General features: G+C 67.0%; 102 protein-coding genes, 2 pseudogenes and 1 riboswitch (1 of these 105 cut by a window edge). Of the genes and pseudogenes, 39 read left to right on the top strand and 65 right to left on the bottom strand.

Features of this window, described 5'->3' with window-relative positions:
* Window positions 1–457 precede the first annotated feature (457 nt).
* A complete protein-coding gene (locus HWX62_RS11260; RefSeq protein ID WP_175928524.1) occupies window positions 458–2,044 on the bottom strand; it encodes an isocitrate lyase in 1,587 nt (528 codons plus the stop codon).
* Window positions 2,045–2,445: 401 nt separating this feature from the next.
* Here HWX62_RS11260 and HWX62_RS11255 point away from each other — a divergent pair, with 401 nt between their 5' ends.
* The 5 genes from HWX62_RS11255 to HWX62_RS11235 all read left to right on the top strand — a co-directional run bounded on the left by HWX62_RS11255 (window position 2,446) and on the right by HWX62_RS11235 (window position 7,538).
* Window positions 2,446–2,967 (top strand): YbaK/prolyl-tRNA synthetase associated domain-containing protein, encoded by a 522-nt coding sequence (locus HWX62_RS11255; RefSeq protein WP_175928525.1) that lies wholly within the window; start codon window positions 2,446–2,448, stop codon window positions 2,965–2,967.
* The gene (locus HWX62_RS11250) at window positions 2,964–3,602 is read left to right on the top strand and encodes a PAS domain-containing protein (protein WP_175928526.1); all 639 of its coding nucleotides are present in this window, start codon (window positions 2,964–2,966) and stop codon (window positions 3,600–3,602) included. The genes HWX62_RS11255 and HWX62_RS11250 overlap by 4 nt, the downstream gene beginning before the upstream one ends.
* A gap of 66 nt (window positions 3,603–3,668) precedes the next feature.
* A complete protein-coding gene (locus tag HWX62_RS11245) occupies window positions 3,669–4,643 on the top strand; it encodes a threo-3-hydroxy-L-aspartate ammonia-lyase (RefSeq protein WP_175928527.1) in 975 nt (324 codons plus the stop codon).
* A gap of 110 nt (window positions 4,644–4,753) precedes the next feature.
* Window positions 4,754–5,002 carry a hypothetical protein gene (locus tag HWX62_RS11240; RefSeq protein WP_175928528.1) on the top strand — a complete coding sequence of 83 codons (249 nt, stop codon included), beginning with the start codon at window positions 4,754–4,756 and terminating at the stop codon, window positions 5,000–5,002.
* Window positions 5,003–5,201: 199 nt separating this feature from the next.
* Window positions 5,202–5,395, top strand: a riboswitch (cobalamin riboswitch).
* Window positions 5,396–5,609: 214 nt separating this feature from the next.
* Window positions 5,610–7,538, top strand: coding sequence for a TonB-dependent receptor (locus HWX62_RS11235; RefSeq protein ID WP_175928529.1), 1,929 nt, complete (start codon window positions 5,610–5,612; stop codon window positions 7,536–7,538).
* On the opposite strand, the gene HWX62_RS11230 is transcribed toward HWX62_RS11235, so the two are convergent.
* Window positions 7,522–7,791: a hypothetical protein gene (locus tag HWX62_RS11230; protein WP_175928530.1), complete on the bottom strand. Its 270-nt coding sequence runs from the start codon at window positions 7,789–7,791 to the stop codon at window positions 7,522–7,524. The genes HWX62_RS11235 and HWX62_RS11230 overlap by 17 nt on opposite strands.
* Before the next feature lie 49 nt (window positions 7,792–7,840).
* Window positions 7,841–8,473: a LysE family transporter gene (locus HWX62_RS11225; RefSeq protein WP_175928531.1), complete on the bottom strand. Its 633-nt coding sequence runs from the start codon at window positions 8,471–8,473 to the stop codon at window positions 7,841–7,843.
* A gap of 116 nt (window positions 8,474–8,589) precedes the next feature.
* On the opposite strand from HWX62_RS11225, the gene HWX62_RS11220 reads away from it, so the two are divergent.
* Entirely contained in the window at window positions 8,590–9,051 is a 462-nt protein-coding gene (locus HWX62_RS11220; protein WP_175928532.1) for an Lrp/AsnC family transcriptional regulator, read from the top strand.
* A 79-nt stretch (window positions 9,052–9,130) separates the two neighbouring features.
* On the opposite strand, the gene HWX62_RS11215 is transcribed toward HWX62_RS11220, so the two are convergent.
* The 6 genes from HWX62_RS11215 to HWX62_RS11190 all read right to left on the bottom strand — a co-directional run bounded on the left by HWX62_RS11215 (window position 9,131) and on the right by HWX62_RS11190 (window position 13,504).
* Window positions 9,131–10,474, bottom strand: a complete 1,344-nt coding sequence (locus HWX62_RS11215; RefSeq protein WP_175928533.1) for a collagen-like triple helix repeat-containing protein — start codon at window positions 10,472–10,474, stop codon at window positions 9,131–9,133.
* 262 nt (window positions 10,475–10,736) lie between these two features.
* Window positions 10,737–11,084 carry a copper-binding protein gene (locus HWX62_RS11210; RefSeq protein WP_175928534.1) on the bottom strand — a complete coding sequence of 116 codons (348 nt, stop codon included), beginning with the start codon at window positions 11,082–11,084 and terminating at the stop codon, window positions 10,737–10,739.
* Window positions 11,085–11,137: 53 nt separating this feature from the next.
* A complete protein-coding gene (locus tag HWX62_RS11205) occupies window positions 11,138–11,929 on the bottom strand; it encodes a DUF2182 domain-containing protein (RefSeq protein ID WP_175928535.1) in 792 nt (263 codons plus the stop codon).
* On the bottom strand, window positions 11,926–12,570 hold the full coding sequence (locus HWX62_RS11200) for a DUF1326 domain-containing protein (RefSeq protein WP_175928536.1): 645 nt from the start codon (window positions 12,568–12,570) through the stop codon (window positions 11,926–11,928). Before HWX62_RS11200 ends, HWX62_RS11205 begins: the two co-directional genes overlap by 4 nt.
* A gap of 165 nt (window positions 12,571–12,735) precedes the next feature.
* Window positions 12,736–13,035, bottom strand: coding sequence for a hypothetical protein (locus tag HWX62_RS11195; protein ID WP_175928537.1), 300 nt, complete (start codon window positions 13,033–13,035; stop codon window positions 12,736–12,738).
* A 220-nt stretch (window positions 13,036–13,255) separates the two neighbouring features.
* The gene (locus HWX62_RS11190; protein WP_175928538.1) at window positions 13,256–13,504 is read right to left on the bottom strand and encodes a hypothetical protein; all 249 of its coding nucleotides are present in this window, start codon (window positions 13,502–13,504) and stop codon (window positions 13,256–13,258) included.
* 323 nt (window positions 13,505–13,827) lie between these two features.
* Here HWX62_RS11190 and HWX62_RS11185 point away from each other — a divergent pair, with 323 nt between their 5' ends.
* A complete protein-coding gene (locus HWX62_RS11185) occupies window positions 13,828–15,198 on the top strand; it encodes an MFS transporter (protein ID WP_175928539.1) in 1,371 nt (456 codons plus the stop codon).
* Window positions 15,199–15,238: 40 nt separating this feature from the next.
* Here the strand turns inward: HWX62_RS11185 and HWX62_RS11180 are convergent, their stop codons facing one another.
* The 6 genes from HWX62_RS11180 to HWX62_RS11155 form a co-directional block, all read right to left on the bottom strand.
* Window positions 15,239–15,490 (bottom strand): hypothetical protein, encoded by a 252-nt coding sequence (locus HWX62_RS11180; protein WP_175928540.1) that lies wholly within the window; start codon window positions 15,488–15,490, stop codon window positions 15,239–15,241.
* On the bottom strand, window positions 15,487–16,734 hold the full coding sequence (locus HWX62_RS11175) for an alkaline phosphatase family protein (RefSeq protein WP_175928541.1): 1,248 nt from the start codon (window positions 16,732–16,734) through the stop codon (window positions 15,487–15,489). The genes HWX62_RS11180 and HWX62_RS11175 overlap by 4 nt, the downstream gene beginning before the upstream one ends.
* Before the next feature lie 439 nt (window positions 16,735–17,173).
* Window positions 17,174–17,437: a translation initiation factor IF-1 gene (infA, locus tag HWX62_RS11170; RefSeq protein WP_006483034.1), complete on the bottom strand. Its 264-nt coding sequence runs from the start codon at window positions 17,435–17,437 to the stop codon at window positions 17,174–17,176.
* 465 nt (window positions 17,438–17,902) lie between these two features.
* Complete coding sequence (locus tag HWX62_RS11165) at window positions 17,903–18,106, bottom strand: cold-shock protein (RefSeq protein ID WP_006483056.1); 204 nt, start codon at window positions 18,104–18,106, stop codon at window positions 17,903–17,905.
* 448 nt (window positions 18,107–18,554) lie between these two features.
* Complete coding sequence (locus HWX62_RS11160; protein WP_175928752.1) at window positions 18,555–18,971, bottom strand: type II toxin-antitoxin system VapC family toxin; 417 nt, start codon at window positions 18,969–18,971, stop codon at window positions 18,555–18,557.
* Window positions 18,958–19,194: a DNA-binding protein gene (locus HWX62_RS11155; RefSeq protein WP_069618041.1), complete on the bottom strand. Its 237-nt coding sequence runs from the start codon at window positions 19,192–19,194 to the stop codon at window positions 18,958–18,960. Before HWX62_RS11155 ends, HWX62_RS11160 begins: the two co-directional genes overlap by 14 nt.
* Window positions 19,195–19,687: 493 nt before the next feature.
* On the opposite strand from HWX62_RS11155, the gene HWX62_RS11150 reads away from it, so the two are divergent.
* Window positions 19,688–20,914 carry an acyltransferase gene (locus HWX62_RS11150; RefSeq protein ID WP_175928542.1) on the top strand — a complete coding sequence of 409 codons (1,227 nt, stop codon included), beginning with the start codon at window positions 19,688–19,690 and terminating at the stop codon, window positions 20,912–20,914.
* Window positions 20,915–20,926: 12 nt separating this feature from the next.
* Here the strand turns inward: HWX62_RS11150 and HWX62_RS11145 are convergent, their stop codons facing one another.
* Window positions 20,927–21,604 (bottom strand): hypothetical protein, encoded by a 678-nt coding sequence (locus HWX62_RS11145; RefSeq protein ID WP_175928543.1) that lies wholly within the window; start codon window positions 21,602–21,604, stop codon window positions 20,927–20,929.
* Window positions 21,605–22,478: 874 nt separating this feature from the next.
* Here HWX62_RS11145 and HWX62_RS11140 point away from each other — a divergent pair.
* Window positions 22,479–23,867, top strand: a complete 1,389-nt coding sequence (locus tag HWX62_RS11140) for a DHA2 family efflux MFS transporter permease subunit (protein WP_244136025.1) — start codon at window positions 22,479–22,481, stop codon at window positions 23,865–23,867.
* 9 nt (window positions 23,868–23,876) lie between these two features.
* Here HWX62_RS11140 and HWX62_RS11135 read toward each other — a convergent pair whose 3' ends face one another.
* Window positions 23,877–24,257 carry a DUF4377 domain-containing protein gene (locus HWX62_RS11135; RefSeq protein ID WP_175928544.1) on the bottom strand — a complete coding sequence of 127 codons (381 nt, stop codon included), beginning with the start codon at window positions 24,255–24,257 and terminating at the stop codon, window positions 23,877–23,879.
* A 296-nt stretch (window positions 24,258–24,553) separates the two neighbouring features.
* On the opposite strand from HWX62_RS11135, the gene HWX62_RS11130 reads away from it, so the two are divergent.
* Window positions 24,554–25,747 (top strand): tyrosine-type recombinase/integrase, encoded by a 1,194-nt coding sequence (locus tag HWX62_RS11130; protein WP_175928545.1) that lies wholly within the window; start codon window positions 24,554–24,556, stop codon window positions 25,745–25,747.
* Between the two features lie 27 nt (window positions 25,748–25,774).
* Here HWX62_RS11130 and HWX62_RS11125 read toward each other — a convergent pair whose 3' ends face one another.
* The 4 genes from HWX62_RS11125 to HWX62_RS11110 all read right to left on the bottom strand — a co-directional run bounded on the left by HWX62_RS11125 (window position 25,775) and on the right by HWX62_RS11110 (window position 29,704).
* Window positions 25,775–25,993, bottom strand: a complete 219-nt coding sequence (locus HWX62_RS11125; RefSeq protein WP_027780761.1) for a YXWGXW repeat-containing protein — start codon at window positions 25,991–25,993, stop codon at window positions 25,775–25,777.
* Between the two features lie 59 nt (window positions 25,994–26,052).
* Window positions 26,053–27,216 (bottom strand): DUF1501 domain-containing protein, encoded by a 1,164-nt coding sequence (locus HWX62_RS11120; RefSeq protein WP_175928546.1) that lies wholly within the window; start codon window positions 27,214–27,216, stop codon window positions 26,053–26,055.
* Complete coding sequence (locus HWX62_RS11115) at window positions 27,213–28,607, bottom strand: DUF1800 domain-containing protein (RefSeq protein WP_175928547.1); 1,395 nt, start codon at window positions 28,605–28,607, stop codon at window positions 27,213–27,215. The genes HWX62_RS11120 and HWX62_RS11115 overlap by 4 nt, the downstream gene beginning before the upstream one ends.
* Before the next feature lie 302 nt (window positions 28,608–28,909).
* Complete coding sequence (locus HWX62_RS11110) at window positions 28,910–29,704, bottom strand: hypothetical protein (protein WP_175985134.1); 795 nt, start codon at window positions 29,702–29,704, stop codon at window positions 28,910–28,912.
* Between the two features lie 302 nt (window positions 29,705–30,006).
* Here HWX62_RS11110 and HWX62_RS11105 point away from each other — a divergent pair, with 302 nt between their 5' ends.
* A complete protein-coding gene (locus tag HWX62_RS11105; RefSeq protein ID WP_175928549.1) occupies window positions 30,007–33,012 on the top strand; it encodes a M48 family metallopeptidase in 3,006 nt (1,001 codons plus the stop codon).
* Window positions 33,013–33,015: 3 nt separating this feature from the next.
* Here HWX62_RS11105 and HWX62_RS11100 read toward each other — a convergent pair whose 3' ends face one another.
* From HWX62_RS11100 to HWX62_RS11085, 4 genes are all read right to left on the bottom strand, one after another.
* Window positions 33,016–33,510 (bottom strand): periplasmic heavy metal sensor, encoded by a 495-nt coding sequence (locus tag HWX62_RS11100; protein ID WP_175928550.1) that lies wholly within the window; start codon window positions 33,508–33,510, stop codon window positions 33,016–33,018.
* Window positions 33,507–33,926 carry a hypothetical protein gene (locus tag HWX62_RS11095; protein ID WP_175928551.1) on the bottom strand — a complete coding sequence of 140 codons (420 nt, stop codon included), beginning with the start codon at window positions 33,924–33,926 and terminating at the stop codon, window positions 33,507–33,509. Before HWX62_RS11095 ends, HWX62_RS11100 begins: the two co-directional genes overlap by 4 nt.
* Window positions 33,923–34,720 (bottom strand): RNA polymerase sigma factor, encoded by a 798-nt coding sequence (locus tag HWX62_RS11090; protein ID WP_175928552.1) that lies wholly within the window; start codon window positions 34,718–34,720, stop codon window positions 33,923–33,925. Before HWX62_RS11090 ends, HWX62_RS11095 begins: the two co-directional genes overlap by 4 nt.
* A gap of 227 nt (window positions 34,721–34,947) precedes the next feature.
* Complete coding sequence (locus tag HWX62_RS11085) at window positions 34,948–35,241, bottom strand: YXWGXW repeat-containing protein (RefSeq protein WP_175928553.1); 294 nt, start codon at window positions 35,239–35,241, stop codon at window positions 34,948–34,950.
* A gap of 318 nt (window positions 35,242–35,559) precedes the next feature.
* Here HWX62_RS11085 and HWX62_RS11080 point away from each other — a divergent pair, with 318 nt between their 5' ends.
* From HWX62_RS11080 to yddG, 3 genes are all read left to right on the top strand, one after another.
* Window positions 35,560–37,245, top strand: coding sequence for a metallophosphoesterase family protein (locus tag HWX62_RS11080; RefSeq protein WP_175928554.1), 1,686 nt, complete (start codon window positions 35,560–35,562; stop codon window positions 37,243–37,245).
* A gap of 106 nt (window positions 37,246–37,351) precedes the next feature.
* Entirely contained in the window at window positions 37,352–37,651 is a 300-nt protein-coding gene (locus HWX62_RS11075) for a hypothetical protein (RefSeq protein WP_244136024.1), read from the top strand.
* Window positions 37,652–37,824: 173 nt separating this feature from the next.
* Window positions 37,825–38,766, top strand: coding sequence for an aromatic amino acid DMT transporter YddG (yddG, locus tag HWX62_RS11070; RefSeq protein WP_175928555.1), 942 nt, complete (start codon window positions 37,825–37,827; stop codon window positions 38,764–38,766).
* Between the two features lie 18 nt (window positions 38,767–38,784).
* On the opposite strand, the gene HWX62_RS11065 is transcribed toward yddG, so the two are convergent.
* Entirely contained in the window at window positions 38,785–39,417 is a 633-nt protein-coding gene (locus HWX62_RS11065; protein ID WP_175928556.1) for a LysE family translocator, read from the bottom strand.
* A 118-nt stretch (window positions 39,418–39,535) separates the two neighbouring features.
* On the bottom strand, window positions 39,536–40,432 hold the full coding sequence (locus HWX62_RS11060) for a LysR family transcriptional regulator (RefSeq protein ID WP_175928557.1): 897 nt from the start codon (window positions 40,430–40,432) through the stop codon (window positions 39,536–39,538).
* A 318-nt stretch (window positions 40,433–40,750) separates the two neighbouring features.
* On the opposite strand from HWX62_RS11060, the gene HWX62_RS11055 reads away from it, so the two are divergent.
* Together HWX62_RS11055 and HWX62_RS11050 are read left to right on the top strand one after the other, a co-directional pair.
* Complete coding sequence (locus HWX62_RS11055; protein ID WP_006478949.1) at window positions 40,751–41,008, top strand: hypothetical protein; 258 nt, start codon at window positions 40,751–40,753, stop codon at window positions 41,006–41,008.
* Window positions 41,009–41,286: 278 nt separating this feature from the next.
* Window positions 41,287–41,586 carry a DUF4148 domain-containing protein gene (locus HWX62_RS11050; protein WP_175928558.1) on the top strand — a complete coding sequence of 100 codons (300 nt, stop codon included), beginning with the start codon at window positions 41,287–41,289 and terminating at the stop codon, window positions 41,584–41,586.
* A gap of 84 nt (window positions 41,587–41,670) precedes the next feature.
* On the opposite strand, the gene HWX62_RS11045 is transcribed toward HWX62_RS11050, so the two are convergent.
* Together HWX62_RS11045 and HWX62_RS11040 are read right to left on the bottom strand one after the other, a co-directional pair.
* Complete coding sequence (locus HWX62_RS11045) at window positions 41,671–43,443, bottom strand: diguanylate cyclase (RefSeq protein ID WP_175928559.1); 1,773 nt, start codon at window positions 43,441–43,443, stop codon at window positions 41,671–41,673.
* Entirely contained in the window at window positions 43,440–44,570 is a 1,131-nt protein-coding gene (locus HWX62_RS11040) for an extracellular solute-binding protein (protein ID WP_175928560.1), read from the bottom strand. The genes HWX62_RS11045 and HWX62_RS11040 overlap by 4 nt, the downstream gene beginning before the upstream one ends.
* 333 nt (window positions 44,571–44,903) lie before the next feature.
* On the opposite strand from HWX62_RS11040, the gene HWX62_RS11035 reads away from it, so the two are divergent.
* Window positions 44,904–45,293, top strand: coding sequence for a hypothetical protein (locus HWX62_RS11035; RefSeq protein WP_175928561.1), 390 nt, complete (start codon window positions 44,904–44,906; stop codon window positions 45,291–45,293).
* Window positions 45,294–45,428: 135 nt separating this feature from the next.
* On the opposite strand, the gene HWX62_RS11030 is transcribed toward HWX62_RS11035, so the two are convergent.
* The 3 genes from HWX62_RS11030 to HWX62_RS11020 all read right to left on the bottom strand — a co-directional run bounded on the left by HWX62_RS11030 (window position 45,429) and on the right by HWX62_RS11020 (window position 50,625).
* Complete coding sequence (locus tag HWX62_RS11030) at window positions 45,429–46,709, bottom strand: virulence factor family protein (RefSeq protein ID WP_175928562.1); 1,281 nt, start codon at window positions 46,707–46,709, stop codon at window positions 45,429–45,431.
* Entirely contained in the window at window positions 46,706–49,300 is a 2,595-nt protein-coding gene (gene mprF / locus HWX62_RS11025; protein WP_175928563.1) for a bifunctional lysylphosphatidylglycerol flippase/synthetase MprF, read from the bottom strand. The genes HWX62_RS11030 and mprF overlap by 4 nt, the downstream gene beginning before the upstream one ends.
* A 467-nt stretch (window positions 49,301–49,767) precedes the next feature.
* On the bottom strand, window positions 49,768–50,625 hold the full coding sequence (locus HWX62_RS11020) for an oxidoreductase (RefSeq protein ID WP_175928564.1): 858 nt from the start codon (window positions 50,623–50,625) through the stop codon (window positions 49,768–49,770).
* 117 nt (window positions 50,626–50,742) lie between these two features.
* On the opposite strand from HWX62_RS11020, the gene HWX62_RS11015 reads away from it, so the two are divergent.
* Window positions 50,743–51,678, top strand: coding sequence for a LysR family transcriptional regulator (locus HWX62_RS11015; protein ID WP_175928565.1), 936 nt, complete (start codon window positions 50,743–50,745; stop codon window positions 51,676–51,678).
* Window positions 51,679–51,829: 151 nt separating this feature from the next.
* On the opposite strand, the gene HWX62_RS11010 is transcribed toward HWX62_RS11015, so the two are convergent.
* The 7 genes and pseudogenes from HWX62_RS11010 to HWX62_RS10985 form a co-directional block, all read right to left on the bottom strand.
* Window positions 51,830–52,270 (bottom strand): hypothetical protein, encoded by a 441-nt coding sequence (locus HWX62_RS11010; RefSeq protein WP_175928566.1) that lies wholly within the window; start codon window positions 52,268–52,270, stop codon window positions 51,830–51,832.
* Between the two features lie 76 nt (window positions 52,271–52,346).
* A pseudogene (locus HWX62_RS33060) lies at window positions 52,347–52,493 on the bottom strand (LysR family transcriptional regulator); the annotation flags it as partial.
* Between the two features lie 3 nt (window positions 52,494–52,496).
* A pseudogene (locus HWX62_RS33200) lies at window positions 52,497–52,610 on the bottom strand (LysR family transcriptional regulator); the annotation flags it as partial.
* 24 nt (window positions 52,611–52,634) lie between these two features.
* The gene (locus HWX62_RS11000; RefSeq protein ID WP_175928567.1) at window positions 52,635–56,822 is read right to left on the bottom strand and encodes a bifunctional nitrate reductase/sulfite reductase flavoprotein subunit alpha; all 4,188 of its coding nucleotides are present in this window, start codon (window positions 56,820–56,822) and stop codon (window positions 52,635–52,637) included.
* 16 nt (window positions 56,823–56,838) lie between these two features.
* Window positions 56,839–57,183 carry a nitrite reductase small subunit NirD gene (nirD, locus tag HWX62_RS10995; RefSeq protein WP_175928568.1) on the bottom strand — a complete coding sequence of 115 codons (345 nt, stop codon included), beginning with the start codon at window positions 57,181–57,183 and terminating at the stop codon, window positions 56,839–56,841.
* Window positions 57,184–57,221: 38 nt separating this feature from the next.
* Window positions 57,222–59,789 carry a nitrite reductase large subunit NirB gene (gene nirB, locus HWX62_RS10990; protein ID WP_175928569.1) on the bottom strand — a complete coding sequence of 856 codons (2,568 nt, stop codon included), beginning with the start codon at window positions 59,787–59,789 and terminating at the stop codon, window positions 57,222–57,224.
* Window positions 59,790–59,810: 21 nt separating this feature from the next.
* Window positions 59,811–61,136, bottom strand: coding sequence for an MFS transporter (locus tag HWX62_RS10985; protein WP_175928570.1), 1,326 nt, complete (start codon window positions 61,134–61,136; stop codon window positions 59,811–59,813).
* 127 nt (window positions 61,137–61,263) lie between these two features.
* Between HWX62_RS10985 and HWX62_RS32915 the strand changes: the two genes are divergently transcribed.
* The 7 genes from HWX62_RS32915 to HWX62_RS10955 all read left to right on the top strand — a co-directional run bounded on the left by HWX62_RS32915 (window position 61,264) and on the right by HWX62_RS10955 (window position 66,884).
* A complete protein-coding gene (locus HWX62_RS32915) occupies window positions 61,264–61,593 on the top strand; it encodes a hypothetical protein (RefSeq protein WP_244136023.1) in 330 nt (109 codons plus the stop codon).
* 203 nt (window positions 61,594–61,796) lie between these two features.
* Window positions 61,797–62,558 (top strand): uroporphyrinogen-III C-methyltransferase, encoded by a 762-nt coding sequence (gene cobA / locus HWX62_RS10980; protein WP_175928571.1) that lies wholly within the window; start codon window positions 61,797–61,799, stop codon window positions 62,556–62,558.
* A 120-nt stretch (window positions 62,559–62,678) separates the two neighbouring features.
* A complete protein-coding gene (locus tag HWX62_RS10975) occupies window positions 62,679–63,275 on the top strand; it encodes an ANTAR domain-containing protein (protein WP_175928572.1) in 597 nt (198 codons plus the stop codon).
* A gap of 5 nt (window positions 63,276–63,280) precedes the next feature.
* Window positions 63,281–64,333 carry a CmpA/NrtA family ABC transporter substrate-binding protein gene (locus HWX62_RS10970; protein WP_175928573.1) on the top strand — a complete coding sequence of 351 codons (1,053 nt, stop codon included), beginning with the start codon at window positions 63,281–63,283 and terminating at the stop codon, window positions 64,331–64,333.
* Window positions 64,334–64,445: 112 nt separating this feature from the next.
* Window positions 64,446–65,045, top strand: coding sequence for a uracil-DNA glycosylase family protein (locus HWX62_RS10965; protein WP_175928574.1), 600 nt, complete (start codon window positions 64,446–64,448; stop codon window positions 65,043–65,045).
* Window positions 65,046–65,127: 82 nt separating this feature from the next.
* Window positions 65,128–66,069, top strand: a complete 942-nt coding sequence (locus tag HWX62_RS10960; protein WP_175928575.1) for a helix-turn-helix transcriptional regulator — start codon at window positions 65,128–65,130, stop codon at window positions 66,067–66,069.
* 116 nt (window positions 66,070–66,185) lie between these two features.
* Window positions 66,186–66,884 (top strand): fumarylacetoacetate hydrolase family protein, encoded by a 699-nt coding sequence (locus HWX62_RS10955; RefSeq protein WP_175928576.1) that lies wholly within the window; start codon window positions 66,186–66,188, stop codon window positions 66,882–66,884.
* A gap of 43 nt (window positions 66,885–66,927) precedes the next feature.
* Here HWX62_RS10955 and HWX62_RS10950 read toward each other — a convergent pair whose 3' ends face one another.
* The 6 genes from HWX62_RS10950 to HWX62_RS10925 all read right to left on the bottom strand — a co-directional run bounded on the left by HWX62_RS10950 (window position 66,928) and on the right by HWX62_RS10925 (window position 74,248).
* Entirely contained in the window at window positions 66,928–67,467 is a 540-nt protein-coding gene (locus HWX62_RS10950) for a DUF4303 domain-containing protein (RefSeq protein ID WP_175928577.1), read from the bottom strand.
* A 126-nt stretch (window positions 67,468–67,593) separates the two neighbouring features.
* The gene (locus tag HWX62_RS10945; protein WP_175928578.1) at window positions 67,594–68,184 is read right to left on the bottom strand and encodes a hypothetical protein; all 591 of its coding nucleotides are present in this window, start codon (window positions 68,182–68,184) and stop codon (window positions 67,594–67,596) included.
* A 231-nt stretch (window positions 68,185–68,415) separates the two neighbouring features.
* The gene (locus HWX62_RS10940) at window positions 68,416–70,014 is read right to left on the bottom strand and encodes a trypsin-like peptidase domain-containing protein (RefSeq protein WP_175928579.1); all 1,599 of its coding nucleotides are present in this window, start codon (window positions 70,012–70,014) and stop codon (window positions 68,416–68,418) included.
* A gap of 319 nt (window positions 70,015–70,333) precedes the next feature.
* The gene (locus tag HWX62_RS10935; protein ID WP_244136022.1) at window positions 70,334–71,239 is read right to left on the bottom strand and encodes a hypothetical protein; all 906 of its coding nucleotides are present in this window, start codon (window positions 71,237–71,239) and stop codon (window positions 70,334–70,336) included.
* A gap of 48 nt (window positions 71,240–71,287) precedes the next feature.
* Window positions 71,288–72,127, bottom strand: a complete 840-nt coding sequence (locus HWX62_RS10930) for a type II CAAX endopeptidase family protein (RefSeq protein ID WP_175928580.1) — start codon at window positions 72,125–72,127, stop codon at window positions 71,288–71,290.
* A 642-nt stretch (window positions 72,128–72,769) separates the two neighbouring features.
* Window positions 72,770–74,248 (bottom strand): PLP-dependent aminotransferase family protein, encoded by a 1,479-nt coding sequence (locus HWX62_RS10925; protein WP_175928581.1) that lies wholly within the window; start codon window positions 74,246–74,248, stop codon window positions 72,770–72,772.
* A 174-nt stretch (window positions 74,249–74,422) separates the two neighbouring features.
* Between HWX62_RS10925 and HWX62_RS10920 the strand changes: the two genes are divergently transcribed.
* Window positions 74,423–75,625, top strand: coding sequence for a GNAT family N-acetyltransferase (locus tag HWX62_RS10920; protein WP_175928582.1), 1,203 nt, complete (start codon window positions 74,423–74,425; stop codon window positions 75,623–75,625).
* Window positions 75,626–75,649: 24 nt separating this feature from the next.
* On the opposite strand, the gene HWX62_RS10915 is transcribed toward HWX62_RS10920, so the two are convergent.
* A complete protein-coding gene (locus tag HWX62_RS10915; RefSeq protein WP_175928583.1) occupies window positions 75,650–76,132 on the bottom strand; it encodes a DUF3331 domain-containing protein in 483 nt (160 codons plus the stop codon).
* Between the two features lie 351 nt (window positions 76,133–76,483).
* Here HWX62_RS10915 and HWX62_RS10910 point away from each other — a divergent pair, with 351 nt between their 5' ends.
* The 4 genes from HWX62_RS10910 (at window position 76,484) to HWX62_RS10895 (ending at window position 80,445) form a co-directional block, all read left to right on the top strand.
* Window positions 76,484–77,224 (top strand): GNAT family N-acetyltransferase, encoded by a 741-nt coding sequence (locus HWX62_RS10910; RefSeq protein ID WP_175928584.1) that lies wholly within the window; start codon window positions 76,484–76,486, stop codon window positions 77,222–77,224.
* A 357-nt stretch (window positions 77,225–77,581) separates the two neighbouring features.
* On the top strand, window positions 77,582–78,646 hold the full coding sequence (locus HWX62_RS10905) for a 2,3-butanediol dehydrogenase (protein ID WP_175928755.1): 1,065 nt from the start codon (window positions 77,582–77,584) through the stop codon (window positions 78,644–78,646).
* Between the two features lie 187 nt (window positions 78,647–78,833).
* Window positions 78,834–79,490 carry a VC0807 family protein gene (locus HWX62_RS10900; protein ID WP_175928585.1) on the top strand — a complete coding sequence of 219 codons (657 nt, stop codon included), beginning with the start codon at window positions 78,834–78,836 and terminating at the stop codon, window positions 79,488–79,490.
* Between the two features lie 88 nt (window positions 79,491–79,578).
* Window positions 79,579–80,445, top strand: a complete 867-nt coding sequence (locus HWX62_RS10895) for a CPBP family intramembrane glutamic endopeptidase (protein WP_175928586.1) — start codon at window positions 79,579–79,581, stop codon at window positions 80,443–80,445.
* Between the two features lie 30 nt (window positions 80,446–80,475).
* Here HWX62_RS10895 and HWX62_RS10890 read toward each other — a convergent pair whose 3' ends face one another.
* The 5 genes from HWX62_RS10890 to HWX62_RS10870 form a co-directional block, all read right to left on the bottom strand.
* Window positions 80,476–81,456: an aldo/keto reductase gene (locus HWX62_RS10890; RefSeq protein WP_175928587.1), complete on the bottom strand. Its 981-nt coding sequence runs from the start codon at window positions 81,454–81,456 to the stop codon at window positions 80,476–80,478.
* A gap of 143 nt (window positions 81,457–81,599) precedes the next feature.
* A complete protein-coding gene (locus HWX62_RS10885) occupies window positions 81,600–82,271 on the bottom strand; it encodes a MarC family protein (RefSeq protein ID WP_175928588.1) in 672 nt (223 codons plus the stop codon).
* Window positions 82,272–82,396: 125 nt separating this feature from the next.
* A complete protein-coding gene (locus HWX62_RS10880) occupies window positions 82,397–83,197 on the bottom strand; it encodes an enoyl-CoA hydratase-related protein (protein ID WP_175928589.1) in 801 nt (266 codons plus the stop codon).
* A gap of 38 nt (window positions 83,198–83,235) precedes the next feature.
* A complete protein-coding gene (paaK, locus tag HWX62_RS10875; RefSeq protein ID WP_175928590.1) occupies window positions 83,236–84,558 on the bottom strand; it encodes a phenylacetate--CoA ligase PaaK in 1,323 nt (440 codons plus the stop codon).
* A gap of 56 nt (window positions 84,559–84,614) precedes the next feature.
* A complete protein-coding gene (locus tag HWX62_RS10870) occupies window positions 84,615–86,171 on the bottom strand; it encodes a 3-hydroxyacyl-CoA dehydrogenase (RefSeq protein WP_175928591.1) in 1,557 nt (518 codons plus the stop codon).
* 540 nt (window positions 86,172–86,711) lie between these two features.
* On the opposite strand from HWX62_RS10870, the gene HWX62_RS10860 reads away from it, so the two are divergent.
* Complete coding sequence (locus tag HWX62_RS10860) at window positions 86,712–87,800, top strand: ionic transporter y4hA (protein WP_175928592.1); 1,089 nt, start codon at window positions 86,712–86,714, stop codon at window positions 87,798–87,800.
* A 170-nt stretch (window positions 87,801–87,970) separates the two neighbouring features.
* On the opposite strand, the gene HWX62_RS10855 is transcribed toward HWX62_RS10860, so the two are convergent.
* On the bottom strand, window positions 87,971–88,879 hold the full coding sequence (locus HWX62_RS10855; RefSeq protein ID WP_175928593.1) for a LysR substrate-binding domain-containing protein: 909 nt from the start codon (window positions 88,877–88,879) through the stop codon (window positions 87,971–87,973).
* Between the two features lie 140 nt (window positions 88,880–89,019).
* Window positions 89,020–89,988 carry a LysR family transcriptional regulator gene (locus HWX62_RS10850; protein ID WP_175928594.1) on the bottom strand — a complete coding sequence of 323 codons (969 nt, stop codon included), beginning with the start codon at window positions 89,986–89,988 and terminating at the stop codon, window positions 89,020–89,022.
* A 362-nt stretch (window positions 89,989–90,350) separates the two neighbouring features.
* Between HWX62_RS10850 and HWX62_RS10845 the strand changes: the two genes are divergently transcribed.
* The 4 genes from HWX62_RS10845 to HWX62_RS10830 all read left to right on the top strand — a co-directional run bounded on the left by HWX62_RS10845 (window position 90,351) and on the right by HWX62_RS10830 (window position 94,675).
* Window positions 90,351–91,526 (top strand): HPP family protein, encoded by a 1,176-nt coding sequence (locus HWX62_RS10845; protein ID WP_175928595.1) that lies wholly within the window; start codon window positions 90,351–90,353, stop codon window positions 91,524–91,526.
* Window positions 91,527–91,644: 118 nt separating this feature from the next.
* On the top strand, window positions 91,645–92,058 hold the full coding sequence (locus HWX62_RS10840) for a helix-turn-helix domain-containing protein (RefSeq protein WP_175928596.1): 414 nt from the start codon (window positions 91,645–91,647) through the stop codon (window positions 92,056–92,058).
* A gap of 14 nt (window positions 92,059–92,072) precedes the next feature.
* Window positions 92,073–93,860 (top strand): chloride channel protein, encoded by a 1,788-nt coding sequence (locus HWX62_RS10835; RefSeq protein ID WP_175928597.1) that lies wholly within the window; start codon window positions 92,073–92,075, stop codon window positions 93,858–93,860.
* Between the two features lie 482 nt (window positions 93,861–94,342).
* On the top strand, window positions 94,343–94,675 hold the full coding sequence (locus HWX62_RS10830) for a hypothetical protein (RefSeq protein WP_175928598.1): 333 nt from the start codon (window positions 94,343–94,345) through the stop codon (window positions 94,673–94,675).
* A gap of 102 nt (window positions 94,676–94,777) precedes the next feature.
* Here HWX62_RS10830 and HWX62_RS10825 read toward each other — a convergent pair whose 3' ends face one another.
* Together HWX62_RS10825 and HWX62_RS10820 are read right to left on the bottom strand one after the other, a co-directional pair.
* Window positions 94,778–95,098 (bottom strand): pyrimidine/purine nucleoside phosphorylase, encoded by a 321-nt coding sequence (locus HWX62_RS10825; RefSeq protein WP_175928599.1) that lies wholly within the window; start codon window positions 95,096–95,098, stop codon window positions 94,778–94,780.
* A gap of 172 nt (window positions 95,099–95,270) precedes the next feature.
* Entirely contained in the window at window positions 95,271–96,173 is a 903-nt protein-coding gene (locus tag HWX62_RS10820; RefSeq protein WP_175928600.1) for a LysR substrate-binding domain-containing protein, read from the bottom strand.
* A 182-nt stretch (window positions 96,174–96,355) separates the two neighbouring features.
* On the opposite strand from HWX62_RS10820, the gene HWX62_RS10815 reads away from it, so the two are divergent.
* The 3 genes from HWX62_RS10815 (at window position 96,356) to tssF (ending at window position 101,284) form a co-directional block, all read left to right on the top strand.
* A complete protein-coding gene (locus HWX62_RS10815; RefSeq protein ID WP_175928601.1) occupies window positions 96,356–97,540 on the top strand; it encodes a M20 aminoacylase family protein in 1,185 nt (394 codons plus the stop codon).
* A gap of 42 nt (window positions 97,541–97,582) precedes the next feature.
* A complete protein-coding gene (locus tag HWX62_RS10810; RefSeq protein ID WP_175928602.1) occupies window positions 97,583–98,902 on the top strand; it encodes an MFS transporter in 1,320 nt (439 codons plus the stop codon).
* 585 nt (window positions 98,903–99,487) lie between these two features.
* Window positions 99,488–101,284 carry a type VI secretion system baseplate subunit TssF gene (gene tssF / locus HWX62_RS10805; protein ID WP_175928603.1) on the top strand — a complete coding sequence of 599 codons (1,797 nt, stop codon included), beginning with the start codon at window positions 99,488–99,490 and terminating at the stop codon, window positions 101,282–101,284.
* Between the two features lie 2 nt (window positions 101,285–101,286).
* Here tssF and HWX62_RS10800 read toward each other — a convergent pair whose 3' ends face one another.
* From HWX62_RS10800 to HWX62_RS10755, 10 genes are all read right to left on the bottom strand, one after another.
* The gene (locus tag HWX62_RS10800) at window positions 101,287–101,538 is read right to left on the bottom strand and encodes a PAAR domain-containing protein (RefSeq protein ID WP_175928604.1); all 252 of its coding nucleotides are present in this window, start codon (window positions 101,536–101,538) and stop codon (window positions 101,287–101,289) included.
* 34 nt (window positions 101,539–101,572) lie between these two features.
* Window positions 101,573–102,148 (bottom strand): lysozyme inhibitor LprI family protein, encoded by a 576-nt coding sequence (locus HWX62_RS10795; RefSeq protein ID WP_175928605.1) that lies wholly within the window; start codon window positions 102,146–102,148, stop codon window positions 101,573–101,575.
* A 406-nt stretch (window positions 102,149–102,554) separates the two neighbouring features.
* Window positions 102,555–103,349 carry a hypothetical protein gene (locus HWX62_RS10790; protein WP_175928606.1) on the bottom strand — a complete coding sequence of 265 codons (795 nt, stop codon included), beginning with the start codon at window positions 103,347–103,349 and terminating at the stop codon, window positions 102,555–102,557.
* Window positions 103,334–106,246: a glycoside hydrolase family 19 protein gene (locus tag HWX62_RS10785; RefSeq protein WP_175928607.1), complete on the bottom strand. Its 2,913-nt coding sequence runs from the start codon at window positions 106,244–106,246 to the stop codon at window positions 103,334–103,336. The genes HWX62_RS10790 and HWX62_RS10785 overlap by 16 nt, the downstream gene beginning before the upstream one ends.
* Before the next feature lie 60 nt (window positions 106,247–106,306).
* Window positions 106,307–108,811 (bottom strand): type VI secretion system Vgr family protein, encoded by a 2,505-nt coding sequence (locus HWX62_RS10780; RefSeq protein WP_175928608.1) that lies wholly within the window; start codon window positions 108,809–108,811, stop codon window positions 106,307–106,309.
* Between the two features lie 603 nt (window positions 108,812–109,414).
* Window positions 109,415–110,521, bottom strand: a complete 1,107-nt coding sequence (locus HWX62_RS10775; RefSeq protein WP_175928609.1) for a porin — start codon at window positions 110,519–110,521, stop codon at window positions 109,415–109,417.
* A 63-nt stretch (window positions 110,522–110,584) separates the two neighbouring features.
* Window positions 110,585–111,004 carry a DoxX family protein gene (locus tag HWX62_RS10770; protein WP_175928610.1) on the bottom strand — a complete coding sequence of 140 codons (420 nt, stop codon included), beginning with the start codon at window positions 111,002–111,004 and terminating at the stop codon, window positions 110,585–110,587.
* A 176-nt stretch (window positions 111,005–111,180) separates the two neighbouring features.
* On the bottom strand, window positions 111,181–112,458 hold the full coding sequence (locus tag HWX62_RS10765; RefSeq protein ID WP_175928611.1) for a cytochrome c: 1,278 nt from the start codon (window positions 112,456–112,458) through the stop codon (window positions 111,181–111,183).
* A 2-nt stretch (window positions 112,459–112,460) separates the two neighbouring features.
* On the bottom strand, window positions 112,461–114,080 hold the full coding sequence (locus tag HWX62_RS10760; protein WP_175928612.1) for a GMC family oxidoreductase: 1,620 nt from the start codon (window positions 114,078–114,080) through the stop codon (window positions 112,461–112,463).
* The gene (locus HWX62_RS10755; RefSeq protein ID WP_175928613.1) at window positions 114,080–114,586 is read right to left on the bottom strand and encodes a sugar dehydrogenase complex small subunit; all 507 of its coding nucleotides are present in this window, start codon (window positions 114,584–114,586) and stop codon (window positions 114,080–114,082) included. Before HWX62_RS10755 ends, HWX62_RS10760 begins: the two co-directional genes overlap by 1 nt.
* Before the next feature lie 304 nt (window positions 114,587–114,890).
* Between HWX62_RS10755 and HWX62_RS10750 the strand changes: the two genes are divergently transcribed.
* A protein-coding gene (locus HWX62_RS10750; RefSeq protein ID WP_175928614.1) for an MG2 domain-containing protein crosses the window boundary here: on the top strand, window positions 114,891–115,343 show its 5' end (the start). The gene runs 5,598 nt beyond the window's last position; the window shows 453 of its 6,051 coding nt (coding positions 1–453); its start codon is at window positions 114,891–114,893; the stop codon falls past the right edge of the window.

Raw genomic sequence — 115,343 nt, 5'->3', positions numbered from 1 at the left:
CATACCATCGCCGTTATCGGGCGGGCGTTGCGTTGCAACAAGAAACAATTGTGACGGCGCGCCGGCATGCGGGTTGCAGCAAGGTGTTTTTTACGGCGCGCTCGCGCGCGCTTTGGGGACGAAACGGCCGTGACCGCCGCCCCGCAAGGGTTCCGCACGAACGGCAATTTCGACCTGCCGCGCATGCGTGCCGACGATGCGAACACGCGTCGTGCGAATTCGCGTTTTCGCTACTCAGGCATACCCTGAATTAGGTTGCGTACACAAACATCCTGTTCGACTGCCCGATGCACGCCCCCGCTCAAAACGAGGTATCCGGCAATCCGGAGTAATACGCGCCCGCGGCCATCCTGCCGACGACCGACATGCGGAACGTCGCCGCGCGAGCGGCACGCTGCGCGCGTCGAATAAAAAAGCCAACCCGTGACGGGTTGGCTTTCCGCTGCGGATATGACGATTACGAGAACTGGTTCATCGTGTTGTCCTTGCCCGCTGCCTTCAGCGCCGCTTCACCGCTGAAGTATTCCTTGTGGTCGTCGCCGATGTCCGAACCCGACATGTTCTGGTGCTTCACGCACGCGATGCCCTGACGGATTTCCTTGCGCTGCACGCCGGCCACGTAGCCCAGCATACCCTGCTCGCCGAAGTATTCCTTGGCCAGGTTGTCGGTCGACAGCGCGGCCGTGTGGTACGTCGGCAGCGTGATCAGGTGATGGAAGATGCCTGCTTCACGCGATGCATCGGCCTGGAACGTACGGATCTTCTCGTCGGCCAGTTTCGCCAGTTCGGTGTCGTCGTACTCCACGCTCATCAGTTGGGCGCGGTCGTAAGCCGACACGTCCTTGCCTTCGGCCTTCATCGCGTCGTAGGCCTGCTGGCGGAAGTTCAGCGTCCAGTTGAACGACGGGCTGTTGTTGTACACCAGCTTCGCGTTCGGGATCACCTTGCGGATCTCGCTGACCATGCCGCCGATCTGCGCGATGTGCGGCTTTTCGGTTTCGATCCACAGCAGGTCGGCGCCGTTCTGCAGCGACGTGATGCAGTCGAGCACGCAACGTGCTTCGCCCGTGCCGGCGCGGAACTGGAACAGGTTGCTCGGCAGGCGCTTCGGGCGCAGCAGCTTGCCGTCGCGCTTGATGACGACGTCGCCGTTGCCCAGCTGGTCGGCCGACAGTTCTTCGCAATCGAGGAACGAGTTGTATTGATCGCCCAGGTCGCCCGGCCGGTTCGTCACGGCGATCTGCTTGGTCAGGCCGGCGCCCAGCGAATCGGTACGCGCGACGATGATGCCGTCGTCCACGCCCAGTTCCAGGAACGCGTAACGGATCGCGCGGATCTTCGCGAGGAAGTCCTCGTGCGGCACCGTGACCTTGCCGTCCTGGTGGCCGCACTGCTTTTCGTCCGACACCTGGTTCTCGATCTGGATGCAGCACGCGCCCGCTTCGATGAACTGCTTGGCCAGCAGGTAGGTCGCTTCCGCGTTGCCGAAGCCGGCGTCGATGTCGGCGATGATCGGCACGACGTGCGTGACGTGGTTGTCGATCTTTTCCTGGATCGCGGCCTTGGCAGCCGCGTCCTTCGCGCCATCCAGCTCGCGGAACAGGCCGCCGAGCTCACGGGCGTCGGCCTGGCGCAGGAACGTGTACAGCTCGCGGATCAGCGCGCTGACCGAGGTCTTTTCGTGCATCGACTGGTCCGGCAGCGGGCCGAACTCCGAGCGCAGCGCGGCGACCATCCAGCCCGACAGGTACAGGTAGCGGCGCTCGGTGCTGTTGAAGTGCTTCTTGATGGAGATCATCTTCTGCTGGCCGATGAAGCCGTGCCAGCAGCCCAGCGACTGCGTGTACTTGGTCGGATCGGCATCGTACGCGGCCATGTCGGCGCGCATGATCTTCGCGGTGTACTTCGCGATGTCCAGGCCGGTCTTGAACTTGTTCTGGGCACGCATGCGCGCCGCATATTCGGGGTTGATGGCATTCCACGCGCTGCCGTGGTTTTCCTTCAGACCCGCCACTGCCTTGATGTCGTCTTGATATTGGGACATGTCTATCTCCTGGGAACGAAGCGCATTTGAGTAAAGGGTTCAGCGTGTCCGCCGCGTGCGACGAAGCGAACTGCATGGACTCAATAGTAATCGCGCTTCACGAAATTTCGGCCAAGTCTTATATAAGACATAAGATATAAATTTCTCTTATTTTTCAATGAGATAGGCCGGCGTTTTTGCGATGCAAAACACGGTTTCAAGCCGCGGTAAAACGCGGCGGCAGGAATCCTGCGCGCATCCCGCAATATGGAATGCCCTTTCGGCTGCTGAAGAATCGGCTCGCTTCGACGAGGCGACGCAACGCCGTCCGCGCCTTTGCCACCATCACGACAAAACGTCTATACTTGGACAATTCTTTGATCCGCGCGCATCGACGCGTCGGCCCGATTGCCCGGAGCGACATGAACGACTCTCCCGTTTTCGACACGCTTTGCGAACTGCTGAGTACGTCCGGCGCGCGTTTTCGCGTGCTCGAGCATCCGGCGGAAGGCAAATCCGACGCGATCGCCGCGTTGCGCGGCACACGCCCCGAACAGGGCGCGAAGGCGATGCTCTGCACGTTCAGGGACGGCGGCGATGCCGCCGCGCTCGCGGTGATTCCCGGCCACCTGAAGATCGACTTCCGCAAGGTCGCCGATGCAGTCGGCCGGCGCAAGGCGACGCTCGCATCGCCCGAGGTCGCGGCTGCCGTCACGCGCTGCGTGATGGGCGCCGTGCCGCCGTTCGTATTCGATGCGAACGTGACGCTCGTCGTCGATCCCGCGCTGGTCGAGCGCAACGCCGAGATCGCATTCAACGCGGGCCGCCTCGACCGCTCGGTCGTGCTCGACGCGGCCGACTACGTCCGGATCGCCCGCCCGCTGCTGGCCGACATCACGCGGCCCGAAACGACGGACGCCCCGGCCCTCCAGGACAACGCATGAGCACGAACCGCAAACCGCTGCTGTCGGAGCAGGCCTCGCTGATCGAGCAGGTGCGGCGCATCGCCGAAGGGCTCGGCGAGATGTTCGCGCCGTTCACCGAGGTCGTCGTACACGATCTGCGCACGCCGGAGCACGCGATCCTCGCCATCCACAACAACCTGTCCGGACGCGCGGTCGGCGATCCCGCGACCGAACTCGGCCTCGCCCGCATCGCCGACGACGATTTCCCGCAGGTGCTCGCGAACTACCCGAACCGCTTCGCCGACGGCCGCACCGCGAAAAGCACGTCGATCGGCATCAAGGATTCGACCGGGCGCTACGTGGCCGCGCTGTGCCTGAATGCCGACGTCACGCTGTTCCGCGGCTTCCAGGGCATGCTGAACCAGTTCTGCCGCACGGACGGCGAGGCCGTCGTCGAAACGCTCGACCCGGCCGGCGCGGACGCGATCCGGCAGCGCATCGACGCTTTCGCGACGCGCCTCGCGACGACGCCGCGCGAGCTGAAAACGGACCAGCGCCGCGAGCTGATGCAGACGTTGAAGGCCGACGGCTTCCTCGAGGTGCGCCGCGCGATGGAGATCGTGGCGCAGCATCTCGGCGTGTCGCGCGCCACCGTCTACAACGATGCGAAGTGACGCCGCGCGCGCCGCTTTCCCGTTGCGAGTTTCCCGTTGACTGATCATTTCGACCCTCGAGCCACCATGAACTCTCCGACTCTCCCCACGTACGACGACGTCGCCGCGGCCGCGGCCCGGCTCGAAGGCCATGCGCACCGCACGCCGGTGCTGACGTCGCGAACGGTCGACGACGCGCTCGGCGCGCAGGTGTTCTTCAAGTGCGAGAACCTGCAGCGCATGGGCGCCTTCAAGTTCCGCGGCGCATTCAACGCGCTGTCGCGCTTCGACGCGGAACAGCGCCGCCACGGCGTCGTCGCGTTCTCGTCGGGCAACCATGCGCAGGCGATCGCGCTGTCGGCGCGCATCCTCGGCATTCCCGCGACGATCGTGATGCCGCAGGACGCGCCGGCCGCGAAGATGGCCGCGACGCGCGGCTACGGCGGCAACGTCGTGACCTACGACCGCTACACCGAGGATCGCGAGCAGATCGGGCGCGCGCTCGCGGAGAAGCACGGGCTCACGCTGGTGCCGCCGTACGATCACCCGGACGTGATCGCCGGCCAGGGCACGGCGGCCAAGGAACTGTTCGACGAAGTCGGCCCGCTCGACGCGGTGTTCACGCCGCTCGGCGGCGGCGGGCTGCTGTCGGGCACCGCGCTTGCCACGCGCGCGCTGTCGCCGCATGCGAAGCTGTACGGCGTCGAGCCCGAGGCCGGCAACGACGCGCAGCAATCGTTCCGCTCCGGCACGATCGTGCACATCGACACGCCGCGCACGATCGCCGACGGCGCGCAGACGCAGCACCTCGGCAACCTCACGTTCCCGATCCTGCGCCGCGACGTCGACGACATCCTGACCGCGACGGATGCGGAACTCGTCGACTGCATGCGTTTCTTCGCCACGCGGATGAAGATCGTCGTCGAGCCGACCGGCTGCCTGTCGTTCGCCGCCGTGCGGCGGATGAAGGATGCGCTGCAGGGCAAGCGCGTCGGCGTGGTGATCAGCGGCGGCAACGTCGATCTCGAGAACTTCTGCTCGCTGGTGTCGGCACCGGTCTGATCATCGCGGCGCGCACGAAGCCCCTGCGCGCCGCCCACCCTTCACGTCGCGTTAAGTTTCGCGCCCTAGACTGATTACGTCGTCCCGCATTCAGTCGTGAAGGAGCTGCCATGAATACGCACGCGATCGTCGCCGCCGCCCTGACGGCCGTTTCCCTGTCGGCGTTCGCTCAACCGGGCGTGACGCCGACCGCCTTTCCCGCCGCCTCGACTCGCCCCGCCGTCGCGCAAGCGATGCACCGTGCGCCCGGCGCGTTGCCGTCCGCCGGCTTCGTGCTCGCGAAGATCGATCAGAACAATACGCCGCCCGACCGCGGCGGCGACCCGAGCGGCCGCTCGCACGCCGGCACGCATATGTAACGACACCGCCGGCCGGCTGCAGTCGGAACGACGGCAGCCGATTCCGGCGCGACGGCATGCGTTCGAACGCGGCCGTTTCTTCAGACCTGAAACACGTCCCGGCCCTGACGTACGAAAGGCTCCGGAAAGCTGGCGCCGCGCAGTGACGTTTTTTCGCATCCGCGCGCGCCGGACGATTGACGCGCCCGAGCGCACGCCCTTACCCTTGCGCGCTGATGGTTCCCAGGGATGGGATCAAAAGGGAACGCAGCAGAGGCCACGCCTCGAATCTGCGGCTGCCCCCGCAACTGTGAGCGGCGAATCCGTGCCACCGCATGCCACTGGGAAACCGGGAAGGCCCGCACGGACGACGACCCGCGAGCCAGGAGACCTGCCATCGACCCGAGGTCCAGCAGCCGCACCGGGCGGGGTGTCCCGATGTGCAAGCGCCGCCGTTGGCGGCCGCCCGTTGCATGGACGACCCGACCTCAGGATCCGTCAGATGTCCATCGTTCCCGAATCCGCTTCCCGGCCGGAAGCGCCGCACCGACACGCCGTCGGCATGCGCCATTTGTCCGCCCTCCGCTCACGCTCGTCGTACGCGCCACCCGTTTTGTCCCGCTGCCTCATGAACATTCGTCACCTGCTTGCCACGTCCGCCGCCACCGCGCTGCTTTCCCCGCTCGCCCATGCGGCCGGCGACACGACGCCCGCGCAGCCCGCCGGGCCCGCGGCAAGCGCGGACCTGCCGACGATCAGCGTGACCGATACGCGGCACCTGCCCGAATCGTTCGACCGCCGCTATGCGTCGACGCAGGTGCTCACGCGCGAGGATCTCGACCGGCTGTCGCCGACCGACCCGAGCATCACGCAGGCGCTCGCGACGCTGCCGGGCGTGACCGTGTCGCAGAACGGCGGGCCCGGCTCGTCCGCGTCGGTCAGCATCCGCGGCTCGTCGGCGAGCCAGGTCGCCGTGTTCATCGACGGCATCCGGATCGGCTCGCCGACCACCGGCATCGCACCGTGGGCCGACCTGCCGACCGAAGCGTTCGAGCGTGTCGAAGTGATCTCCGGCCCGGCCGCCGCGTCGTTCGGCAACAACGCGATGGGCGGCGTCGTGCAGCTCTTCACGCGTCGCGCCGCCAGCCAGCCGAACCGGACCACCGTGTCGTTCGGCGGCGGCTCGAACAAGACGTTCGACACGCAATTACGCACGTCGGGCACGGTGCCGTCGACGGGGCCGCTGGCCGCGCTCGGCGGGCTCACCTATTCGCTCGGGCTGCACGACTACAACACGGCCGGCATCGATGCGACGCGGCCGTTCTTCTATGGCCACGAAGACGGCCGCAATCCGTATCACGCGCAGGATCTCGACGCGCGGCTCGGCTATGCGCGCGACAACTGGTCGATCTCGACGTTCGCGCTGTACCACCGCTCCGATCTGTCGTTCGACAACAGCGGCTACGCGAATCGCGAACTCGATCACCAACTGACGACCGGCGTCGCGTTCCATCTCGACATCACGCCCGACACGCAGTTCGACCAGTCGTTTGGCTACGCGAACGACCGCCAATTCATCTACGCCGATAACCCGGCCCTCGCGACCGACCAGATCAATTCGCAGCGCATCAGCACGTCGACGTCGCTGACCCACCAGGCGCACGGGTTTTACCTGTTCGGCCTGCCGCTGTCGGGCGAATCGAAGCTTGCGTACGACTTCACGCGCGAACAGGCGTTCCTGCCGGTCGACATTCCCGGCGGCGTACCGACGCGCAACGATTCCGCGTTCTCGCTGCACCAGTCGGCGACGCTCGGCAGCGTGACGATGTTCGTCGCGGGCCGTCACGAGGTCATCTCGGGGCAGGCGGTGAATACCGGCAATGCCGCGCTGTCGTGGGCGATCACGCCGGTCTACACCGCGCGCATGTCGTACGGCAATGCGTTCCGCCTGCCGACGTTCAACGACCTGTACTACCCCGGCTACGGCAATCCGAACCTCAGCCCGGAACGCAGCACGTCGGTCGAGGCCGCGCTCGACGCGAACACGGCGTACGGCACGTTCACCGCGGCGATCTACGACACGCGCGTCAACAACCTGATCGCGTACAACCCGGCGACGTTCTCGCCGATGAACATCGGCCGTTCGCATATTCGCGGCATCGACCTGTCGTACAAGGGCACGATCGGCCGCTCGACGCCGGTGAGCGTCGCGGTCGGCATCCTGAATCCTCAGGACGAGACCAACCAGACCTGGCTCAGCCGCCGGCCGCGCCAGACGGTCAGCCTGAACGTCGACCACACGTGGGACGAACTGAAACTGCACGCGCTGAGCACGGGCGCGTCGCTGCTGTACGGCGGCTCGACGTTCGACGATCCGGCCAACCGGCAGTATCTGGCGTCGTACCTGACGGTGAGCCTGCGCGCGTCGTACCGCGTCAATTCGCATTTGACGGTGTCGGCGTCGCTGTCGAACCTGTTCGACCGGCAGTACATGACCGCGTACGGCTACAACACGCTCGGGCGCACCGCGTTCGGCAAGGTCAGCTATACGTTCTGACGGGGCGACGCATCGGCCGGCCACTCCCGGCCGTCATGCCGTTGACCGTTGCGCCGGAGGCCGACGCTTCGGCCCCCGGCGGGACGAAAGCGCCGTTGGGCCCGACGCGCGGGATGCCGATGCACCGGCACGGCTCGTCGACGATCTGCCGTCGGTTCAGCATGCGATCGAAGCGTTGCCGGCCGATCTCGTCGTCAGCATGCGAATCGGCCAGTCCTTTCGAATAGCGGTGATGCTCGAACTGCTCGCGCAACTCCGGGCCGGCGGTCGACGCGATCCGGTCGACCCGTGCGGCCGCGCGCCTAGGTCAGCCCGCGCACGGCCGCGATCAACTGGCTCGCGCCGAATACCGCGACGACGGCCGCCGACACGCGCGACAACCCGTGCATGAACGCGAACGACAGCTTTGTGCGCAGTGCGGCGGTCGCGCCGCTCAGGCACAGCCACCACGTGGCCGAGCCGATGAACACGCCGGCCACCATCCACGCGACGGTCACCCGCATCGCGCCTTCCCGCGCACCGGGCAGCGGGCCGAGCGCCGCGAAGATCCCGACGAACGACACGATCGTCATCGGGTTCGACAGCGTGAGGGCGAACGTCGTCAGGAAATCGCGCAGGATGGTCGTACGCGGCACCTCGCGCTGTGCCGCCGGTGCGGCCGGCGCCTGGCGCGCGAAGGTCCATGCAAGCCAGACGAGAAACGCGCCGCCGCCGATTTTCAGGCCGACGGTCAGCATCGGGAACGCGGTGACGATGCCTGCGACGCCCAGCGCCCCGAGCAGGCCGTAAATCGCATCGGCGCACGCGGCACCGATGCCCGTCGCGAATCCCGCGCGGAAGCCGCGGCTCAGGCTGCGCTGAATGCACAACATGCCGATCGGGCCGACCGGCACCGCGATCGACAGCCCCATCGCGACGGATTGGATGAACAGCATCGCCTGCTCCTTGCAACATCCGATGGATCGAACAGGCATCGTAGGGAAAGTCCGGCCCCCGCTGAATACGGTTTTTAAGGAAAAATGACGGCTCTACCTTAAAAACGCCCGTCGCGATGGACGATCTGGACTGGAAGATACTGGCGCTGTTGCAGGACAACGGGCGCATCAGCTATACGGAGCTCGCGCGCCAGGTTCATCTGTCGGTGCCTGCGGTGACGGAGCGCGTGAAGCGCCTCGAAGCAGCCGGGGTCGTCGAGGGCTACACCGCCCGGATCAATCCGTCCGCGGCCGGCTACCCGGTGAGCGCGCTGATCGGCATCACGGTGCCGCAACCGGCGAAAGCGAAGTTCCTCAAGCTGCTGGAGACGATTCCCGAAGTCGTCGAATGCCATCACGTGACGGGCGCCGATTCGTATGTGATGCGGTTCGTCGCCGTCAGCATGATCCATCTCGAACAGTTGATCGAACGCATCAACCTGTACGGCGAAACGCGCACGTCGATCGTGATGTCGACGCCGCTGCCGGCGCGCGGGATGGCGCGGCCGCCGTCGAAGCCGGGTGATACGCGCAGGTAGCGGCTCGCAGTTTCAGGGGGCGTCGGACGGTCGCGGCCGACACCGGGGCGACGATGGCCGCCGCCCCGGTCAGGCAGCGTTATTTGCCGACCGCGCCGCCCAGCAGGCCACCCACCAGCGACGTCACCGGCGCGAGCGGATTGCCAAGACCGCCCAGCGGCGAGCCGCCGCCGGTCGTACCGGTGGCCGGGCCGTAGTGCACGATCGCCGGTATGCCGCCGACCACGCTCGTCACCAGACCGGCGACCGGCCCCGCGCCGTTCGGACCACTCGGGTTCACGAGGCCGCCCGCGTTGGTCACCGTGTTGCCGACTGCCCGAACGAGGCCGCCGAGCGCGCCGACGACCGGCTGCGGCGACGTGGACGTCACCTTCCATCCGGCCGACGTGATCGCTCCGCCGACCTGGCCGAGCAGGCCCGCGACCGGCTGCCCGAGGCCGGTCGCGGTGCCGACCTGCTGCGTGAGCTGGCCCGTCGTCGTCACGAGCGGCGTGATCGCGGTGCTGATCGCCTGCGTCGCCTGCTGGACCTGACTCGACGACAGCGCCAGACTGAGCGTGGTGCCGCCCGACTTCAGGCCGCCGGCCACCGTGTCGAGCAGGCCGCCGACGGGTGTCGTGATCGGCGCGAGCGGCGACAGCGGGCCGGAGCCGAGCGCCTTCACCGTTTCGCTGAGGCCGTTGACCGGGTTGCTGGTCGAGCCGACCAGGGTGCCGAGACCCCTTACCGTCGTGCCGACCGGGTTCGGCGTGAAGCCGATCTGGCCGACACCGTTGCTCACGGCGTTCGTCGCATCGCGAATGATCGTGGCGACGCCGGTGACCGTGTCGGCCGGCCCGGTCGTCACGGCCTTGCCGACGCCGGGCAGCGTCACGTCGCCGAGCGTCGAACCCGCGGCCCGCACGACCGCGCCGACGGAACTGATGATGCCGTTCGTGCCGGGGGTGCCGCTGGTTCCGCTCGTACCGCCTATGCCGCTGGTTCCGCTTGTGCCGCTTGTGCCGCTTGTGCCGCTTGTGCCGCTTGTGCCGCTCGTTCCGCTCGTTCCGCTCGTTCCGCTCGTTCCGCTTGTGCCGCTGGTTCCGCTGGTTCCGCTGGTTCCGCTTGTGCCGCTGGTTCCGCTTGTGCCACTGGTTCCGCTCGTGCCGCTGGTTCCGCTCGTGCCGCTGGTTCCGCTGGTTCCGCTGGTTCCGCTCGTTCCGCTCGTTCCGCTCGTTCCGCTCGTTCCGCTCGTTCCGCTCGTGCCGCTCGTGCCGCTCGTGCCGCTCGTTCCGCTCGTGCCACTAGTCCCGCTCGTACTCGTCCCGATGGTATTACCTGCCTGCGTCGGCGCCGTAACGTCCCCGCCGCCGCACGCCGCAAGCGCGCACGCAGCGGCAATGGCGGCGAGCGCAACGTTCGCCTTGATGAAGTGATTGTGCATGGAAGCCCCCGTTCGCTATTCAGCGCGATCACTCCAGCAAGCATCTACCGTGCCATTTCCATCGGTCTCCTTCACAGTTTCACAATGACCTTTCGATCGCCGTCCAGGCCGCCCTGCGCGGTACGGCGCATCGGATGCGGATCACGCGTCGCGGCTCGAAGCGTGCGGGCATTCCGATAACACTGACGTAACACCCGCTCTCCGTTACGTAGCACGAACCGGGAAAAACCGGCGGCGGCTCCGCGTACATGCCGACTCGTCGTCACGGCCGCTTCATCAGCTTCACGATCGTCAGTGTGCCGTTGACGTTTTCCACCCGAACCCGGACCTTGTCACCCACGTGCAGTGACGGGATCATCACCGCGTCGCCAGCCTTGAATGCCATCGTCATCGGCGGCATCCCGATGTTGTCGAGTGCGCCGTGCTTCAGCGTCACGAGCCTGCGTCCCGCATCGATTGCCTTGACTTCGGCATCGGTCAGCTTCGCGTTCGACGCGGACAGGGTCGTGTCGCCGGCGCTCATGTGCGACATGTCGCCGCCCGCGAGCGCCGGCATGGCGGCGATCGCCATCGCGCACGATATGGCTACCGCGCCAAAACACGTCGTCATCGAGCGTCTCCCGTCGGGCCCGGCGCGTGACTGCCGCCAGCCGGCGCCACGTATCACACGATCAACGTCACACCGGCCCACGCGATCAGCACGACACCGAGCACACGGCCGATACGATCGCCACCGGGCAGCACCTTTTCCACGAACACGAACAGCGACAGCGCGACGATCCATACGACGTTCATCACGCCGCCGACGAACAAGAGCGCCATCAGCAACCAGCAGCAGCCCACGCAAACCATCCCGTGCCGCGCGCCCAGCAGGAAACTGCCGGCGGCGCCCGGGCGCCAGTGCGCGACGAGGAATGCTGCCGGCGCACGGCATTGCCGCAGGCACGCGCGTTTCAGCGGCGAGAACTGATAGAGGCCGGCCAACGCCAGCACGACGGCGGAAAGGCGCGCGCTCTTCGACCACAGCATCATCGCGGAGATCAGCCCGGCCGGCTGCAGCAGCGCCTGAAGCAACGCCGCGCCGATCGAGAACACGAGCCATGTCGTCAGATAGCCGGCCAGCAGCGCCACCGACGTGAACGCCGACCCCGCCGCCCCGTCGCCGTGCTGCCGCAGCACGCGCCGGTACAGCATCACGAGCGGCGCCGCGCCGGGCGTCATCATCGCGATCATCATCACCCACCACATCGCGATCACGGTCGGCAGAGACGGATCCATGCTGCCCATGCCGTCCGCCAGTCGATGCGGAAACAGCGCGACGGTCGTCATCTCGCGCGCCGACATGCCGGTTCCGGCGCCCGTCCACAGATAAAACCAGCACAGCCCGACGAGCGCGGCCATGCCGAGCAGCGTGACGACTCGCTCGCGGGCGAGCCAGGAGTCGAACGGCGTCATGCCGCAGCGCGATGCCGGATCAGCCCGTGATTGTTCAGATGCAGCCGCGCGAATTGCGCATAGGTTCCGTCGAGATTCAGCGCGATGTTGCCTTGCGAGCGCCCCGTGCCCGAACCGATCTCGGCCAGCTCGTATTCGAAACCGTGCGGCAGGTCGATCCGCACGCGGTGCTCGTCACCCGTCACCGGATTGCGGATGGGTTCGCCCGCGGCGTCGAACACGCCGTCCACATGAATCCGGCCGCGCCGCGCATCGACATCGACGTCGAAATCGATCTTCGTGAAGATCGGATCGAACGCGTGCTCGAGCGTCGACGCATATACGGAAAACATCGTCGAGAATGGATCGGTATCCTGACCGGTCATGATCTTCAGTACAGCCTCGCGCTGCGCCGGACTGGCGCGCTCGTCGACGATCGGCTGGCACTTGCCGTGGCCTTCGTGCACGGCGCCCGGCCACTGGAACACCACCGCGATCCTGACGCCGTCGAGCACCACGTCGCCGTAGTGGCCGCTGTCGATCGAAATCGCCCCCATCGCTTCGCAGTTGCCGTTGGTCGGCAGCGCATTGAACTGGCAAGGGCAACCGTATGAGCAATTGCAACTGATCATTTCGGTGCCCTGAATCTCCCACGGCGTCATGGCTCCACCTCGCGCTGAAACAGACGAACGCTTCGAATCTAGTGCACGCGATGAGGGAAAGCAACGCGGTAATGGCGGCGTGAAAACCGTGGGTTCCGGCCTCACGTAAGACGTTTCGGGATGCGTTCGCGCGCGTGTTCCGGAAACCGTTCCGTTGTCCTGTCTTCACACGATCAGCGACACGACGATCGCACACCACACCGCGCCGGCACCGCACATAAACACGCGTCGCGCGACGAACATGCGCGACTCGTCGTCGGGCGTTTTCATTGGCGACGTCGCGAGAAACGGCACGCTGGCGAGGCACGCGAAACCCGCCAGCGCCGGCACGATCACGACGTAGTCGCCGAAGCGCCAGGGCAGCGCTTCGTGCAATCCCCAGTAGCCGAGAAACAGCATGCCCATCGAGAACATCGTCGCCGCAGCCGAGCTGAGCGCGACCACCGAGCCTGTCGGAAATTGCACGGGAACCTCCCCTCGCGCCGTGCGCGATGTAACGCCTGTCGCCCGAGATCGCCATGATCGCGTTCGCGGGCCACGGAATCGGGCATGCGTTTCGGGCTCGAGTACATCGGGCGCGCCGTCTCCGCCCATCGGCGAATGCGCGTCGTCACGCATTGACCGATTCGATCCGCTCGGGCGGTATTTCGCGCCTGGTTAATCGAGCAGCACGTGCATGACGCCGCTAACCCGGCTTCTTCGTGGCTTGCGCAACGGAAATCCACCCGACCACCGCCGCGGCGACCCAGCAACAGGTGATCATCAGGTCCAGATCCATCCAGCCCTCGAAATTCGTACTGTTTTCGAAACTGCAGCGCTGATGGCCCCTGACCCACATGCAGCCGCTGATCAATTGCTGGATGTGCATGTAGACGCTGTACACGGCAACGGCCGAAGCGATGACGGCGACCCGCAGGCTCATGCTCTTTTTCATTGACGCGGAAGGCGTGGAATGATCTCCCGGCGATCTTAAGCCAATGGCCATGCGCGACGCAATCGATCCGGCATCGCCCCGAAGTACGTGATTCCGGCACACGACGTTCCCGGCGAACCGGGTCGTCGGCGGCGCATTGCCGGCCCGAAAGAGATGATCCCGGATACGTCGCTCAAAACGATGCCGGCACGTGAGGCGACGCCGTGGGCGGATGCGCGCGTGCGGGCATGACGCTTGCGTAGCCCGATGCCCTCGCCTGCTGACATCACGGTGGCAGCAGGCGGCGCATAAGGTTGCACGATCGCCTGTCGAGGAACGTCGCCATGGTCCATACCGGAGAAGTTGCCGAGCACGCCCTCAAACGTCGCGGCGTGACGCTGCTCGCGCTGTGCATCGCCGTACTCGTCGCCCAGGTCGACACGGCCGTCGTCAATCTCGCGACGCGCGCGATCGGCGCCTATTTCCATGCCGGTGTCGGCGCATTGCAATGGGTCGTCGACAGCTACAACCTCACGTACGCCGTGCTGCTGCTGACAGGCGGCCTGCTCGCCGACCTGTACGGCCGCCGCCGCATCTTCATGGCCGGCACGGCGGTCTTCACGATCGCGTCGCTGCTGTGCGCGCTCGCGCCGTCGGTGTCGGTGCTGATTGCCGCACGCGCACTGGCCGGCGTCGGCGCGGCATTGCTGTTGCCGGCGTCGCTCGCGATCGTGCGCGTCGTGTGGCGCGACCCGGTCGAACGCGGCCGCGCGCTCGGTATCTGGGCTGCGTGCAACGGCGTGGCGATGGCGGTCGGCCCGACGCTCGGCGGCGTGCTGATCCGGCACTTCGGCTGGCGCAGCATTTTTTTCGTCGTCGTGCCGCTGAGCGTCGCCGCGATGCTGCTCGCGATTCCGGCCGTGCCGGAGTCGTCCGATCCTCGCGGCCGTCATTTCGACGGCACCGCGCAAGTCACGGGCGCGCTCGCGCTCGGCGCAATGGCGTATGCGGCGATCGTGTTCCGCGAGGCTCCGGTCGCCTGTGCGATCGCCGGCTGCGTCGCGGTTGCGTCATTCGTCGCGTTCGTGGCGATCGAGCGGCGCCACGGCGAATCCGCGCTGGTACCGCTCGACATTTTCCGGATCAGTGCGTTTCGTGGCGCGATCGCCGCGACCACCGGCATGACGTTCGGGATGTACGGCGTGCTGTTCCTGCTGCCGCTGACGTGGCAAAGCATCGGCCGCCTCGATTCGACCGGCGCGGGCCTCGCGCTGTTGCCGATGGCGCTCGTGTTCGTCGCCGTGTCGCCGTGCTCGGGACCGTTGTCGGAGCGCATTGGCACACGCGCGACGACGGCCGGCGGTGTCGCGGTGATCGCGAGCGGGCTTGCGGCGATCGGCGCATCGGCCAGCTCGTCGAGCCTGCTCGGCGCCGAAATCGGACTGGCGTTGACGGGACTCGGGATGGGGATCGCAACGGGCCCGCTCATGACCGTCGCGGTCGGCGCGGTCGATGCGGCGCGCTCGGGCACCGCGAGCGCGCTCGTCAACGTCGCGCGGATGACCGGCGCGACGCTCGGGATCGCGGTGCTCGGCACGGCGTTCGCCGCCGCGCACGACGGCGCGGCCGGCCTGCGTGTGGCGATGTTCGCCGGCGCGGCGGTTCAACTGACGGGCGCGGTGGTATCGGCTGTCAGCGTACGGCGGGCGGCATGACGCGTGACATGCGCGCCGGGCAAGCACGGCGCCCTTTCACTCAACGATGCTTCCCGCCATGCTTGCGCGCCCGATGCTCGGCACGCTTGTGCAACAGCACCGGCATCAGCTCCTCGATGTACTGCCGCGCCTGCCCGCGCGTGACGATCTCGCTGAAGCGCTGGTGGGCCTTGTCCTGGCCGACGAGCGCCGCATGCGCTTTCCTCAGGATGTGCAGATAGGCGATCAGGCTCGTGCCGTCGCGCACGGGCAGCGCATCGCGCGGGTCCGGAGTCGGAGCGCTGGCATTCATGCTCCGATCCTTTGCGGACAGTCAGTCCGGCACGTCGCCGTGACGAGCGCGAGCAGGTCGTTGGCGAGGCGATCGCGGTCGGTCAGCGGCGCGAGGCCGAACAGCCGCTCGAGCGTCGCGGCCACCGACGCGTGGTCGTACGGCGTGTGATCGACGTGCCCGGCCGCGACCCACGGCGAAATCACGATCGCCCGCACGCGCACGCCGTAGATGTCGAAGCCGAAGCCGCTCGCGTTCAGCGTCGCGGGCGCACCATCGTTCGGCGGCGGCGCGGCACCCGGCCTGACCGAATCGTAGAAGCCGCCGTGCTCGTCGTAGACGATCACGAACAGGCTGCTGTTCCACACCGGCGAGTTGCGGATCGCGTTGTACACGCGTGCGGCGAGCCGGTCGCCGCCGGCCAGCCCGTCCATCGGGTGCTGCGAGCTGCCGTTCCGGTAGGTGCCGTGCACGATGTCGCCGTAGCCCGGCTCGATGAACGTGTAGCGCGCGGTGTAGCCGGCGGCGAGATCGGTCTCGAAATGCGCGAGATCGTCGACATCGAAGAAGCTGATGCCCTTCAGCGACGCAACCTGCGGCACATGGCCGAGCGGATCCCCCGTCTGGTCCTGGTAGATGCGCCAGTTGTCGTCGCCGAGCGCAGCGAAAATCGAGCCCTTCGGATAGTGGAAGCCGTCGAGCGTATCCCATCCGGCCATTTCTTCCTTGGTCGGCGAATGATCGAGCCCGGCCGACGACGCACCGTGCAGGAAGAACCGGTTCGGCCACGTCGGCCCCGGCATCGACGCATGCCACGCGTCGCACAGCACGAACGCATTCGCGAGCGCATACAGCGACGGCGCCTGCGTCGCGGCATCGACGCCCTGCATGATCTTGCCCGCGTCGGCCAGCTGCGGCGGCATGCCTTCGGAATGCGACGTCGCGTAGTTCGACACGAACCCCGCATTGTTGACGGGCGGATACGGCTGCCCTTTCACGAACGGCACGCCCGCACCGCAGAGCTGTTCGAGCACGTCGGTGAATTCGTGGCACGGATCGGTCGGCATCGGGTCGGACGCACCGCCGCCGAACGGATAGATCGTACCGTTGTACGCATTGCTGTTGCCCGGCGACGCGGCAACGATGTCGGCGATACCCGACAGCGCGAACAGGTGATCGAAGGAGCGGTTCTCGAGCATCAGCACGAACACGTGCCGGATGCGATCCTGGACCGGCGGAGATGCGGGGGCTGCGTCTGCACTCATGGCGCCTCCTGGCGTCGCGCGACGAATGTCCGGCTGGCACGGCCGTTGGCCCGCTGAAAGCACCGAAGGGATTGAAAACCACGCGCGGGCCGCGAATTGCCGACGAGTGTACGGCCGCGCCGGCTCCTGCGTAAAGCCGCGGACCGACGCGTCGCTGTGCATGCATTCAGTCGTCGGCGGGTACGGACGACGATGCATTTCGCCGGCTCTTGCGGCTCGTGCGGGTCGTGCGGTTCGTGACGGGGAGTTTACGCGGAACGCGACCGCCTGGACGTTGTACACGCACGGCGGTCGCTGGCAGCAAGAGAAGCCGGCGCGGCGCAACGTCGTCGCCGGCTACCGATCAACGGCGCACCGTGCACCGTTCATCCGGTTCGCCCGGCCAGACGGCCGGACAGGTATCGATCGGCGCGCGCTGCCGCGCACCGGTCGTGGCCGCTTAGCGGCGCGGCTGCCCGCTTCGCGGCGGACGCGGGGAATTCGCGTCCTTGTGCCGGAAGTTGATGCGGCCCTTGGTGAGGTCGTACACCGACAGTTCGAGCGTCACGCGATCGCCCGCGAGAATGCGAATGTGGTTCTTGCGCATGCGGCCCGACGCGTACGCGCCGACCACGACGCCGTTTTCCAGCGTGACACGGTATTTGCTGTCCGGCAGCACTTCGTCGACGATTCCGTCCAGTTCCAGCAGTTCTTCTTTTGCCAAACCAATTCCTCCAGACAAGGTGATTGACCGCGGCCGCGACGACTGTCCGGCACCGGCTCCCGCGAACGGGACGGCGGCCGGCATGCGGCCGGGATCGGTTCGTTCAGACGGGCCTCGGGCCTGTCTTGCGATCGGAGCCCGGCGCGTGGCGACGTTCGGGCGGTCGGTGGCTGCGGCGCCTGTAGCGCCGCGCAAGTCGGGACCGCGCCCGCTACGGCAAGGCGGCGGTCTGCTCGGGTTGATGCGTTGAAGCAGTGATGCGCTCGCGAACGGTGCGCGCTTCGCGAGGGCGTTGCGTCGCATGCGGTCCACGCATGCGATGAGGGAGGCGTCACGACCGATGCATCGTGAATGTCGCGATGCATCGGTCGTGCGCATCGGAACGCGCAGGCCGCCGTCGAGCGGCGCCCCGCGCGGTACGCCATCCGGCAGCGGCCGCCGATCGGCGACCGATGCCGATGCGGCTTACTGCGGCGTGATGTTCGACGCTTGCAGACCCTTCGGGCCGCGCTTCACTTCGAAGCTGACCTTCTGGCCTTCGGCCAGGGTCTTGAAGCCCGTGCCGCGAATTTCCGAGAAATGGGCGAACAGATCGTCGCCGCCGTTGTCCGGGGAAATGAAACCAAAGCCCTTGGTTTCGTTGAACCACTTGACGGTACCGGTATCCACAAATACTTCCTTAATACAAATGACAAATGAGGAACATGCGCCCGCGACGGGCACAGAAAGAATCAAAGAGGGAGAGACCAACGACTGCCGCACGGTGTGCGGCCAATGATGAGCAATCGGACTTCTTGACGACTTCGGTCTCGGACACTACGCGGTAGTGTCCGTTTCGTCAAGTTCTTTTGGTGCGACGCACAAGCGCAGCCCCTCGGCCACCGCGCAGGATACCGGCCGCCGGGCGGCGTCATGTCGCATGTCGGGACAAGAGGACGCGAGCGGTGAAACACGATGATTGCGGCGCGAAGGCGCGCCTACGGGAGATTCTGTGCAGCGGGCGGGAAATGTTGCGATTGTGTCGACGCCGGGCACGGGAACCGGCGACGTCGGCACTCGCCTGTCTGCCGATCGCCCCCGTCTCGACTTCGCGCGACGATAGGTCGCCGCCACGATGCTAGTCGAACGGATTCAGCAACCGGACGCCGGTGCGAGCGAAATCGCCGACGTTGCGCGTCACGACCGTGAGATCGTTGATCAGCGCGGTGGCCGCAATCAGCTTGTCGAGTTCGTGCGTCGGATCGGGCACACGCAAATGCCCCCACATCTGGCTGGTCTCGATATCGACCGGCAGGATGTTCTGTGCATAGCCGGACAGGATCATCGTCATCCAGGCCTCGAGCGCCGACGCCTGGCTGAGATCGCCGCGATGACGGATCAGGTCGACACCGCGCCGCAGCTCGGCCACCGTCACCACGGACAGGTAAAGCGGACTCGCATCGGCTTCGGCCTGCCTGAAGAAGGCGCGCACGCCGCGGTTGGTTCGCTTGCCTTTCCTGATTTCGCTGATGACGTTCGTATCAATCAAAAACACGCCTGACCTCGCCTGAATCCTGAACACGTTGGAAATCCGCGTCCTCGCCGACCTCCGGCATGCTCATCAGCACTTGCGCGAATGTCCGCCGCTTCGGCCGGCCGAGCGCTTCGGCCAGAATGGCTCGATGTTCGGCCTCGGCGCTCCTGCCATTGGCCGCGGCCTGCTCGCGCAGACTTTGAACGATAGTGTCATCCACGTTACGCACCAGAAGATTTGCCATGAGTCCCTCCGTCCAGATTTGCTATCAATGATAGCGCCGCGCGGGTAAATTGCAAGCATTGCTATCACCTTCGTGACTGGACGGACGCTGGAGTGTCGGCGTGAACCCGCGGCAGCGGGCGGCATGAATCCGCCTACGTTCCGCCGCGGGCCCGACGCATCGAACTGCTATCGCTCAAGGTAACCGGGAGCGGGACGGTGTGGAATTCGGCCGAATGGCCAGCCAAAGTGCGATCGATCACCGACTGTCGGGCCGGCGAGGAACGGGATTTGCGGCGCGAGCACCGTTTGCGACATGCATGACGAATCCACGCGCCGTATCGACTCGCGCTGAAACATCGTGTTGCACAACGCGCCGCGGCGGGCGCCATCGTTTGATACCATCGGATCACAAGACCGGCGAATCGAACGCCGTGCGAAGCGCGCAGAAGACCTTGCATCGACGCGGACCATCCGTGCCTGAAATCCCGATCCAAGACACGAGACGCTCTTCAGTGGACTTTGTTACGCCCTCTCTGGAAACCCTGCTCTCCCCGACACCCGACAAACTCTACTTCCCGGCATGCGTTGCGGCTGTCGCGATCATCGCGTGGCTCGTCGCCCGACACGTGCCGTTCTACCGGTCGGCCGTCGACAAGTCGCTGTCGATGCGCTACCGCAATCTCGACGGCTTCCGCGGCATCCTGGCCACGTCCGTCGTCTTTCATCACTTCGCGTGCAACCAGGCGTTGCTGTCGACCGGCACCTGGGGTGCCGGCTCCGATTTCCTGCGCAATCTCGGAACGATCCCCGTCGCGATGTTCTTCATGGTGACCGGGCTGCTGTTCTGGGAACGCGCATGCAGAGGCACCCTGGACGTGCGGAGCTTCTTCGTCGGGCGCGTGCGACGCCTCGCGCCGCTCTATCTGTTTTATGCGGCCGTCATCGTCGCGTGCACGCTTTACTGGTTTCCCGGCAACGCCGTCGGCGCACCGACGCAGTTGCTGGCGGACCTGCTCAAGACCGTTTCGCTCGGCTGGTTCGGCGCGTTCCCGATCAACGGAGCGGAGCGCACGCCCTACCTGAGCGGCGTCTGGTGGACCCTCGCGTACGAATGGCGGTTCTACGTCGCCGTGCCGTTTCTCGCATGGTTCGTCGCCACGCGTGCGTGGCGCAAGCTGCTCGCGCTCGCGATCGTCACGGCCTGCGCCGCGCTGTTCGGGCCGCCCGGCGGCATGGCGCTGCTGTTCGCGTTCGGCGCCGTGGGCTACGAGGTGTCGCGGCACCCCGCGATCCGCGCGCGGCTCGCCACGAAGCCGGCGGCGACCATCGCGCTGCTGATCCTCGCGCTGTCTCCGTCCCCGGCCGAACGCTATTCGATCGCAGGCGCGCTGCCGCTCCTTCCGGTGTTTCTCTGCATCGCAAGCGACAACACGTTCTACGGCGTGCTCAAGACCCGGCCGCTCGCGCTGCTCGGCACTGCCAGTTTCAGCATCTACATGATCCACATGGTGATCGTGTACATGATCATTCACGCATTCGACAAGTTCGTTGTCCCGATCGATTCAACCAGCGACTCGGGCGTCTGGGCGCTCGCGCTGGCCTGCGCGCTGGTGGCCGTCTTGTGTGCGCTGCTGACCTACCGCTACGTCGAGCATCCGTTCATCGCGAAGCGCAACGACGCACGCCCGGCACGCCGCGCGGCCGAGCGCGCTCCCGAGCGTCAAACGGTCACGCCGTGACCCGCCCGCGGTTCAGAAGCGGTACGAGATGCCGATCTGCAGGACCGGATACCACCGATAGCGCGACATCCGCTGTCGCAACGCGTCGAGCCCGCTCGCGACCAGCACCTGGCTCTTCGCCGGCCCGGCCGCCGCGGCCAGCTCCGGCGACAGCGTGTACGAACATTTCGGTATCCCGTACGCGACGCCGATATCGGCGACGAACCCGAGCCCTTTCGACGCCGGCCGATGCCCGTAGCCGATTCCGGCATACGGCATCACGGTCGGGTAACGCGCTTGCGCGACCGCGTACATACCCGGCAGCGCCGGATAGCGCTTGCCGCCGAATACGTAGGTTCCGTTGGTCGGTACCGACACGCCGCGAAGCTCGTCGTCGTTGAAGCGCAATCCCAGCGTCGCGCGAAAGCCGCTGCCTCGCCACGGAAAGATGTCGGCATACAGGCCGCCCTGGCGCAGCTTCAGGTCGTCCTGATAGCGGTTGCCGGCCACCGTGAAGTCATGCGTCAGATTGATCGCGTTGAAATCCGCATGCGCGCCCAGCATCGAGTTGAAGCTCACGGCCGCCCCGATGCCGATGCCCTGCGTGCCGCCTTGCAGGTAGATTTCCTGCGCGTGCGCGCTCGCGACGAACATCACCGCGACCGCTGCCCATTGATTCACCGTCGTTTTCACGGGCGCCTCCCCCGACATGTGCCGGGTGCGACGCGGCGCACACGCGGCCTTCGTCGCGATGCGCGATGCGAACCCCGGCACGACACCTTGCAAGCACGCTTGCTGTTCGACGGATCGGGAACGCGTTGCGCCGTGCGCATGACCGATACGACATGCGCGGCGCATGCGCCGTGACACATGGCGCGCGCGACCCGATCCGATTCCCCGTTTGTTTCGATGTCGTGACATGCCGCCGATACGCGGATCGTTCTGGCGAAATGCGTCTGCGCCAGCGGCATCGGGGGAACCGCAAAGCGCATGCCATGCGGCGCCGACCCAGGCGGAAAAAGCGCGGTCGGCCGAGACCGGTCGTCGCGCGAGCCGCAATCGAGGGGAAATGTTTCAGGAACGTATCCGTATTCGGCGGGCGACGCCGAAACACGCGATAGTCGGCCTCTCGCGCCGGTCGCGACACGCCGGCGGAGCGAGGCTGGACGGCCGTCGGCGCATGGCGGTCGTCATCGCGATCGATCGTGTGCGGAGGAATACGTTGAAAAAGCGTTGCAAAAGTGCGACCTCGTACCGATCGCACGTGACGCCGACGCGTAATTCCGTGTCGCGAGGCAGGGTGAATGCCGATGCGTGCGCATGCATCTTGTACGGCCATGCGCGACATGCCGCGGGCCGATCGGCTCATGTCTTGCAACGTCGTCGAACGCAGGCAGAAGTGGCAAGGCCGATCATTCGCGTGCCCCGACGCCCGCGCCCGCCGCCATGTCATCGATGCAGTCGGCGAGGCGGCTTCCCGTCGAGCAGCGGAATCGGTACCATCGACCTCTCGAAGTTCGGCACACGCCGCACGATCGCACACCGGCGCCGCCCGCTCCGGACTTCTCGCACCACCGATTTCGCCATGTCCCGGGAACCCGCTCATTCCGCGCTGCTCTGGATCGTCGCCGCTGCGTTCTTCATGCAGTCGCTCGATACGACGATCGTCAACACCGCACTGCCCTCCATCGCACAAAGCCTGCATGCGTCGCCGCTCGCGATGCAGCCCGTCGTGGTCGTCTACACGCTGACGATGGCGATGCTCACGCCAGCCTCCGGCTGGCTCGCCGACCGGTTCGGCACACGTCGCGTGTTCTCGGTCGCGATCCTCGTGTTCGTGCTCGCGTCGATCGGCTGCGCGGCGTCGCATACGCTCGGCCAGCTCGTCATCGCACGCGCCGTGCAGGGCATCGGCGGCTCGATGCTGCTGCCGATCGGGCGGCTCGCCGTGTTGCGCCGCGTGCCGGGCGAACAGTACGTCGCGGCGATCGCGTTCGTGTCGATCGCCGGCCAGCTCGGCCCGATCGTCGGGCCGACGCTCGGCGGCTGGCTCACGCAGGCGATTTCGTGGCATTGGGTGTTCATCGTCAACGTGCCGGTCGGCGTGATCGGCTTCATCGCGGTGCAGCGCTACCTGCCGCACGACCAGGCGACGCAGCCGCCGCCGTTCGACTTCGTCGGCTGCGCGCTGCTGTCGGCCGCGATGATCGCGCTGTCGCTCGCGATCGACCCGCCGATGTCCGCGCACCGCGCCGCGTGGTCGGCCGCGCTCGCCGGGCTCGGCCTCGCGAGCGCGCTCGCGTACCTGCCGCACGCGCGGCGACGTGCGCAGCCGCTGTTCCGGCTCGGATTGTTCCGCGAGCCGAACTTCGGGTCCGGGCTGCTCGGCAACCTGCTGTGCCGGATCGGCACGAGCTCCGTCCCGTTCATGCTGCCGCTGCTGATGCAGGTGCAGCTCGGCTATACGCCGCTGCAATCCGGGTTGATGATGCTGCCGGCCGCGATCGCGGGCGTCATCGCGAAACGCTGGATCGCGCCGCTCGTGAAGCGCTTCGGCTATGCGGCGTTTCTGGTCGTGAACACGGGTGTCGTCGGCTGCGCGATCGCGGGGTTCGCGCTGGTGTCGGCGCGGCCCGCGCCGGTGCTGGAAGGCGTGCTGCTGATCGTGTTCGGCGCGGCGAATTCGATGCAGTTCGCCGCGATGAACGGCGTGACGCTCAAGGGGCTGTCGCATGCCGACGCCGGCAGCGGCAACAGCCTGTTCACGATGATGCAGATGCTCGCGATGGGGCTGGGCGTGTCGATCGGCGGCGGGCTCGTCAACCTGTTCGCCGCGTACCTGGGCTCGACGGCGCACGGGTTCATGCTGTCGTTCGCGTGCATGGGCGCGGTGACGCTGCTGTCGTCCGTCGTGTTCCGGCGGATCGATACGGCCGCGCCGCCGGCCGGTGCGGCGGCACGTCCTTCCGCGTGATCGCGGGCGTCAGTTCACCTGGCGGCGTTCGACGATGCGCTTGAGCACCCAGCGGATCGACGAACCGTCGGCCGGCGGCTGCGCGACACGATACTCGTCGACTTCGAGCGTGTACAGGTAGCCGGGCTGGTACGCGAACCCCGCGATTCCCGCGTACCACAGGCTCCACGGCTCACTCGGGCTGCTGCGCACCTGCAGGCACTCCATCGGCGCGACACCCGTGCAGCGCGCGGACTGTGGCGCGACGTAGACGGTCTTGGTCACGGGCTTGCCGTCGGTCGGGCGGGCCGCCTGCGGCCCAGTGGCCGCCGTGTCGGTCTGGCATCCGGCGACGAGCATGCTGCCGGCGATGACGGCCACGCCAAGCAGCGTTCGGGACGTGCGAATCATGCGATGTTCCTCTAGGGCGTTGGAGGGCCGATTAGACGAACCGCCTCGCGAGAAAGTTCACGAATACCTTACAGAACGCGATCGACCACGCTCACTCATCGGATGTCGCACGCGAGCCGCTACGTTAGCGTGCTCCGATTTCACCGCGCGCTTCGTCAGCGGACAGGCTATCGCCGCCGACGGCCGCTTCACCGTGTGGTCATCGTGTACCATCGATGCTTCCCGATACGCTTTGGCGCGCTGCCTTCATCCGCCCGGCCACGCGCCGTGCGGCCTACGCGGCGCGTTTCCTCCGCATGACCTCATCCGCTTCGTCCGACACCGCGCTGCGCCCGCTGCCGATCGATACGCTCGTCGTGCCGGCCGCGCTCGATGGACGCACGGGCACCAACCGCTCGGGCAGCGCGCATCCGCAGATCGCCGCGACCAACGACCTCGACGCCGTGCGCGCGTGGCTCGCCCGCTTCGTCGATACGCCGACCACGTTCCAGAACTACCGCAAGGAAGCCGAGCGCCTGCTGCTGTGGGCCGTGATCGCGTGCGGCAAGCCGCTGTCGTCGCTCACGCACGAGGATCTCGTCGTGTACCGGCAATTCCTGCTCGCGCCGACGCCGGCCGAGCTGTGGTGCGCGAACGGCGGCCGCAAGCATCCGCGCGACGATCCGCGCTGGCGGCCGTTTTACGGGCCGCTGTCGGCAGCCAGCCAGCGGCAGGCGCTGGTGATCCTGAACGTGATGTTCTCGTGGCTCGTGCAGGCCGGCTATCTGGCCGGCAACCCGCTCGCGCTGTCGCGACAGCGGCAGCGACGGCCCGCGCCGCGTGTCACGCGCCATCTCGGGCAGCCGCTGTGGCAATCGGTGAAGGACGCAATCGCCGCGATGCCGCGCGACGATGCCCGCGCGTGCTTCCATGCGGATCGCGCGCGCTGGCTGTTCACGCTGCTGTATCTCGGCGGGCTGCGCATCACCGAAGCAGCCGATACGACGATGGGACAATTCTTCTGCCGGCGCGATGCGAACGGGCACGAGCGCTGGTGGCTCGACGTGACGGGCAAAGGCGGCCGGCAGCGGCTCGTGCCGGCCACCGACGAGATGATGGCCGAGCTGTCGCGCTACCGGCGCGCGCACGGCCTGCCCGCGCTACCGTTCGACGGCGAGCCGACGCCGCTCGTGCTGCCGGTCGGCCAGACGCGCAAGCCGCTCACGCGCGCCGCGCTGCACCGCATCGTGAAGCAGGTGTTCCGGCACGCGGCCGACCGGCTGCGCGCGAACGGCGAAGCCGGCGAGCAGGCGGCGCGCGTGCTCGAACAGGCGTCCGCGCACTGGCTGCGCCACAGTGCGGGCTCGCACATGGCCGACGGCCGCGTCGACCTGCGGCTCGTGCGCGACAACCTCGGCCATGTATCGCTCACGACGACGAGCCAGTATCTTCATGCGGACGACGACTGGCGGCATCGCGAGACGGAGGAGAAACACCGGATCGGGTGGTAGGCGCGCCGCGCGGCGCATCGTGCACGGTCAGTACACCGCCACCCAATGCCCCGGCACCCACGCCCAGTGATTGCCGGCCCACCGGTAATGCCCCTTCGCCCAGCGATAGCCGGGAGCTGGCGGTGGCGGCGCGACCTCGACGACCGGCGCGGGTTGCGGCGGCCGCACGGGCTCGACCACGCAGGCGGACATCAGCACCGCACTCGCGCTCACCAGTACGGCGAGCGAAACGGACCGGATTTTCATCGTCGATTCTCCCTGTCGTGTAATCGGTTGACGGCCCCCGTCGCGGCTCTGGCACCGCGTCACGCGACCCCGTGAATCAGGCCGCTCATCGGCTGCGTCGGCCCGCTTTCCGCGAACAACACGGACGCGGTGCGGCGCGGATCGAGCCGCAGGCTGTCGGCGGCCGCGCCCGCGATCAGCGCGTCGAGCGACGCGGTCGGCTTCAGGTCGCGCCCTTCATACAGGTCGCCGGGCCGCAGCCCCGGCCAATCGGCAATCACGCGCCCGCCTGCAACCGCGCCGCCCGCGAGCATCGCGACCGACGCCTGCCCGTGATCGGTGCCGCCGGTGCCGTTCACCGCGGCCGTACGGCCAAACTCGGTCGCGACCAGCACCGTGGTCTGCTGCCATGCGGGCCCGAGACCGTCGCGCAGCGCGGCGAGCATCGTGTCGAGCGCCTTCAGCTGATTCGCGAGCCGCGCGTTCTGCGCACTGTGGGTATCCCAGCCGCCCGTCTCGATCATCGCGATCCGTGGGCCGTCGTCGCGCGCGAGAAACGTCGCGGCGAGCTTGCCGACGCCGGCCGGATCCTGCCGCGCGTGCGCATCGCCGGCGAGACCGCGTGCTTCCATCGCGGATTGCCACAGCGGGCCGAGCTGCGCGTCGGCTTCGTAGAGCGCCGACACGCGGGTGAGCAGATCGTCCGGCGCGGCCGGCAAACCGGACGGCGCATACGACGCGGCCTGCACGGTGCCGCGCAGCGCGAGCGGCACGGTCGGCGCGAACGCGATTGCGCTGTCGCGCGTCGCCGGCAGCAGCGCGGCGAGCCGGTTCAGCCAGCCGTCCTTGACCTGGTACGGCGCACGACCGCCCGTTTCGAGCACGTTCTGGCCGTCGAAATGCGAGCGGTCGCGATACGGCGACGCGATCGCATGGACGAACAGCGCCTGACCGTCGCGGTACATCTGCGCGGTTTGCGCGAGCGACGGATGCAGCGCGAACGTGCCGTCGAGGCGCGTCGCGGCCGCCGCGTCGATCGCGAGCGGCCCGCGCAGCGACGCGTACGCGGGCTCCGCATACGGGACGACGATGTTCAGGCCGTCGGCCGCGCCGCGCTGGATCACGAACACGAAGCGCCGGTCGGTCTCGACATTCGCGAACGCGATACGCGGGGCGACGAGGATCGCGCCCGCGCCGGCGGCGGCAACGCTGAGGAATTGTCGACGGGACAGTGCCATGGTCATCTCCGTTGGAAATCGGGCGATACGAGCAGCAGCGCGAGCGACGTCGTCGCGCTTTCGGCGCGCGCGAGCGCGAGCGCGGTCGGCACGCTCATCGAACCGGCGAGCAGCGTGTCGCCGAGCGTGCGCGGATCGAGCCGGTCGCCGGTGCGCGCGGCCAGACGCTGCGCAATCTCGACGCGGCGCACGAGCGCGTCGGGCGCGGCCCAGCTCGCGGCGACGTCGTCGTAGCCGGCCGGCGAGCCCGGCCGCCACACCGGCTGGCCGAGCTGCGCGAGCAGCGGCGCGGCCTTGAGATCGCCGGTGTCGCGCCAGCCGAGCCCGCGCAGCGACGATACGGCCCACTCCCACGGCGTCTTGAACTTGCGGTTGACGGCGGACCATGCTTCCGGCGCATCGACGAGCGCGCGATAGACGGTCGGCAGGTCGCCGCCGCTCGCATCGAAGGCGCGCGCGAGCCGGTCGGTCAGCGCGGGCGGCGGGTTGTCGGCAACGAAATGGCGGGCGAGCTGGAACGCGATGTGCCGGCCCGTCGCCTCCGATCGCGCGAGGTCGTGCAAAATCGCGCGCGCCTGCACTTCGCCCGGCTGATCGTAGGTGCGCCCCATCACCGTGCGCGTGCCCGGCTCGTGCAGATTCGGCCGAAACACGAAGGCGCCGGGCGCCGCATCGCCCGGCTGCGGGCCGCGCCCGCCGGCGATGCTCCAGCCGGTCAGCGCGCGCGCGAATTCCGTCACGTCGGCTTGCGTGTAACCGGTGCGCACGCCGAGCGTATGCAGTTCCATGATCTCGCGAGCGAGGTTCTCGTTGAGCCCGCGCTTCGCCGACGGATTGCGTGCCTGCGCACGCAGCGCGGCCGGGCTGTCGGGGCCAACCGAGCGCGCCTGGTCGAGGAACACCTGCATCGCGGGATGCTGCTCGACGGCGACGAGCATGTCCTCGAACCGGCCGAGCACGTGCGGGCGGATCGCGTCGCGTTCGAATGCGCCCGCGTACGCGGCCACCTGGCCCTTGTCGACCGATACCGCGAAATGATTCGCCCAGAAATGCACGAGACGCTCGATGAACGGCGCGGGCGTCGTCAGCGCGCTGTTCATGCGCGCGGTGACGGCGCTGCGATACGCGTCGTAGCCGTCGCGCCGGATCGATTGCCCGGTCGCGCGCTTCGCGGCCGCGTCGTCGCTCGTCATCGCGTTGCGGGTATTCGCGAAGCGCGTGGCGAGCGTGACCGCGTCCGGCTCGCCGGCCCATGCGGCAGGCCGTGCGTCGTAGCGGTCGAACTGCGCGAGCAACGCGGCCTTCGGATCGGCGGGCGGGGCTTCGTCGGCGCGCGCACCGAGACCGAAGCGGTTCAGCGCGATCGCGGCCGGTGAGATGTCGTTCGGGTGGTCCATGACGAGAGTTCTCGCGGTGCGTACCCGTGTTTAACGAGCGGCGCCGGAAAATCCGTCGCGGGACTGCGAAATATTTATGTTTCTCGGCCGGGGAACCGCATCGCTTGCTTTTTGCTTTCAATCGCTCGCGGCCATTCGCCCGACGACGCAGCGCGCCTGTTCCCGACGATCGCGAAGCACGATGTCGCGATCCTCCGTCGCGATGCCGATGTCGTTCCGTCTGCCGTTTCAGGTTCGACGTCCATCACGCCCACCGTTGCACGGCTGATCGGCCGGGCCGCCGTCCGGCGCGTACGGTTACCTCAGCGTGCGGCACCCGCATCGCCAAGGCCCGCAACATCCTTGCCGGACAGCTTCGACAGCAACGCTTCCATCGGCAGCTTGCCGGCTATCCGCGGCTGCGAAAGACGCAGTTCGCGAAACGCGGAATCGATTTCCTCCCGGGTCGGCTGCAATGGCGCAAGCGCGGACGCGAGGGGCGGGACAATCTGCTTGACCATGTAGCGACGCCCCGTCGCCTTGATTTGCCTGACGACGATCAACACGCCGAGCGCGATGAAGAAATAGATGCCGTAGGTCGTCGCGCCCGGTGCGATCATGCCCACCGTCACCGACCCGATGATCGCGACGGCGAAGGCGACGAAGATCGCGAGTATGTCCCGCCAGTTGATGCGGCTCGACGCGAAATAACGCTCGACCTTCGTCGACAGCACCACGAACGGATCGCGAATCAGCGCCTGTCGCTCGTCGGGCTGCAGCGACGGGAGCGCGGTGCGAACCCGCTCCTCGAGCACGAGCCGGTCTCGCCATGCCGATTCCAGATTGGGAAAGGTCTGCGCGGTCAGTTCCGGCAGCGGCGCGGGCTTCGGCGACACGCTCGCATAGGTGGACAGCTCGCTCTTGACCGGCGTTCGGCAAGTCTGGCAAGTTCGCTGATATCCGACCAGCCGCCCTTCCCCGACCGAGATGTTGTAGACATGGCCGGCGGAACCGACCCGCTGCAATTCGAACGTACGCGGCGTTCGGCAGATCGGACAGAAGTCCGCTACGTAGCCCTGCTTGCGATAGACTAACTTCCGCCCCCAGAAGACGAACATGGTATTCCCCCGGATTCCGGGGATACGCCCCGGCATGCACGTTTCATTGATATTTGTTTGCCAGTCCGAAACGACACGGCGGCTTATTCTGCCTGATCTTTTTTCCGATGGGTGGCGATTTTGTCGGTCGGGGAATGTCGAATACGCAACACGATGCGAATGCTTTCATCCGGTTTTCATCCCGCCTTCGATGGCAACGCGGTTCCAGGAAGCGATACGCCGGCACGATCGATCGGCTGTCACATTCCGATGTCCTGATCGCGCGACAGACGCGCGGCTTACGCTCATGGGTCGATAACACGATGGTCACCATTTACCCCGCCGGGCCGCGCGACGTGCCGGCCGGACTCACGCGCGCGAGCCGCGCGTATCGCCGCAACGTGTGGCTGGCGGTTACGGGCCTCGTGCTGTTCATCCTGCTGTATCTCGCGCTGACCGGCTGGTTCGCGTTCTCGGCAATCACCGGTGCATTGCGGCTCGCGCTGGATGGCGGGTCGGCCGGGTTGCCCGAATGGCTCGCGTGCGGCGGTAGCCTGTTCCTGGCGGCATTCCTGGCCAAGGCGCTCTTCTTCGTCCGGAAAGACGAGCGTGCGGACCGCGTTGAATTGACGCGCGCGCAGCAGCCGCGACTGTTCGCGTTCCTCGAACGTATCGCCGACGACGCCGGCGCGCCGCGCCCGAACAAGGTGTTCGTCAGTGCGCGAGTCAATGCGGCCGTCTTCTACGACCTGTCGCTGCTGAATCTGGTTCGGCCCTCGCACAAGCATCTGGAGATCGGGCTCGCGCTCGTCAACATGCTCAACCTCACCGAATTCAAGGCGGTGTGCGCGCATGAGTTCGGTCATTTCGCGCAGCGGTCGATGGCGCTGGGCCGATGGGTCTACACGGCGCAGCAGATCGCCGTTCATATCGTCGCGCAGCGCGACCTGCTCGACCGCCTTCTGCACCGCCTGTCGAACCTGGACGTGCGCATCTCGTGGATCGGCTGGCTGCTCGGCCTCGCCGTCTGGGCATTGCGATCGATCATCGACATAGCATTCCGCCTCGTCGTCCTCGCACAACGTGCGCTGTCGCGCGAAATGGAAATGCAAGCCGACTTGGTCGCCGTGTCGCTGACCGGCAGCGATGCCATCGTGCATGCGTTGCACCGGTTGCAGATTGCAGACGACGCATGGGACCGCACGTTGGGCCTGCTGCGCAGCGAAGTCGCCAACGGCCGGCCGCCGCGCGATGCATTCGTCGTGCATCAGGCTTTTGCCGATCGCCTCGGTCGCATCTACAACGATCCGGCCTACGGCCAACGCCCGCAGGTGCCGGCGGACGCAGCCGGCGCGTTCCGCGTGTTCGACCGGGAAATCGCGCAGCCGCCGCGCATGTGGGCCACGCATCCGCAAAATCACGAACGCGAGGAAAACGCGAAGCGCACGTATCTCGCCGCGACCGCCGACGAGCGCAGCGCGTGGCTGCTGTTCGACGACGCGCCCAGCCTGCGCGAACACCTGACGGCCACGCTGATCGGCGACACCGGATACACGCCGGTGGACCCCGACGTTTCGCTGCGGCAACTCGACGAACATTTCGTGCAGGAACATCTCGGGCCGCAATATCGCGGCATCTACATGGGTTTGCCGGCCACCCGGCACGCGCGGTCCGCGCAGTCGTTGACCGAGCCGGTCGCGCACGGCGGTTCGCTCGATATCGACACGCTGTACCCGGCGGCCATCGGCCACGATCTCGAGCGGCTGCGCAAGCTCGATCGCGAGCATGCGCTGCTGTGCTCGCTGCGCGACGGGCGCTATCAAGCGATCGACGGGGTCATCCGCCACCGCGGCCGGATACTCCGGCGCGCCGAGTTGCCCGGCGCGATCGACGCCGTCGATGCCGAGCGATCCGCCGCTCGCGGCCGCCTGCAGGCGGTGCTGAAGGCGGTACGCAGCGCCCATCTGGCCGCCGCCGACACGCTGTCGCCAGCATGGCGGGCCTATCTCGAAGGCTTGCTGCGCTTGCTTCACTATGCGGAGCACACCGAAGCGAATGTGCGCGACGCTCACGCGCATCTGTCGCTGTGGCGGCAGCGGGCCACGGCAGGCGGGACGATCACCGAGCACGGCATCGGCCATATCGTCCGCGCGGCCGAGCAGTTGCAGCGGGCATTGGCACAAGTCTTCCAGCATGCGGAGGACGTGCGCCCTGGCGCGCCCGTGCTGGCCGCGCTCGACATCGACAATTGGCCCGGCGCGCTGGCGCAGTTCGCGCTCGCCGAGCCGGTTCGAAACAACATAGACGGCTGGCTGCGTGCCGTCGGCGGTTGGGTCCAGCATGTGACCGGTCACCTTTCCGCGTTGCGCCGCGCGACGCTCGACGAACTGCTGCGCGCGGAAGCGATCGTCGCCGCCCATGCGAGTTCCGGCGCACCGGCGACGGATGCGCCGCCGGCGCCAACCGTTCCGGCCGCGTACGACACGCTGGTCGTCGGCACGGAGCGCGTGCTGCACGTCGACAAGCCGACCTTCCGCGAGCGCTTCAGCACGGCCAGCGGCGTGCTTCCCGGGATGGCGCGCGCGGCCGTGGCGCTCGGAATCGTGGGATCCGTGCTCGTGTTCGGCTGGATGCAAGGCCGCGTCACCGTTTCCGTGTACAACGGTCTCGCGCGCCCCGTGTCCGCGACGATCGACGGACGGCGCGTCCAGCTGCAACCGGGTGCGTCGGCCGATGTGATCGTTCACGGCGGCCGCGATATCCGTATCGTCAGCACGACTGCCGATGGCGAGCCGATCGAATCGTTCGATGCGCCAGTCGGTTTTCGGCATGCGCGGTTCGTCTACACCGTCGCCGCCGCCGCGCCGCTGCGTCTCTGGACGGCCGCCTACGGCAGCGCATCCGCGCCGCCGCCGCACTGGCTCGCGCCGCTCCGATGGCAGCCGGCTTCGGCCGACTACGTCTTTACCCGCCCGCCGGCCAGCATTCGCACGAAGGACGGCGGCGCGACGCGCACCGTGCTCGATGCAGCCCATGTCGTCGCACCGGAGACCCTGGTGCGCGCGGTCGGCGACAACGCAGCGGCGGCGATGGTGTTGTCGCACGTGCGATACGATCCGCCGGACTCGCCCTACCTGCGGAACTGGCTGGATCTCGCCCGGACGACACCCGGCTTCGATCGGGCGCTGGCAGCACGACGCGCGCATTTTCCGGCCGACGCGTCCGCGCCTGGAATCGGCAAGACGGCAACCGCGAGTCGCGTCGACAACAGCGTCGGCAACGAAGGCCTCGCATGCGGCGACGCCTGTCGCAACGCCGATTCGCGATGACGATTACGGGCTCTCCGGTGCGCCCCGCTTCTTCGCCGGTAACCGCCAGTTCCCGCTGCGCCGCAATCCGTCGACGAACTTCGCGCGCTCGTCCGCGGTCAGCGTCGCCGCGAAATCGACGACACTGCGCTCGACCTGCGCACGCAACGCGCTATCGGCGGCCCGCGTACGATCGAGCGCTGCGTCGATCGCCGCACGATCGAGTTGCGGCGCGGCCAGCAGATCCAGCACCGTGATCCGTCCGTCACGCCCTTCCCGCGCGAAATCCCGGCCGTCCTTGCGCGCCGCCTTCAGCGCCGCCACGAACGCCCGCTGACGCGCATCGGGTAATTCGTCCGCGGCGAAACGCAGGGCCGTGCGCTGAGCGGAGCCGCCGGCCGCATGCTCGTCGCGATGCGTGGCGAACCACTGATACGCGCCGCCGCCGATCGCGCCGAGCATGAACACGTTCAGCACGACCGAGCCGACGAGAATGAATTTCCAGCTGCGTTCGCTCATTCATCGGCTCCGTCGATGCTCGGGCCACCGAACGTCGTCGTCAGGTAGCCCAGTTCGTGTTGCGCGATCGGTGCGCTACCGAGCATCAGCATCGACACGGCCACCGCGCCCGCGAGCGCGCCGGCCAGCCCGACGCCCGCGAACGCGGCGCCCGACCACCACACGCTGCCGCGGCGTCGCGCGCGTTGCGGCGCCGGCGCCGTCGCGACGATGCGCTCGACCAGCGCCGGCGCGGGCGGCGCGACCGTGTCCTGCATCAGCCACGCATCGAGCTCGGCGGCGGCGTCGAGCGCTTCCAGCGCGTCGCGCGGATGCGCTTGGGCCCACGCTTCGGCCGCCGCGCGTTCGGCTTGCGGCCAGCGCCGCGCGTCCGAGCCGTACGCGGCGACGATGGTGCGGAATCGTTCGGGTGTCATCGCTTGTCCTCGCTAGGTGGGTCGCCGGCCAGTTGCGCGCGCAGGTTGCGCCGCGCACGGGCGAGCAGGCTTTCCAGCGCATCGACGGTGATGCCCATCAGGTTGGCCGCTTCCACGTTCGACATTTCCTGATAGTACTGGAGCACCAGCGCTTCCCGCTGCCTCGGCGGCAACGCGGCCAGCGCCTGCTGCACGCGCGCGTCGCGCGAACGCAGTTCCGCATGCGCGGCCGGCTCCGGCTGCGTGTCGGGCACGTCGGGCAGCGTATCGACGGGCTCTTCGCGCCGGCCCCGCAAGCGGTCGTAGCACAGGTTCAGCACGACGCGATGCAGCCACGTGTCGAAGCGCGCTTCGCCTTCGCGCCAGCGCGGCGCGTGGTTCCAGATTCGCAAGAACGTCTCCTGCGCGACGTCCTCGGCTTCGTTCCGGTCGCCGAGCATGCGCGTCGCCAATGCGAGCAGCCGCGGCAGCTTGCGTGCGACGAGCACGCGCACCGCCGACGCATCGCGCGCGCCGACGCGCGCGACGAGTTCCGCGTCCGGATCGCGGTCGCCGCGATCGTTCAACGCCGCCTGCTCCGTCGCGCGGCGCGCCGGCGCCGCCCTGTCGCGACAGGTATACCCGCCGCCCGGTTGAAGCTCATCGTCGTGCTCTCCTTGCATGCGTCGGGATATCGCCTGACGGCGCCATGGCGACGGTACGTCGGCCCCGCGCGCATCGCACACGGCGTCGCACACGGCGTCGCACACGGCGTCGGCCGCGTCGGTTTCATCGGCATCCGGTTCGCGCCGCATGTCGATCCTGTCGGCCGGCCGCGCGACCGCCGGCCGGCGCGCTCAATATACGACGACCGGCGCGGGCCGGTAATACACCGGACGGGCCGGCACCACGACGCAGCCGGCCAGCACGATCGCGGCAGCCGCCAGTATCACGACGGTTCGAAAAGGCATCGCTTCGACTCATGATGTTGCGTGAGCAATCCGCCGCGCCGGCATCGCGTGCCGCGCGTCGGCGTGCATGTTCAGGCCCAGTGCCCCGGCACCCAGCGCCAGGCCGGGCCGCGCGCATCCCAGTGTCCGGGCACCCAGTGGTAACCGACGCGCACGACCTGCCAGTGGCCCGGAATCCACTCGTAGCGGCCATGGTGCCAGTGCCCCTGATCCCATACGTAACCCGCACGGGGTGCCGGCATCACTTCGACGCGCGGCGGCGGCGGCGCGTACGGCGCGACGATGACGGCCTGCGCGAATACGGCGGACGTCGCGAGCGCGGCCACGCATGCGGCGGCCCATCGCAATGGAACAGAAAGTTTCATGAAAGACTCCGAAATAACGGCATCGACCGGAAGCGGTCGTTCATGCGTTAAACGGAGCCGGCACGGCATATCCGTCGCGGAATCGGCAAATAATTTTTCGGTGGGCCGACCCTGCGTCGGAGCGCACCGGTGGCGCGCGACGCGATCGTCCGTATCGGCCGCCGCAAGCGCGGGGTTGCGGAACTGTCACAACGCGGCAAAACTGCCCTTCGACAATGCAGGCGACCGGAATCCCGCTCGTTTCCGGCCCATGCCCCGGCCGTGCTCGCGCATGGCCGCGCGGTTCCCCTCGCGCCCCATCAACGAAAACACCGAACCATGTCGAACCAGGACACTCTCCCCGACCAGCCGAACGAGCCGGCCGCCTCCGTGTCGCGTCGCGGCTTCCTGAAACTCGCCGGCGTCTCCGGCCTCGCCACCGCCGCCGGCGGGCTCGCGGCCGCCCGCGCCGCCGCGTCGAACCCGGACGGCACACCCGAACAGGTTCACCTGACGTGGGGCAACGACCCGACGTCCGAAGTGGCGATCTCGTGGGCGTCGCTCGCCCCGGCCGTCAATCCGCGCGCGCGCATCGTCGCCGACGGCGAGCCGGCGCGCACCGTGCACGGCGTCCAGCGCCTGTACACCGACGGCCTGAACGGCGAGACCGTATTCACGTACCACGCCCGCGTGCACGGGCTCAAGCCGGATACGCGCTATCGCTACGAGATCACGGCCGACAACGACAGCAATGCCGCGCAGCCGTTCTCCGCATCCTTTTCGACGGCGCCGCGCGGCCGCGCGCCGTTCCGTTTCACGAGCTACGGCGATCTCGCGACGCCGAACGGCGCGTGGGTACTGTCGTCGCCTCAGAGCCGCTTCGCGGTGCAGGCCGTCGAACAGTTCCAGCCGCTGTTCCACCTGCTGAACGGCGACCTCTGCTACGCGAACCTGAACCCCGCGCACCAGCCCGAGGTGTGGCGCGATTTCGGCAACAACAACCAGACGTCGGCCGCGAATCGCCCGTGGATGCCGTGCCCCGGCAATCACGAGATCGAATTCAACAACGGTCCGCAGGGGCTCGATTCGTACCTCGCGCGCTATACGCTGCCGGAGAACGGCACGCACTTCCCGGGCCGCTGGTACAGCTTCCGCGTGAGCTCCGTGCTGTTCGTGTCGCTCGACGCCGACGACGTCGTCTATCAGGATGCCGCCGCGTTCGTCGGCGGCCCCGCGCCGCTCGTGCCGGCCGCGAGCACCGGCCGGTCGCCGATCGAGCCCGGCACGTCGTTCTACGTGCGCGGCTACAGCAACGGCGAGCAGACGCGCTGGCTCGAACGCACGCTGCGTCATGCCGCGCATGACGACGACATCGACTGGATCGTCGTGCAGATGCACCAGGATGCACTCAGTTCGTCGAAGACGGGCAACGGTTCCGACAAGGGCATTCGCGAAGCATGGCTGCCGCTGTTCGACCGTTACGGCGTCGATCTCGTGCTGTGCGGCCACGATCACGACTACGAGCGCAGCTACCCGGTGCGCGGCTGCAATCACCGCGCGGGCGTCGATGCGAAGACCGGCGAAGTGGTCGAGACGCTGCAGCCGCGTCCGGTCGGATCGAACGATCCGAATCGGACGACGTTCGACACGAGCCACGGCACGATCCATCTGATCCTCGGCGGCGGCGGCACCAGCGCGCCGCTCGACGTGTACGGCGAAAACCCGTCGACCGGCTTTGCGCAGGCGAAGGTCTTCACGAAGCCGAACCGGCCGGTGCCGGGCACCGCACCGAACACGTTCGTGCGCCAGCCGGCCGATGCGCTCGAGGATGCGATCTGGTCCGCGCGCCGCGATACGGGTACCGGCTACGGGATCGCGGTGTTCGACCACGACCCGGGCAAGCCGGGCGGCCACACGACGATCACGATGCGCTACTACCATGCGCCGGGCGCCGACCAGCATCCGACCGCGCAGTACGAACTGTTCGAGACGATCGAGCTGAGCAAGAAGCGGCGCGAGCGGTGATCGACCCGTCGGGCGCTCGCTGCGGCGGACGCCTGATGCGTTGCCGTCGGCGGATACGAGGCGCGGCGCGAGTTGGACTGCCCGCCTCGCACCCCAGTCCACGTAGATGTGTTTCGAAGACTGCCTTCACACGCTCCCTCCCGCCAACGCATTCGATGCCATCGCCAATGCGCCGCGACAAGCACATGGCGACATCGACGTCGATCCACATGAACGACGGCTTGAGATTCGCGACGCGGCCGGCGGCTGGCCGCTGATCGATCTGTCGATCGACGACACCCGGTTTCCCCCTTGTCACGACGCTCGGTCCGATGCGGAATGCGATGCTCGACGCGATCGAACACGCGCTGTCGGAAATCCGCGCACCGTCGCGCATCGACGGCGCATGATCGGTTCGCGCGACTGAATCGATCGTACACGCCGTTCCGGCTACATCGCCGGAACGGTTGTGCCCTCGTAAAATGCGCGTCTCCGGCGAAATCTTCGCTTTTCTCTTTGGATCGCCGCTCGCAATGACAACACGCGCGAGCCGACCGAATCGTCCGAAATCGAATTGGCATGTTGAAACAGGCAGCAAGCATGAAACGCAAGAACAACGCAACGCTCGTCGGGCTCGGCGCGGTGTTGTTATGGGCCTCGGTGGTCGCGCTCGTTCGCGGGGTCAGCGAAAGCCTCGGCGCGACCGGCGGCGCGGCGATGATCTATACGGTGGCATCCGTGCTTCTGCTGTTCTCGATCGGCTTCCCCGACCTGAGCCGATTCCCGAAGAACTATCTGTTCTGGGGCGGGTTGCTGTTCGTGTCGTACGAGGTGTGCCTGTCGTTGTCGATCGGCTATGCGACCAACGGTCGGCAAGCGATCGAAGTCGCGATGGTCAACTATCTGTGGCCGAGCCTGACGCTGGTCGCGGCCATCGTGTTCAACCAGCAGCGCGCGAACCTGCTGGTCGTGCCCGGCGTCCTGTTGTCGATGCTCGGGATCTGCCGGGTGCTCGGCGGCGACCAGGGGCTCGATCCCGCCGGCATGCTGCGCAACGTCGCCGACAATCCGCTGAGTTACGGGCTGGCATTCGTCGGCGCGCTGATCTGGGCCGGCTATTGCACGGTGACCGCGCGCATCGCCGACGGCAAGAACGGCGTCACGCCGTTCTTCATGCTGGTCGCCGCGGTGCTCTGGATCAAGTTCGCGCTCGAAGGCGGCGGCGGCATGACGTTCAGTTTTCACGCGGTCGTGTGTCTCGTGCTGGCGGCGTCGGCGCTCGGCTTCGGCTATGCGGCCTGGAACACCGGCATCATGCACGGCAACGTGACGGTCATCGTCGGCGCATCGTACTTCACGCCGGTGCTCGCCGCCGCCCTCGCCGCCACGCTGCTGCATGCGCCGCTGTCGGCCGAATTCTGGCAAGGCGCGTCGATGGTATGCGGCGGCTCGATCCTGTGCTGGCTCGCGACGCGCGGCCGCCGCGACAAGGCCAAGCCCGTGCGGATCGCCAAGGAGGCCGAGGGTGGTTGCCACGGGTGACGATGCCCGGTGCCGTCGTCAACTTCGCGATTCCAGTGCGATTCGCACGGCCAACCCGGCCAGCACCGTCCCCATCAGCCAGCGCTGAACCGCCGCCCACAGCGGCCGCCCCGCGAGGAAGCCCGCGATCGAACCGGCCGCGCACGCGATCAGCGCATTGACGCTGACGCTCACCGCGATCTGCACGCAGCCGAGCGCCAGCGATTGCGCGAGCACGCTACCGTGCCCCGGGACAATGAACTGCGGCAGCAACGACAGATACATCACCGCGATCTTCGGGTTCGCGAGATTCGTGACGAAGCCCATCGTAAACAGCCTGGCGCGGCTGTCGTGCGGCAACTGCCGGACCTGGAACGCGGAGCGCCCGCCCGGCTTCAGCGCCTGCCACGCCAGGTACGCCAGATACAGCGCACCGGCAACGCGCAGCGCATCGTATGCATACGGCACGGTCATCACCAGCGCGGTGATGCCCGCTGCCGCGCACACCATGTAGAACACGAAGCCCAGCGCGACACCGGCGAGCGACACCAGCCCGGCACGGCGTCCCTGGCAGATCGAGCGCGACACCAGATAGATCATGTTGGGGCCGGGCGTCAGCACCATGCCGAGCGACACGAGTCCGAACGCAAACAAGGTGGGCAAGGCCGGCACGGCACGCTCCTTCAGTAAAACGACGACGAGGTCCGAACAATGTATTGCATCTCGGCCGTCATCGTCATGAATAAACTGCAAGCCCATCATGAGCGCCGCTCATCGTGCCCGTCGGTCGCTACTTGCCCTTTTTCGCGCGCATCCGGGCCGTCTTTTCCGCCTTCGGACGTTGCGCGTCGACGAGCCGCACGAACGCGTCGGTGACCGCGTTGCCGGCGGTATTCCATGCCAGCCGCACGGAGCGATGCAGCCGCGGCGACAAGGCCAGCACGCGGCCGCCGAACGGCGTGTACGTGAGCGTGATGCGCGGCACGATCGATACGCCCATGCCGGCCTCCGCCATCGACAGGATCGTGCGCATCTCGACCACGTTGAATGCGGCCCGAAGCGGTACGCCGCCGCGCGCGAAGTAATCCGCGATCACCGGCCCGCACCCCGCCTTCGAGAAGATGAACGGCGCCGCGGCCAACTGTCTGGCCGATATGCTCTTGCGGCCGGCGAACATGTCGTCGGCCGCCACGGCGACGAAGTCCTCGTCGAGCAGCGGCAGGTTGTGCGCGAACGTTTTCGTACCGGCCACCACGCCGACGTCGGCCGTCCCGTCGTCGATCCACCCTTCGACTTCGCTGTCCGTGCCCTCGAGCAGCACCGCCGACACGCCCGGGTGCATCTCCTTCAACGCCTCGAGCGCGGGAACGACGAACGCGAGCGACACGCTCGGCAGCGACGCGACCACCAGCTTCCCTTCGAGCTTGCCGCGCGACAGGCTGAACTGCTGGCGCAGCATCTGTGCTTCCCGTACCACGCTCTGGACATACGGCCACAGACGTTCGCCGGCAGCCGTCAGGACGACCGGCTGCCGGTCGCGCCAGAGCAGTTTGACCTGGGTGATGTCCTCCAGCTCCGTCAGCGCGTGGCTGATCGCGGATTGACTGCGGCTGAGCCGGTCCGCCGCGGCCGTCAGCGAGCCGAGTTCGACCACGGCAGCCAGGGCCTGCAACTGGGCAAGAGTCATCGGGTTTCCTCGTTCAGGGTATGTATGTTGCGCATGATGCAACCGATCTTCTTGAATTATATTGAACCCGATGCGGCGGTCATGCACCCGGCATGCGCGCAGACAAGATTCCGGTCGCACCGACAACGCGTGCCGGCCCCGTCCCCGTGCGAGGAATCCGTAGGGACAAGGACGGGGAACGGAACTGTAGTGCGAGAGAGCGACGCCGGCTCGGTTGGTTCGCATTCCGATTCAACGACCCGAGTCTGCACCTGCAGCCGTCGCACCCTTCCGGCGCCGCGCCCTGCTCCATTCCCGAAGACGCGTTAGACTACTCGGATGGAACAATGCCGTTATTGCCAGAGAATCCGCGATGAATGGGATTGCCACGGCGACGAATGCCGTCGGGCGATCGCCAAGGCGCTGCGCCGGCAGCGCGCGGGCCTGCCGATGGTGCCCGATCGCATCCGCAACGAGCTGCCGTCCGGCGCGCCGACCCAGCAGGTGATCGCCGTCCTGTCGCGCCAGCGTCTGCGCGCGCGTCGCGGCAACGAGGAGCGCCGCGAGCGCAAGGAAATCGACGACGACGGGGTCTGATCCGCCCGTCCGCAGCCCGCCCGTCCGCCGCGCCACCTTCACCGGCCTTGTGCCGCCGGGCGCGTGGCCGCGCGTAACATCCCGCCTCCCGCCATTGCCCGCGATCCCCGCAATACCGCATGGGGACAGAAGACGTTTGTCTCGAAATTATTACCTTCAACGCAACGATCTTTCACTCAAACTCACGTTTACCCTAGGTCGAGCGACGCCTACGATGTGATCAACCGCTTACGACGTGGTGTCGAACGCGGAAAGCCAAACAAACATCGGAGGTCATCATGAAATCGCTCGTTTCCGCAGTCGCCGCCGCCGTCGCCCTGTCCGCGTCGTTCGGCGCATTCGCACAAAGCACCGTGACCCGCGCGCAGGTGCGCAATGAACTGGTCCAGCTCGAAAACGCCGGCTACAAGCCCAGCCAGTCGAGCCCGTATTACCCGGCCGACATCCAGGCCGCGCAAGCCCGCGTGCACGGCATCGACAACAGCGGTTACGGTTCGCAACCGGCCGCGACCGTCGAGAGCGGCGCGCCGGCCCTCCGGGCGCAGACCGCGCGCGACTCGGTCTACTTCGGCCACTAAGCGTGCCGCTGCGCGCCCCGCGCGCGCAGTTCGCACCTGCGACGAGCCCGTCCGGCGACGGGCTCGTCGCGTTTCCGGCGTGCGTCAGCGGCTGCCGCCGGACGCGACACGGCCGGTCTCGTCAGGCGTGCCGCCGCGAACCAGATCCTGATAGCGCACGCACACGCACTGCGCGGACGCCTTCGCCGCGTACATCGCCGCGTCGGCCTTGACGAGCAATTCCTCGGCCGACGCGCCATCCGCCGGAAACTCGCTGACGCCGATGCTCGCGCCGACGGCCATGCGCCCTTCGTCGAACTCGAGCTCCTCGGCCATCACGATCTGGATGCGCGACGCCACATCGCCGATTACCGCCGGCGAACGCACGTCCGAGATCAGCACGACGAATTCGTCGCCGCCGAGCCGTGCCACCATGTCGCCGCTGCGCAGCACGTGGCTCAACCGCTTCGCGACCGCGACGAGCGTGCGATCGCCGGCCGAATGCCCGTGCCGGTCGTTGATCTGCTTGAAGCGGTCGAGGTCGACGAACATCACGGCCAACCCTTCGCTCACGGCGGCCGCATGCCGGATCGCGGCATCGAGATGCTCCATGAACAGCAGGCGGTTCGGCAGGCCGGTCAGCGGATCGTGGCCGGCGAGGTGCGTGAGCTCCTGCTGCTTCGCGCGCAGCATCGCCACCTGCGTGCGGATCTCGACGCGCATGCTGTCGAAACAGCGCGCGAGCACGCCGATCTCGTCGGCCCGCGCGACCGGCAACCGTTCGGCGGCCGGGTCGTCGAACACGTGCGTCGCGGCGCGCGCGAGCGTCTGCAACGGCCGCGTGATCGCGCGTGCGAACAGGATCGCGAGAATCACCGCCAGCACGCTCGATACGAGCACCATCCTGACGATCCGTCCGCCCAGCGTGCCGGCCGGCGCGAGCACATCGGCCAGCGGGCGGGCCATCCCGAGCACGACGAAGCGGTTGCCCTCGTCGTGCCCGAACGGCGTGCGCACGAACGCGAACATCTGGCCCGGCGCCTCGTCGGGCTGCGCGAGACCATTGAGCGTCACGTTCGTGCGCCCGCTGTCGAACAGCGCGCGCGTGACGGCGAAGCGGTCCTGCATCAGCACGCGCCGGCCGCGATCGAACCCGAACGTCTGTTCCGGGTCGGGATGCACGAGAAAATCGCCCCACTCGTTCGCGAGATAGACCGCATAGTCGTCCGGCAGATCGCGTTCGAGCCGGTCGAACACGCGCGACAGCTCGACATCGACGACGAGCGCGCCGACCGTCCGGCCCGCCGCGTCGACCACCGGCGTCCCGACGCGCAGGATCGGCTGCCCTTCCGCCGCGTGCGATCCCGTCTCGTGATTGATCACGATCGGCGACAGATAGATGTGGCCGGGCGCCATCGCGAGCGTGTCGAATACGTAGGAAAACTGCCCTTTTTCCTGCAGCGCGCTGTCGGGCAGCACGACGATGCCGCGCGCATCGCGATCGAGGCGAATGCGTTCGAGTCCGAAATGACCGCTCGCGATCAGGCGGATCTGCAGGTATTCGGCGTGATTGCGCATGAAGCTGTAATACACCTGCTCGAGCCGCCTGCGGCGCGCGTCGTCCGGCTTGTCGCCACCCGCGACGAACGCGGACGACGGCAACTGCGCGAGCACGAGCGCATCGTCGGCAACGTCGGCCAGTGCGGTCGTGAAGCGCTGCCCGAGCAGTTGCGTCGACATCAGCAGACTGTGCTGCGCTTCCTGCACGAGCATCGCGCGGTTGGCGCGATACGCGTAGTAACCGGTCGTGCCGGACGCGATCACGCCGATGCACGCGAACAGGACCGACAGCTTCGACGTGAGCCCGAGCCGGATCATTTTCCGAACCGCTCCGGGCGATCGCCCGACACGATGCGGCTCCACAGCGACTCGCGGCGCGCGATGTCCTCCACGGGCTGAATCCATACGAGATGCTGGCGCCCGGCATCCAGGCCGCGCGGCGGCTCGAGCGTGTTCGCCAGCCCCTGACGCTCGGTCAGCAGCGTGCCGATCGCCGGTTCGAGCATGTAGTCGATCCACGCGAACGCGAGCTCGGGACGTGGCGCGCCGCGCGTGACGGCCCAGCAGTCGAGCCACGCGAGCGCGCCTTCATCCGGGATCACGTAGCCGACGTCCGCGCCGGCGCGCCGCAACTGCTCGACCTGCTGCGTGCCGTAGTTGCCGAACATCAGCGCCGCGCGATGCTGGACGAACAGCGCGGTCGCCTCTTCAGGAAGCGTGTAGTACGTCAGCAGGTTGCGGCGCAGGTCGATCAGCTTGCGCGCGACGGCAAGCGTCTGCGCGGGCGAAAGGCGGAACGGATCGGGATAGCCGAGCGCCAGCGCCGTGAACGAGAAATTGTGCTGCGCGCTGTTGAAGTCGAGCACCTTGCCGCGATAGCGCGGATTCCACAGCTCGCGCATCGAGTGCGGCGCGCCCGGCACCTGCTTGCGGTCGTAGATCAGCCCCATCGACGAATACGTGAACGGAATCGCATAGGACGCGCCGTCCTGCACGAGCCCGCCGATCGTCGCGAGCTGCTGGAAACTCGCCAATTGCCGCCGCCGGTTCGGGATGCGCGACAGGTCGATCGGCGCGAGCAGGCGTTCATGCACATAGCGCTGGATCTCGGCCGTGTTCGCGGCCAGCACGTCGTACGGCGGCGGCGATGCGCTGTGCATGCGCGTCCACAGCGCTTCGTCGGAATCGACCAGCGTCACCTCGACGCGCACATGAAACTGCGCCTCGAATGCGCTGACGATATCGCTATCCGCATAACCGGGCCAGGCCAGCACGCGCAGCACGTTGTCGTTGACGGTTTCGGGAGAGGCGGCGAAGGCCGGCGGAACGGGCGCAAGTAAGCCAAACGTCAGTATGATAAGCAGCGTGCGCACGACGCCACGGACGCGTGTGCGTATGCCGATTCCCCTGATCAATCGGACCCCGCGTGAATCGCCCGGCTGCATTCGACTGTCCTTTTTCGAGTCGATGCGATATCCCGCAACGAGACCATAAAACGCTTGGTCACGCAATCCGAACAACCCGCACACGGCACGTATTCACTCGCCCGCGCAGCTGAATGCGACGCAATTCCGTGGGCTCGCGTCGCGCACCATGATCGCCGCGAGCGCCGCGACGGCCGCGTCGACCCGCCCGCGCGCACGGCGTCTCGGTCGGTCCCGCGCCGTGCGGCACCTCGCACGCCACGTGCCGCGCGGCATCGACCGCCGCACGTCAATACCCGAGCCGAGCCGCGCGCGGGTTACATTGCAGGTCTTGCCGCCCTTTCCCGATCGCCCATGAGCCCACTGCCTTACCTCGATCACGATGCGCTGCTGAAACTGACGGCCGAAGCGGCGCATGCCACGCAGCCGTGCACGTGCACGAAGACCTCGCTCGCCGGCTGGACGACCCTGCCGCTGTCGCTGCCGGACACGCAACTGATCGAAGTGGCCACGCTCGCGCCGCCGGGCGAGGCCGAGCCGACCTACGCGGAATATCATCCGGCCGGCACGCGCTATGCGTCGGACGACGCGCCGATCGCGCTGCGTCATTTCCCGTACAACCGCTGCAACGTCAGCCGCTGCCGCACGTGCGGCCGCCTGTTCCTGCGCTACCAGGAAGGCGGCGGCTACTTCATCGACCAGCGCATCCGCGCGCTCGATCCGGTGCTCGTCGTCGACGCATGACGGCGCCCACGGTCATCTCGCCGCGGGACACGGCAGCGCGGGCAGGAAAATGAAACGGGCGGCTCGCTGGCCGCCCGCACGATGAACCGGAAGCAAACCGGCCGGCGCCCGCCGTCCCGCGGCCGCCGCCGGCGTTCAGCGCGCCGCGGCCGGCTTGCCGAACGCGCCGAGGATCTTCTTCTCGAGCGCGATGTAGTCGCGGCCGAAGTGGTGATCGCCTTGCGTCTTGATCACGTCGGCGCCCGTGTTCGCGAGCGCCGGGCACATCGTGTCCTTCTCTTCCGCGCCGTAGAAGCACTGCACGAGCGTCGGCGGCACCTTCGCGATTTCCGGCGCGACCTTCAGCGCCTTGTCGCTCGCGGGCATGCCGAGCCAGCCCGTCACGCGGATCTGGAAATCGGCCGACGGCGCGAAACCGAGCAGCGACATCACCGCCACCTTGTCGCGCAGGTCGGCCGGCAGCCGGTTGTACGCGAACGGCATCACGTCGGCGCCGAACGAATAGCCGACCAGCGCCACGCGGCTCGCATGCCAGCGCGCCATGTAGGTGCGCATCACGCGGGCGAGATCGCGGCTCACCTGGGCCGGCGGCTTCTCGCTCCAGAAATAACGCAGGCTGTCGATGCCGACCACCGACACGCCGTCGCGCTGCAGCGCCTCGGCGATCGTCTTGTCGAGATCGCGCCAGCCGCCGTCGCCCGAGATCACGATCGCGAGCCGGTCGCTGCCGCCCTTGGCCGGCAGCTCGACGAGCGGCAGATCCGACACGTCGAGCTCGTCGCTGCTGCTGGTGTCGCGCAGGTGCGACGTGACGAGCGATACGAGCTTCGCGGTGTCGCCCGCGGCAGCCGTGTCGACGAAGCCCGGCATCGCGCGGCGCACGATCGTCGGATCGGGCGGGCACGGCTTGAAGCGCGGATCGAGCTTCGCGGCCGGGCCGACCGCGACGACGCCGGCGATCGTGTTCTCCGGCGCCATCGACAGGATCTGCTTCGCGATCGCGCCGCCCTGGCCTACACCCGCGACGATCGGCGTGAAATAGCGCGACGACTGCGCGAGACGTTCGAGCTGATGGCTGACCGCCTCGGCGTCGCCGTCGAGGTGGTGGCAGGCCTCCTGCTTCGCGGCGAGCGTCGCCGCGTAACGCTCGGAATCGACGCCGACCGTCATCGCACCGGCTTTCGCGAGCGCGTCGGCCGCTTGCTGATCGGCGGCGCTCCAGCCGGCCTCGCGCGAGAACAGCACGACGAAACCGCGCAGCGGCCCGCTCGGCTTGGTCACGGTCACGGGCCCGTAGCGGCCGCCGGACACGGTTTCGGCTTTCACCGCGGCCGGCTGCGCGGCGCACGCGGCGGCGGCCAGCATCATTCCCGCGCAGGCGGCTGCCGCCCGCGCGATTCCCTTCTTCGACATCATGAACGCCGACCTCCAGCCAGCAATGACAGATCCGCAAGCGTGACGAACACGCCGACCGAGCCCGAGGCCGCGAGATAACGCGGCTCCCAGTGCGGTTCGAACTTGCTCTTGAAAGCGCGCAAGCCGCGGAAGTTGTAGAAGCGGCCGCCGAAGCGCCAGACCATCAGGCCGAGCCGGTGGAACGGCGACGGCATCTTCGCCGCCCCCATCCCCGAGAACGGCGCGATACCCAGGCTGAGCTTGCGGAACCCCGCTTCCTTCAGATGCAGCGCGAGCTGCGTAAACAGGTACTCCATCGCGTACGGCGAAGCGTCCGGCAGATGGCGCATCACGCCGACCGTCGCCTCGGTGTTGAGGTCGGTCGTCATGAACGTGACGAACGCGATCGGCTTGTCGGCCTGCCGCACCAGCATCACCGACTGCGTCGCGAGATAGCCGTCGTGAAATGCGGCCACCGAAAAGCTCTTCTCGCGCGCATCGCGGCTGTCGAGCCAGCCGTCGGAGATGTCGCGCAGCGCCGGCAGCGCGGCCGGCACGTCGGCCGGCGCGATCACCTCGACCGTCAGCGCATCCTTGTCGCCGCGGCGCAGCGCGTAGCGCAGGTGCGAACGGTTCGATCCCTTGAGGTCGAACTGGTCGAGCGCGATATGCGCTTCCTCGCCCAGCTTCATCAGCGTGAGCCCCGCGTCGAGATACAGCGGCAGCGCGTTCGCGCGCACCTGGTAGAACGCCGCGCGGCCGCTGTGCGCATGCGCGAGCGCAATGAACTTGCTGATCAGGCCCGGCCACTCTTCGCGCGGCCCGACCGGGTCGTGCAGCGCGGCCCACGTGCGGCCGTTCTTCGCGTACATCAGGAACGCGCGACGCGACTCCGAGAACAGGAACGACTTGTCGCCCATCAGCGCGAGGCCCGCGTCGCTGCATTCCTGCGCGCGGATGATCTGCTCCGCGTCGATCAGGTCCTGCTCGGCGGGCTTCACGAAACGCCCGGGCGCCGGGCGCAGCAATTGCCACAGCGCGAACAGCGCGACGAACACGCCGGCGGCGAGCGTCGCGCGCAGCGCCCGCGGCGCGCGCGCATCGAACGAGAAATGCGACCACAGTTCGCGCGTGTAAGGCACGTCGCGGAACGCGAAGAACAGCACCCACACGGCCAGCATCAGCACCATCGCGACCGACACGAACCAGCTCACCGTGAAGCGCTCGGCGAGCAGCGACGAATGACGGTTGAAGCGGCGGCGGCTGACGAGCAGCAGCACGAGCAGCGTCCCGAGCACGCCGGCCTCGACGAACGCGAGGCCCTTGGCGAGCGACAGCGCGAGGCTCGCGAGCGTCAAGGCGAAGGTCATCCACCACGCGCCGTCGAGCCGGCGCAGCAGCCCGCGCGCGACGAACAGCAGCGCGACGCCGAGCACGCTGCAGATCACCTGCGAACCTTCGAGCACCCACAGCGGCACGATGTGGCGCAGGATCGCGATCCGGTGCCAGAACGCGGGCGTCGCGCTCGAAATCACGAGCATCCCGCCGACCGCGAACGTCACGAGGCTCAGGAACACCGGCGCGAGCTGCGACACGCGCACGGCCTGCCGCGTCACGAGCCGGCGCCGCAGCGCGCGGCCCTCGAAACCGGCCAGCAGGCCGGCCGACAGCACGAGCGGCACGCCGAAATAGATCGCGCGATACGCGATCAGCGCGGCAACCATCGCGTGCGCGGGCACTTCGCGGCCGAGCGTGAAGACCATCGCCGCTTCGAACACGCCGATCCCGCCCGGCGTATGGCCGATCATCCCGAGCAGCAACGCGGCCGCGTAGACGGTGATGAAGGTCGGGAAGCCGACCGGCGCGGCCGGCAGCAACACCCACAGCGTCAGGCCCGCGGCGATGACGTCGAGCACCGCGTAGACGACCTGCGCGACGAGATCGCGCCGCGCCGGCACGTCGAACGACAGCCATTTGAAGCGCGTGACGACCGGGCGCGCGGTGCTGCCGCACAGCATGACCAGCGCGGCGAGCACGACGAGCAACGCGGCGCCCGTCCACACGAGCACGCCGGGCGCGACGTGCAGCATCGCGGCGAGCGCCTCCGGCACGCAGACCATGCCGACCGCCGTCATCAACACCATCGCCAGCGCCAGCGTGCCGCTCGTAAACACCGTCATCCGGCCGATCTGGGCGGGCGTGACGCCCGACACGCCGTACACGCGGGCGCGCACCGCGCCGCCGGTCAGCGCGCCGAAGCCGGTCGCATTGCCGAGCGCGGAACCGGCAATCGCGCCGATCCACAGCGCGACACGCGGTACTTTGGCGGCGACGTAGCGCAGGCCAACCGCATCGCGGGCGACGAGCGCGAGATAGCTGAGGGCCGTCGCGGCGAGCGACGCGCCCCACTCGGCGATGGACATGTGACGCAACTGGCGGATCACCGACCGGTAGTCGACGGATTCCGACAGATGCTGGAAAACCACGATCAGCAGCAGGCCGATGCCGAGCGCGAGCAGCGGCGACAGCACGCGCTCGTTGCGGATCAGCGCCCGGGCACGGGCGATCACCGCCTCGGCGCGGCCGGGCGAACCAGAGTGGCGGGAAGACATAACGTGTTCAGTGGTGGTGCATAGCGTGTCGCGGCGCGGGTTGGCCCGGCGGCGACCTGTCTGGTTGTTCTGCGTGGGCGGCCGGCCGAAGACGGTCTCGTGGCGCCTGGATCAGAACTTACGAGTATACGGAATTTATATTACAGAATCTTTCACGTCGGCTTTGTGCGGATTTGTGGGATCTCGCACATCAAAAACGCATAAAGAAACAAATGCGTCTACCAACGCAAGGTGCGCATGATACCGGGAACCGGTGCCATTTTTTCATCGGACGAAGGGTGAATCGCTGATTCGGGAAAAATTCTCCCGGCCGGCCGACGCGAGCGAGCGCAAAACCGCGAGCAGGCGCGGTTTGCGGGAATGGGGACGAAACGCCGGCGGTCGCACGCGCGAGGCGGCCTGGCCCGGCCCGGCCGATCGTCCGGGCCGCCCGGCACCGGGCAGGTGCCGAGCCGCCTGCTTCGTCATCAGGCCGCGAAGTCGGTCGAACTCGACAGCGCCCGCCACGTTTCCGTTTCCTGCGTCACGTACGCGTTTTTCGCCGCAATCGCCGCCAGCGTGTCGGTGCCGAGCGGAAGGCGCAACGGCGGGTCCGTCGCGTCGACCAGCGCGATCATCGCGGCCGCGAGCTTCGTCGGGTCGCCCGGCTGGTTGTGATTCAGGTCCGCGGCCCGGCGACGCACCGCGCCCGAGGTTGCGTCGTAATCGTCGATGACGTGCGGCGCGACCAGCAGCGAAGATGCATCGAGGAAGTCCGTCCGGAAGTAGCCGGGCTCGACGACCGTCGCGTGAATGCCCAGCGGCTTCAATTCCGCGTGCAGCGCCTCCGTGATCCCTTCGACCGCGAACTTCGTCGACGAGTACACGCCGAAGCCGGGCGCGGCCCGATAGCCGCCGATCGACGAAATGTTGATCACGTGCCCCGAGCGATGCGCGCGCATCGCGGGCAGGACGGCACGCGTGACGTTCAGCAAGCCGAACACGTTCGTGTCGTACATCCGGCGCACGTCCGCGTCGGCCGACTCTTCCACCGCACCCAGCAGGCCGAAGCCGGCGTTGTTGACCAGGACGTCGATGCGGCCGAACGTGTCGATCGCCGCCTGCACGGCCGCCCGCGCATGGGCCTCGTTCGTCACGTCCAGTTGAACCGGCAGCAATGCCGCCCGCTCGCCGAGCCGCTCGACGATCGCCGCTACGTTGCGCCCCGCGGCCACGACCGCGTTGCCGTCCTCGAGCGCCGCCTGCGCGATCAATGCGCCGATCCCGCGCGACGCGCCGGTGATGAACCAGACGCGCTTGAAACCGCCTTGCCGATTGCCTTCCATGATGTTTCTCCACGTGTGTGATGAGGTGAGTCCATGGTAGGCGCGACGATTGACACGAACTAGATGCCTTATCCTTGCGTGATAATCAACTTTTATTTGCGAATACGGAGCACGGCAATGAACGGAATCCGCGCGATCACGACGTTCGTCCGCGCTGCCACGCTCGGCAGCCTGCGTAGCGCGGCGGTCGACCAGCGCATCTCGCCGCAGGCCGCGAGCCATGCGGTGATGCAGCTGGAGAAGGAGCTGGGCGTTCGGCTCTTTCACCGCACGACCCGCAAGCTGAGCCTGACCGAGGAAGGCCAGCGCCTGCTCGACAACGTGAAGCCGGCGCTGGAGATGCTGTCGTCCGCGCTCGACGACGCGCGGCGCTCGACGGAGGACCTCGGCGGCGTGCTGCGCGTGAGCGCGCCGCGCGCGCTCGGCCTCCCGGTCCTGTGGCCGCATTTCGAGGCATTCCAGAAGCGCTATCCGAACGTGCAGCTCGAGGTGCAGCTCGACGATCAGTTCACCGACCTCGTCGCCGACCGGTCCGACGTCGGATTCCGCGGCGGCCATCCGCCTTCCGGCGGCTCGATCGCACGCCGGCTGCTGCCGATTCAACTGATCGTGTGCGCATCGCCGGACTATATCGAGCGCAACGGCGCGCCGCGGACTATCGACGAGCTGGCCGGGCATCGCTGCACCGGCTACCGGCGCGCGAACACCGGCAAGCTCGCGCAATGGCAGTTCCGTCTCGGCGACGAGATCGTCTATCGCGACGTCCCCGCCGCGATCTGCGTGAACGACACCGAAATGGAAACGCAGGCGGTGCTGTCGGGGCTCGGCATCGGGCAGTTGGGCAGCTTCAACGCGGCGCCGCATATCCGCAGCGGCCGGCTCGTTCCGTTGCTGACGCAACATGTGTCCGAATACGGGATGATCTACATCTACTACAGGCATCGAACGGAACAGCCGCAGCGCGTGCGGACGTTCATCGACTTCATGGTCGAGCGCATGGCGGACAACCGCGACTTTTTCCTCGATCCGGCCGAGCTGCGCGCGGCGTCGTGACTCGACCGATACCCTGGCTTCGCGGGCCGGATGCCCTGAATCGCGTAGGCCGAGTGATCATCCGGACGCCGGTCAGGATGACCGGCGCGCCGCCCCCATCGGCCGCGACCAGTGCTCGTGCAGTGCGATGCACGACGGCACGACTCGCTCGTCACTTCGCCCGCTCGTGCTCCCCCAACCCGATCGCCTTGTAGTCGTAAGTCGGATAGAACTCCGTCCGGTACGCGCCCCAGGCCGTATCCTCGAGCACGCGATTGACCTCGCGCAGCCTCGACGCCGGCAGCCGCAGCACGACGATCTGCCCGATCCCCATCGTCACGGTCCAGCTCACGACTTCGACGCCCGGCGGCGGAAACGCCTTGTAGAAACCCTGCTTCGCGAGTTGCGCATTCAATTCGGCGAGCGGGCGGGACTGGTCGTGTTTCAGGAAAACCGTCAGCAGGACCGCATTGTCGGGGGTCGCGGCGGCCGAGCCGACCGGTACGGTCGACGTCGACGTCTGGCCGATGGCAGGCACGCCAGCGAGCGCGACAGCGCCCAGCGCCGTGGCCATCAAAAGGGTTCGAATCGGGAAATACGGGAATGCCGTCATGACGCGACTCCGTGGCTTCGTGGCTGGAGCCGCCATCATGCCCCGCCGAATCGATTGCTGCAGCGAGCGCCCTCGATTACGCCACGCCCGCGCCTTTCCGCTCGCGCAGCACGTCGATGAACGCGCGCAGCTTGGCCGGCACGTGCTTGCGGTTCACGTAATACAGCCACATCGGCAGCAGCGTCCGGCACGCGCCGGGCAGCACCTCGACGAGCGTGCTGCGGTTGAAGAGCTTCACGCCGAGCTGGCCTTCCAGCTGCCCGATCGCCAGGCTGACGGCCGCCGGCGTCAGGCCCAGCGCGGCGGCGGCCCGCGTGAAGTTGCCGGCCGTCGCGACGCGGACGGCCGTCCGCCGCTCACGCGATCAATACACGTCGCGCATGTAGCGCCGTGCCTTCGCAAGCCGCGCGACGTAGTCGTTCGCGGCTTCGTCCGACATGCCGCCGTGCCTGGCGACGACCGCCTTCAGCGCGGTGTCGACGTCCTTGGCCATCCGCGCGGCGTCGCCGCACACGTAGAAGTGCGCGCCCTCCTCCAGCCATGCGAACAGCTCGGCGCCCTGCTCGCGCATCCGGTCCTGTACGTACACCTTGTCGGCCTGATCGCGCGAGAACGCGAGATCGAGCCGCGTCAGGAAGCCGCTTTCGTGCATCTCGCTCAGTTCGTCGCCGTAGTAAAAGTCGGTCTGCGCATGCTGCTCGCCGAAGAACAGCCAGTTGCGTCCGCGCGCGCCGCGCGCCCGCCGCTCGTGCAGGAAGCCGCGGAACGGCGCGACGCCGGTGCCCGGGCCGACCATCACGATCGGCACGTCGCCGTTTACCGGCGGCCGGAAATGCGCGGACTTCTGCACGAACACGGGTACGCGGCCGTCGTCCGCGCGATCGGCGAGAAACGTCGACGCGACGCCTTTGCGGGCGCGCCGGCCGTTGTGATAGCGCACGGCCGACACGGTCAGGTGAATCTCGCCCTCGTGCGCGCTCGGGCTCGACGCGATCGAATAGAGGCGCGGCTGCAGGCGCTTGAGCATGCCGACCAGCTCCGCGCCCGACAGTTCGACCGGGTATTCGTGCAGCACGTCCGCGAGTTGCTGCCCCCACAGCCATTGCTTGAGGTCGCCCTTGCGATCTTCGCCGAGCAGCGACTTCAGCGCGCCGTTCGCGCTGCGCGACGCGATGAAGGCCAGCGTATCCGGATGCGGGCGCGTGATGTCGAAGTGGCGCGCGAGCGCATCGCCGAGCCGGACCTCCCCGACGCCCGGTACCGACACGGGCGCATCGGCCTTCAGCGCGGTGACGGACAGCAGTTCGTCGACCAGCTCCGGGCAGTTGGTCGGCCACACGCCGAGCGCGTCGCCGGTTTCGTATTCGAGGTTCGCGCCCTCGGCCGACAGCGACACGTAGCGTGTGTCCTTCGCGGCGCCCGGCCGGTTCAGGCGCAGGTTCGCGACGAGCTTCGACGGCGCCGGATGCGCCTTCGTCGGCACCAGCCCCGACGGGCTCATCCCGCCGGACGGCACCGCGTGAAGCGCGGCATCGGCCTCCTTGATGCGCGCGACGACGCGTTCGAGCCACTGATCGGCATCGTGCTGGAACTCGACGTCGCAATCGACGCGTGCGCACAGCCGCGCCGCGCCGAGCTCCGCGAGCCGCGCATCGAGCCGCCGGCCGTGGCCGCAGAAACGGTCGTAGTTGCGGTCGCCGAACGCGAGCACCGCGAAGTGCACGCCGTCGAGACGTGCGGCGCTGCCGGCCTGCAGCGCGTCCCAGAACTCGCTGCCGTTGTCGGGCGCATCGCCGTCGCCGAACGTGCTCGTCATCAGCAGCACGTATTGCGCGCCGGCGAGCGACGCGACCGGATAGTCGGACATGCACGCGGTGCGGATCTCGAAGCCCGCGTTCATCAGCTTCGTCGCGTAATCCTCGGTCAGCGATTCGATGTTGCCCGTCTGCGACGCCCACAACAACGTGACCTTCGGGCGCGCGCGCACGATCCGTACGCCGCCGGACGCGGCGGCGTCGGCCGGCAGCGCGGGCGCCGCGCCATCCGCGGCGTGCGCGGGCAGCGAGCGGCTGAACAGCCCCGCGAGCATCCCGTCGAGCCAGAACCGCACGGGCGGCGTCAACGGCGCGCCGGCCGGCAGCACGGGCACGCTGCCGTCGCGACGGCCGACGCTCGCCTTCAGCCCGCTGACGAGGCCGGCCACGTACAGCCGCTCGGTGTCGGTCAGCGGCGGCGGCGCGAGATCGGCGACGCCGAGCGCGGCCGCGAATGTGTCGATGTCTGCCATGTCGGATTCCTGTGAAGCAGTGGCCTGCACCATCGCCGGCGCGGGCCGCGCGTCGCCGGCGCATGCATCGGGTTGCGCGGTGTCGTCGTCGACGGACGCGAACGCATCGGTGTCGACGCGCGTCAGCGCGACCGCGCAGTATTTCAGTTCGGGTTGCCGCGATTCCGGGTCGATCGCGTCGTTCGTCACCGCGTTGATGCACAGATCCTCGCCATACACGTCGTTCCAGTGCATCGGCGCGAAGCAGTTGCCGCGCCGCACGCGCTCGGTCACGACGGCCGGCAGCACCGCGCGGCCCCGCGCCGAACGGATCTCGACGCTGTCTTTCGTCGCGATGCCGAGCGCGCTCGCATCGTCCGGATGCAGTTCGACGAACGGGCGCGGGTTGAGCTTGTTCAGCATCGCGACCTTGCCCGTCTTGGTCATCGTGTGCCACTGATGCTGCAGCCGCCCGGTATTCAGCACGATCGGGAACGTGTCGTCGGGCAGCTCGGCCGGAGCGACATGCGGCCGCGCGAAAAAGCGCGCCTTGCCCGAAGGCGTCGGGAACGCGATGCGCGGGGCGTCGCTGCCGTCGGCGGCCGGGCGGCGCGTCTGGCTCACCCCGTCGTTCAGGTAGCGGATCGGGTGCCGCTCGCGCGCGGTGCCCGGCGCGACCGGCCACTGCACGGGCCCGTCGCGCAGCGCCGCGTGGCTCGCGCCGCGCAGGTCGTAGCCGGTCGCCGGATTCGAGAAACGGACGATCTCGTCGAACACGTCGGCCGCCGACGCATAGTCGAACGCATCGCCGAAACCCATCGCACGCGCGACTTCCGCGACGATGCGCCAGTCGGGCAGCGCATCGCCCGGCGGCGCGATTGCCGCGCGCATCAGCGTCATGTTGCGCTCGGAATTGACCATCACGCCGTCGCCCTCGGCCCACAGCGCGCCGGGCAGCAGGATGTCCGCGTAACGGTTCGTCTCGGTGTCGAGGAATGCGTCCTGCGCGATCACGAGTTCCGCGGCCTGCAGCCCCGCGATCACGTTCTGCCGGTTCGGCACGGTCGCGACCGGGTTCGTGCAGACGATCCAGCACGCCTTGATGTCGCCGGCCGCCATCCGTTCGAACAGGTCGACCGTGCCGCTGCCGGTTTCCTTGCGCAGCGTGCCGGCCGGCACGCGCCACAGGTGCTCGACGTAGCGGCGGTCATCGTCGGAGAGCACCGAACGCTGGCCCGGCAGCCCCGGCCCCATGTAGCCCATCTCGCGCCCGCCCATCGCGTTCGGCTGGCCGGTCAGCGAGAACGGCCCGCTGCCCGGGCGGCAGATCTTGCCGGTCGCGAGATGCAGGTTGCAGATCGCGTTGGTGTTCCACACGCCGTGCGTGCTCTGGTTGAGCCCCATCGTCCAGCAGCTCGTCCATTCCTGCGCGTCGCCGATCCATTGCGCGGCCGTGCGGATGTCGGCTTCCGCGAGCCCCGTGATTTCGGCGACGCGCTCGGGCGTGTAGTCGGCGAGGAACGCCGGCATCGCGTCCCAGCCTTCGGTGTACGCGTCGATGAACGCGGCATCGGTGCGGCCGTTCGCATGCAGCAGGTGCAGCAGCCCGTTGAGCAGCGCGAGATCGGTGCCCGGCCGGATCTGCAGGAACAGGTCGGCCTTGTCGGCCGTGCCGGTGCGGCGCGGATCGACGACGATCAGCTTCGCGCCGGCCTTCACGCGATCCATCATCCGCAGGAACAGGATCGGGTGACAGTCGGCCATGTTCGCGCCGATCACGAAGAACAGGTTCGCGCGATCGAAGTCCTGGTACGACCCGGGCGGACCGTCCGCGCCGAGCGACTGCTTGTAGCCGGTGCTCGCGCTCGCCATGCACAGGCGCGAGTTCGACTCGACGTTGTTGGTGCCGACGAAGCCCTTCGCAAGCTTGTTGACGAGGTATTGCGCCTCGATCGACATCTGCCCGGACACGTAGAACGACAGCGCATCGGGCCCGTGCGCATCGAGCACCGCGCGCAGCCGGCGCGCGGTCTCGGCGATCGCGTCGCGCGCCGGCAGCGGCACGAGGTCGTCCTCGCGCGCGCGGCGCACGAATGCGCGGTCGAGGCGACCCGAGCGGCGCAGCGCGACGTGCGCGGACGAGCCCTTCGTGCACAGCCGCCCGAAGTTGGTCGGATGGTCCGAGTCGCCGGACACCTTGACGACTTCGCCCTCCTCGACGTGCAGCACCATCCCGCAGCCGACGCCGCAGTACGGGCACACGCTCTTGACAGGGGTGGCGGTCATGCGTGCTCCGGGGCGCTCAGGCCGCGACCCACACGAAACCGTCCTCGACCCGCGACGGATACGCGCTCACCGACTGCTCGGGCGCTTCCAGGCATTCGCCGGTCCGCAGGTCGAAATGCTGCTTGTACAGCGGCGACGCGACCACGACGCGTTCGCCGAGGCTGCCGATCAGCCCGCGCGACATCACGGCCGCTTGCGATACCGGGTCGACGTTGTCGATCGCGAACACGCCGCCTTCGGGATGCGCGACGTGAAACACGGCCACCTGCTCGCCGTTGACGAGCGCGCACACGCCGGTGTTCGGCACGATGTCGTCGAGCGGGCACACGCGGGTCCAGGACAGCGGAAGACGATCGTTCATGATGGGCTCCTTGGAAAAGACGCTGGGGTGGGTCAGGGTCAAACGGTTGCGGGTTCGGCGACGACCGGGATCGCCACGGGCTTGCCGCGCCCGCGCTCGTCGGGCGTCGCGGGACGGATCTGCCCGCGGGTCTCGACGAATGCGATCGTCGTGTCCGGCGCGTCGCTGTTCACGAAGTGGCGGAAGCGCTTGCGCGTCTCCGGATCGGTGACGGCCCGCTTCCACTCGCATTCGTACGTGTCGATCACGTGCTGCATGTCGGCTTCGAGCTCGGCCGCGATCGCGAGCTTGTCGTGCACGACGACGTCGATCAGGTAGTCGAGTCCGCCTTCGAGGTTGTCGCGCCACACGCTGGTGCGCTGCAGCCGGTCGGCCGTGCGCACGTAGAACATCAGGAAGCGGTCGATGGTGCGGATCAGCGTGTCGCGATCGAGATCGGACGCGAGCAGTTCCGCGTGGCGCGGCTTCATCCCGCCGTTGCCGCACACGTACAGGTTCCAGCCCTTCTCGGTCGCGATGACGCCGACGTCCTTGCCCTGCGCTTCCGCGCACTCGCGCGTGCAGCCGGACACGCCGAACTTGATCTTGTGCGGCGCGCGCAGCCCCTTGTAGCGATTCTCCAGGTCGATCGCGAGGCCGACCGAATCGCCGACGCCGTAGCGGCACCACGTCGACCCGACGCACGATTTCACGGTGCGCAGCGCCTTGCCGTACGCGTGCCCCGATTCGAAGCCGGCCGCGATCAGCTCCTCCCAGATCGACGGCAGCTGCTCGACGCGCGCACCGAACAGGTCGACGCGCTGGCCGCCGGTGATCTTCGTGTACAGCCCGTATTTTTTTGCGACCTGGCCGACCGCGATCAGCCCTTCCGGCGTGACTTCGCCGCCCGGCATGCGCGGCACGACCGAGTACGTGCCGTCGCGCTGGATGTTCGCGAGGTAGTAGTCGTTCGAATCCTGCAGCCCCGCGTGCTCCTTCTTCAGCACGAACTCGTTGAAGCACGACGCGAGGATGCCCGCGACGGCCGGCTTGCACACGTCGCAGCCGAGCCCGCGGCCGTGCTTCGCGAGCAGTGCGTCGAACGTCGTGATGCGCTCGACGCGGATCAGGTGGAACAGCTCCTGGCGCGAATACGGGAAGTGCTCGCACAGATGGTTGTTGACCGCGAGGCCCTGCTTCTTCATCTCGGCCTTCATGATCTGCGTGACGAGCGGCACGCAGCCGCCGCACGACGTGCCGGCGGCCGTGCACGTCTTCAGCGCGCCGAGGCTCGTCGCGCCGTCGGCCACGGCCGCGCAGATCTGCGACTTCGACACGTTGTTGCACGAGCAGATCTGCGCGCCTTCCGGCAGCGCGTCGACGCCGATCGCCGGCTTCGCCGCGCCGTCCGACGACGGCAGGATGAGGAATTCCGGCGACTCGGGCAGCTCGATGCGGTTCAGCATCATCTGCAGCAGCGTGCCGTACTCGGCGGCATCGCCGACCATCACCGCGCCATGCAGGAACTTGCCGCAGTCGGACACCACGAGCTTCTTGTAGACCTGGCGGCGCTCGTCCGCGTACTGGTAGGTACGGCTGCCGGCCGTCGTGCCGTGCGCGTCGCCGATGCTCGCGACGTCGACGCCCATCAGCTTCAGCTTCGTGCTCATGTCGGCGCCCGCGAACACGGCGGCGGCGTTCGCGTCGCCACCGATCTGTTTCGCGACCACGCGCGCCATGTCGTAGCCGGGCGCGACGAGGCCGTACACCATGCCGTTCCACGCCGCGCATTCGCCGATCGCGTAGATGTCCGCATCGCTCGTGCGGCATGTATCGTCGATCGCGACGCCGCCGCGCGGGCCGATGTCGAGCCCGCACGCGCGGGCCAGTTCGTCGCGCGGCCGGATGCCGGCCGAGAACACGATCATGTCGGTGTCGAGATGCGTGCCGTCGGCGAACGCCATCCGGTGCATGCCCTCGTCGCCGTCGACGATCTCGAGCGTGTTCTTGCCGGTATGCACGGTCACGCCGAGCGCCTCGATCTTCGCGCGCAGCATCCGGCCGCCGCCGTCGTCCACCTGCACGGCCATCAGGCGCGGCGCGAATTCGACGACATGCGTGTCGAGCCCCATGTCACGCAGCGCCTTCGCGCATTCGAGGCCGAGCAGCCCGCCGCCGACCACCACGCCGCGCTTCGCGTGCGCGCCGGCCGCCTGCATCGCTTCCAGGTCCTCGATCGTCCTGTACACGAAACAGCCCGCGCGGTCGCGGCCCGGCACCGGCGGCACGAACGGACGCGAGCCCGTGGCGAGCACCAGCTTGTCGTATGCGAGCATGTCGCCCGATGCGAGCGTGACCGTATGCGCGGCGCGGTCGATCGACGCGACCGGCGCGTTCAGGCGCAGGTCGAACTGCGGATGGCGCGCGAAGAAGCCAGGCTCGACCAGCGACAGGTCGTCCGCCGACTTGCCCGCGAAGAATTCGGACAGATGCACGCGGTCGTAGGCGGGGCGCGGTTCCTCGCCGAGCACCGTGACCTGCAGCGCGCCGGCCGTGCCGGCTTGCGCCGCGATGCATTCGAGGAATTTGTGGCCGACCATGCCGTGGCCGATGACGATCAGTTTCATGATGACGGTTCCCTCGGTCGATCAGTTCGCGGCGTTGGCGGCGGCCAGCGCGCGATCGCGCAGCTCCGCCTCGCGCGCCTTGTGTTCTTCGCTGAAGCGCACGGCCATCGCGCACAGCGCGGTCGCGGTGACCGCGAGGCCGAGCAGGCTCAGCGCCTGCTGCACGTCGCCGACACCCTTCAGCAGGAAAGCCGCGGCCACCGCGCCGACGTTGCCGCCCGCGCCGACGATTCCCGCGACGCCGCCGAGCGCCTTGCGGTCGATGAACGGCACGAGCGCGTAGGTCGCGCCGCACGCCATGTGCGTGAAAAGGCCGAAGGTCAGCATCGCGACGAGGGCGATGCCGATGCTTTGCGCATGCGAGAACCAGATCAGCCCGAGCCCTTCGCCGATGATCAGCGCGCACAGCAGCGTCGCGCGCACGTCGAGGCTGCGGCGTGCCGCGATCTTGTCGGACAGCCAGCCGCCGAGCGCGCGGGCGAACAGCGCGAGCAGCCCGAACATCCCGACCGCGAAGCCGGCGTCCTTCAGCGACAGCTTGTAGTGATCGACGTAGTACAGCGCGGCGATGTTGTGGATGAACACCTCGACGCCGAAGCACGCGCCGTACGTGACGAACAGCATCCACACGCGATAGTTGGCGCAGGCCGCGAAGAAGCTCGCCCAGCCGCCCTTCTTGCCGCTGTCGATCGTCACACCCTGCTTGCGCAGCGCGACGAAATCGCCTTGCGGGCAGTCCTGCGTGAAGCGCCAGTACGCCCACGCCATCACGAGCATCGCCACGCCCGGCACGACCAGCGCGACGCGCCACGACGAGTCCTCGCCCAAGCCGAGCATCAGGCCGGCGGCGACGAGCAGCGGCATCAGCGCCTGCGTCGCGCCCGCGCCGGCATTGCCCCAGCCGGCCGTCGTCGCGTTCGCGGTGCCGACCACGTTCGGCGCGAACATCACCGACGTGTGGTACTGCGTGATCACGAAGCCCGCGCCGATCGCGCCGATGCCGAGCCGGCAGATCAGGAACCACAGGTAATCGTGCGTGAACGACACGGCGAACACGGGGATCGCACCGAGCAGCAGCAGCCCGGCATACACGCGGCGCGGGCCGAAGCGGTCGCACAGCGGGCCGACCAGCAGCCGCACGGCGATCGTCGCGGCCACCGCGGCGATGTTGATGTTCGCGACCTGCGCGGCCGTGAGGTGGAATTCGCGCGCGATCAGCGGCATCAGCGGCGCGCACGCGAACCACGCGAAGAAGCATACGAAGAACGCCATCCACGTCAGATGGAACGCGCGCATCGGCGCGGTGCGGAGGCTGAAGAGATCGATACGGGTAGCTTTGTCGGTCATGTCATCCGCCAAACGAAAAACGGCGTCCTGCGCACCCGGTCTCGTCGAGACCCGATGCGTAGGACGCCGTTGCCCATGAAGCCCGTTGCCGGGCGCGTCGGTATTCGGTACTGCGGACGGATCGCCATTGACCCGCCCGAACGACTTATTGCAAGCGACGTGCCATGTCAGCGTCGATCACGCCGCGAGCCCCACCGCACAAGGCGCGCCGGGCAATCGGCGCGAGCTCGCGATGCGCTGCGCGCTCTCCATCGCGATGCAGCGAGGCACAGATGTGGTGCGCTGCAGCACTGTCGCCGTGCGCTCGCGCCGTGCGCGCCGTTGGGGCACGCCGCACGCCAATGCGGGATGGCGCATGCTCGCGCATGGCGAGCGCGTGCATGCTCGCGGCCGTCGCGCGGTGCGCGGCGCGACGCGACGGCCGAGTCGTCGCACCGGTTGGCCCGGATATTGCTGAACCTCGATCACACCGGCAACGGCGCCGGTGGGCAGTCCCCGCAAACCCGGCCCGCCATTCACCGCGGGCCCGTCAGGACAACGGCGTCCCTCCGTGCACGGCACGGCCGGATGCCGGTGCATTTGTTTGGACCGCCCGCCGCCGCCGCGCAACACCGCGACATCAGACCGCCGCAGGAATGCGATGCGGCACAGGAACACGACATGACGACAGGCAAAGTCACGCTGCTGGGCGCCGGGCCCGGCGACCCCGATCTCCTCACGCTGAAAGCGGTGAAGGCGCTGGCCGCCGCCGACGTGCTGCTGCTCGACGATCTCGTCGCGCCCGGCATCGTCGCACTCGCGCCGCAGGCGCGCGTGATCCGCGTCGGCAAGCGCGGCGGCTGCCGCTCCACGCCGCAGGCGTTCATCGAGAAACTGATGCGCCGCTACGCGCTGCGCGGCGCGCACGTGGTGCGCGTGAAAGGCGGCGATGCGCTGCTGTTCGGGCGCGCCGGCGAGGAACTCGCGACGCTGCGCGCGGCCGCGATTCCGGTCGAGATCGTCAACGGCATCTCGTCGGGATTCGCCGCGGCCGCGAGCCTCGGCATCTCGCTCACGCATCGCGAGCACTGCCAGGGCGTCACGTTCGTCACCGCACACCGCCAGGACCACGGCGAGCCCGACTGGGCACGGCTCGCGGCAACCGGCACGACGCTCGCGATCTACATGGGGATGAGCCGCGTCGACAGCATCGCGGCGGGCCTGCTCGCCGCGCTTCCCGCGTCGACGCCGGCGGCGGCCGTGCAATGGGCCGGCACGCCCGACGAACGCCGCTGGACCGGCACGCTCGGCACGCTCGCGCACGGTATCCGGGCCGCGCGGCTCGGCAGTCCGGCCGTGATCCTCGTCGGCGGCGCGATCGGCGAAGCGGCCGCGCTGGGCGCGGACGCGGCAACCGGCGCGGCGCTTTCGCGGGCCGCCTGACATGCGCCGCATCGCGCGGCTTCGGCCGCTCCCCGTTTCCCTGCCCCCCGGCCGCACGCGCGGCCTGCATGCATCGTTCGTCCCGTGCCTCGACGCGTCACCGTCCCTGTTGCCCGCCCCATGAGTTCGTCCGCCCTGCCCGCCCGCCTGCGCGTGCTGCTCGTCACCGATACCGACAAGCCGATCGGCGAGCTCGGCGACGCGCTCGCGCGTCTCGGCTACGAGATGCTGAACGACGTCGCGACGCCCGCGCGCCTGCCGGCGGCCGTCGAGGAGCAACGCCCCGACGTCGTGATCATCGATACCGATTCGCCGTCGCGCGACACGCTCGAACAGCTCGCCGTCATGCATGCGACCGCACCGCGCCCCGTGCTGATGTTCAGCCACGACGCCGACCAGGAACTGATCCGCGCGGCGGTCGGCGCGGGCGTCAGCGCGTATCTGGTCGAAGGGTTGTCGGCCGAGCGCCTCGCGCCGATTCTCGAAGTCGCGCTCGCGCGCTTCTCCCACGACGACGCGCTGCGCCGCCGGCTGGCCGACGTCGAGCGCGAACTCGAGGAGCGCAAGCTGATCGACCGCGCGAAACGCGTGCTGATGGACCAGCGCAAGCTCTCCGAACACGATGCGTATGCCGCGCTGCGCAAGCGTGCGATGGATCAGGGCCTGCGCATCGTCGACGTCGCGCGACAATTGCTCGACGCGTCACCCCAGTCATGAGTGCCATGAATACTTCCCCTCCCGCCGCGCCGGAACGCGCGCATCTTCGCCTGGGGTTCGTCGCGCTCAGCGACGCGGCCCCGCTGATCGTCGCGCAGCGCCTGGACCTCGGCGCGCGTCATGGCCTCACGCTCGAATTGAGCCGCCAGCCGTCGTGGGCGGCCGTGCGCGACAAGCTGCTCAGCGGCGAGCTCGACGCCGCGCATGCGCTGTACGGGCTCGTCTGCGGGCTGCAGCTCGGCATCGGCGGCCCGCAGACCGACATGGCCGCGTTGATGGTGCTGAACCGCAACGGCCAGGCGATCACGTTGTCGCGCGGCCTCGCCGACGCGTACCGCGAAACCGCCAGCGTGCGCACCGCGTTCGCGGCACTCGGCCGCAAGCCGCTGCTCGCGCAGACCTTCCCGACCGGCACGCACGCGATGTGGCTGAACGCGTGGCTCGCGTCGCACGGCGTCGATCCGCTGCACGACGTGCGCAGCGTCGTGATCCCGCCGCCCGAGATGGTCGCCGCGCTCGCGGGCGGCGAGCTCGACGGCTTCTGCGCGGGCGAGCCGTGGCACGCGGTGGCCGAAGCGTGCGGCGCGGGCCGCACCGTCGCCGTCACGAGCGAGATCTGGCCCGATCATCCGGAGAAGGTGCTCGCGACGCGGCGCGACTTCGTCGCGCTGTATCCGGCCACCGCGCGTGCGCTGGTCCGCACGCTCGTCGATGCGTGCGCGTGGCTCGACAGCGCCGCACACCGCCGCGAGGCGGCCGACTGGCTCGCGTCGCCCGACGCGCTCGGCGTGCCGGCCCGGCTGATCGCGCCGCGCCTGCTCGGCGACTACGGCGCGGGGCCGTTCGCCACGCCGCCGTTGCCGATCCGCTTTCACGACGGCGGCGCCGTGAACCGGCCCGATCCGCGCGAGGGCCGGTGGTTCCTGTCGCAATACCGGCGCTGGGGCATGCTCGACGGTTCGCACGACGACGCAGGGATCGCCGCGGCGATTGCGCAGACCGCGTTGTATGATGCTGCGGTCGCCGAAGGCGGCGCAGCGGGCCCGTCGCGGGCGTGACGCGCACCGCGCGGTGCGGCCGGCGGATGCGACCGGGCCGCGCCGCCCGGCCGCTGCCCGCCTGCGCCGCTCGTACGACACCGCCTCGTCACTCCGTCCCCGCTCCGAATCGATGCCGAAAAGAACGCGCGCGCCGCTCGACGCGCTGCTCACCGAAATCCGCGCGTGCCGTGCATGCGAAGCCGACCTGCCGCTCGGCCCGCGTCCGGTCGTGCGCGCGCATCGCGACGCACGCATCCTGATCGTCGGGCAGGCACCGGGCGCGAAGGTCCATGCGAGCGGCATCCCGTGGGACGACGCGAGCGGCAAGCGGCTGCGCGACTGGCTCGGCGTCGATGCCGAGACCTTCTACGACGACACGCGCTTCGCGATCGTACCGATGGGTTTCTGCTACCCGGGCCGCGGCGCGAGCGGCGACAACCCGCCGCGCCCCGAGTGCGCGCGACTGTGGATCGACCGGCTCGTAGCCGAACTGCCGTCGATCCGGCTCACGCTGCTGATCGGCCAGTACGCGCAGCGGCATTTCCTGCGCGGCACGCGCAAGGCGACGCTGACCGACACCGTGCAGGCCTGGCACGACTACGGCGCGGCCATCCTGCCGCTGCCGCATCCGTCGCCGCGCAACCAGGCATGGTTCAAGCACCATCCGTGGTTCGACGCCGAGGTCGTGCCCGAGCTGCGGCGCCGCGTCGCGTCGCTCGTGACGGACTGACCGCGCGAACGCATCCGTCGCCGCCACGCCCGGTTCGCTGTACCATCGCGGCTCAACCGCGTCACGAACAGCAGAATCCTTCATGCCCTCCACCGCCCCGCCGCGCCTGTACGGGATGCCCGAACGCAGCGACCGGCTCGATTTCTACATCCGCGACCAGGCGTCGCGCCAGGCGATCACCGAGCCGCACCGGCACGCGTATTTCCAGATCCAGTTCAACCTCGGCGGCGACACCGAGCAGCGCATCGGCGGCGTCACGCGGCCGTTTCCGCGCGGCGCGCTCGCGTTCGTGCTGCCGCACCGCGAGCACCTGATTCCGCATCCGGAAGGCGCGCACTTCATCGTGATCAACTTCAGCCAGGCATTCCTGCGCGCCGATCTCGACGTCGATCCGCTCGATCTCGAGGACGTGCCCGCGCACCGCTTCCCCGAACTGACGCCGTTCCGCTTCCAGGAGCATCTCGATTTCATCCTGACCGGCGACACGTACGACGAGGCGCGCCGCCTCGCGCTATGCATGCTCGACGCCGACCGCGTGCGCACGTTCGGCTCGACCACGTTGCTGCGCGGCTATCTGCTGCAACTGATCGGGCTCGTCTGCACGCAGTACGCGGGCGCGCTCGACAAGCTCGCGCAGCGCGGCGCCCAGCGCGCGGGCCGGCGCGACGCGCTCGCCCGCGTGCTGCGCCACGTGCGGGCGAACCTGACGCGCGAGGACCTGACGCTCGCCGCGACCGCCGAAGCCGCGTTTCTTTCGCCGAACTACCTCGCGCACCTGGTCCGCAAGGAAACCGGCAGCACCTTCACCGATCTCGTGACCGAGCGCCGGATCGCGCTCGCGCAATCGCTGCTGGCCCACACCAGCCGGCGCATCGCGGACATCGCACGCTCGGTCGGCTTTCGCGACGAAGGCTATTTCGCGCGGCGCTTCCGTGCACGGGTGGGCATGTCGCCGAAGGCGTACCGCGACGCGAACGCCGCGCTGCCCGCGGCCGACGACACGCAGCCTGCCGCCGACGCGTAGTTTTGTCCCGGTAAAACGCAGTTGCGTCGCATCCGGGCGCACGCGCGTCGGGTATCGTTGCACGCATGCCGGCCGGTGCGCCGGCCATCCGTCTTCCCACCGAACGAGGCCCTCCGATGTCCGCATACGTCATCGACGCTGCCGAGCGTCCTTCCATCGAAGTCGAACAGTCGACCGCGCGCTTTCCGGTGCGCCGCGTATTCTGCGTCGGCCGCAACTACGCCGACCACGCCCGCGAAATGGGCGCCGACCCCGAGCGCGAACCGCCGTTCTTCTTCACGAAGCCGGCCGACGCGATCGTGCCGGCCAGCGGCACGGTCGCGTATCCGCCGCTGACGAACGACCTCCATCACGAAATCGAGCTGGTCGTCGCGATCGGCAAGGACGGCCGGGCGATCGATCCGGCCGACGCGCTGTCGCACGTGTGGGGCTACGGCGTCGGCGTCGACCTCACGCGCCGCGACCTGCAGGCCGAAGCGAAGAAGCTGAGCCGTCCGTGGGACTGGGCGAAGGGTTTCGACGCGTCGGGCCCCGTGACCGCGCTGCGCGCGGCGACGGCCACCGGCCACCCGGCAACCGGCCGCATCTGGCTCGCGGTCAACGGCGACACGCGCCAGCAAGGCGACCTCGCCGACATGATCTGGGCCGTGCCCGACGTGATCGCGTACGTGTCGCGCTCGGTCGAGCTGAAGGCCGGCGACCTGATCTTCACCGGCACGCCGGCCGGTGTCGGCGCGCTGCAGCCGGGCGACCGCGTGACGGGCGGCGTCGACGGCGTCGCGACGTTCGAATTCGTCGTGGGCGCGAAACCGTGACGCAGCGCGCGGGGCAGCCGCCCCGCGGGTATCCCGGTGCCGGTCAGCCGTAGCGGCGCAGGAAGGCGTCGGCGACGGCCGGCGGGTTCAGCGCTTTCGCCGATGCGTTCTCCAGCGCCTCGGCTGCGTCGTCGTCGCCGATCGACACGAACAGCGTGATGGCCGCGCGGTCGTCGCCGGTGCCGAACACGCCGTCGCGATCGAGCAGCCGCAACGCCGCGACCATGTCGGCATGCAGTTGCCGGGAAAATTCGGGGAATCGCGACCGGACGAACTGCGGGCTCAGCAGTTCGTCCGCCAGCCTGCCGCAGATCGCGTTGAACGGCGAAGCCTCGGCCGCCGCGTACGCCCACTCGGACACGCTCCACACGGCCCGCGGATCGTCGTCCGCAACCGCCAGCCGCGCGCGGGCCCGGCGCAGCCCTTCGACCGAATTGGCCGCCGGCACCACCGTCATCGCGCCGCTGTCGGTGTACAACGCGAACGCGTAGAAATGCTCGTCCGGGTGCAACGCCCGCAGCGCCCTGAAGGTCGCCCTCGCGGCATCGGCAATGTCCCGCTGGAAATCAGAAAAGTCGCTCATCGCATCCTCGTCCAGTCGGCTGTCGCGATCGTCGGGACGCACGGCGCGCGAATCGTGCGCCGTCTTCCCGCATGCGGCGGATTGTCCGTCATTCGGCCGCGCGCCGGTACCGGGGCGCACCCGCGCTCACCGCCCGGCGTCCTGCTCGTCGAACGCCCGCACGCACACGGCGGCGGCCAGCGCGATCGCCGCCGATAGCAGCATCATCGCGAGCGTCAGGTAGCCCGCGTTGCCGGCGGTCAGCCACGCGCCCGTCAGCGACGACAGCGCGGCGCCGCCGCCGATCGTCATCGCACCCGCCAGCCCGGATGCGCTGCCCGCCAGCTCCGGGCGCACCGACACCGCGCCCGCATGGGCGCCGGGGTTACTCAGCCCGTTGCCGATGCCCACCAGCACGCACGGGCCGAACCAGGCGAGCGCGTGCGTCGCGCCGCCGAACACGAGCGCGAGGCCGACCAGCGGGCCCGCGCACGCCACGACTCGCCCCCACAGGATCGTCGTGGCCAGCGCGTAGCGGCGCGCGACCCGCGCGGCCACCGCCGCATATCCGCCGAGCGACAGCGCGACGAGCGCATAGTCGGCGTGCAGGTCGCGCGCGATCGCCGGCAGCGACGGCAGGAACAGGCTCAGCGGCAGCACCGACAACGCACACAGCAGGATCAGCGTCGCGTGTCGCGGCGACGCCGCTCCGGAAGCGCTCGACAGGTTCGATTGCAAGGAGATGCCCTCCCGCGCACCGGCCGCACGGCCATGCGCAACACAAAAAAAAGCCCCCGAACGGGTCGGGGGCGCATGGGTGCCGGCGCGGTGCCGCTACCGGACCCTGCGCCTGTGGATTACTACTACGACGAAGCAAGCCGTTTTCATGCCGAATGGCTCCTGAATGCGTGGCGGACCGCCCGCGATACCGGACGATGGTAGGCGGACGACGACAGCCGCGTCAACATCCTAACGCGTGCGCACCGACACGAACTTCCGCGCGTTGTTGCGCTGGATCAGCACGGCGATCACGCTGCCGCCGCTCGCTTCGAGCGTCGGTACGTCGTCCGGCGTCTCGAGCAGCGTGTCGTTGAGCTCGAGCACGACGTCGCCCGGCTGGATACCCGCGCGCGCGGCCGGGCCGTGCACCGCGTCCACCATCATCCCGACCGCGAGCCCCGTCGAACGGCGCTCGTCGTCGCTCAGCGCGTGCATCGTCAGCCCGAGGCGGTCGCCGCCATCAGCTGCATCGCCTTTGTCGCCGGTGCCCGGCCCCGGCCGCGCGCCCGCTTTCGGCGCGGCCATGCCGACCGTCGCGGCCGCGCCGCCGTCCGCGTCGTCGGCGCCGGCGCCGGCGCCGGTGATCGTCAGCGTCACCGGCGCGCGATTGCGGATCACGCGCAGCCGCGCCTTCCCGCCGGGCGGCAGCGCGGCGGCAACGTCGTTCAGTTCGGCCGAGCGGCCGATGGCCTTGTCGCCCACCTTCACGATCACGTCGCCGGGTTTCAAGCCGGCCGCGGCGGCCGGCGAGCCGGGGGCGACGCCGTTGACGAGCGCGCCCGCCGGGCGCGGCAGCCCGAACGCCGCGGCCAGACCGACGCCGACGTCCTGCACGTCGACGCCCAACGCATTGCCCGACGGCGCGGCCGGCGCGGGTGCCGGAGGCTGCTGCGCCTGCATCTGTGCCTGCTGTTGCGCGCGCAACTGGGCGCGCACCTTGGCCGCGAATGCGATCGGGATGGCAAACGTCATGCTCGCGTAGCGGTCGGCGCCCGTATAGACCTGCACCGCGATGCCGATCACGTCGCCCGCGCGATTGAACACGGGGCCGCCCGAGTTGTCCGGGTTCGGTGCGATGTCGGTCTCGAAGAACGGAAACGCATTGCCGTCCGGCAGCCGGCGCGCCGTCGCGCTGACGATGCCGGCCGTGACCGTGTTGCCCGATCCGTCCGGCGCGCCGATCGTCATCACCGGTTCGCCCGCGCGGACTTTCGACGAATCGCCGACGCGCACGAACGGCAGCTTCGTCGCGTCGACGTGCAGCACGGCGACATCGCTTTGCGGATCGACGGCCAGCACCGTCGCCTTGAATTCGCGGCGGTCGGTGAGCCGCACCGTTACGTCGGTCGCCTCGTCGACCACATGGGCGGACGTGAGGATCAGCCCGTCGGCGCTGACGATGAAGCCCGAGCCGCTGCCGGATACCGTGCGCGGCGCCGTATCGGGCGCCGGCGCCTGCGGCCCTTGCGCGGGCCGCGGTGCGCCGTGCCGGAAAAACGCGGCGAGCGGATCGTCGGGATCGAGGATGGCAAAGGCCGGGCCGCCGGTTTGCGGATCGGGTGCGGCAGCCAGGATGGTCACGACCGCCGGGCCGTAGCGCTCGACGATCGCCGGGAAATCGACCGGCATCGCGTACGGCACGGCGGGCGGCCGTGCCTTCGTCGCGGGCGGTGCGGCGGGCGGCGCGAGGGTGCCCGCAACGGCGGCGGGCGGCGGCAGGATTCCGGCGAACACGCCCCCGATCAACGCAGTGCGAAGCACGGCGCGAGCAAGCGTCTGGCAAACCACGGTGCACCTCCCCCGGGCAGCCGCGACGCCACCGTGCGCGAGACGCGCAGGCGCCCGACAAGCACCGGTACACCCAACCATTTATAGCCCACGCCGCGGTTGGAACATACGAATCGAAACCCGTATGCCGGAAGGTCCCGCGTTGGTGGAGCCGCGACGGCGTTCGTTTCGAACAAAGTGCGCGGTTCGTCAATCCGAATATCCACCACGCATCGGTGTGCGCGCCACGGTCACCGCCGTCGTCGCGGTCTGCGGCCAATCGTCAGCCTGTTGCGCATCGCGACGGACAGCGTGCGGCACGCAAACCGCGAAAGGCCGGTCAGTGGCACGACAGCACCGCCACCCCACCGACGCCTGACGTGTTCGGCAACGCAACCGTGTAACCGACGGCGACCAGCGGCTGCGCCGCGTCATGTCCGACGACGATCGATTGAAGCGTCGCGGGCCCGGTGGTCTTCAACACACCGTTCAACGGCACCTGCGTGTACGTCAGCGCCTGTTGCGCACTCCCCAGCTTGATCGACAGGTCCAGCGTGGTGAGCGTGCGCGTGACCGGATCGAGCGTGGCCGAACTCGACACGAGCGCACCGCTCGTGCCGCCGTAGTTGCTCGCCACCGTGTCGGCGATCACCTGCGTACACGAAAGCGGGCCGCCGGTGGCGGGCAACGACAGCGGCGTGCCGACCGCGTAGTGAACGCCTTGCGAATCGTTATAGGTATTGCCGTCGGTATCCATCGCGCGATTCCACCGGCCGATCGCCACATCGGTGCCGACGCCCTGGATCTCGGTCACGGCCCCGTGGTCGAGCCCGAGGCAATCGCTCGCCGCCGCCGACGACGCAAGCGTCGTGAATGCGCCGCTGCCCTGCTGAACCAGGCTCGTCGCCGGCACATCGGCCGCCGTCATGTTGCGGTTCTTCGCCCACTCGCTCGGCAAGTTCGGCACCACGAGCACCGCCAGCCGGCCGTTGTTCGCCGCGACCGGCGACGCCGCACCCGAATAGCTGAAGTTGCCGTTCGGCCGGCAGGCCGTTTGTACGGATGGCTGAGTGGACGCCCCCGGCGCCGGCGTGGCGGGCGACGTGGCCGTCGGCGTCCCCGCCGTATCGTTGTTCGATGCGCTGCTGCCCGTATGGGCGGCGCCACCGTCATCGCCGCCGCCACAGGCCGTCAACATCAGTACCGTACTTGCCAGACCCACCAGACAGACTTGCTTGCCCCGCATGCTTCACCTCTTTCTCGTTGTTGAAACCCGTCGCCGTGTGCGCCCGGTTCACACGGCGTCGTTTGCCGTATTCGCCGGCGCCACGCGCAGCGCATCGACCGACTTGACCAGCCACCCTGCACCGATGCCGCCCAACGCAAGCGCGCCCAACCACCAGGAAGTCGGCCAGATCTCGAGCAGGCTCTCCTTCGTGAGGACGAACGGCGACTTCAGTGCGACGAGCACCACGGCCGTGTTGTAGCTGGCATGAATCAATATCCCCGGCAGCAGCGATCGAGTAGCCGCATACAGTTTTCCGATCAGCAAACCGAGTCCGAATGCGAGCGCGAACTGGTACACATTCAAATGCGCGAGACCGAATACGGCGGCCGAATGGGCGATCGCCGTTCCCTCCGGGTACTGTCGCAAGAAGCTGCGCAGCATCACGCCGCGAAACAGCATCTCTTCGAGTAGCGGCGCAATCACGCAGGTCAACACGATCAGGCCGAGCCCGCCATTCACATAAACCTCGCGGGCTTCATCCCGGGTTCCGCTCCACGGGAAAAACTGCCCGACACCGACTTCGAGCACGCTCATCGTCACGAGCAATGCCGGCGTGATCAGCAACACGGGCACGAGAAATTGCCCGATCGTCGTTCGCCAGGAATCGACGCTGTCATGCAGCAAGCTGCGGTAGGTCAATTGGCTGTGGTGAAGCAGCACCGTGAATACGAGCCCGTTCGCGAGCACCCGCCCGATGCTCGCGATCGCCATCGTCTGAAGCCCGGCGCCGCGGCCGGCCGACCAGATGATCGAGTTCATCAAATACTCGACCATGTTCAGCACGACGACGATAAAAAACGCTTCCAGCAGATTCGGAAAACAATAACGGCTTGAATCGGATTTCATCTTGCTCTATACGGTTTCGCAGACGGCATACGCGCTGATTGCGCGCTCGGATGCCTGCGGCCGATCTCGTCCGATCGGCATTTTTATTTATTGGAGTACAGGGCCGACGCGACCTTCGTGCTCCGCTATTCTTAACGGCGGAAAAGTAACCGTTTGTTACGGAGAAGGATCGTCGCTCATCGCATGCGTCGCGACAAGCGCCATTGACCATTTTTTACGATCGAAAGAATAAGACTGTCGATCCGGGCCGCGTGGTCGGGAAACGTCAATATCGAGATAAAGGCCGAGCTTTTAAAAGATTCAATGATTTGCGACCGATGCAGCCTTTCGGCGCCTTTAAAGCACCGGTTACCTGACGCACCGGTCACGCGCGGCAAATTCTTTATTGATTGTCACCGAGACCATCCCGCAAGCGCCGCGCGGCGGCTTGCCGTCCGTGCAGACGGCGCTGTCCGATACCCCGTACACGATATTGCCGCGCTGGAACGGCCGGTCGGTGCCGACGCACGGGCCGTTGCTTCCGTGCCGCCGCGCACTTCGGCGTCCGGCTTCGGGTCGGCCGAATGCGGTTCGTTCCATGCGCGCGAGCGCAATGCGCGATCCGCCACGCGCTCGATCACGACGCGATGCGTGTCCGTACCGTCACGCGTTACCCGCGCCCACCCGCTCCGCGATCGCCGACACCAACCGCAACATCGGCTCGAACGCGTCGGCCGACGTATTGCCGAAACCGAGCACGAGCCCGTTGCCGGCGCGCCCCGCGTCGATCGCGAAACCCGACAGCGGAAACGGCCCGATGCCATGCGCGCGCGCCGCCTCGACGATCGCGCGGTCGCGATAACGCGCCGGCAGCCGCAGCGCCAGATGCAGCCCGCACGGGCCGCCCTCGACCTGGTGCGGCACGCTCAGGCTGCTGTCGAGCGCGGCGAGCAGCAAACGCCGCCGGTCGCGGTACAGCCGGCGCATGCGCCCGAGATGCCGGCCGTACTCGCCCGTCTCGATGAAATCGGCCAGCGCGAGCTGCACGTGGCGCGTCCCGCCGCGCAGCATCTCCGGCAGCGCCGGCCGCACGGCGGCCAGCAACGCGTCGGGCAGCACGAGAAAGCCGATCCGCAGCGCCGGAAACATCGTCTTGCTGAACGAGCCGAGATAGACGACCGGCGAATCGGGCGCGAGCCCCTGCATCGCGCCGATCGGCTCGCCGGTGTGACGGAATTCGCTGTCGTAGTCGTCCTCGATGATCCACGCGCGATGGCGGCGTGCCGCATCGATCAGCGCGAGCCGGCGCGAGATCGACAGCACGGCGCCGGTCGGAAACTGGTTCGACGGCGTCGTGTAGACGAGGCGCGGCGTGCGCTCGCGCCAGTCGTCCGGTTCCGCGCGCAGCCCTTCGGCGTCGACCGGCATCGGCACGACGTCGAGGTCGGCCGCCTGCATCGCGGTGCGCGCGCCGCGGTAGCCGGGCTCCTCGACCCACACCGTATCGCCCGGATTGGTCAGCAATTGCGCGCACAGCGCGATCGCGCCCTGCGCACCTTCGGTGATCACGATCTGCTCGGGATCGCAGCGCACGCCGCGCGTGACGGCCAGGTGGCGCGCGATCGACTCGCGCAACGCGGGCTCGCCGAGCGGATCGCCGTACGCCAGCAGGTCGCGCCCGGCGCGGCGCAACGCGCGGTCGATCGCGTGCCGCCACGCGTCCACCGGGAAATGCGACAGCGCCGGCACGCCCGGCCGGAAACCCGCCGATTCGCCGGTGCCGACGAGGCTCGGGCGAATCCGGCCGAGCCGCTGCGCGACGGCCGGCGGCGCGGCACGCCGGCGCGGCGGCGCCGGCCGCGACAGCCCGACGACCCGCGTGCCGCGCCGATCCGACTGCAGGAAACCTTCGGCAACCAGTTGCTCGTACACGGCGGCCGTCGTATTGCGCGACACGCCGAGCGTGTCGGCCAGCGCGCGCGTGCCGGGCAACCGCGTGCCGGCCGGCATCGCGCCGCCGAGAATCGCGTCGCGCACGCGGCGCAGCAACTGGCGCTGCAGCGACGGTGCGCCGGGCGTGCGCGCGAGCGGCGCATCGAGCGGCAGCAACGGCGCGTTGTCGGGAGGAACGGCAGTCGTCATCGGAATATCGCAGCGTGAAAAGCTCGAGCGGACGGTGAACGGCGTACGGCCGGCGGCCAGGGATCGTGGCACCATAAATTTGCCATTCGCTGGCGCTTCTCATGGTACCTCGCCGGGACTACGATCGTCTGCATGCCGGCATGTCGCCGGCCGCCAACCGAAGCGAGATCGACCTTGCCCACGCTCACCAACGCTTTCCAGCAGCCCATCGGCCAACCCGTTCCCGACTGGTCCGCGCGTCCGCGCCCCGAGCGCATCGCGCTCGAAGGCCGCTACTGCCGGCTCGAACCGCTCGACGCCGAGCGCCACGCGGCCGACCTGTACGCCGCCTACGCGCAGGCGCCCGACGGCCGCGACTGGACCTATCTCGCGCACGGCCCGTACGCCGACGCGTCCAGCTACCGCGACTACGCGCGCGGCGCACAGGCGAGCGCCGATCCGCTGCACTACACGGTGATCGATCGCGCCACGGGCCGCGCGGTCGGCACGCTCGCGCTGATGCGGATCGATCCGGCCAACGGCGTGATCGAAGTCGGTTCCGTCACGTTCTCGCCGCTGCTCAAGCGCACGCCGGTATCGACCGAAGCGCAGTTCCTGCTGATGAAGTACGCGTTCGACACGCTCGGCTACCGGCGCTACGAATGGAAATGCGACGACCTGAACGAACCGTCGCGCAAGGCGGCTGCGCGCCTCGGCTTCCGTTACGAGGGCACGTTCCGGCAGGCGATCGTCTATCGCGGCCGCAATCGCGACACCGCGTGGTTCTCGATCATCGACGGCGAATGGCCGGACGTCCGCGCCGCATTCGAAGCATGGCTCGCGCCGGAGAACTTCGATGCCGAAGGCAATCAGCGCCAGTCGCTCACCGCGATCCGCCACGCGCAGGCCCGCGCGCGCGATGCGGCCAGCCGCGCGAACGACGCCGCGCGCGTCACGGTGCGCCCGCTCGTCGCCGCCGACGAAGCCGCGTGGCGCCCGCTGTGGCAGGGTTACCAGAAGTTCTACGACACCGCGCTGAGCGACGCGGTGTTCGCGACGACATGGGCGCGCCTGATGGATCCGGCCGAGCCGATGTTCGTGCTCGGCGCGTTCGACGCGTCGGGCGCGCTGGTCGGGATCGTGCATGCGATCTACCACCGCTCGTGCTGGACCGAAGGGCCGTACTGCTACCTGCAGGATCTGTACACGGCGCCCGACGCGCGCGGGCAAGGCGCCGGCGGCGCGCTGATCGAGGCCGTGTACGAACGGGCCCGCGAAGCCGGCGCGAGCCGCGTGTACTGGCTCACGCACGAGACCAACACGACCGCGCGCGCGCTCTACGACAAGCTCGCGAACAATGCCGGTTTCATCCAGTACCGGCACGATCTGAAGAAGTAACGTCGCGCCGCCGCCGGGCAAGGTTCAGCCATGAACCTCGCCCGGACTGCATGCGTCGCCGTCCTCCGGCGCGCGATCGCACGCCGCACCGGCCCTACCCGGCACCGACGCCGGGCAGATCATCTCGTCGCCGTTGGCCGGCACGGGCCGCCGCACCGGCCGGAACACCGGCTCGCCCGGCTCGATCGGCTGCCCCGAGAGCGCGCAGCGGCCGGGCTGCAACGCGACGCGCAGGCGCCAGCGTTGCTCGCCGTAATGGCACCGGCCGCTCTCGACCCAGCGCACCAGCAGCCCGTCTTCGCCGGCCTCCAGCACCGTGACGAACAGTTGCGGGCGCAACGGCGATGCGGCGGCCGTCGCGTGCTCCGGAACCGGCGTGCGGCCGATCGCCACGAGCGGATACGCGACCCCGCCGCCGCGCGACGGCAGCGCATCGTCTTCGTCGCACGTCGACACATCGCACGACGGGTCTTCTTCGCAGATCGGGCTTTCCATGGAGTTGAGCATGCTTGACGGATTTCCGTGCAGGTTGAACGACGCCGGCGCGCTCGGCGCCGGCCCATCGGTTCGCGCAGCAGGGACAGGCCGATCGCCGCGCCGGCGACACCCGCCCGGTAGCTGGGCATCGGCCGCGCCACGCGCTTCGGTCATCCTCGTCTCCGTTGAAGCGGCCGCGTGCAACGGGATGTCTCGCGCGAGCGCAATCGGACTGGCGCACATGATACAAATTGAAGTTAACTTCAAGTAAAGGGGCAGCGTGCGCAACGATCCGTTTCGGCGAGGGTGACAATCGCCGGCGCAGCAAGCGACGGCATCCTCGGCTAAGCTGTCGGCTTCGCTCCGACAACGCCCGTCCGCATGCCGACCGCCTCCCCTGCACCGGCCACGCTGTTCCCGCTCGACGAAGCCTGGTCCGCCTTCCCCCGCCGCAAGGCCGCCGTGCGCGCGTTCATCGCCGGGTACTGCGCCGCGCGCGACCGGCGCGATGCGCCGCTGCACGACGGCCCGGACGGCCATGTCGTGCAGTTCGACGACGCGATGGGCCGGCCATTCGAGCATTTCATGATCGAGGGTGCGCCCGGGTCCGGCGCCGGCCCGTTCGCCGTCGGTGCGTGGATCACGCGCTACGGCGCGGCGCCGCTGCCGTCCGTGCTGCAAGGCAGGACGCGCCGGCTGACCGACGAGCACTTCATGGCCGCCGATATCGGCGGGCTATCCGGCGACGACGCGCTCGCGCAAGCGCTCGCCTGCGACACGCCGGACGCGATCGACGCATTCAACGCCAGCGGCGCCTTCCCGCCGTTCCACCCGAATCCGGCCGCATTCCTGTTCGCGCACCGGGTCGACGGGCAGATCGCGGCCACCGCGCGCTACGGCTTCGCGTCGCCGCGCGACATCGTCGTCGATCGCGTCGCGACGGCGGACGCATACCGCCGCCGTGGCCTCGCGACGCAACTGCTCGCCGCGATCGTCGCCCACGCACGGGACCGGGGGGCGCACCGCGTGTGGCTGATATCGAGCGAAGCCGGCCAGCCGCTGTACCGCGCCGCCGGATTCACGCCGCTCGCGGCCGTCGCCGTCGACGAAGTCGTCGCCTGAGCGCGGATCGAGCCGCATCGTTCGTCGCCGTTCGTCACCGTTCGTCTCGCGCTTCGTCTCATCGCGCTGAGACGAACGTCCCGGCGTCTCAGCGGATTCGATGTTCCGCTATCGCAGCAAATCCGACGCGCCATTCCTCCCGAATCCTGGCCGGTCGGCACCAGGCGACATGGTGCAATGCATCCAACGCCCCCTTCCGGCCGCCACGCACCACCCCGATTCACGCTGGCCCCGTTCCTGCATACCGGTCGATCGCGCAATCGCGCGACGGGCGCACCGGCAGTGTTGCCGCGCGCCCGACGACAACCTGACGGAGACAGCAACGTGAGTACATCGGCACCGAGCATCACACCCCGCATGAAGGCCGCCGTCTGGCACGGCCGCCACGACATCCGCGTCGAAGAGGTTCCCGTTCCGGCGCGCCCGCCCGCGGGCTGGGTCACGATTCGCGTGCACTGGTGCGGCATCTGCGGCTCCGACCTGCACGAATACGTCGCCGGGCCCGTGTTCATCCCGGTCGACGCGCCGCATCCGCTGACCGGCCTGAAGGGCCAGTGCATCCTCGGCCACGAGTTCAGCGGCGAGATCGCCGAGCTCGGCGCGGGCGTGTCGGGCTTCGCGGTCGGCGATCGCGTGACGGCCGACGCGTGCCAGCATTGCGGCACCTGCTGGTATTGCCGGCACGGGCTGTACAACATCTGCGAGAACCTCGCGTTCACCGGGCTGATGAACAACGGCGCGTTCGCGGAATACGTGAACGTGCCGGCCGAACTGCTGTACAAGCTGCCCGACGATTTCCCGACCGAGGCCGGCGCGCTGATCGAACCGCTCGCGGTCGGGCTGCATGCGGTGAAGAAGGCCGGCAACATCGTCGGGCAGACCGTCGTCGTGGTCGGCGCGGGCACGATCGGCCTGTGCACGATCATGTGCGCGAAGGCCGCGGGCGCCGGGCGCGTGATCGCGCTGGAGATGTCGGCCGCGCGCAAGCAGAAGGCGCTGGAGGTCGGTGCGAGCGTCGTGATCGACCCGAAAACGTCCGACGCGATCGCCGAAGTCAGGGCGCTGACGGGCGGCTGCGGCGCCGACGTGTCGTTCGAATGCATCGGGCACACGGCCACCGCGAAGCTCGCGATCGACGCGATCCGCAAGGCCGGCAAGTCGGTGATGGTCGGCATCTTCGAGGAACCGGCGCCGTTCAACTTCTTCGACATCGTGTCGACCGAGAAGGAAGTGATCGGCTCGCTCGCGTACAACGGCGAATTCGCGGACGTGATCCGCTTCATCGCGGACGGCCGCATCGACGTGCAGCCGCTCATCACCGGGCGCATCGCGCTCGGCGACATCGTCGCGCACGGCTTCGAGGAACTGGTCAACCACAAGGACCGCAACGTGAAGATCATCGTCCAGCCGGCCGTGTGCTGACCGCCGGCGCGGCCGCGGCATCGATGCACGCCGCGCCGCGCAGGCTCGTGCACCGCGAACCCATTGCGGCAGGCGACGTCGCAACCCCGCGCGATTCTTCGATATACTGAACCGAACCCTATTCGGGACAACCGGGGGCAACCACGCGTTTCGCGCGTCCGCCCCGACCTGCGTGGAATGGCGCACCGTGAAACCGCGAGCCGGACTGATTCTCGAACTCTTCGTCAACCTCGTGCTGCCCTGGGTGGCCTATCGGGTCGCGCATCCGCATTTCGGCGAAACCGGCGCGCTGTACGCGTCGGCCGTTCCGCCGATCATCTGGTCGATCGTCGAATTCATCCGCTCGCGCCGCGTCGACGCGGTGGCGGCCATCGTGCTGCTCGGCATCACGCTGTCGATCGTCGGAATGGCGTTCGGCGGCAGTCCGCGCACGCTGCTGATGCGCGAATCGATCGGCTCGGGCACGATCGGCATCGTGTTCCTGCTGTCGCTGTTGCGCGAACGCCCGCTGATCTACTATCTGGCCCGCGCGACCGTGGCCCGCGAGATGGACGGCGGCGCCGCGCACTTCGAAGCCGTCTGGGACGCCCAACCGGGCCTGCGGCAGATGCTGCGGCTGATGACGTTCGTGTGGGGCGCCATCATGACGCTCGAGATGCTGCTGCGCTGGTGGATGGTCGCCAACTGGCCGGTCGAACGCGTGCTCGTCGTGTCGCCGGTGATGGGCTACACGGTGTTCGGCTGCCTGCTGCTGTGGACGTTCTGGTACCGGCGGCGGATGCGCGTGCGCAACAGCGTCGACATCCCGGGCCGCAGCGGCGTCACCGAAACCGCCGGCCGCTGACACGCGGCCGGGCGGCTGTCCGGCCGCATGTTGTCACGGCACCTGCTGTATGATGCGCGGCGTCTCGTCCGCCGGTCCGTTTTCCGTCATGTCCCTTTCGCTCCTTCCGTGTGCCACGATCTGGCTCGCGTTGTTCGTGGCCGCCGCATTCGCGTGGCATCGTCCGCTGCACGGCCTGAGCATCGGCCTCGCCGCGCTCGGCTATGCGGGCGCGCTGGCGTTCGGCCAGCTTGCGCCGATCACGCTGGCGCCGCTCGCGCTGCTGGTCGCGGCCGGCTGGGGCGTGCTGCCCGGGCGCCCGCTCGCGATGCGCATCGCCGCGCACCTCGTCTTTGCCGCGCTCGCGATCGCGCTGAGCCTGCACCTGATTCCCGGCTTCCACAATCCGCGCGTGATCGGGCCGACCCGCTTCACGCCGGACGCCGTCCCGTTCACGATGTACCTGAATTTCGACAAGCCGCTCGTCGGCCTGTGGCTGCTGTGGACGCTGCCGTGGGTCGCCCCCGACGTCGCGCCGTCGCGCGCGCTGCGCACCGGCGTCGTGGCGGCCGTCGCAACGGCCGGCGCGTGCCTGGCCGGCGCGCTCGCGTTCGGGATGGTCGGCTGGGCGCCCAAATGGCCGCCGTCCGGCTGGTTGTGGCTCGTGAACAACCTGTTGCTGGTGACGCTTGCCGAGGAAGCGCTGTTCCGCGGCTACGTGCAAGGCGGGTTGACCCGCGTGTTCGGCGCCCGCTCGTGGGGCCCGTGGGTCGCGCTCGCGGCCGGCGCGGTCCTGTTCGGCGCCGCGCACGCGGCGGGCGGCTGGCAATGGATCGTGCTCGGCACGGTGGCCGGCGTCGGCTATGGCCTCGCGTGGCGGCGCGGCGGGCTGCTCGCCGCCGCGCTCGCGCACGCGGGGCTGAACGTCGTCCACTTCGGCCTGTTCACCTACCCGATGCTCGCCGCCGCGCGCTGACGGCGGCGCCGGCGCCGCCCGCGCCGCCGCTCAGTTGAACCCGGCCACCGCGTGCGGCACGTACGGGCGTTCGAGCGTGGCGATTTCGTCGTCGGTCAGCTTCAGCGCGAGCGCGCCGAGCGCATCGTCCAGTTGCTGCGGCTTCGAAATACCGACGATCGGCGCGGTCACGCCGCGCTTTTGCGCCACCCACGCCAGCGCGACCTGCGCCCGCGGCACGTTGCGTGCGGCGGCGATCGCGGCGACGGCCTCGACGACCGCCTTGTCGGAGTCGATCGTCGCGTCGTACAGCCGCTGGCCGACTTCGTCCTTCTGCTGCCGTTCCGACGTTTCGTCCCAGTTGCGCGTCAGGCGTCCGCGCGCGAGCGGGCTCCACGGAATCACCGCGATGCCTTCGTCCGCGCACAGCGGCAGCATTTCGCGCTCTTCTTCCCGATACAGCAGGTTCAGGTGATTCTGCATGCTGACGAAGCGCGTCCAGCCGTTCTGCCTCGACGTGTGCAGCGCCTTCGCGAACTGCCACGCGAACATCGACGATGCGCCGATATAGCGCGCCTTGCCGGCCTTCACGACGTCGTGCAGCGCCTCGAGCGTCTCCTCGATCGGCGTGCCGTCATCCCAGCGGTGAATCTGGTAGAGGTCGACGTAGTCGGTGCCGAGCCGCTTCAGGCTCTGGTCGATGTCGGTCATGATCGCCTTGCGCGACAGGCCGGCGCCGTTCGGCCCCGGCCGCATCCGGTAGAACACCTTGGTCGCGATCACGACGTCGTCGCGTTTCGTGAAATCGCGCAGCGCGCGGCCGACGATTTCCTCGGACGTGCCGTCCGAATACATGTTCGCGGTGTCGAAGAAGTTGATGCCGGCCTCGACCGCCCGCTGGATGATCGGGCGGCTTTCCGCCTCCGGCAGCGTCCACGGATGCGTGCCGCGAAACGGCTCGCCGAAGGTCATGCAGCCCAGCACCAGTTTCGACACGTCCAGCCCGGTCGACCCGAATTTCACGTATTCCATTGCACGCCTCGCCACTCAAGTTGGGATTGCGGCCGGATGCGCCGCGCATCCGCCAGACGTCGCATGGTATCCCGCAAGCCGCGAACGCGTATGACCGCGCGCCGCGTACAGGCTGCATGAAAGGTTGAGCCGGGGCGTCCCGATTACTTGACCTGGTCGGCGAGCGGCTGCAGAAACGCGGAGAAACCGGTCAGCATGATCTGCACGCCGATGCACAGCAGCAGGAACGCCGACACGCGCTTCGCGACCTTGGTCCCTTCGCTGCCGAGGTAGCGCGCGAGCAGCGCGGAACGGCTGTACACCTGCCAGATCACGACCGCGACGAGCACGGACACGGCGATCGACACGATGCTCGACAGCATGAATTCCGACAGCTTGTGCGTGCGGTTCGCGTTCAGCGCGATCGCGGTCGCGATCGAACCGGGGCCGACCGTCAGCGGCACCGTCAACGGGAAGAATGCGCGCGTCATGATCGCGTTCGCGTCGATCGGCTTCACCGGCGTATCGCCGCCGCCGGGTCCGTCGGGTTCGTTCAGCATCTGCCAGCCGGCCACGGCAACCGCGAAGCCGCCGCCGATCCGCAGCGCTTCCATCGAGATCCCGAAGAAATGCAGCACCGGCGTGCCGGCGAAGAACGCGACCATCAGGACGACGAACGCGTTGAACGCGACCTTCCTCGCGAGCAGATCCCGTTCGTGCGCGGTGAGCGCCTCGGTCCGTTCGAGAAACAGGAACGCGATGCCGATCGGGTTGATGATGCCGATCAGGCCGGTAAAGCCGAACAGGATCTCGGAGACAAGGCGGTTGACGATCATCGTGCGAAGCATCGGTCGGGACGGGGCCGGCAGCGCCGGGGGTCACGCATTGTAGTGCAAGCGCTCGTGCCCGAGACGCAAAATGCGGCCGGCCCTGTGTCGCCGTCGATCGGCGCCGTGCCGCCTTATTCGGCGCCCGCCTCCCACGCCGGCGGACGCTTCGCGAAGAAGGCCGCGAAGCCTTCCTTCGCTTCCGGCGTCGCCCGCACGCGGGAAATCGTCTGCGCGGTAAACGCCGCGCGTTCGTCCGACGGCGGATACTCGCCGATCGCGTCGAAAAAGCGCTTGATCTCCATCAGCGCGTGCGGGCCGTTGCGGCCCAGTTCCGCGAGCGTCCGCTCGAGCGCGTCGTCGAGCGCATCGAGCGGCACGGCCTGGTGGATCAGGCCGATCGCGACGGCTTCGGCGGCCGCGAGCTGCGTCGCGGTCAGCGCGAGCCGGCGCGCCTGGCGCTGGCCGACCGCCTCGACCAGATACGGGCCGATCACGGCCGGCAGGATCCCGAAGCGCGCCTCGCTGACCGAAAAGCGCGCGTGGTCGCTCGCGATCACGATGTCGCACGCCGCGCACAGGCCCACGCCGCCGCCGAACGCGTGGCCCTGCACGCGCGCGACCGTCGGTTTCGGGCATTGCCGGATCGCGCGCATCATCGCGGCGAACCGCTCCGCATCGCGCAGGTTCGCGGCCGCGTCGTTCGCGCTCGCGCGCTGCATCCACTGCAGGTCGGCGCCCGCGCAGAACGCACGGCCGTCCGAACGCAGCACGATCGCACGCACGTCGTCGCGGCGGCCGAGCGTCGTGAACGTGTCGGTCAGCTCGGCGATCATCGTCTCGTCGAACGCGTTCAGCACGTCGCCGCGCTGCAGCGCGACGGTCGCGATGCCGCGCGCATCGACCGTGACGGCCAGGGTCTTCAATCCATCCATCGAACAGGTTTCCTCGGTTAGAACGCCAGCTATCGAAATCAGGCGGCCTGGCGGCGATCGATCACGCGGCGCGCCTTGCCGGTCGCGGTCGCGGGGATGCCGCCGGCCGCCAGCACCGTCACGCCGGACGACACGCCGACCATCGTCTTGATCCGGTGCTGCAGCTCGCGCGCGAGGGCCGCGCGGTCGCCGTCGGTGACCGACGCCGCCGCCTCGGAACGCAGTTCGACCGCGAGGTCGAGCCGGTCCATGTGACCGTCGCGCGACAGCGTGATCTGGAACTGGCCCGACAGCTGCGGCAGCGCGACGACGATTTCCTCGATCTGGCTCGGGAACACGTTCACGCCGCGCACGATCAGCATGTCGTCGGAGCGGCCCGTGATCTTCGCGAGCCGGCGCATCGCGCGCGCGGTCGGCGGCAGCAGCGCGGTGAGGTCGCGCGTGCGGTAGCGGATCACCGGCATCGCCTCCTTCGTCAGCGACGTGAACACCAGCTCGCCCCGGCTGCCGTCGGGCAGCACTTCGCCGGTGACGGGATCGATGATCTCCGGGTAGAAATGGTCTTCCCAGATCACCGGGCCGTCCTTCGTCTCGACGCATTCGCACGCGACGCCCGGGCCCATCACTTCCGACAGCCCGTAGATGTCGAGCGCGTCGATGCCCGCGCGCGTCTCGACTTCGTCGCGCAGCGCCTGCGTCCACGGCTCGGCGCCGAAGATGCCGATCTTCAGCGACGATTCGGCCGGATCCATGCCCTGCCGCACCATCTCGTCGATCAGGTTCAGCATGTACGACGGCGTGACGAGGATGATCTTCGGCTCGAAATCGCGGATCAATTGCACCTGCTTCTCGGTCTGCCCGCCGGACATCGGCACGACCATGCAGCCCAGTCGCTCCGCACCGTAGTGAATCCCGAGGCCGCCGGTGAACAGGCCGTAGCCGAACGCGTTGTGCAGCGTATCGCCCGGGCGGCCGCCGGCCGCGCGGATCGAGCGCGCGGTCACGTTCGCCCACGTATCGATGTCGCGCGCCGTGTAGCCGACCACGGTCGGCTTGCCGGTCGTGCCGCTCGATGCATGCACGCGCACGACCTGCTCGCGCGGCACCGCGAAGAGGCCGAACGGATAGTTGTCGCGCAGGTCGCTCTTGGTCGAGAACGGGAATTTCGCGAGATCGGCAAGCGACTTCAGGTCGTCCGGATGCACGCCCGCCGCATCGAACGTGCGCCGATAGTGCGGGACGTTGTCGTACGCGTGGCGCAGCGACCACTTGAGGCGTTCGAGCTGCAGCGCCTGCAGTTCGTCGCGGCTGGCGGTCTCGATCGGTTCGAGGGCGGCGGCGGGATGCGTCGGGTGAGTCATCGGGGGCTCCTCCAATGGCGTGATGTCGTTGTCGTGTTCGAAGGACGGCGCCGCGGCTACGACCGGAACGTGCGGCCGGCCGCATGCAGCGCGGCGAGCCGCGGCGACACGCGATAGCGGTCCTCGCCGTAGCTCGCCGCCAGGTTCGACAGCACGCGATGCACGCGGCCGAGGCCGATCGCATCGGCCCACGCGAGCGGGCCGCACGGATAGTTCACGCCCTTCTCCATCGCGAGATCGAGATCGGCCGGCGAGCACACGCCCTGGTTGACCGTGTCGGCCGCTTCGTTCGCGAGCATCGCGACGGTGCGCATCGCGACCATCCCCGGCACGTCAGCCACGCCGACGACGCGAAAGCCTGCCTGCTGGAACAGGCCGACCGCATCCGCGTACGCCGCGTCGCTGCACTGGAGCGCGCGGGTCAGCGCGACGAGGCCGGCCTGCGCGTAATCGCGCGCGAGATCGACGAGCACGAGATCCGCGACGCCCGTTTGCGCGGCGCGCGCGGTGGCCGTCCGGCCGTCGGTCAGCGCGATCGATGCGCGGCCGGCCACGGCGAGCCGATCGTCCGGATGCGTGTCGTGGCGCCGCGCGCCTTCGATACGTTCGGCGAAGCGTGCGAGCAGCGCGGCGGCCGGACCGTCCTGCGCGAACAGCACGACGTCGGCCGGCGCGGCGCACGGCGGTTCGAGATCGGGCGCGGGCGGCGTCGCGCCGTCCGCATACGAATAGAAACCGCGCCCCGACTTGCGCCCGAGGAACCCCGCGTTCACGAGTTCCTGCTGGATCAGCGACGGCGTGTAGCGCGGGTCGTTGAAGTACGCGCGGAACACCGATTCGGTGACCGCGAAGTTCACGTCGTGGCCGATCAGGTCCATCAGCTCGAACGGCCCCATCCGGAACCCGCCGGCTTCGCGCATCACCGCGTCGATCGAAGCCGGCGCGCCGCCCTGCTCGTTCAGCACGCGCAGCGCCTCCGCGTAATACGGCCGCGCGACGCGGTTCACGATGAAGCCCGGCGTCGATTTCGCCATCACCGGCTGCTTGCCCCACGCGGCGGCGGTCGCATGCAGCATCCGGGCGACCTCGGGCGCGGTCGCGAGCCCGCTGACCACCTCGACGAGCGCCATCAGCGGCGCCGGATTGAAGAAATGCAGGCCGGCGACGCGCTGCGGCACACGCAGCCCGGCCGCGATCGACGTGATCGAGATCGACGACGTGTTGGTCGCCAGCACGCACGTGTCGTCGACATGCCGTTCGAGGGTCGCGAAAATTTCGCGCTTCACGTCGAGCCGTTCGGCCGCCGCCTCGACGACAAGCGCGGCGCCCGCGCAATCGGCCAGCGCGCGCACCGCACGGATCCGGTTGCCGGCAGCGTCGGCCTGCGCCGATTCGAGCCGGCCCTTCTCCGCCAGCCGCGCGAACTGTGCGCGGATGCCGGCCAGCGCCTTGTCGCAGGCCGCTTCGTTCAGGTCGTACAGCAGCACCGTATGGCCGGCCGCCGCCGCGACCTGTGCAATGCCCGCACCCATCGCGCCGGCGCCGATCACGCCGACGACGGCCGACGGCGCCAGCGCGCCCGAGTTCACCGAATGTGCAGAAGAAACAGCCATCGCTTGCGATCCGTCATGAAGTGGAAGTGCGAGCGATTATAAACCGACCGGTCGGTAGATTTATGTCAGGGCGAGCCCGTATGCGTCACGCAAGACGCCATGACGGCAACTGCAACGACAAAAAAATCGAAAGATCGGGGCACTTTTTGCAAACCGAAAGGTCAATGTAAGCGCTCGAATATGAGATAGTGACCCCCGAACGCCTGATAAAATTCGACAAATCGCCGGATTCCAGGGGGAACGCGTGTCGCGCCGTCACCGCCGTTCATCGCTCCCTTCCGGGGTCGAATCGAGCCTCCGGCCTGCACGCCGCACATGCGTGCGTCTCGCCGTCCGCGGGCAACCGCATCGAATCGTTTCATCCCGCGACGGGCCTCGGCCCGCCCCGCCCCTCGCCGCCTCGCGGCAGCGAACCCCGGGCAGCGCCATTGCGCGCGGCCCCCTTCGGTTTCATCGTCCTTGTTCGGCAGATAGTACGGCCGGGCTTCGTCAATCCGTGACGGCGCGCCGCGCGCCGCCACCACCATAAGGAAACCCTCCATGCCGCTCTCGTCCAACCAGCTCCCGCGCTGGACCCTCTGGGCCCCGCTTGCCGCCTGCCTGGTACTCGCGCTGTCGCGCGTCGTACCGGCCGAAGGCCTCGTCATCGCGGTGTTCGCCGCCGCGCTCGCCGGCGCCGTGTTTGCCGCCGTCCACCATGCGGAAGTCGTCGCGCACCGGGTCGGCGAACCGTTCGGCACGCTGGTGCTCGCGGTCGCCGTGACCGTCATCGAAGTCGCGCTGATCGTATCGGTGATGCTCGGCGCGGGCCCCGAGAAATCGGGCCTGGCCCGCGACACCGTGTACGCCGCCGTGATGATCATCTGTAACGGCATCGTCGGCATCTGCCTGCTGGTCGGCGCGTGGAAGCACGGCGAACAGGATTTCCAGGGGCGCGGCGCGAGCAAGGCGCTCGCGGTGCTCGCGTCGCTGTCGGTGCTGTCGCTCGTGATGCCGAACTACCTGAACGCCGCACCGGGCCCGTTCTTCTCGAAATCGCAACTCGCGTTCGCCGGCGTCGCGTCGCTCGTGCTGTACGGCGCGTTCGTGTTCGTGCAGACCGTGCGCCACCGCGACTACTTCCTCGCCGAGCACGACAGCGCGAACGAAGCGGTGCACGCGGCCGCACCGAGCAACCGCACCGCGGTCATCAGCATGGTGCTGCTGTTCGCGAGCCTCGTCGCGGTCGTGCTGCTCGCGAAGCTGCTGTCGCCGGCGGTCGAGCACGCGGTGCTGAAGCTGGGCGCGCCCGAAGCCGCGGTCGGTATCGTGATCGCCGCGCTCGTGCTGCTGCCGGAAGGGCTGGCGGCCGTCACCGCCGCGCGTGCGAACCGGCTGCAGACCAGCATGAACCTCGCGCTCGGTTCGGCGCTCGCGAGCATCGGGCTCACGATTCCGACCGTCGCCGCCGTGTTCATCTGGGTCGGCCAGCCGCTCACGCTCGGGATCGGCGCGATGGAAACGGTCCTGCTGGCGCTCACGCTGCTGGTCAGCACGCTCACGCTGAGCCAGGGCCGCACGACAGTGCTGCACGGCGTCGTGCACGTCGCGCTGTTCGCCGCTTACCTGTTCCTGTCGATCACCCACTGACGTCCTGCTGCGCGCGGCGGTTTCGCGCCGCGCGTCCGCGTGGTACCCACCGGGCGCAGCCGCGTTGTCGACCGGAATCGCGCGGGCAATCGCCTCGTCGCCCGCATCAGACGACAGAGTTTTTCCGAGTTTCCCGAGCGCGCGACAACCCTTCGGGCGAGCAGGCGCCGCTAGACGCCCACGTCGTCCGTGCTCTGGGTCAGAAAACGCTCGACCATCGCGTTGAACACCGGCAGCGCGGGATTGTCGTTGTCCGCTCGCCACGCGAGATACAGCTCGGCCGCCACATTGACGCCCGCCAGCGGCCGGAACACCACGCCGTCGACATGCAGCTCGCGCGCCGACGCGGGCACCAGCGCCGCGCCGAGCCCCGCTCGCACGAGGCCGAGGATCGTATGCGTCTGGCCGACGTAGTGCAGGTAGTTCGGCAGCCGCCCGGCGCTCGCGAACATTCCCGAAATCATGTCGTGGAAATACTTGCCCTCGTTCGGCGAATACGCGATGAACGGCTGCCGGTCGAGCTCGTCGGGGCCGATCTGCTCGTAGGCCGCGAGCGGCGCGCCCGCCGCGACCGCAACGAGCATCGGTTCGCGCTGCACGAGCCGGTATTCGAGCGGCTGGCGCGCGGCGCGCTGGCGCACGAAACCCGCATCGAGCATCCGCGATGCGAGCGCGTCGATCTGCACGGTCGACACCATCTCGCGCAATTCGACGTCGACGTCCGGCAACGCATGCGCCGCGTGCGCGAGCAGCACCGGAATCATCCGGTACGCACTGACGGCCGTGAAGCCGAGCGTGATGCGCCCGGCCCGGCCGTGCGCGACGCGCTGCGCGGCCTGCTCGGCGCGCGCGGAGAATTCGAGGATGTGCCGCGCGTCGCGCAGGAAGCGTTCGCCGGCCGCGGTCAGGCTGACCTGCCGGCTGCTGCGCGCGAGCAGCGCGATGCCGAGCGCGTGCTCGAGCAACTGGATTTGCCGGCTGAGCGGCGGCTGGGTCATGAAGAGCCGTCTGGCCGCACGACCGAAATGCAGTTCTTCGGCCACGGCGACGAAGCAGCGAAGCTGGTGCAGTTCAATCATTCAATGCTTGAATCGATCGATAGTCCGTCGAGGTTAGGCTGATATCGATACGATTTCCATACTCGGTTCCACCTGATCGCTTCGAGCGGATCCGCATCGCGCCGCCGGCCGATGAACGCCGCGGCGACACGCATGCGCGGTCACGCGCGCCGGCGGCCGCCCGGCATCTGCTCGGTCGTCAGCCGGTCGAGCTCGCGCAGATCGTTCTCCAGCGCGGGCGTGAGCGTCGTGCGCAGGTGATCGAGGAAGGTGCGGATCTTTGCATCGAGATAACGGCGCGTCGCATAGACGGCATAGACACTCACCGTCTGCAGCCGGTACTCGGGCAGCACGCGGATCAGGCGCCCTTCGCGGATGTCGTCGAGCACCGTATACAGCGCCACGCACGCGATCCCGCGGCCGGCACGCACCGCGACGCACAGCGCGTCCGGCACGTTGACCTGGAACGGCGCCGGCTGCAGCTCGTAGACGGTTTCCTCGCCGTCGCTGCGCTCGAGCCGCCATTCGCCGGCCGGCGACGCGGGCGTATCGAGGCGCAGGCATACGTGATTCGGCAGCTCGTCGGGCGTCTGCGGCGTGCCATGCCGCGCCAGATATTCGCGCGAGGCGACGAGCACGCTGCAGCTCGTGCCGCACGTCTGCGCGACATAGCCCGAATCGGGCAACTGCGACGCCGTCACGATCGATACGTCGTAGCCCTCTTCGACCAGATTCGGCATCCGCTGCGCCAGCGTCAGGTCGACCGACACGTCGGGGTTGTCCTCCTGGTAACGGACGATCGACGACACGACATGACTCTGCCCGAGCCCCGTCATCGCATGAATGCGCATCTTGCCGCTCGGCCGCAGCAGCGCGTTGCGCGCCTCCGCATTCGCGTAGTCGAGTTCCGCGAGGATCGATTTCGCGCGCTCGAAATAGCGCTCGCCGCTTTCGGTCAGGCCGAGGTGACGGGTCGTGCGATGCAGCAGGCGCGTCTGTACGTGGGCTTCGAGGTTCGAGACCGCGCGCGAGACCTGCGCGGTGGTCGCGTCGATTTCCTTCGCGACCGCGGTAAAACTGCCGGCTTCGACGACGCGCACGAACAGGCGCATGTTTTCGAGCATGTCCATTGAATTGGCTTGGGGAGAGTCAGTGGGGAGGCGTTGGCGGCGCTCGCGTCAGAGGGATAACGGAACACCGTCGCGAACCACGTCGAATCGATCACCGTGCCGGGGAGAAGGCGGGAGAGCGGGCATCGCGTACGGGGTTCTGGGATGACGGGGGAATCGAGTGCGCCGAATTGTACGCTGCTGCAGACAAATTTGCGCGGTTACGCGTACGCAAGCTCCCACACAATGAAAGGATTCTGCAAGATTGGCGCGTCGCGCGCGTGCAACGGCCTGATGCAGCGCGGCAATTTATATCACAACACGATATACTTCGATGCTCGTCGCCGCGCCTTCGCGCTGTCATTTTTACCGCTTACCGTTCCATGTCGTCAGGCTCCTCACCGTCGCGCCGCACGTTGCGGCAATGGCTGCACAGCTTCATTCCCCATCCGATGACGCTCGGCTGGCGCGAGCGCCTGCGCTCGTGCGCCGGCGCGCTCGTGGGCATTGCGACGGTCGGCGCCACGATGCGGCTGCTGCCCGGCGTGCCGGGCCTCGTGCCGCTGCTCGTCGCGCCGATGGGCGCGTCGGCCGTGTTGCTGTTCGCGGTACCGGCGAGCCCGCTCGCGCAGCCCTGGTCGATCATCGGCGGCAATCTCGTCGCGGCGACGGTCGGCGTCGCGTGCGCGCAATGGATCGCCGATCCGATCACGGCCGCCGCGGTCGCGATCGCGTGCGCGATCGGCGGCATGTTCGCGCTGCGCTGCGTGCACCCGCCGTCGGGCGCCGTCGCGCTCACGGCGGTGGTCGGCGGCCCGGCGATCCACTCGCTCGGCTTCGGTTTCGTCCTGCAGCCGATCGCGCTGCAATCGGCGATCCTGCTGTCGGCCGCACTCGTCTATCACGCGCTGACCGGGCACCGCTACCCGCACGGCGGCGTGCGCCCCGAAGCGAAACCGCAGGCCGGCGGCGCCGCACCGGCGCGCGGCGGCTTCACGCGCGCCGACCTCGACGCGGTGCTGAAGCGCCGCAGCGAATGGCTCGACGTCGATCCGGACGATCTCGAAACGCTGTTGCGCGAAACCGAAATGCAGGCTTATACGCGCACGTTCGGCCAGTTGAAGTGCGCCGACCTGATGACGAAGCATGCGATCGAGGTGGCGCCGTCGACGTCGGTCACGGCCGCGCTCGCGCTGCTCGAGCGCCACCGCGTGAAGGCGTTGCCGGTGGTCGACGGCGAAGGCCGGCTCGTCGGCATCGTCACGCGCGCCGACCTCACGTGCCCGTTGCGCCGCCCGGCCCCGCTGTGGCAGCGCCTGTGCGCGCGGCTGCCGCAATCGTTCGGCGGCCAGCCCGCGAGCGTCGCCTCCGTGATGACGCGCGACGTCGCGTCGGTGCCGGAAACGATGCCGATCACGGCGCTCGTGCCGCTGTTCACGCATTCGGGCCATCACCATATTCCGGTCGTCGATGCGTCGCGCCGGCTCGTCGGCATCATTACGCAGACGGATCTCGTCACGGGCCTTTATCAGCAGACCCAAATGCTCGAGGCCGCGTAGCGCCGCGCACGACGTCATCGTCTGCTGAGGAAAAATACAGCTATTTCTCGATATTTCGGCCATTTATATCACGTCGTGATATATTTTCATCACCGTAACCGATTGCCCGACCGCCCCGATGACCGATACCCGACGCGCACTGACGAAAAGCGATTTCCAGCAGTTGTCCGAATTCCGCTACCAGATGCGCCGCTTCGAGCGCTTCTCCGAACGCGCCGCGCAAAGCGAAGGCGTGACGCCGCTGCAATACCTGCTGCTGCTGCACATCAAGGGCTATCCGCATCGCGAATGGGCAACCATCGGCGAGCTCGCCGAACGCCTGCAGGCGCAGCACCACGGCGTGGTGGCGCTGGTGACGCGCTGCGAAGCGCTCGGGCTCGTGAGGCGCAAGCCGAGCGAAGCCGACCGCCGCCAGGTCGAAGTCCACCTCGAGCCGGCCGGCGAAACGCTGCTCGCCCGCCTCGCGGCCATGCATCGTGCCGAGCTGAAGTCGCTCAAGGGCACGTTCCAGGTTCCCCAGATCGATTACTGACCCTTGCCACTCCGATGAACGCCCCACACAAACGCGATTTCTCGATCAACGAGCGCCTGCCCAGGATCGCGCTGCTTGCCGCCGGAATCGGCCTGCTCAGCACGCTTGCCGCATTCGTGCTGTTGAGCCTGATCCACCTGTTCACGAACCTGTTCTTCTTCCGGCAGTTCTCGTTCGCCGACCATTCTCCCGCGAACAACACGCTGGGCGCATGGGTGATCGCCGTCCCGGTGATCGGCGGGCTGATCGTCGGCTTGATGGCGCGTTTCGGTTCGGAGAAGATCCGCGGCCACGGCATTCCGGAAGCGATCGAGGCGATCCTGTTCGGCAAGAGCCGCATGTCGCCGAAGGTCGCGATCCTCAAGCCGCTGTCGTCCGGCGTCGTGATCGGCAGCGGCGGCCCGTTCGGCGCCGAAGGCCCGATCATCATGACGGGCGGCGCGCTCGGCTCGCTGATCGCGCAATGCGTGCACGTGACCGCCGCCGAGCGCAAGACGCTGCTCGTCGCCGGGGCGGCCGCCGGCATGACGGCCGTGTTCGGCACGCCGGTGGCCGCCGTGCTGCTCGCGGTCGAACTGCTGCTGTTCGAATGGCGTCCGCGCAGTTTCCTGCCTGTCGCGCTCGCGTGCGCGGTGGCAGGCTTCGCACGCGCGGTGTTCTTCGGCGTCGATCCGCTGTTTCCGCTGACGACCGCCGCGCCGACGCCCGTCGCACTGCTGTCGTGCATCGTCGCGGGCCTGCTGTCGGGCATGCTCGCGTGCGGCCTGTCGGCGGCGCTCTATCGCGTCGAAGACACCTTCGCGAAGCTGCCCGTGCACTGGATGTGGTGGCCCGCGCTCGGCGCGATCGTGATCGGCATCGGCGGCTGGCTCGAGCCGCGCGCGCTCGGCGTCGGCTACGACGTGATCGGCGACCTGCTGCACCAGCACATCGCGCTGAAGATCGCACTCGCACTGCTGATCGTGAAGGCCGTGATGTGGGTGATCGCGCTCGGCTCGGGCACGTCGGGCGGGGTGCTCGCCCCGCTGCTGATGCTCGGCGCCGGCCTCGGCACCGTGCTGTCGCCGGTGCTGCCCGGCGGCGATCCGGCGCTATGGCCGCTCGTGTGCATGGCCGCCACGCTCGGCGCAACCCTCGGCGCACCGCTCACCGCGATCGTGTTCGCGTTCGGCCTCACGCACGACGCCAACGCGCTGCTGCCGCTGCTCGCGGCGACGCTCGTCGCGCATGGCTTCGCGACCATCGTGATGAAGCGCTCGATCATGACGGAGAAGATCGCGCGCCGTGGCTACCACATCTATCGCGAATACGGCGTCGATCCGCTCGAGCGGCACGATGTCGGCGAAGTGATGACGTCGGCCGATCGGCTCGTCGCGATCGACGGTGCCGCAACGCTCGATACCGTCGAGACGCAATACTTCGGCGCGAAGCAGACGCACCGCGCTTACCCGGTCGTGCAGAACGGCCGCCTGCTCGGCCTCGTCGATCGCGCGACGCTCGATGCGCACCGCGCGCAGGCCGGCGCCAACGCGCCGATCGCGGCCGCATTCGCCGGCCGCGCACCGGCCGTCGCGCTGGCGCACGAAACCTGCCGCGTCGTCGCGTCGCGCCTCGCGATGCTCGGCCTCGAACGCCTGCCGGTGGTCGCCGACGAGCAATCGCTGCGCATCACGGGCCTCGTGTCGCGCAGCGACCTGATCAAGCCGGCGCTCCAGCACTTCGACGACGAACACAAGCGCGAGCGCTTCCGTCCGGTCGTCCCGGTCAATCTGCGCGACATCGGTTCGCGCAAGGCCGGCTGACACGGCCCGCGTGCGGGGCATGCCGTCGCGCACCGCCTCGCCGCCGCACCCCACGCCACGATGCCGCGCGCCCGTTGCGCGCGCAGCTCGCCCCGTCGCGTTCCTCCGTTTAAAGTTGGTTAACAATTCCGCGGAGGAAAGTTTGTCATCATGGTGCTCATGCGACGGGGCCATCCATAGCCATTCCACTTCGCCATCGAATAAAGAGTCGCGGCGCGGCATGCGTATACATGCCGCCCGTCGCGACCGCCACCCCACCACACCACGATCGGGCAGCGCACCGACCGCGGCACGCATGACGTCGCGTCGTACGCGACACATGGCGCGCTGCAACAACATGCGCAGCATCCGAGCCGTCGTTTGGCAAGCGCGTTAACAACTTGTTTCGGAATGACCGGAACCGTGCATGCGCGATGCGATCTCACTTGCACGCAGCACTGCTGCGCATCCCACTCAATCAATCACGACTCGAGGGAGATAACGTGAACGTGAAATACTTACCGCTCATCGCATTGACCGTGGCAATTTCTGCTCATGCAGCCGATCCTGCCGTGCAGAACGTGGGACAAAGCCAGAAAGCGGCTCCCGACGTCTCGGCGTGCATCGCCAAGACCTGGGCCGACAAGTCGCAACAACAGGTGATTTCGCAGAACGTGCTGGCCAACGGCCTCGCGACCGACGTGTACGTACCGGGCCAGCAGCCGCCGAACGGCGCCGCCGCGATGGTTCGCCCGTCGTGGAAGCCGGATGCGAAGACGTGGGTCGGCGTGCGCGGCGACGCCGCGGCCGCCGGCGACATCAGCGCCTGCCTGTAACGATGTAACGAGAACAGGCGCGCCGGATGGCATTGCGCCATCCATTTGCGACGAGCCCCGCTTCGGCGGGGCTTTTTCTTTGCCGCGCGCGGCGCGCAGGGCTTACAGGTAGCTGCAGACGTAGTCGAGCGTCTCGAGCACTTCGATGTCGAAGCGGCTCTTGCCCGGCACCGAGAACGATTCGCCGGCGCCGTAGGTCTGCCATTCGCTGCTGCCGTCGAGCTTCACGCGGCACTTGCCGGCCTGCACTTCCATCAATTCGGGCGCATCCGTGCCGAAGTTGAGCGCGCACGGCAGGATCACGCCGAGCGTCTTGCGCGTGCCGTCCGGGGAGAGCACGGTATGCGACACGCACTTGCCGTCGAAATAGACGTTCGCGCGCTTGACGACCGATACGTTGTCGAATTGGGTTGCACTGGTCATGGATGCCTCTGATTGCTGGATGCCGGATGGCGATGAAGTTGGAAGCCGGCCGAAGCGACGGGCCGGCCGCTATGATACCGGCTCGCGCGACGTGCGCCGAAATGGTACGCGGACCAGCACATGCCGGCGGTTGGTCGTCAGGATCGCTACGCAATCCGTGCGGGGCGTGCGCTCACCGCAATCCCTTGCGTCGCGCGGAATCGCGCAGGCAATCGAGCAGCATCGCCGCGGCAGGCGTCAGCGGGCTGTCGCGGCGCGTGACGACCTGCACCGATACGCCCGGCAAGCGCTCGCGGATCGGCAGCACCGCGAGCTGGTCGCGCGCCCCCTCGCCCTGCAGCAATTGCTCGGGCATCGATGCGATCAGGTCGCAACCGGTCATCAGGCTGTGCGCGAGACCGAAGCTCGGGCATTCGACCACGCGCGCCGGCACCGGCAGCCCGTATGCGACGAACGAGTTGAACAGCACCTGCGTGGAGCTTTCCGGCGACGGATTCATCAGCCAGTCGGCCTCGACGAGATCGGCGAGCGACGTGGCCGACGCGAGCGGATGGCCTTTGCGCGCGACGATCAGCGAGCGGCTCGCGTAGAGCTCCGCATGATCGAACTCGGCCGCCAGCAGCTCGGGGACGACGACGGCCACCGCGAAATCGAGCGAACCGTCGTGCAGGCGCGGCAGCGCGACGCCCGGAAACCCTTCGACCAGATTGACGCGCGCCACCGGAAAGCGGCGCCGGAACGCACGAAACGCGTCGGGCAGAATCGTCACGGCCGCCGCGGGCGTGATCGCCGCCGAGACGGAACCCGTCATCGCGCCCTGCGCCTGCTCGATGTCGTCGCGGGCGCGCTGCATTTCGGCGACGATCAGCCGCGCGCGCACCTGCAGTCGCTGGCCGAACGCGGTGAGCTGCACGCCGCGCGCGGTGCGCACGACGAGCGATACGCCGAGCGCGATCTCCAGCTCCTTGACGGCCTTCGTCAGCGCGGCCGGCGACACGTTCAGGCGCCGCGCCGCCGCGCGAATGCTGCCTTCCTCCGCGGCGGTGACGAACGCTTTCAGCTGATGGTATTTCATGGCGGCAATGCGTGACCCGTGGAAACCCAGTGCGCCGCGCGGCGCAGTGGCTCAGGGTATTCCCGAGCGGCAACCGACGGTGTGCACCAAAGCAATTTAGCAGCTTCTGGTACCCAAAAGAAATTTATATGCTTGGCCGTCATATGCACGTCAAACGCTCCACCTGCCCCACAGGAGACCCCATGCTGCAAGCCGTGAACCCCGTCATCCCCGGCATCGCCGCGATCGCCCCCGAGCTTGTCCAGGTGCGCCGCCGCATCCACGCCCATCCCGAACTCGCATTCGAGGAGACGCTCACGAGCGATCTCGTTGCCGAGCTGCTCACCGGCTGGGGCTACGACGTGCATCGCGGCATCGGCAAGACGGGCGTGGTCGGCGTGCTGCGCGAAGGGCAAGGCACGCGCACGGTCGGGCTGCGCGCCGACATGGATGCGCTGCCGCTCGCGGAAACCACCAGCCTGCCGTACGCAAGCCGCCATGCGAACAAGATGCATGCGTGTGGCCATGACGGCCACACCGCGATGCTGCTGTGCGCGGCGCGCCACCTGGCGGCGACGCGCCGGTTTTCCGGCACGCTGAACCTGATCTTCCAGCCGGCCGAGGAGAACTTCGGCGGTGCGAAGGCGATGATGGACGACGGCCTGTTCGACCGTTTCCCGTGCGACGCGATCTTCGCGATCCACAACATGCCGGGCCGCGCGGCCGGCGACATGGCGTTCCGCACCGGCGCCGCGATGGCGTCCGCCGACCGCGTGACGATCACGCTGCGCGGTGTCGGCGGCCACGGCGCGATGCCGCATTTCGCGCGCGATCCGATGTCGGCCGTGGGCAGCATCATGGTCGCACTGCAGACCATCGTCGCGCGCGAGGTCGATGCGCAACAGGCGGCCGTGATCACGGTCGGCAGCGTGCAGGCCGGCGAGACGTTCAACATCATTCCCGAAACCGTCGTGATGAAGTTGTCGGTGCGTGCGCTGAACGCCGACGTGCGCGCCCTGCTCGCGCGCCGTATCGAAGCGCTCGCGAAGGGCCAGGCGGAAAGTTTCGGCGTCACCGCGGAAGTCGACTACGACTATGGCTATCCGGTGCTCGTCAATCACGCGGAACCGACCGCGTTCGCGGCCGACATCGCACGCCAGATGCTCGGCGCCGAGCGCGTCGAAACCGACGCCGCGCCGCTGATGGGCAGCGAGGATTTCGCGTTCATGCTCGAAGCACGCCCCGGCTGCTACGCGTTCATCGGCAACGGGATCGGCAGCAAGGGCGGCTGCATGGTGCACAACCCCGGTTACGACTTCAACGACGACATCCTCGCGATCGGCGCGAGTTACTGGGTTCGCGTCGCCGAAGCCTGGCTCGCGGCCTGACGGCCCTTCACCACGCAGTTTCGCGCTAACCGGGGGAACCCCATGGAAACGTCCGCCCTTCCGTTCGCCGGCACGCCGGTCGACGCCCGCGCCGCCGCGAAGAAACGCCGGCTGATCGCGGCCGCCGCCGTCGGCAACGCGCTCGAATTCTACGACTTCACGGTCTACAGCTTCTTCGCGATCCTGATCGGCAAGCTGTTCTTTCCGGTGCATTCGTCGTTCGGACAATTGATGCTCGCGGTCGCGAGCTTCGGCGTCGGCTTCGTCACGCGTCCGCTCGGCGGGCTCGTGATCGGCATGTATGCGGACCGCGCCGGCCGCAAGAAGGCGATGATCCTCACGCTGCTGCTGATGGCGCTCGGCACCGCGACGATCGCGGTCGCACCGACCTTCGCCCAGATCGGCATCGCCGCGCCGCTGCTGCTCGTGCTCGCGCGGCTGCTGCAGGGTTTTGCGTCGGGCGGCGAAGTCGGCGCATCAACGACGCTGCTGCTCGAACAGGCGCCGCAGCATCGGCGCGGTTTTTATGCGTCGTTCCAGTTCTCGAGCCAGGGGCTCGCCGCGCTCGCGGGCGCGCTGACCGGCGTTGCGCTGACGTCGACGCTGACCGCCGCGCAACTCGAAAGCTGGGGCTGGCGCGTGCCGTTCATCATCGGCACGCTGTTCGTGCCGCTCGGCTACTGGCTGCGCCGCACCGTCGAGGAAGTGCCCGCCGCCGCACCGGCCGCCGCGCACGACGAGCCGGTCGCATCGCTGCCGCTCGCCGACGTGCTGCGCCATCACGGCAAGGCCGTGTTCGCGGGCCTCGGCGTGACGATCGGCGGCACGTCGATCCACTACATCATCGTGTTCTACATGGCGATCTACGGTGTGCAGGTGCTGCACCTGCCGACGTGGCTGTCGATGACGGCCGGTTGCGTCGCCGGCGCGATCCTGATGCTCGTGACGCCGATCGGCGGCCTGCTGTCCGACGTGTTCGGCCGCAACCGGATCGTCTGGTGGACGCGCATCGCGCTGATGGCCGCGATCTATCCGGCGTTCATCGCGCTGAACCGCTGGCCGGGCGCCGCGTCGCTGCTGTCGATCATCGCCGCGCTGTCGATCGTGCACGCGATCAACATCGGGGCCACCGGCGCGATGCTCGGCGAGTTGTTTCCGCGGGCGGTGCGTGCGACGGGCGGTGCGCTGGTGTATAGCGTGGGCGTCGCGATCTTCGGCGGCTTCGCGCAGTTCTTCGTCACGTGGCTGATCGCGGCGACCGGGAATCCTAATGCGCCTGCGTGGTATGCGATCGGGTGTGGTGCGATGACGCTGCTTGCGATTCGGTGCATGGACGAGAAGGCCGGGAAGGCGCTGGATTGAGCGGTGGCCGGTGTGCGGCGCGCGAAGCGTCATTGACGTCGCGCGCGCATCGGGCATCATTGATCAATACACGACGCCACGATCACCCTTTCGACAACCACGCGCACGACCGCCTTCGGCGGGCCCGTGCGGCGGGTGCGCGCAAGATCGTAGCGTCACGGATTCCCCCAGGCCCCGCCGATTCCGGACGGTCCCTTTGCGTTTCCGTCCATACCGGTCACTCTGGAGAACGCGATGTCCGATCCGCTATCTTCAACGCGCACTGTTCATCAGCGACATGCATGCCGGGATGCTTCATGGTCCCGAACGTCCATACGAAGAGAAATGCGCGCTCGCTGACATTCCCCTACTGATCCTGTCCCGCGTCGGTGGCTGCCGTCCCGACCTTATCTCGACGAGCCGCCCCTCGAAGTTCACACTGCGAAACATATTCCCGCCGTCGTGCAGTTGCCGTAACCGCATCAGACTCATCTTTTGGCGTCGGACTATTAGGCTGCAGGAACTCGGAGAATGAAGATTCGACTACGATGACCGTTGGACAATACGACGCACGTCGTGACCTGCAGAGGCCTTACGACGTTGGATATGCACGACAAGCTGCGCGGCTACTATGAACAGGAACTGACGAAGCTGGAGAATCAGTTCGCAACCTTCTCCAACGAGTATCCACGAATTGCCGCCGGCCTGCGCTTTACAGGCGGACAGACGGACGACCCACACGTCCAGCGGATGATGCAGGCGTTCGCGTTGCTTGCAGCCGAAATCCGGGCCAACCTGGACGACGGCGCACCGAAGTTCACGGAAGCGTTGCTTCATGTCTTGCATCCGCACTATTTGCGACCGTTCCCTTCATGTTCGATCGCTCGCTTCGATCCGGTCAAGGAATTACCGGACAAGCCGACCGTCTTGCCGCGTGGCATGGAACTCACGTCGCGCGGCGGGGAAGTTCGCTTTCGAACCGCTTATGACGTAACGCTTGCGCCGCTCAACATCGCAAACGCTCGATTCTCGCGCAGCACCGTCGCACCGGCACAAGTCACCTTGCCGCCGAACATAACCAGCTTCATTTCCATCACGATTGAGTCGACGGTAGCCACCTCGCCTCTCGGCGCGATTTCGCCCGACACGCTGCGCGTTCATTTCGCTGGAGAACGCCAGACGGTCGTCGCGCTGCTGGATACGGTCCTGCTGCGCGTCCGGGGCGCATATGTGGAAGCGGACGACAGCGGGCGGTGGATGCCAGTTGCGGGGATACCGGTCACACCGGTCGGGTTCGGCCCGGTCGATATGCTGTTGCCACCGTCACAAAATTCGCCGCTGGTTCAACCGCTGCTGGAATACGTCGGATTTCCGGACAAGTTCGACTTCGTCGACATTCAATTACGCCGATGTCTTGAACCCGTTCAAATGAACCGCGCACGTCGCGTAACACTACATCTGGCGATTGGAGGCGTACACGCCGATTCGCGCATCGCGCAAGCGTTCACGCCACTCTCGGCGGACAACATCGGACTGTTCTGTACGCCAATCGTGAACCTGTTCAAGCATATGGGCGTCAAGTCATCGCGCGGCGAAATCGTTGCCGATTATCCCGTCGTGCCAAAGCCGAGCCGGCCAGACATTCGCGGTATCTATTCGGTCGATGCAGTTCGCGATCCGTCAGACGGGACCGCTATTCCGCCGCTGAATGCATGGGGCGTCGGGGCCGACGAACGGTTCTGGATCACGCGTCACGATCCCTACGCGGCAATCCATCATCCCGGACGTGAAACGTCGCTCGTACTGCTACGCGCGGATGGGACAGCGGTGGCGAAAACGCCGCTGCAATTGAGTGCCGACCTCACCTGCACGAATCGCGACTGGCCTTCGCGGATGCGGATCGGCTCCCTAACGGGTGATCTGAAAAACGAAAGCGATCAGGTTCCTTGCAGGATTACGCTGCTGAAACAACCGACGCTGACTTATAGCGCGTCCCGTGAGTCGGAAGCGCAGTGGCGCGTGCTCGCGCTGACGACGGCCAACGTGACGCAATTGACACGTGAGGCGTGGCCTGATTTCGTGAAGCTCATGCGCCAGCTTGCGCCAAGCGATCGACGCGCCGAACACGTCGGGGCGATTTCGTTCGTCAAGAGAAACGTTGTTGAGCGACTACTGGCGATCAAGCCGCATTCGGCCCTTGTGAGAGGCTTCGAAATCGTGATGGCCGCGGATGAGAGCGCGTTCATTGAAAACAGTATCGGCGTGTTGATCCTTCAACTCGACCTTTACCTGTCGCGGTATGCGCCCGCCAACAGCTTTACGCAGCTCGTCGTGCTGTCGAAGAACGACGGCTCCTTGATCGTGCGGTGCCCGATGCGGCCGGGCACCGCGCCGCTGTTGTAGCGTTACACGAGGCTCGAAATCAGGTGACAGCCGCACGTAGCGCGATGGCCGTGCCGCGCAATCGGGATGCCGTTGTCCTTCATCGATTCGTCGCCTTCCTCGATGATGTTCGGCGACACGTCGGGATGCTGCGGACACGATACGCGGTCGCCTTTGCGGGCAACATAGCGGCCATCGAATTTCATCGATGAAGAGCCCGTTTCGACTTTGCCGCCGTGGTCGGTGTCATCACCGATTCGAATCAAATTGATCATCTGTCGAGGTGTTCAGGCCAAGTGAAGGACAAAGTCACCAGTTTTTAAAGAAATTAAGTCTGGCCGTGCAAGTGTTGCGCTCTTCATGTAACCTTGCGGCGACCATCTTGCAATTCAGATCCACATATTTAATCCAACTTGGATTGTTTCCGTCGGGTGTGTTTTTTATCAACTTCGATATTACCTTGGTGGCATCCCCGTTTTCGTAAAGATTCGCCATAACGGATAGTGATCGCCTGAAATCATCCATACCGATAGACGATTCTAAGTAGCGAATTTCATTTGTTCGCACCTCTGTCGCCGACGTCAAACAAGTCCATTTGTCGATAGATGCCTCCGCCCCTGGAGAAACGGCATCAAAAGCTGCATCACAATACTTCTCTTTATATGTGATCCACGCCCTTTGAGTTGCGATAATATTTTTCCTCTCCAGAGGAGTAGCCTTTCTTATAAATTCATTGTAGCCTCCATTCAATATTCTGTCCGCGGCTTCGTAATTTTTTTGCGTGCAGTTGATTAACCCTGCGTTATCTTGAACATTGCAGACCACTCTAGAAAAGGCTGCACCAGAAATAAGCATCAGCACAAAAAAAGCAACATTCTTCGTCACGATCCATCCCTAGCACTCAAAAATCGCACCCTTCTCAAACAGAACTACCCCAACCATTTTAATAGACCACCGCAATCAACCCAGATACATTTCTCCAATTTCGACTCATGCCATCAAGCTGAATAAGTTGCCCCTTCATTACTTCGAGAATACAGGCAGCATCTCTATCGCATAAATTTCGTTTCGCAAGCCACTCTCTTTGTTTGTGGATCGTATCGTCCACAGCATCCCCGGCTGACTTTTTGCTTGATTACCCGTGAAAATGATGCGACCGCCCATCAGCGCACACTTGTTGACCTGTTTCGACCGTGCCACCGTGGTCGACGGCAACAATTCCAATCGGACTAGTCACCTGGATTCCCCTTTAATACCACCCACATAACTCCATCTACTTTATATTTCCGATCTACTTGCATATAGCCAAATCTTCGCACTTGATCCATTTGAGAATAGCACCATGCCGCTTCGTAAAATATTTAACGAGATACCAAAGGCCATTTTCACTATTAAAATCCACCAACTGAACTTTATCACCCTTCAGCAAATACATCTTTGCCGAAGAAGAATCTGAATGGTCATCGTATAATCTTGCCTTATCCGCAACAACCGTCGTAGTTACCGGCATGCGCTTTGCATAGTCCCGCTGATTGGTAACAATTATTTTTTCAGAAATTTTCCCATCTACGTACACCGAACGGGAAACTTCGTCACATCCAACACATGCATCAGTTATTGCGATTTGATACCTTCCCTTTTTAAGCTTATAGATATCCTCATATTGCCTCGCATCAAGCCGATACGAGCTAATCAAGCTATCCCCCTCGACTCGAAAATTACATATATCTCGACCCGAAAATATCAAGACATAAAATCGGTTCGACGCACGGTCATATGAGAAAAATTTCGAACAACCATCGCCCCCACCACTCGTGGCAGCAATTTCCTTATTTCCATTCTTATAAATATCAACAACCGATAAATTCTCGTAACCATCATCAATAGCCTTTTTTAGATCGCCAGTCGGCTCAATGCTTTTGCACGTTGACAAACCGCTGCAGTCACGGATTTCCCCTGCTTTATTTATCGAGAGTCCATTGACAGTCTCGGCAGAAGCAACTGATAATGCGATCATCGCAATTGCAGAAATCAGGCCGAATTTGAGAAACACATCTCTTTTAAAAATTATCAAATCAACCCCCACTCTTTCTTGATTCGGCCAAAAAGCTCCTGACGCTCAGACAACCCATTATGCCCACCATTGACGGCCAGCGTAATTAATCTAACATTATTTTTCTCATGATCTACGATGATATTTATATCACCCTTGGCGTCATATTTTCCTGAAAGCGCCCCTTTGTGCCGCCAATACCAGCAAGATGCATCGATAGCGTTTTCCATATCGGTAGCAATAAGCTCAGGATTGTTTACAAAATCGACCCCTCTGTGGGCGGAGTATGCCGCATAGTTATTTTTCCACGTCAGCTGAATTATTCCCTTTCCCTTGTATTTCGGCCCATCTCCGAGATTAGTATTTCCATTCTTAATAGCATCTGGATGCACCCCGGGATTATATCCCTCGCCGGAGGCGAACTCTATTGTTGTCTCGAACCTAGCCGATTCATGGAAGCACTGTGCGAGAAAGTGGGCTTTATGATAACACCCAACAATGCCATATTCCTTCAATTTAGTATTGAGCAGTGAGACGAATTTATATTTGTCGTATTTATGTATATTCGGGTATTTTTCCGGAAACTCCTGCACAAAGGTTCTTGATCCGCCTTTCCCCGTAAACCAGTCTCCCGATTTTTCATAAACCTTTTCCAATAGCTCGACCGTAATTGCGCAGCACTCTGTGTCCGCAAAATTCCCGATCACCCCAATCGGATGGAAGTGCCAAGGCGAGAGGTCTGTAGGAAAGCCATCGACCCCCTTGATTTGTTCCCACCACTGAAGCTTGGCAAGGCGGTCAAGCTCCGTCTTCCACATCTCGGTCTGCTTCTGCATGAGCGGGTTGAGTTCCTCCCACTTGCCCAGACCACCGCCCCATTCGGTTTCATTGCGCACCACAAGATGCGAAACCGCTTCTGCCGTCCAACGCGTTTCCAGTGCGTGCTTCAGTTCCTGCGCCGTTACCTTCCCGTCTTGGTTCGTGTCGATCGCCCTTTCAAGTTTCGTGATGAGTTCGCCAGCGTTGACCTTCGCCGCTGTCCCCATGAACTCGTTACCATCCTCGTCCGCCAGATATTGTTCGGTCGTATGGATATGGCGTTTGAACATATCTGCAGGGCTGACGCTGCCGTTGTCTACCAATTCGAAACCCGGCCATTCACAAGGGCTACGAAACTGCACGCCGTGGTGGCCGGTATCGCACACCCAACCCTGTCGTGCGGAACCATCCTTCGAACCAATAGTAATGTTCCACCAATGATGCCCCTTGTCGTCGATCGCGACATTGTCCGCACCAAGTTTGTCGAGCTGAGTACGGAGAAGCACGTCCCGGAAGTCCGCTCCTGGCCCGCTCGCCTTGGAAACGTCCAGTGGAAAGTTCTGCCATCCCGCAACATTCGCCGTGCTGATCGTGTTCGCAAGACCGCTTTCAACCCACATCGGTTTCCCAACGTCTGCGAAGTTTTGCTTGGCCTTCTGCTGGCCTTTCGCAGGCACATTCGTCACGCTCTTCGGCTGCACCTTGACCCAACGTGAACCTTTCGCGTCGCCTACCGGCACGAGCTTCAATCCGGCCTGCGTCAGTTGCTGATCAGGCGCGGGAATTTCGCTGACCAGCTTGGCCCCCGGTTCGATTTCCAGAAGCGGTTTGTTTTTCTCGTTCAGTTCTTTCGCACGCGCGCGGCTTCGATCGATGAAGTCCTTCAGGTCCGGTCCCGCGAACACTTCGAGATGCAGCATCGGATAGTTCGGCTTCGGCGGTATCGGGCTCGCCTTCCTGGGCCATTGATACTGGCCGACATGCGCGACAACTTCGCCCGCCTTGACGCGCTGCGGCTCCTTCAGGATCACGACCGTATCAAGCGGCTTCGGATCGACAACGGCGTCCAGCTCCCCTTTGAACACGTAACTCCACTGTGCTTGAGGAGACACCGGCTTACCAACTTCGGCAGACAAAACCGTGCCCGATTTAATGGACTTGATCTTGATCCAGTCCGGGTGTGCAGAGTCACCTTCGCCCGCAATGATTTCGGTTCCTCTCGGCAACACGCCAATAATCTTGCTCTTTCCGTTCGGCAACTCTCGAATGTGCAAGCCTGTCTCCGGGGCCGGAGGAGTGGCATCTTGACCGCTATCTGCGGGCGGCGGTTCGTTCTGGTTCGTGTTGTTGATAGGCAGATTGTCGGCCCCATCGGTCCGTGTCGCGGGCGGTTGCACACGCGCTTTCGGCTTAGGAATGGCTTGCTTGTCCTTCGCCTTGTCGCCCACCCGATAGTACCGGTCGCCTTCCCAATATGACATTGGTGACGGAAGTGGCTGGTCTGGATGCCGGTCCGTTTTCGCTTGCCCCATCCCCTTTTGATAGGTTTCCCAATCCACCGTGTGCATGTACAGACTGAAGAACACGAGGGATTTGTCTTTGCTGTTGGACGACGGATTGTCGGCTGGTGCGGACGTCGGGGGCGCGGTATTAGTCGATGCAGGCGCGGGAGCCGATGCGGGGGCCGATGCCGAAGCCGGTTTCAGCGGCAATTTCAGCTCATGCCGAACCAGTACAAAGCCGGTCGAGTAGTGCGCCAGACCAACGTTGTTCGGATACGTCGTTTCCTCATATTTCGTGTTCAGCCGGTACGCCACGATTTTGCCGTCCGCAATCGCGCGCACGCCGCTGTCCTGCTTCAGCATTTCCGCGCTGCCTTCGGCGAAATGCACGCCACCGTGCCACATGCCGCTGACACCGAGTGGATAAAAGCCGTTTTCGCACTTGGCCAGCGCCCTGAAATAGGTCATCGGGTCGGCCGCGTCGTCCTTGCCTACCGGTGTGAAGGGGTAGGCCCAGTTCAGTGGTGTATCCGCCGGTTCGGCAGGTTTGGGGGTCGATTTTGGAGCGGCCGGTGGATGGTGTTTCTTTTTAGGCGTTGTCTTGCTCATGATTCCCGACTCGGATTCGGTTTCAGGTTTTTTTATATTGGAACTATCCCGCCGCGCGGTTTAACCGGAGAACACTGTGAAACGACCGCCGTCGACCGATACAGGCGTCGAATGCAGCGGGTTTTTCAGCGTGCCGCTTGCCGCTCCTGCTTTCTCCCAATTCGCGCACTTTTCTATAATCTGGCCCGACGTTGCGTTCTCGATCATGTTCGCCGTCAGCTTGATATACGAGCCGTTCGCGCCGATCCAGATTTCATCGGCCGACAGATACATCTTCTTGCCCGCCGTAATCTTCACATCTTGCGAAGCGGTCAAACTCATCGAATCATTCTGCGCCTGAAGGTCTATCGGGCCGCTCGCCGCGTAGATCTTGACGCCGAGTTTTTCCGCAAACAGGCTGATTTGCTCCAACACACTGGCGAGTAACGCCCGACCGGCTGCGAGGTTGATGTCTTCCCCGGCGACCACGTTGGTTTGCTTGTTTGCCGAGATATGCGCCGACCCTTGCGTCGATGCGGCAATGCCTTCCGGACTCGAGAGCAGCATGATCGGCTTCGCGAAGCCGTTCGCGTTGCCCGTGCCGCCACCTGCCGTGCGGCCGCCCTTGGTTGTGCCTGCCACCGGGTGCTGCGTTGCGTCCGTGAAAGTTTTCAGTGCATCGTGGCCGTCTTGCTGACTCTGCGCCCGATTCGTCTGGCTCGCCTTCGACGTCGTCGCCAACATCGCTTCGGCGCGGGTAAGCTGTTCGGACGCTGCCGTCACACTCAGCGGTTGAGTCGCGGCGGGTTGCGTCGAAACGTAGAGCCCTTGTTCGGCCCGCACCGCACCGTAGCCCAACGACTTGAGGTCGAAGCCGTGACCGATGAACGCACCGCGCGTATTGCCCGAATGCTGAATCAGGTAGCCCAGGTGCAAATGAGAGCAATAACTTGTCGAGTACAGATGCACGCGGTTCTGCCCGCTGGCGTCGTCCATCATCAGTTGGTTGTAGCCTTCTCCGCCGTATTCGCGCGACAGCAAGCCCGAGGTCAGCCCGTGCGTGTGCCATTCGGGCTTGCTTTCGCCACCATGCATTCTGGACAGGATCACCGGACGGTCACAATCACCGTTGATAAAATCGATTAGCACTTCGTCGTTCTTGCGCAGCGGGAACATGCCGCCGCGCTTGTAGCCCGCATCGGGCATCGCCGCGCGTATCCACGCCGACACGTTCTGGTCGCCGTCATTGAGTCGATCCGATGTCAGTCGAACCTTCGCCCGCAGCCATTCATCCGTATAGATTTCCTCGTTGTCCGGTCCACCGATGATGCCCGTCTGAAGCTGCATAACGGGCTTCTTGTGTTCGAAGGGACTGCGGAATGCGACCCGACGCCGTTGCGCTTCGATTTCGACGTGGAAAAATCCAACGCTGCCGTCGTCATGGCGCACCGCCGAACCCGCGCCGGTCGCTCGCGCCTGCTCGACTTCGGCGCGCAGGCTCTTGCGAAAACGCATCAGGTTTTCGATACCCGGCACGTTGTTCTGGATGAGCCAGTTCACCGAAAGAATCGCCATCTCGCGATCCTGTTCCGACTGCGCATCGTGCACCGGGTGCCCCGTCAGCACGCCATAGCGACCCGGCCATGCGCAACGCAATGCGCCGACACCGTGAAAGCGCTGCGCGCGCGAGCGCCATTCCTCAGCGACAACGTTTGCTTGCGTTTCGCCCATGTCGCGATCCGACCACGTATGCGATCCCGTATATTCGTATTGCTCGCCCAGCCCCGGTACGTCATCAAGATCGAATGCGGGCATCGTGACGTGCTTCGAAAGGTCCGGACGTTTGTAGTCGAATGTGCCCGTGTCGAGTTCGGCGGACTGGATTTCCTGCGAATCGATCCACTCGCCAAGGCCGTCGAATTCCTCGTCCTGTACCGCGCCGCTAAACAAAATGATCTTGCGCTTTAATTCTGGAACGGAAAAAAGATCGTCCATGATGACGACCTTGTGTGACTTGCCGTCCGGCGCGATGTCGAAACGCGGAAAGAGACCGAGTTCTTCGAATGTACGGTGGACGTAGTTCCAGTCGGACTCCCATTGCATCCGCTGCGAATACGAGCGCAGCGCTTGGCGCAATTGCCAATTCACGTTACCGGATGATTGGGGATACTTGGCGAGCACGTCGGACACGGTTTGCTGCGCGGGCGTCTCGATCCAGTCGCGCCTGTCACTACCGAGCCTCAGCAGCGCGAGGAATGAATTGAAGCGGAACTGGTAGTAGGTGTTGGCTCCGTCCCCGCCCAAGCGACTGAACGCAGTCACATAGCCGTGAATCGGCATTTCACTCCCGTCCGTTTGCCGAATCCACAGCGTCACGGATTGCCGGATCAGCGCGTTGGCCCGAATCGTTTCGAGCCGCGTCGACGCTGCGTCGATCGTGAATTCGAAGTCTCGCCCAAGACATGCCCGCCCCCGGACATAAAGCGGGACCAACCAGTCTTCGCCAAGCGGCGTATCGAGGCGGACAATTCGTCCGTGTTGCACGTATTGCGCGCGCAGTGTCTTGTTCAGCAGATCGGAAACCATCAGCCTACCCCGTGCCTTGCAGTAACAAAAAACGGCCGCCGGGCAATGCCGGGCGGCAGATTGGTATCGCTTCAAAAGGAGAAGGCCCAAAATGTCGGGCACTGCGGGGCCTTCAGGTATCGACGCGGCTCGAAGCGCTGAATCGCAACGAACCGGAATTCATCATATCGAGTCGCGCCCCATCCCGTCGTACGCCGTTGATGTTTCATGTTCAGTATCGCGGCGAGCCGGAACGAATCTCGCGCGATTTACATCATGTTTACGAGCACAACGATGTCGTGGGGAAATACGGGCTCGTGGCCCGTCGGGTGGCGCGCGACAGCCGTCGACCTAACGGATCGAACGGCGGCTCACATCAGTCGGATTGCGACAAATCGCATAACCGTTGTTTGCTTCAATTTTCGAGGCCGTAAACGTTAGAGAGTGTGAATGCATCGAGCGCGCATCATCGGCAACGCAATATTCATGTATGCCATACGCCGCCGTCGACACTACTGTGCTCGCCGCAATCCTCTCCGCAATCCTCTCCGCAATCGCCGTAAACGCAAAAAGGCACGGGCCTTCACCGCCCGTGCCTTTTTCACCTGCGCGAACCGCGCCTGCTCAGAACGTATGCATCATCCCCACATACGCGCCCGTCTGCGACTCGCCCGTCATCGGGCTCGTGCCCGACGTCGCGTCACGCGGCGACGCGATCAGCGAGAAGTTCGAATTCCCGCCGTTGCGCACATACGCAACCGTGCCGTACAGGAACGTACGTTTCGACAGGTTGTACGTGGTACCGAGCACGTACATCATCGCGTGCCCCGACGGGTCGTGCGACGCGTCGCCGCCGCCATCACCCACCTTCACGTAATACCCGCCCCCCGTCACGGCCCACTGCGGCGTCGCCGCATAAGTCGCACCAAGCCAGTAGTGATCCGCACGATCGGCAACGCCAGCCGGACTATCCGGCGCCTGGTAGTGCGTATACGCGCCCTGGATCTTGAACTTCGACACCTTCACGTTCGCGCCGACGAAATACTCGCGCGACGCGGTGAAGATGTTGCTGAACTTGCCGTTGTTGTCGCGCAGCTCGTCGTAGATGCCGCGCACGTCGAGCACCGGCGAGTGGTACGAGATCATGATCCCGTCCGAGCGGCCGAAATCGTCGGCCGCACCGTAGTTGAAGCCGCGCGACTGGTTGCCGAACGCGTATTGCGCCTGCACGTCGAAGCCGCCGATCACCGGGCTGTGATATTCGATGTTGTTGCTGGTCTGCTGCCAGTTGCGGCCACGCACGAGCGAAGCCGACGAAAACGCCTGCTGGACGAACGGATCGAATTCCCACACGCCGTCGCTGTCGATGAACAGATTGCGGCCGGCCTGCAGCTGGCCCCACGTGTCGCTCTTCAACCCGACGTACGCGCGCCGTGACCACATGCGCCCGCCGCCCGTCTGGCCGTTCATCACCTGGAACGCGGTTTCCAGGTTGAAGACCGTCGACAGCCCGCCGCCGAGATCCTCGACGCCCTTCAGCCCGAACATGCTGGTGCCCCAGTCGCCGCTTTCCGCGCTCCAGCGCGTGCCGCTGCCGCCGTTCGGCTTCGCGATGTGGTTCAGGTATTCGACGCCGCCGTCGATCCGGCCGTACAGCGTGACGCTCGTTTGTGCAAACGCAGCCGCCGGTGCGGCGGCTGCAATCAGCCATGCGAAGTATTGAAGTCGCAAAATGATGCCCCCTCGAAGTCTCGACCGTCCGACGCGCACCCCATGCACGCGCCTCCGGTCTGCTTAGCCGCGATCGATCGAAAAACGTCCGGGGCCGGCCGCGCAGAGCGCGAGCAAGCCGCCCGAGATCGCGATGTTCTTGTAGAAATGAATCATGTTGTTGATCTGCTCGCCGCCCGTCATCGTCCAGTAGTGGTGGCCGATGATGCCGGTGCCGATCGTATACAGCGCAAGCAACAGCGCGAGCGGCCGCGTCTGGAAACCGACGAGGATCGCAATGCCGACGATGAGCTCCATCACGACGGAGATCGCCGCCGAAATGATCGGTGCCGGCGCACCCTCGCTTCCCATGAACGCGATCGTACCGGAGAAGTCGATAATCTTCTTCCAGCCGAACATCACGAACAGGATCACGAGCAGAATTCGGGCAAGCAGCAGCAGCACATCGCGCTGGGACGCGAGAAACGGTTGGTTCGGTGTCATGGTCTCGATCAACGAAAACGATGCGCGCGCAACCGCACGCACCGGATTGCCTGTGAACCGGAGCGGGCGACCAACCGCGCCGCCCGCCCCGCTCTGCAACAACCGGCATCGGGGCCCGCCCGATGTGCTGTGCTCCTCCTCTTTTCTGTTGTCGCCCTGCTTCGTCGCGTGCCGCGTCAGCGCAGCTTCGCGACGTCCTGCTCGGTCACCTTCGCGGCCGGATTGCCGAACTGCCCGGTCAGGTAGTTCGTCAGCGCGGCGATCTGCGCATCCGACAGCTCGTGGCGGAACGCCGGCATCCCGACATCCTCGCTACCGGCCTTGCGCTGCACGCCGTTCAGGATCACCTGCACGAGGTTGGTCGGATTCGACGCGCCGACCGTCGAGTTGTGGAACAGCGGCGGGTAGTAACCGTCCGGCGTGCCCTTGCCCTGCATCTGGTGGCAGGTCGCGCAGTTGCCGAGATACAGCCGTGCCGGATCGATCCCCGACGACGCAAGCGCGACGCCGCGCAGCTTCAGGCCATCCTCGGCCGGCTTGCCCCACGACGAGCGCGACTGCTTCGCATCGCCGTTGGCGACGGCCGGCACGGTGCGAATGTACGTCGCGATCGCGCCGATGTCGGCTTCGGTCATCTTCGAGAAGCTGTGCTCGACCGCCTCGGCCATCGGGCCGGCCGCCTGCGCGAGGCCCGGCACGCTGCCGGTGCGCAGGTACTGGACGAGCTGCTGCTGCGTCCAGCCGCCGATCCCCGCGTTCGGGTCGGACGTGATGTTGTAGCCGTCCCAGCCCGCGAGCACGGAACCCGACAGGAAGCTGCCGCCCGTTTCGTCGAGCGACTTCTCCTGCATCGCGATGCCGCGCGGCGTGTGGCAGGTGCTGCAGTGCGCGAGGCCCTGCACGAGATATGCGCCGCGGTTCCACTCGGCGCTCTGCGCCGGCTTCGGCTGGTAGACGCCGTCCTTCAGGAACAGCCAGTTCCAGATCTTCAGCGGCCAGCGCATGCTCAGCAGCGCGGGGATCTCGTTCTTCGGCGGCGCCTGCTTGACCGGTTCGACGCCGTGCATGAAGTATGCGTACAGCGCCTGCACGTCGTCGTCGTTGATCTTCGCGTACGACACGTACGGCATCGCCGGATACAGGTTGTCGCCGTTCTTCGACACGCCGTGACGCACCGCGCGCTCGAAGTCGTCGAACGTCCAGTTGCCGATGCCGGTGTCGGGATCCGGCGTGATGTTGCTCGTGTAGATCTTGCCGAGCATCGGCACCGGCATGCCTAGGCCGCCCGCGAACGGCTTGCCGCCCTTCGCGGTGTGGCAGGCCATGCAGTCGCCCGCGACCGCGAGGTATTCGCCGCGCTTGATCTGCGCGGGATCGGCCGAATCGGCCGCGCGCACGAGGCCCGGCAACGCGAGGCACCCGGCGAGGAGGAAGGTGAGAGTAGATTTCCGCACGGTCAGACTTCCTTCTTCAGCGTGTCCGACATCCGCAGCGCGAGCGCCGCGATCGTCAGCGTCACGTTCACCGTACCGACGGTCGGCATCGTCGAGCTGCTCGAGATGAACAGGTTCGGATGGTCGAACGTGCGGCAGTCCTTGTCGACGACCGAGTCGCGCGCATCCGCGCCCATGATCGTCGCGCCCGTGATGTGGTTGTTCGGCGCGAATTCGTCGTTGAACACGACGTCGGTGCCGCCGAGCACCTTCGCGGCCGTCGCGTAGACCTCGCGCGTGTGCACGGCGCCGCGCTTCACGTAATCGTCGATCGCGTACGTGATCTCGGGGCGCGGGATGCCGATCGCGTCGGTGGCCGTCTTGCTCGGCACGATGCGGTTCTCGGGCTGCGGCAGGATTTCGTGGAAGCAGTCGAACTGCACGTAGCGCGCGGAACGGTCGCGGATCTGCGCGTCGAGCTCCTCGTGCTTCATCAGCTTGCCGGCCTTGAAGATCTTCTGCGTCTCCTGGTTGATGCGCGACATGTTCGACAGGTGGATCTTCTTCGCGGCTTCGGTCGCGCGGAACGGGCCGTCGCGAAAACCGATCAGCGACGTCATCTCCTGCGGGCCGCGGCCCGGCCACAGCTTCTCGCTCGCGTAGAACGACACGCCGGTGCCCGGGTGGTCCATCAGGTTGCGGCCGACCATGTCGGAGCTGTTGGCGACACCGTTCGGGAAATCGCGGTTCGCGGACATCAGCAGGATCTTCGGCGTCTCGATGCCGTTCGCGGCGAGCACGAAGTACTTGCCCTCGACGCGATGGTCGGCACCCGTCTTGTCCTTGTAGATCGCGGCGACGATGCGCTTGTCCGGCCCGGTTTCGAGCTTGTAGACGACCGCGCTGTCGATCAGCTTCGCGCCGGCCTGCTCGGCCTTCTCGACGTGGACGATGCCGTTGTACATCGCCCCGATCGGGCAGATCGGCATGCAATTGTTGTTCCCGCAACAGGTCGGCCGGCCGTCGTACGGGCGGCTGTTGCGCGCGACGGGTTCGGTCACCACGTGGAACTTCGGATCATGGGCGTTGAGCGCGCTCTTGATGGTCTGCTCGTTGAACGACAACGGCAGCGGCGGCATCGGATACGCCTGCTTGCGCGGGGAATACAGGTCTTCCTCGGGGCCCGGGCCCCACACGCCGAGTTCCTCCTCGGCGCGCTGATAGTAATGCTCGAGGTCGTCGTACTGGATTGGCCAGTCGCGGCCGACGCCGTACACGGTCTTCATCTTGAAGTCGTTCGGGATGAAGCGCCACGCCGACGCGGCCCAGTGCCACGTCGTGCCGCCCACCGCGCGGATGTACTGCGAGTTGAACTTGTGCTCGCCCTTCAGGATCAGGTAGTCGTTCGGCGGGCCGTATTCCGGATGCGGGGCCCACGGGCTCGACGGGTACGGCGCCATGAAATCGGTCTTGTCGGGCTGATTGCGAAAGCGCTCGACGATTTCCCAGCGCGGCATGCGCGGACCGGCTTCCAGCAGGATCACGGACTTGCCCGCCATCGCGAGCTGGTGCGCGACGATCGCGCCGGCGACACCCGATCCGACGACGACGACGTCGGCTTTTTGCGTATCGGTATCGGCCATCAGGCTTGCCTCTCGATCGGTTTTTCGGCCCAGAAGCCGGGTTTGTTGGGGCAATACGAAGGGATCACGAGCGTATCGGACACCACGCTGAACATTAATGCTTCCTCGTAGGTAATCACGACGTTGTCGACGATGCCGAGATACCACGCGCCGAGAATCGTCAACGCGAGCGATTCCTGGTCGGGATTCAGCGAGCCGGATGCGAGCGCACCGGCGAGTTGCGGCAGGCTGTCGGCCGTCTTGAACGAGCCCTTCTGCAAGGCCTGCAGATAGCGCTGGCCGGTCACGCGGCTCAGCCCTTTCTTGCCGGTCAATGCTTCGGAAAGCGTCATGAACGTATCGAGCGGCGCGGTGCCGGGATCGTCGGCCAGGGCCCGCAACGCCAGCGAGCCGGTGAGGCCCGCCGCCGTCAGCGCCAGTGCGCCCTGCAGCCATTGACGCCGCGTGATGCCGGTTGCGGCTGCGTCGTTGTCACGACGCGAGTGGGGGGTGTTGTCGTTGTGCATGTTTCCTTCTCTCGAACACCGGATTCGGGAAAACCACGCTTGATATTTCTCAAACATTGGCGCGGACCTGCAATGTACGCGCACAAAGCGGATCAAACAATCTTTTTATAGTCCATTTAATGTTCCGCAATCCGAGACAATCGAAATTTCGCTGCATTTTTGTGTCGTCGACGCGACAAATCCGCGGCAAGCACGCCCTTGTCGCGTGCCGACGACACACTACACGTTGCGCTGCGCACGCATGACGGTCGGTTAGAATCCCGTGCAATCAAACAGAAAGCTTCCCTCCGAGGGCAATCGAGCGATGAAGCAGCGCGACAAGCACAACAAAGACACGAACCGAACCAACCACACGACCCGGCTGCTCTGGCGCATCGGCGCCGTCGCGGCGCTCGGCGGCGCCGCGGCCCTGTCGCTGCATGCGGGCGCGGCGCGCACGGTGAGCGTGTCGCCGCAAGGCACCGTCACCGAAGTCCGGCAGAGCGTCGTCAAGTTCGACGAACCGATGGTCGCCTTCGGCTCGGCGTCCGCGCCGAATCCGGCGCGCGTGACCTGCAACGATTCGACGGCCGCGCGCGGCCAAGGCCACTGGCTCGACGACAAGACCTGGGTTTACGATTTCGAAAGCGACCTGCCGCCCGGCGTCCGCTGCTCGGTCGCGCTCAACGACACGCTGCGCTCGGTCGCCGGCAATGCGGTGAGCGGCCCGCGCCGCTTCACGTTCCAGACGGGCGGCCCGTTCCCGGTGTCGGTGCGC

It is taken from the genome of Burkholderia sp. BCC0506, assembly GCF_902833145.1.
Taxonomy (GTDB): domain Bacteria; phylum Pseudomonadota; class Gammaproteobacteria; order Burkholderiales; family Burkholderiaceae; genus Burkholderia.
The sequence above is the reverse complement of the archived record's forward strand: the minus strand, read 5'-3'. Positions and strand labels throughout refer to the sequence as shown.

Coding starts and splice junctions, on each gene's coding strand:
- HWX62_RS11260 (WP_175928524.1), bottom strand. CDS start 2,044: ATGTCCCAATATCAAGACGACATCAAGGCAGTGGCGGGTCTGAAGGAA.
- HWX62_RS11255 (WP_175928525.1), top strand. CDS start 2,446: ATGAACGACTCTCCCGTTTTCGACACGCTTTGCGAACTGCTGAGTACG.
- HWX62_RS11250 (WP_175928526.1), top strand. CDS start 2,964: ATGAGCACGAACCGCAAACCGCTGCTGTCGGAGCAGGCCTCGCTGATC.
- HWX62_RS11245 (WP_175928527.1), top strand. CDS start 3,669: ATGAACTCTCCGACTCTCCCCACGTACGACGACGTCGCCGCGGCCGCG.
- HWX62_RS11240 (WP_175928528.1), top strand. CDS start 4,754: ATGAATACGCACGCGATCGTCGCCGCCGCCCTGACGGCCGTTTCCCTG.
- HWX62_RS11235 (WP_175928529.1), top strand. CDS start 5,610: ATGAACATTCGTCACCTGCTTGCCACGTCCGCCGCCACCGCGCTGCTT.
- HWX62_RS11225 (WP_175928531.1), bottom strand. CDS start 8,473: ATGCTGTTCATCCAATCCGTCGCGATGGGGCTGTCGATCGCGGTGCCG.
- HWX62_RS11220 (WP_175928532.1), top strand. CDS start 8,590: ATGGACGATCTGGACTGGAAGATACTGGCGCTGTTGCAGGACAACGGG.
- HWX62_RS11215 (WP_175928533.1), bottom strand. CDS start 10,474: ATGCACAATCACTTCATCAAGGCGAACGTTGCGCTCGCCGCCATTGCC.
- HWX62_RS11210 (WP_175928534.1), bottom strand. CDS start 11,084: ATGACGACGTGTTTTGGCGCGGTAGCCATATCGTGCGCGATGGCGATC.
- HWX62_RS11205 (WP_175928535.1), bottom strand. CDS start 11,929: ATGACGCCGTTCGACTCCTGGCTCGCCCGCGAGCGAGTCGTCACGCTG.
- HWX62_RS11200 (WP_175928536.1), bottom strand. CDS start 12,570: ATGACGCCGTGGGAGATTCAGGGCACCGAAATGATCAGTTGCAATTGC.
- HWX62_RS11190 (WP_175928538.1), bottom strand. CDS start 13,504: ATGAAAAAGAGCATGAGCCTGCGGGTCGCCGTCATCGCTTCGGCCGTT.
- HWX62_RS11185 (WP_175928539.1), top strand. CDS start 13,828: ATGGTCCATACCGGAGAAGTTGCCGAGCACGCCCTCAAACGTCGCGGC.
- HWX62_RS11180 (WP_175928540.1), bottom strand. CDS start 15,490: ATGAATGCCAGCGCTCCGACTCCGGACCCGCGCGATGCGCTGCCCGTG.
- HWX62_RS11175 (WP_175928541.1), bottom strand. CDS start 16,734: ATGAGTGCAGACGCAGCCCCCGCATCTCCGCCGGTCCAGGATCGCATC.
- HWX62_RS11155 (WP_069618041.1), bottom strand. CDS start 19,194: ATGGCAAATCTTCTGGTGCGTAACGTGGATGACACTATCGTTCAAAGT.
- HWX62_RS11145 (WP_175928543.1), bottom strand. CDS start 21,604: ATGTCGGGGGAGGCGCCCGTGAAAACGACGGTGAATCAATGGGCAGCG.
- HWX62_RS11140 (WP_244136025.1), top strand. CDS start 22,479: ATGTCCCGGGAACCCGCTCATTCCGCGCTGCTCTGGATCGTCGCCGCT.
- HWX62_RS11135 (WP_175928544.1), bottom strand. CDS start 24,257: ATGATTCGCACGTCCCGAACGCTGCTTGGCGTGGCCGTCATCGCCGGC.
- HWX62_RS11130 (WP_175928545.1), top strand. CDS start 24,554: ATGACCTCATCCGCTTCGTCCGACACCGCGCTGCGCCCGCTGCCGATC.
- HWX62_RS11125 (WP_027780761.1), bottom strand. CDS start 25,993: ATGAAAATCCGGTCCGTTTCGCTCGCCGTACTGGTGAGCGCGAGTGCG.
- HWX62_RS11120 (WP_175928546.1), bottom strand. CDS start 27,216: ATGACCATGGCACTGTCCCGTCGACAATTCCTCAGCGTTGCCGCCGCC.
- HWX62_RS11115 (WP_175928547.1), bottom strand. CDS start 28,607: ATGGACCACCCGAACGACATCTCACCGGCCGCGATCGCGCTGAACCGC.
- HWX62_RS11110 (WP_175985134.1), bottom strand. CDS start 29,704: ATGTTCGTCTTCTGGGGGCGGAAGTTAGTCTATCGCAAGCAGGGCTAC.
- HWX62_RS11105 (WP_175928549.1), top strand. CDS start 30,007: ATGGTCACCATTTACCCCGCCGGGCCGCGCGACGTGCCGGCCGGACTC.
- HWX62_RS11100 (WP_175928550.1), bottom strand. CDS start 33,510: ATGAGCGAACGCAGCTGGAAATTCATTCTCGTCGGCTCGGTCGTGCTG.
- HWX62_RS11095 (WP_175928551.1), bottom strand. CDS start 33,926: ATGACACCCGAACGATTCCGCACCATCGTCGCCGCGTACGGCTCGGAC.
- HWX62_RS11090 (WP_175928552.1), bottom strand. CDS start 34,720: ATGCGGCGCGAACCGGATGCCGATGAAACCGACGCGGCCGACGCCGTG.
- HWX62_RS11085 (WP_175928553.1), bottom strand. CDS start 35,241: ATGAAACTTTCTGTTCCATTGCGATGGGCCGCCGCATGCGTGGCCGCG.
- HWX62_RS11080 (WP_175928554.1), top strand. CDS start 35,560: ATGTCGAACCAGGACACTCTCCCCGACCAGCCGAACGAGCCGGCCGCC.
- HWX62_RS11075 (WP_244136024.1), top strand. CDS start 37,352: ATGTGTTTCGAAGACTGCCTTCACACGCTCCCTCCCGCCAACGCATTC.
- yddG (WP_175928555.1), top strand. CDS start 37,825: ATGAAACGCAAGAACAACGCAACGCTCGTCGGGCTCGGCGCGGTGTTG.
- HWX62_RS11060 (WP_175928557.1), bottom strand. CDS start 40,432: ATGACTCTTGCCCAGTTGCAGGCCCTGGCTGCCGTGGTCGAACTCGGC.
- HWX62_RS11055 (WP_006478949.1), top strand. CDS start 40,751: ATGGAACAATGCCGTTATTGCCAGAGAATCCGCGATGAATGGGATTGC.
- HWX62_RS11050 (WP_175928558.1), top strand. CDS start 41,287: ATGAAATCGCTCGTTTCCGCAGTCGCCGCCGCCGTCGCCCTGTCCGCG.
- HWX62_RS11045 (WP_175928559.1), bottom strand. CDS start 43,443: ATGATCCGGCTCGGGCTCACGTCGAAGCTGTCGGTCCTGTTCGCGTGC.
- HWX62_RS11040 (WP_175928560.1), bottom strand. CDS start 44,570: ATGCAGCCGGGCGATTCACGCGGGGTCCGATTGATCAGGGGAATCGGC.
- HWX62_RS11035 (WP_175928561.1), top strand. CDS start 44,904: ATGAGCCCACTGCCTTACCTCGATCACGATGCGCTGCTGAAACTGACG.
- HWX62_RS11030 (WP_175928562.1), bottom strand. CDS start 46,709: ATGATGTCGAAGAAGGGAATCGCGCGGGCGGCAGCCGCCTGCGCGGGA.
- mprF (WP_175928563.1), bottom strand. CDS start 49,300: ATGTCTTCCCGCCACTCTGGTTCGCCCGGCCGCGCCGAGGCGGTGATC.
- HWX62_RS11020 (WP_175928564.1), bottom strand. CDS start 50,625: ATGGAAGGCAATCGGCAAGGCGGTTTCAAGCGCGTCTGGTTCATCACC.
- HWX62_RS11015 (WP_175928565.1), top strand. CDS start 50,743: ATGAACGGAATCCGCGCGATCACGACGTTCGTCCGCGCTGCCACGCTC.
- HWX62_RS11010 (WP_175928566.1), bottom strand. CDS start 52,270: ATGACGGCATTCCCGTATTTCCCGATTCGAACCCTTTTGATGGCCACG.
- HWX62_RS11000 (WP_175928567.1), bottom strand. CDS start 56,822: ATGACCGCCACCCCTGTCAAGAGCGTGTGCCCGTACTGCGGCGTCGGC.
- nirD (WP_175928568.1), bottom strand. CDS start 57,183: ATGAACGATCGTCTTCCGCTGTCCTGGACCCGCGTGTGCCCGCTCGAC.
- nirB (WP_175928569.1), bottom strand. CDS start 59,789: ATGAAACTGATCGTCATCGGCCACGGCATGGTCGGCCACAAATTCCTC.
- HWX62_RS10985 (WP_175928570.1), bottom strand. CDS start 61,136: ATGACCGACAAAGCTACCCGTATCGATCTCTTCAGCCTCCGCACCGCG.
- cobA (WP_175928571.1), top strand. CDS start 61,797: ATGACGACAGGCAAAGTCACGCTGCTGGGCGCCGGGCCCGGCGACCCC.
- HWX62_RS10975 (WP_175928572.1), top strand. CDS start 62,679: ATGAGTTCGTCCGCCCTGCCCGCCCGCCTGCGCGTGCTGCTCGTCACC.
- HWX62_RS10970 (WP_175928573.1), top strand. CDS start 63,281: ATGAATACTTCCCCTCCCGCCGCGCCGGAACGCGCGCATCTTCGCCTG.
- HWX62_RS10965 (WP_175928574.1), top strand. CDS start 64,446: ATGCCGAAAAGAACGCGCGCGCCGCTCGACGCGCTGCTCACCGAAATC.
- HWX62_RS10960 (WP_175928575.1), top strand. CDS start 65,128: ATGCCCTCCACCGCCCCGCCGCGCCTGTACGGGATGCCCGAACGCAGC.
- HWX62_RS10955 (WP_175928576.1), top strand. CDS start 66,186: ATGTCCGCATACGTCATCGACGCTGCCGAGCGTCCTTCCATCGAAGTC.
- HWX62_RS10950 (WP_175928577.1), bottom strand. CDS start 67,467: ATGAGCGACTTTTCTGATTTCCAGCGGGACATTGCCGATGCCGCGAGG.
- HWX62_RS10935 (WP_244136022.1), bottom strand. CDS start 71,239: ATGCGGGGCAAGCAAGTCTGTCTGGTGGGTCTGGCAAGTACGGTACTG.
- HWX62_RS10930 (WP_175928580.1), bottom strand. CDS start 72,127: ATGAAATCCGATTCAAGCCGTTATTGTTTTCCGAATCTGCTGGAAGCG.
- HWX62_RS10925 (WP_175928581.1), bottom strand. CDS start 74,248: ATGACGACTGCCGTTCCTCCCGACAACGCGCCGTTGCTGCCGCTCGAT.
- HWX62_RS10915 (WP_175928583.1), bottom strand. CDS start 76,132: ATGCTCAACTCCATGGAAAGCCCGATCTGCGAAGAAGACCCGTCGTGC.
- HWX62_RS10910 (WP_175928584.1), top strand. CDS start 76,484: ATGCCGACCGCCTCCCCTGCACCGGCCACGCTGTTCCCGCTCGACGAA.
- HWX62_RS10905 (WP_175928755.1), top strand. CDS start 77,582: ATGAAGGCCGCCGTCTGGCACGGCCGCCACGACATCCGCGTCGAAGAG.
- HWX62_RS10895 (WP_175928586.1), top strand. CDS start 79,579: ATGTCCCTTTCGCTCCTTCCGTGTGCCACGATCTGGCTCGCGTTGTTC.
- HWX62_RS10890 (WP_175928587.1), bottom strand. CDS start 81,456: ATGGAATACGTGAAATTCGGGTCGACCGGGCTGGACGTGTCGAAACTG.
- HWX62_RS10885 (WP_175928588.1), bottom strand. CDS start 82,271: ATGATCGTCAACCGCCTTGTCTCCGAGATCCTGTTCGGCTTTACCGGC.
- HWX62_RS10880 (WP_175928589.1), bottom strand. CDS start 83,197: ATGGATGGATTGAAGACCCTGGCCGTCACGGTCGATGCGCGCGGCATC.
- paaK (WP_175928590.1), bottom strand. CDS start 84,558: ATGACTCACCCGACGCATCCCGCCGCCGCCCTCGAACCGATCGAGACC.
- HWX62_RS10870 (WP_175928591.1), bottom strand. CDS start 86,171: ATGGCTGTTTCTTCTGCACATTCGGTGAACTCGGGCGCGCTGGCGCCG.
- HWX62_RS10860 (WP_175928592.1), top strand. CDS start 86,712: ATGCCGCTCTCGTCCAACCAGCTCCCGCGCTGGACCCTCTGGGCCCCG.
- HWX62_RS10855 (WP_175928593.1), bottom strand. CDS start 88,879: ATGATTGAACTGCACCAGCTTCGCTGCTTCGTCGCCGTGGCCGAAGAA.
- HWX62_RS10850 (WP_175928594.1), bottom strand. CDS start 89,988: ATGGACATGCTCGAAAACATGCGCCTGTTCGTGCGCGTCGTCGAAGCC.
- HWX62_RS10845 (WP_175928595.1), top strand. CDS start 90,351: ATGTCGTCAGGCTCCTCACCGTCGCGCCGCACGTTGCGGCAATGGCTG.
- HWX62_RS10840 (WP_175928596.1), top strand. CDS start 91,645: ATGACCGATACCCGACGCGCACTGACGAAAAGCGATTTCCAGCAGTTG.
- HWX62_RS10835 (WP_175928597.1), top strand. CDS start 92,073: ATGAACGCCCCACACAAACGCGATTTCTCGATCAACGAGCGCCTGCCC.
- HWX62_RS10825 (WP_175928599.1), bottom strand. CDS start 95,098: ATGACCAGTGCAACCCAATTCGACAACGTATCGGTCGTCAAGCGCGCG.
- HWX62_RS10820 (WP_175928600.1), bottom strand. CDS start 96,173: ATGAAATACCATCAGCTGAAAGCGTTCGTCACCGCCGCGGAGGAAGGC.
- HWX62_RS10815 (WP_175928601.1), top strand. CDS start 96,356: ATGCTGCAAGCCGTGAACCCCGTCATCCCCGGCATCGCCGCGATCGCC.
- HWX62_RS10810 (WP_175928602.1), top strand. CDS start 97,583: ATGGAAACGTCCGCCCTTCCGTTCGCCGGCACGCCGGTCGACGCCCGC.
- tssF (WP_175928603.1), top strand. CDS start 99,488: ATGCACGACAAGCTGCGCGGCTACTATGAACAGGAACTGACGAAGCTG.
- HWX62_RS10800 (WP_175928604.1), bottom strand. CDS start 101,538: ATGATCAATTTGATTCGAATCGGTGATGACACCGACCACGGCGGCAAA.
- HWX62_RS10785 (WP_175928607.1), bottom strand. CDS start 106,246: ATGAGCAAGACAACGCCTAAAAAGAAACACCATCCACCGGCCGCTCCA.
- HWX62_RS10780 (WP_175928608.1), bottom strand. CDS start 108,811: ATGGTTTCCGATCTGCTGAACAAGACACTGCGCGCGCAATACGTGCAA.
- HWX62_RS10770 (WP_175928610.1), bottom strand. CDS start 111,004: ATGACACCGAACCAACCGTTTCTCGCGTCCCAGCGCGATGTGCTGCTG.
- HWX62_RS10760 (WP_175928612.1), bottom strand. CDS start 114,080: ATGGCCGATACCGATACGCAAAAAGCCGACGTCGTCGTCGTCGGATCG.
- HWX62_RS10755 (WP_175928613.1), bottom strand. CDS start 114,586: ATGCACAACGACAACACCCCCCACTCGCGTCGTGACAACGACGCAGCC.